This is a genomic window from Streptomyces sp. NPDC055632 (genome assembly GCF_053618675.1).
On sequence record NZ_JBSHHY010000003.1, the window covers coordinates 168038 to 259066 of the forward strand.

91 protein-coding genes, 2 pseudogenes and 1 riboswitch (1 of these 94 running past the window's edge) are annotated in these 91029 nt (G+C 73.0%); of the genes and pseudogenes, 48 read left to right on the forward strand and 45 right to left on the reverse strand.

The window, feature by feature from the left end; translation table 11 throughout:
• On the forward strand, positions 1–1511 hold the 3' portion of the coding sequence (locus ACWGSR_RS05970; protein ID WP_453563827.1) for a DUF2079 domain-containing protein. The gene continues 13 nt to the left of window position 1, outside the view; 1511 of the gene's 1524 nt are visible here — the last part of the coding sequence; its start codon lies beyond the left edge, outside the window; it ends in the stop codon at positions 1509–1511.
• A 103-nt stretch (positions 1512–1614) separates the two neighbouring features.
• Here the strand turns inward: ACWGSR_RS05970 and ACWGSR_RS05975 are convergent, their stop codons facing one another.
• Positions 1615–2262, reverse strand: coding sequence for an RDD family protein (locus ACWGSR_RS05975; protein ID WP_453563829.1), 648 nt, complete (start codon positions 2260–2262; stop codon positions 1615–1617).
• A gap of 250 nt (positions 2263–2512) precedes the next feature.
• Here ACWGSR_RS05975 and ACWGSR_RS05980 point away from each other — a divergent pair, with 250 nt between their 5' ends.
• The 7 genes and pseudogenes from ACWGSR_RS05980 to ACWGSR_RS06010 all read left to right on the forward strand — a co-directional run bounded on the left by ACWGSR_RS05980 (position 2513) and on the right by ACWGSR_RS06010 (position 9716).
• Positions 2513–3373 carry a bifunctional methylenetetrahydrofolate dehydrogenase/methenyltetrahydrofolate cyclohydrolase gene (locus ACWGSR_RS05980; RefSeq protein WP_376242494.1) on the forward strand — a complete coding sequence of 287 codons (861 nt, stop codon included), beginning with the start codon at positions 2513–2515 and terminating at the stop codon, positions 3371–3373.
• A gap of 52 nt (positions 3374–3425) precedes the next feature.
• Positions 3426–3803, forward strand: a pseudogene (locus tag ACWGSR_RS05985) (DUF3017 domain-containing protein); the annotation flags it as partial.
• A gap of 252 nt (positions 3804–4055) precedes the next feature.
• Entirely contained in the window at positions 4056–5123 is a 1068-nt protein-coding gene (locus tag ACWGSR_RS05990; protein WP_453563832.1) for a DUF2690 domain-containing protein, read from the forward strand.
• Positions 5124–5303: 180 nt separating this feature from the next.
• The gene (locus tag ACWGSR_RS05995) at positions 5304–6293 is read left to right on the forward strand and encodes a malate dehydrogenase (protein WP_376242490.1); all 990 of its coding nucleotides are present in this window, start codon (positions 5304–5306) and stop codon (positions 6291–6293) included.
• Between the two features lie 325 nt (positions 6294–6618).
• Positions 6619–8394, forward strand: a complete 1776-nt coding sequence (locus ACWGSR_RS06000) for a hypothetical protein (RefSeq protein WP_453563835.1) — start codon at positions 6619–6621, stop codon at positions 8392–8394.
• Complete coding sequence (locus tag ACWGSR_RS06005) at positions 8387–8767, forward strand: hypothetical protein (protein WP_376242486.1); 381 nt, start codon at positions 8387–8389, stop codon at positions 8765–8767. The genes ACWGSR_RS06000 and ACWGSR_RS06005 overlap by 8 nt, the downstream gene beginning before the upstream one ends.
• A gap of 1 nt (position 8768) precedes the next feature.
• Complete coding sequence (locus ACWGSR_RS06010) at positions 8769–9716, forward strand: serine/arginine repetitive matrix protein 2 (RefSeq protein ID WP_453563838.1); 948 nt, start codon at positions 8769–8771, stop codon at positions 9714–9716.
• Positions 9717–9731: 15 nt separating this feature from the next.
• Here ACWGSR_RS06010 and catA read toward each other — a convergent pair whose 3' ends face one another.
• Entirely contained in the window at positions 9732–10400 is a 669-nt protein-coding gene (gene catA, locus ACWGSR_RS06015) for a type A chloramphenicol O-acetyltransferase (RefSeq protein ID WP_376242482.1), read from the reverse strand.
• Between the two features lie 218 nt (positions 10401–10618).
• On the opposite strand from catA, the gene pdxR reads away from it, so the two are divergent.
• Complete coding sequence (gene pdxR / locus ACWGSR_RS06020) at positions 10619–11980, forward strand: MocR-like pyridoxine biosynthesis transcription factor PdxR (RefSeq protein WP_453564206.1); 1362 nt, start codon at positions 10619–10621, stop codon at positions 11978–11980.
• Positions 11981–12251: 271 nt separating this feature from the next.
• On the opposite strand, the gene ACWGSR_RS06025 is transcribed toward pdxR, so the two are convergent.
• Complete coding sequence (locus ACWGSR_RS06025; RefSeq protein WP_453563840.1) at positions 12252–12629, reverse strand: hypothetical protein; 378 nt, start codon at positions 12627–12629, stop codon at positions 12252–12254.
• 178 nt (positions 12630–12807) lie between these two features.
• Here ACWGSR_RS06025 and ACWGSR_RS06030 point away from each other — a divergent pair, with 178 nt between their 5' ends.
• Entirely contained in the window at positions 12808–13086 is a 279-nt protein-coding gene (locus ACWGSR_RS06030; protein WP_453563843.1) for a GntR family transcriptional regulator, read from the forward strand.
• Positions 13087–13280: 194 nt separating this feature from the next.
• On the opposite strand, the gene ACWGSR_RS06035 is transcribed toward ACWGSR_RS06030, so the two are convergent.
• The 4 genes from ACWGSR_RS06035 to ACWGSR_RS06050 all read right to left on the reverse strand — a co-directional run bounded on the left by ACWGSR_RS06035 (position 13281) and on the right by ACWGSR_RS06050 (position 15326).
• Positions 13281–14438 carry a methyltransferase domain-containing protein gene (locus ACWGSR_RS06035; RefSeq protein WP_453563845.1) on the reverse strand — a complete coding sequence of 386 codons (1158 nt, stop codon included), beginning with the start codon at positions 14436–14438 and terminating at the stop codon, positions 13281–13283.
• Between the two features lie 9 nt (positions 14439–14447).
• Complete coding sequence (locus ACWGSR_RS06040) at positions 14448–14582, reverse strand: hypothetical protein (protein ID WP_383366352.1); 135 nt, start codon at positions 14580–14582, stop codon at positions 14448–14450.
• 238 nt (positions 14583–14820) lie between these two features.
• Positions 14821–15099, reverse strand: a complete 279-nt coding sequence (locus ACWGSR_RS06045) for a hypothetical protein (RefSeq protein WP_453563848.1) — start codon at positions 15097–15099, stop codon at positions 14821–14823.
• A complete protein-coding gene (locus ACWGSR_RS06050; RefSeq protein WP_453563851.1) occupies positions 15096–15326 on the reverse strand; it encodes a hypothetical protein in 231 nt (76 codons plus the stop codon). Before ACWGSR_RS06050 ends, ACWGSR_RS06045 begins: the two co-directional genes overlap by 4 nt.
• A 139-nt stretch (positions 15327–15465) precedes the next feature.
• Here ACWGSR_RS06050 and ACWGSR_RS06055 point away from each other — a divergent pair, with 139 nt between their 5' ends.
• The gene (locus tag ACWGSR_RS06055; protein WP_453563853.1) at positions 15466–16824 is read left to right on the forward strand and encodes a hypothetical protein; all 1359 of its coding nucleotides are present in this window, start codon (positions 15466–15468) and stop codon (positions 16822–16824) included.
• 140 nt (positions 16825–16964) lie between these two features.
• On the opposite strand, the gene ACWGSR_RS06060 is transcribed toward ACWGSR_RS06055, so the two are convergent.
• Together ACWGSR_RS06060 and ACWGSR_RS06065 are read right to left on the reverse strand one after the other, a co-directional pair.
• Positions 16965–17672 (reverse strand): hypothetical protein, encoded by a 708-nt coding sequence (locus tag ACWGSR_RS06060; RefSeq protein ID WP_453563856.1) that lies wholly within the window; start codon positions 17670–17672, stop codon positions 16965–16967.
• A gap of 70 nt (positions 17673–17742) precedes the next feature.
• A complete protein-coding gene (locus ACWGSR_RS06065; protein WP_376242500.1) occupies positions 17743–18591 on the reverse strand; it encodes a DMT family protein in 849 nt (282 codons plus the stop codon).
• 130 nt (positions 18592–18721) lie between these two features.
• On the opposite strand from ACWGSR_RS06065, the gene ACWGSR_RS06070 reads away from it, so the two are divergent.
• Both ACWGSR_RS06070 and ACWGSR_RS06075 read left to right on the forward strand, forming a co-directional pair.
• Complete coding sequence (locus tag ACWGSR_RS06070; RefSeq protein WP_376242464.1) at positions 18722–19009, forward strand: hypothetical protein; 288 nt, start codon at positions 18722–18724, stop codon at positions 19007–19009.
• 12 nt (positions 19010–19021) lie between these two features.
• A complete protein-coding gene (locus ACWGSR_RS06075) occupies positions 19022–20206 on the forward strand; it encodes a glutathionylspermidine synthase family protein (protein ID WP_376242462.1) in 1185 nt (394 codons plus the stop codon).
• 57 nt (positions 20207–20263) lie between these two features.
• Here the strand turns inward: ACWGSR_RS06075 and ACWGSR_RS06080 are convergent, their stop codons facing one another.
• From ACWGSR_RS06080 to rocD, 3 genes are all read right to left on the reverse strand, one after another.
• Positions 20264–20656, reverse strand: a complete 393-nt coding sequence (locus ACWGSR_RS06080) for a PIN domain-containing protein (RefSeq protein WP_453563859.1) — start codon at positions 20654–20656, stop codon at positions 20264–20266.
• On the reverse strand, positions 20656–20916 hold the full coding sequence (locus ACWGSR_RS06085; protein WP_432085645.1) for a hypothetical protein: 261 nt from the start codon (positions 20914–20916) through the stop codon (positions 20656–20658). The genes ACWGSR_RS06080 and ACWGSR_RS06085 overlap by 1 nt, the downstream gene beginning before the upstream one ends.
• A gap of 117 nt (positions 20917–21033) precedes the next feature.
• Positions 21034–22239: an ornithine--oxo-acid transaminase gene (gene rocD / locus ACWGSR_RS06090; protein WP_376242456.1), complete on the reverse strand. Its 1206-nt coding sequence runs from the start codon at positions 22237–22239 to the stop codon at positions 21034–21036.
• 107 nt (positions 22240–22346) lie between these two features.
• Positions 22347–22437, forward strand: a riboswitch (ZMP/ZTP riboswitch).
• A gap of 72 nt (positions 22438–22509) precedes the next feature.
• On the opposite strand from rocD, the gene ACWGSR_RS06095 reads away from it, so the two are divergent.
• From ACWGSR_RS06095 to ACWGSR_RS06105, 3 genes are all read left to right on the forward strand, one after another.
• Positions 22510–23811 (forward strand): serine hydroxymethyltransferase, encoded by a 1302-nt coding sequence (locus ACWGSR_RS06095; RefSeq protein ID WP_453563863.1) that lies wholly within the window; start codon positions 22510–22512, stop codon positions 23809–23811.
• Between the two features lie 308 nt (positions 23812–24119).
• Positions 24120–25133 (forward strand): tryptophan--tRNA ligase, encoded by a 1014-nt coding sequence (trpS, locus tag ACWGSR_RS06100; protein ID WP_376242452.1) that lies wholly within the window; start codon positions 24120–24122, stop codon positions 25131–25133.
• A 128-nt stretch (positions 25134–25261) separates the two neighbouring features.
• Positions 25262–25858, forward strand: coding sequence for a 2'-5' RNA ligase family protein (locus ACWGSR_RS06105; protein WP_453563866.1), 597 nt, complete (start codon positions 25262–25264; stop codon positions 25856–25858).
• Between the two features lie 37 nt (positions 25859–25895).
• Here the strand turns inward: ACWGSR_RS06105 and ACWGSR_RS06110 are convergent, their stop codons facing one another.
• Both ACWGSR_RS06110 and ACWGSR_RS06115 read right to left on the reverse strand, forming a co-directional pair.
• Entirely contained in the window at positions 25896–26651 is a 756-nt protein-coding gene (locus ACWGSR_RS06110) for a decaprenylphospho-beta-D-erythro-pentofuranosid-2-ulose 2-reductase (protein ID WP_453563869.1), read from the reverse strand.
• A gap of 31 nt (positions 26652–26682) precedes the next feature.
• On the reverse strand, positions 26683–28056 hold the full coding sequence (locus ACWGSR_RS06115) for an FAD-binding protein (protein WP_376242445.1): 1374 nt from the start codon (positions 28054–28056) through the stop codon (positions 26683–26685).
• A 227-nt stretch (positions 28057–28283) separates the two neighbouring features.
• On the opposite strand from ACWGSR_RS06115, the gene ACWGSR_RS06120 reads away from it, so the two are divergent.
• Positions 28284–29399, forward strand: coding sequence for a YihY/virulence factor BrkB family protein (locus ACWGSR_RS06120; protein WP_453563872.1), 1116 nt, complete (start codon positions 28284–28286; stop codon positions 29397–29399).
• 340 nt (positions 29400–29739) lie between these two features.
• On the opposite strand, the pseudogene ACWGSR_RS06125 reads toward ACWGSR_RS06120, so the two are convergent.
• Positions 29740–30783 (reverse strand): annotated as a pseudogene (locus ACWGSR_RS06125) (D-alanyl-D-alanine carboxypeptidase); the annotation flags it as partial.
• Between ACWGSR_RS06125 and ACWGSR_RS06130 the strand changes: the two are divergent.
• The 3 genes from ACWGSR_RS06130 to ACWGSR_RS06140 all read left to right on the forward strand — a co-directional run bounded on the left by ACWGSR_RS06130 (position 30722) and on the right by ACWGSR_RS06140 (position 34016).
• Complete coding sequence (locus tag ACWGSR_RS06130; protein ID WP_109185214.1) at positions 30722–30967, forward strand: SCO4848 family membrane protein; 246 nt, start codon at positions 30722–30724, stop codon at positions 30965–30967. The pseudogene ACWGSR_RS06125 and the gene ACWGSR_RS06130 overlap by 62 nt on opposite strands.
• Before the next feature lie 21 nt (positions 30968–30988).
• The gene (locus tag ACWGSR_RS06135) at positions 30989–32269 is read left to right on the forward strand and encodes a metallophosphoesterase (RefSeq protein ID WP_453563875.1); all 1281 of its coding nucleotides are present in this window, start codon (positions 30989–30991) and stop codon (positions 32267–32269) included.
• Positions 32270–32462: 193 nt separating this feature from the next.
• Entirely contained in the window at positions 32463–34016 is a 1554-nt protein-coding gene (locus tag ACWGSR_RS06140) for an ABC transporter substrate-binding protein (RefSeq protein ID WP_453563877.1), read from the forward strand.
• Positions 34017–34077: 61 nt separating this feature from the next.
• Here ACWGSR_RS06140 and ACWGSR_RS06145 read toward each other — a convergent pair whose 3' ends face one another.
• The 3 genes from ACWGSR_RS06145 to ACWGSR_RS06155 all read right to left on the reverse strand — a co-directional run bounded on the left by ACWGSR_RS06145 (position 34078) and on the right by ACWGSR_RS06155 (position 35827).
• Positions 34078–34815 carry a TetR/AcrR family transcriptional regulator gene (locus ACWGSR_RS06145; protein WP_376243289.1) on the reverse strand — a complete coding sequence of 246 codons (738 nt, stop codon included), beginning with the start codon at positions 34813–34815 and terminating at the stop codon, positions 34078–34080.
• A 10-nt stretch (positions 34816–34825) separates the two neighbouring features.
• Positions 34826–35251, reverse strand: a complete 426-nt coding sequence (locus tag ACWGSR_RS06150; protein WP_453563880.1) for a thiol-disulfide oxidoreductase DCC family protein — start codon at positions 35249–35251, stop codon at positions 34826–34828.
• A 141-nt stretch (positions 35252–35392) separates the two neighbouring features.
• The gene (locus ACWGSR_RS06155) at positions 35393–35827 is read right to left on the reverse strand and encodes a hypothetical protein (RefSeq protein ID WP_376243294.1); all 435 of its coding nucleotides are present in this window, start codon (positions 35825–35827) and stop codon (positions 35393–35395) included.
• Between the two features lie 147 nt (positions 35828–35974).
• On the opposite strand from ACWGSR_RS06155, the gene ACWGSR_RS06160 reads away from it, so the two are divergent.
• On the forward strand, positions 35975–36754 hold the full coding sequence (locus ACWGSR_RS06160; protein WP_453563883.1) for an alpha/beta fold hydrolase: 780 nt from the start codon (positions 35975–35977) through the stop codon (positions 36752–36754).
• A 60-nt stretch (positions 36755–36814) separates the two neighbouring features.
• Here ACWGSR_RS06160 and ACWGSR_RS06165 read toward each other — a convergent pair whose 3' ends face one another.
• Positions 36815–38050, reverse strand: a complete 1236-nt coding sequence (locus ACWGSR_RS06165) for an MFS transporter (RefSeq protein WP_453563885.1) — start codon at positions 38048–38050, stop codon at positions 36815–36817.
• Between the two features lie 101 nt (positions 38051–38151).
• Between ACWGSR_RS06165 and ACWGSR_RS06170 the strand changes: the two genes are divergently transcribed.
• The gene (locus ACWGSR_RS06170) at positions 38152–38697 is read left to right on the forward strand and encodes a MarR family winged helix-turn-helix transcriptional regulator (protein WP_376243302.1); all 546 of its coding nucleotides are present in this window, start codon (positions 38152–38154) and stop codon (positions 38695–38697) included.
• A 51-nt stretch (positions 38698–38748) separates the two neighbouring features.
• Here the strand turns inward: ACWGSR_RS06170 and ACWGSR_RS06175 are convergent, their stop codons facing one another.
• From ACWGSR_RS06175 to ACWGSR_RS06200, 6 genes are all read right to left on the reverse strand, one after another.
• On the reverse strand, positions 38749–39339 hold the full coding sequence (locus ACWGSR_RS06175) for a hypothetical protein (protein WP_376243304.1): 591 nt from the start codon (positions 39337–39339) through the stop codon (positions 38749–38751).
• A 102-nt stretch (positions 39340–39441) separates the two neighbouring features.
• Positions 39442–40200: a succinate dehydrogenase iron-sulfur subunit gene (locus ACWGSR_RS06180; RefSeq protein ID WP_062752578.1), complete on the reverse strand. Its 759-nt coding sequence runs from the start codon at positions 40198–40200 to the stop codon at positions 39442–39444.
• Complete coding sequence (sdhA, locus tag ACWGSR_RS06185; protein WP_376243307.1) at positions 40200–41954, reverse strand: succinate dehydrogenase flavoprotein subunit; 1755 nt, start codon at positions 41952–41954, stop codon at positions 40200–40202. Before sdhA ends, ACWGSR_RS06180 begins: the two co-directional genes overlap by 1 nt.
• 24 nt (positions 41955–41978) lie before the next feature.
• Positions 41979–42455 carry a succinate dehydrogenase hydrophobic membrane anchor subunit gene (locus ACWGSR_RS06190; protein WP_376243310.1) on the reverse strand — a complete coding sequence of 159 codons (477 nt, stop codon included), beginning with the start codon at positions 42453–42455 and terminating at the stop codon, positions 41979–41981.
• An 8-nt stretch (positions 42456–42463) separates the two neighbouring features.
• Positions 42464–42844 carry a succinate dehydrogenase, cytochrome b556 subunit gene (sdhC, locus tag ACWGSR_RS06195; RefSeq protein WP_453563890.1) on the reverse strand — a complete coding sequence of 127 codons (381 nt, stop codon included), beginning with the start codon at positions 42842–42844 and terminating at the stop codon, positions 42464–42466.
• 192 nt (positions 42845–43036) lie between these two features.
• Entirely contained in the window at positions 43037–43621 is a 585-nt protein-coding gene (locus tag ACWGSR_RS06200; protein ID WP_453564210.1) for a 2-oxo-4-hydroxy-4-carboxy-5-ureidoimidazoline decarboxylase, read from the reverse strand.
• Between the two features lie 366 nt (positions 43622–43987).
• On the opposite strand from ACWGSR_RS06200, the gene ACWGSR_RS06205 reads away from it, so the two are divergent.
• The 4 genes from ACWGSR_RS06205 (at position 43988) to ACWGSR_RS06220 (ending at position 47001) form a co-directional block, all read left to right on the forward strand.
• A complete protein-coding gene (locus tag ACWGSR_RS06205) occupies positions 43988–45601 on the forward strand; it encodes a beta-N-acetylhexosaminidase (RefSeq protein ID WP_453563892.1) in 1614 nt (537 codons plus the stop codon).
• A 50-nt stretch (positions 45602–45651) separates the two neighbouring features.
• Positions 45652–45882 (forward strand): FitA-like ribbon-helix-helix domain-containing protein, encoded by a 231-nt coding sequence (locus ACWGSR_RS06210; RefSeq protein ID WP_366371230.1) that lies wholly within the window; start codon positions 45652–45654, stop codon positions 45880–45882.
• Positions 45879–46298 (forward strand): type II toxin-antitoxin system VapC family toxin, encoded by a 420-nt coding sequence (locus ACWGSR_RS06215; protein ID WP_453563895.1) that lies wholly within the window; start codon positions 45879–45881, stop codon positions 46296–46298. The genes ACWGSR_RS06210 and ACWGSR_RS06215 overlap by 4 nt, the downstream gene beginning before the upstream one ends.
• 127 nt (positions 46299–46425) lie before the next feature.
• Positions 46426–47001 carry a hypothetical protein gene (locus ACWGSR_RS06220; protein ID WP_376243319.1) on the forward strand — a complete coding sequence of 192 codons (576 nt, stop codon included), beginning with the start codon at positions 46426–46428 and terminating at the stop codon, positions 46999–47001.
• Positions 47002–47009: 8 nt separating this feature from the next.
• On the opposite strand, the gene ACWGSR_RS06225 is transcribed toward ACWGSR_RS06220, so the two are convergent.
• Complete coding sequence (locus ACWGSR_RS06225) at positions 47010–47759, reverse strand: Clp protease N-terminal domain-containing protein (RefSeq protein WP_453563898.1); 750 nt, start codon at positions 47757–47759, stop codon at positions 47010–47012.
• Positions 47760–48151: 392 nt separating this feature from the next.
• Between ACWGSR_RS06225 and ACWGSR_RS06230 the strand changes: the two genes are divergently transcribed.
• Positions 48152–48832 (forward strand): RNA polymerase sigma factor, encoded by a 681-nt coding sequence (locus tag ACWGSR_RS06230; RefSeq protein WP_376243338.1) that lies wholly within the window; start codon positions 48152–48154, stop codon positions 48830–48832.
• Positions 48832–49980, forward strand: coding sequence for a hypothetical protein (locus tag ACWGSR_RS06235; RefSeq protein WP_453563900.1), 1149 nt, complete (start codon positions 48832–48834; stop codon positions 49978–49980). The genes ACWGSR_RS06230 and ACWGSR_RS06235 overlap by 1 nt, the downstream gene beginning before the upstream one ends.
• Before the next feature lie 152 nt (positions 49981–50132).
• On the opposite strand, the gene ACWGSR_RS06240 is transcribed toward ACWGSR_RS06235, so the two are convergent.
• Positions 50133–51059, reverse strand: a complete 927-nt coding sequence (locus ACWGSR_RS06240; RefSeq protein WP_453563903.1) for a L,D-transpeptidase family protein — start codon at positions 51057–51059, stop codon at positions 50133–50135.
• A gap of 215 nt (positions 51060–51274) precedes the next feature.
• On the opposite strand from ACWGSR_RS06240, the gene leuE reads away from it, so the two are divergent.
• A complete protein-coding gene (leuE, locus tag ACWGSR_RS06245) occupies positions 51275–51931 on the forward strand; it encodes a leucine efflux protein LeuE (protein WP_376243331.1) in 657 nt (218 codons plus the stop codon).
• Positions 51932–51991: 60 nt separating this feature from the next.
• The gene (locus ACWGSR_RS06250; RefSeq protein ID WP_376243333.1) at positions 51992–52813 is read left to right on the forward strand and encodes a MerR family transcriptional regulator; all 822 of its coding nucleotides are present in this window, start codon (positions 51992–51994) and stop codon (positions 52811–52813) included.
• 79 nt (positions 52814–52892) lie between these two features.
• Here ACWGSR_RS06250 and ACWGSR_RS06255 read toward each other — a convergent pair whose 3' ends face one another.
• The gene (locus tag ACWGSR_RS06255; protein ID WP_453563905.1) at positions 52893–54230 is read right to left on the reverse strand and encodes a polysialyltransferase family glycosyltransferase; all 1338 of its coding nucleotides are present in this window, start codon (positions 54228–54230) and stop codon (positions 52893–52895) included.
• Entirely contained in the window at positions 54227–55279 is a 1053-nt protein-coding gene (locus tag ACWGSR_RS06260; RefSeq protein ID WP_453563908.1) for a glycosyltransferase family 2 protein, read from the reverse strand. The genes ACWGSR_RS06255 and ACWGSR_RS06260 overlap by 4 nt, the downstream gene beginning before the upstream one ends.
• 220 nt (positions 55280–55499) lie before the next feature.
• On the opposite strand from ACWGSR_RS06260, the gene ACWGSR_RS06265 reads away from it, so the two are divergent.
• From ACWGSR_RS06265 to ACWGSR_RS06315, 11 genes are all read left to right on the forward strand, one after another.
• Positions 55500–56789, forward strand: coding sequence for a DUF6716 putative glycosyltransferase (locus tag ACWGSR_RS06265; RefSeq protein WP_453563910.1), 1290 nt, complete (start codon positions 55500–55502; stop codon positions 56787–56789).
• Positions 56789–58228 (forward strand): cytidylyltransferase domain-containing protein, encoded by a 1440-nt coding sequence (locus ACWGSR_RS06270; RefSeq protein ID WP_453563913.1) that lies wholly within the window; start codon positions 56789–56791, stop codon positions 58226–58228. Before ACWGSR_RS06265 ends, ACWGSR_RS06270 begins: the two co-directional genes overlap by 1 nt.
• An 11-nt stretch (positions 58229–58239) precedes the next feature.
• Entirely contained in the window at positions 58240–59133 is an 894-nt protein-coding gene (locus ACWGSR_RS06275) for an N-acetylneuraminate synthase family protein (protein ID WP_376237749.1), read from the forward strand.
• Positions 59130–60251 (forward strand): hypothetical protein, encoded by a 1122-nt coding sequence (locus tag ACWGSR_RS06280; RefSeq protein WP_453563916.1) that lies wholly within the window; start codon positions 59130–59132, stop codon positions 60249–60251. The genes ACWGSR_RS06275 and ACWGSR_RS06280 overlap by 4 nt, the downstream gene beginning before the upstream one ends.
• A gap of 150 nt (positions 60252–60401) precedes the next feature.
• Entirely contained in the window at positions 60402–61625 is a 1224-nt protein-coding gene (locus tag ACWGSR_RS06285; RefSeq protein ID WP_376237755.1) for an amidohydrolase, read from the forward strand.
• 399 nt (positions 61626–62024) lie between these two features.
• Positions 62025–63083: a BMP family lipoprotein gene (locus ACWGSR_RS06290; RefSeq protein ID WP_453563919.1), complete on the forward strand. Its 1059-nt coding sequence runs from the start codon at positions 62025–62027 to the stop codon at positions 63081–63083.
• Between the two features lie 107 nt (positions 63084–63190).
• Positions 63191–64906, forward strand: a complete 1716-nt coding sequence (locus ACWGSR_RS06295; RefSeq protein ID WP_376237759.1) for an ABC transporter ATP-binding protein — start codon at positions 63191–63193, stop codon at positions 64904–64906.
• Complete coding sequence (locus ACWGSR_RS06300; RefSeq protein ID WP_366371263.1) at positions 64903–66021, forward strand: ABC transporter permease; 1119 nt, start codon at positions 64903–64905, stop codon at positions 66019–66021. The genes ACWGSR_RS06295 and ACWGSR_RS06300 overlap by 4 nt, the downstream gene beginning before the upstream one ends.
• A complete protein-coding gene (locus ACWGSR_RS06305; protein ID WP_376237762.1) occupies positions 66018–67280 on the forward strand; it encodes an ABC transporter permease in 1263 nt (420 codons plus the stop codon). Before ACWGSR_RS06300 ends, ACWGSR_RS06305 begins: the two co-directional genes overlap by 4 nt.
• Complete coding sequence (locus ACWGSR_RS06310; RefSeq protein ID WP_376237765.1) at positions 67277–67681, forward strand: cytidine deaminase; 405 nt, start codon at positions 67277–67279, stop codon at positions 67679–67681. The genes ACWGSR_RS06305 and ACWGSR_RS06310 overlap by 4 nt, the downstream gene beginning before the upstream one ends.
• An 83-nt stretch (positions 67682–67764) precedes the next feature.
• Positions 67765–69042 (forward strand): thymidine phosphorylase, encoded by a 1278-nt coding sequence (locus ACWGSR_RS06315; RefSeq protein ID WP_376237768.1) that lies wholly within the window; start codon positions 67765–67767, stop codon positions 69040–69042.
• A 78-nt stretch (positions 69043–69120) separates the two neighbouring features.
• Here the strand turns inward: ACWGSR_RS06315 and ACWGSR_RS06320 are convergent, their stop codons facing one another.
• Positions 69121–69780: an HAD family hydrolase gene (locus ACWGSR_RS06320; RefSeq protein WP_453563924.1), complete on the reverse strand. Its 660-nt coding sequence runs from the start codon at positions 69778–69780 to the stop codon at positions 69121–69123.
• A gap of 63 nt (positions 69781–69843) precedes the next feature.
• Here ACWGSR_RS06320 and ACWGSR_RS06325 point away from each other — a divergent pair, with 63 nt between their 5' ends.
• A complete protein-coding gene (locus ACWGSR_RS06325; RefSeq protein WP_376237774.1) occupies positions 69844–70134 on the forward strand; it encodes an STAS domain-containing protein in 291 nt (96 codons plus the stop codon).
• Here ACWGSR_RS06325 and ACWGSR_RS06330 read toward each other — a convergent pair.
• The 3 genes from ACWGSR_RS06330 to ACWGSR_RS06340 all read right to left on the reverse strand — a co-directional run bounded on the left by ACWGSR_RS06330 (position 70123) and on the right by ACWGSR_RS06340 (position 73242).
• On the reverse strand, positions 70123–71094 hold the full coding sequence (locus tag ACWGSR_RS06330) for a sigma-70 family RNA polymerase sigma factor (RefSeq protein ID WP_376237777.1): 972 nt from the start codon (positions 71092–71094) through the stop codon (positions 70123–70125). The genes ACWGSR_RS06325 and ACWGSR_RS06330 overlap by 12 nt on opposite strands.
• An 82-nt stretch (positions 71095–71176) precedes the next feature.
• Positions 71177–71824 (reverse strand): L,D-transpeptidase family protein, encoded by a 648-nt coding sequence (locus ACWGSR_RS06335; protein ID WP_376237875.1) that lies wholly within the window; start codon positions 71822–71824, stop codon positions 71177–71179.
• A 158-nt stretch (positions 71825–71982) separates the two neighbouring features.
• On the reverse strand, positions 71983–73242 hold the full coding sequence (locus ACWGSR_RS06340) for an MFS transporter (protein ID WP_453563928.1): 1260 nt from the start codon (positions 73240–73242) through the stop codon (positions 71983–71985).
• Positions 73243–73304: 62 nt separating this feature from the next.
• Here ACWGSR_RS06340 and ACWGSR_RS06345 point away from each other — a divergent pair, with 62 nt between their 5' ends.
• Positions 73305–74276, forward strand: a complete 972-nt coding sequence (locus ACWGSR_RS06345) for a LysR family transcriptional regulator (protein WP_453563930.1) — start codon at positions 73305–73307, stop codon at positions 74274–74276.
• 49 nt (positions 74277–74325) lie between these two features.
• On the opposite strand, the gene ACWGSR_RS06350 is transcribed toward ACWGSR_RS06345, so the two are convergent.
• Entirely contained in the window at positions 74326–75099 is a 774-nt protein-coding gene (locus ACWGSR_RS06350; protein WP_376237786.1) for an alpha/beta hydrolase, read from the reverse strand.
• Positions 75100–75285: 186 nt separating this feature from the next.
• On the opposite strand from ACWGSR_RS06350, the gene ACWGSR_RS06355 reads away from it, so the two are divergent.
• Both ACWGSR_RS06355 and ACWGSR_RS06360 read left to right on the forward strand, forming a co-directional pair.
• Entirely contained in the window at positions 75286–76440 is a 1155-nt protein-coding gene (locus ACWGSR_RS06355) for an adenosine deaminase (protein WP_453563933.1), read from the forward strand.
• A 179-nt stretch (positions 76441–76619) separates the two neighbouring features.
• Positions 76620–76997 carry a hypothetical protein gene (locus ACWGSR_RS06360; RefSeq protein ID WP_376237791.1) on the forward strand — a complete coding sequence of 126 codons (378 nt, stop codon included), beginning with the start codon at positions 76620–76622 and terminating at the stop codon, positions 76995–76997.
• 129 nt (positions 76998–77126) lie between these two features.
• On the opposite strand, the gene ACWGSR_RS06365 is transcribed toward ACWGSR_RS06360, so the two are convergent.
• From ACWGSR_RS06365 to afsQ1, 5 genes are all read right to left on the reverse strand, one after another.
• A complete protein-coding gene (locus ACWGSR_RS06365; RefSeq protein WP_376237793.1) occupies positions 77127–77330 on the reverse strand; it encodes a PspC domain-containing protein in 204 nt (67 codons plus the stop codon).
• A gap of 90 nt (positions 77331–77420) precedes the next feature.
• Complete coding sequence (locus tag ACWGSR_RS06370; RefSeq protein ID WP_366371284.1) at positions 77421–78002, reverse strand: VanZ family protein; 582 nt, start codon at positions 78000–78002, stop codon at positions 77421–77423.
• Positions 78003–78051: 49 nt separating this feature from the next.
• The gene (locus tag ACWGSR_RS06375) at positions 78052–78711 is read right to left on the reverse strand and encodes a hypothetical protein (protein ID WP_376237796.1); all 660 of its coding nucleotides are present in this window, start codon (positions 78709–78711) and stop codon (positions 78052–78054) included.
• A complete protein-coding gene (locus tag ACWGSR_RS06380; protein WP_376237798.1) occupies positions 78708–80237 on the reverse strand; it encodes an ATP-binding protein in 1530 nt (509 codons plus the stop codon). The genes ACWGSR_RS06375 and ACWGSR_RS06380 overlap by 4 nt, the downstream gene beginning before the upstream one ends.
• Positions 80234–80911 carry a two-component system response regulator AfsQ1 gene (afsQ1, locus tag ACWGSR_RS06385; protein WP_017239746.1) on the reverse strand — a complete coding sequence of 226 codons (678 nt, stop codon included), beginning with the start codon at positions 80909–80911 and terminating at the stop codon, positions 80234–80236. Before afsQ1 ends, ACWGSR_RS06380 begins: the two co-directional genes overlap by 4 nt.
• 180 nt (positions 80912–81091) lie before the next feature.
• On the opposite strand from afsQ1, the gene ACWGSR_RS06390 reads away from it, so the two are divergent.
• Positions 81092–81817 carry a SigE family RNA polymerase sigma factor gene (locus tag ACWGSR_RS06390; RefSeq protein ID WP_376237801.1) on the forward strand — a complete coding sequence of 242 codons (726 nt, stop codon included), beginning with the start codon at positions 81092–81094 and terminating at the stop codon, positions 81815–81817.
• A 185-nt stretch (positions 81818–82002) separates the two neighbouring features.
• Here ACWGSR_RS06390 and ACWGSR_RS06395 read toward each other — a convergent pair whose 3' ends face one another.
• Positions 82003–82635 carry a uridine kinase family protein gene (locus tag ACWGSR_RS06395; protein ID WP_453563937.1) on the reverse strand — a complete coding sequence of 211 codons (633 nt, stop codon included), beginning with the start codon at positions 82633–82635 and terminating at the stop codon, positions 82003–82005.
• A 117-nt stretch (positions 82636–82752) separates the two neighbouring features.
• Here ACWGSR_RS06395 and ACWGSR_RS06400 point away from each other — a divergent pair, with 117 nt between their 5' ends.
• Positions 82753–83151, forward strand: a complete 399-nt coding sequence (locus tag ACWGSR_RS06400; protein WP_376237806.1) for a hypothetical protein — start codon at positions 82753–82755, stop codon at positions 83149–83151.
• Positions 83152–83175: 24 nt separating this feature from the next.
• On the opposite strand, the gene ACWGSR_RS06405 is transcribed toward ACWGSR_RS06400, so the two are convergent.
• The 4 genes from ACWGSR_RS06405 to deoC form a co-directional block, all read right to left on the reverse strand.
• Entirely contained in the window at positions 83176–84483 is a 1308-nt protein-coding gene (locus ACWGSR_RS06405; RefSeq protein ID WP_453563940.1) for a TerD family protein, read from the reverse strand.
• A gap of 165 nt (positions 84484–84648) precedes the next feature.
• Positions 84649–85542 (reverse strand): aldehyde dehydrogenase family protein, encoded by an 894-nt coding sequence (locus ACWGSR_RS06410; RefSeq protein ID WP_376237811.1) that lies wholly within the window; start codon positions 85540–85542, stop codon positions 84649–84651.
• A complete protein-coding gene (locus ACWGSR_RS06415; RefSeq protein ID WP_453563942.1) occupies positions 85535–86971 on the reverse strand; it encodes an aldehyde dehydrogenase family protein in 1437 nt (478 codons plus the stop codon). The genes ACWGSR_RS06410 and ACWGSR_RS06415 overlap by 8 nt, the downstream gene beginning before the upstream one ends.
• A 5-nt stretch (positions 86972–86976) precedes the next feature.
• A complete protein-coding gene (deoC, locus tag ACWGSR_RS06420) occupies positions 86977–87936 on the reverse strand; it encodes a deoxyribose-phosphate aldolase (RefSeq protein WP_453563944.1) in 960 nt (319 codons plus the stop codon).
• Between the two features lie 410 nt (positions 87937–88346).
• Between deoC and ACWGSR_RS06425 the strand changes: the two genes are divergently transcribed.
• Entirely contained in the window at positions 88347–89018 is a 672-nt protein-coding gene (locus ACWGSR_RS06425; protein WP_376237818.1) for a PH domain-containing protein, read from the forward strand.
• Positions 89019–89096: 78 nt separating this feature from the next.
• Here ACWGSR_RS06425 and ACWGSR_RS06430 read toward each other — a convergent pair whose 3' ends face one another.
• Positions 89097–90761 (reverse strand): phospho-sugar mutase, encoded by a 1665-nt coding sequence (locus ACWGSR_RS06430; protein WP_453563946.1) that lies wholly within the window; start codon positions 90759–90761, stop codon positions 89097–89099.
• Between the last annotated feature and the right edge of the window lie 268 nt (positions 90762–91029).

Here is a 91029-nt window from a genome sequence, read left to right on the forward strand (position 1 = left end):
GGAACAAGTCCCCCGAGGAGGCCGTCGCGGGCACCCCCGCCGCCCCCGCCGTCGGCATTCCCGCTCAGGCGAGCGCCCCGGAAGCCCCGGAAGCACCGGACGCCCCGCACGCGGTCGGCACCGGGACGCCGGCGGGCCTCTCGCCCGCCCCCCTCCGCCCGTACCTGGTCCTCGCGGCCGTCCTCTGCGGCCTCTACTTCCTGTACTCCTGGGTGCAGTACGCGCACTTCCGGACCCCCTCCTGGGACCTCGGGATCTTCGGGCAGTCCGTCCGCGCGTACGCCGAGTTCCGGGCGCCGATCGTCGACATCAAGGGGCCCGGCTTCCCGATCCTCGGGGACCACTTCAGCCCGGTCACCGCCCTGCTCGCGCCGCTGTACTGGATCTGGCCCTCGCCGGTCGCCCTGCTCTTCGCGCAGGCCGCGCTCTTCGCCGCCTCGGCCGTGGTCGTCGGCCGCACCGCGCAGCAGGTGCTCGGCAGCCGGGCCGCCGGCATCGGGCTCACGCTCGCGTACGGGCTCTCCTGGGGGCTCCAGGAGGCGGTGAGGTCCGACTTCCACGAGATCGCCTTCGCCGTCCCGCTGCTCGCCCTGACCTGCCGGGCCCTGCTCCTCGGCCGCTGGACGGCGGCCGCCGCCTGGTCCGCCCCGCTCGTCCTGGTCAAGGAGGACATGGGGCTCACCGTCGCCATGGTCGGCGCGGTCGTCTTCCTCAAGGGGAGCAGGCGGCTCGGCGCCGCCCTGGCCGCCTTCGGCGTCGCCGCCTTCGCCCTCACGGTCCTGGTCCTGATACCGGCGGCGAGCAGCCTCGGCCAGTACGACTACTGGTCCAAGATCGAGAGGACGGGCGAGGGGGCCGACACCTCCTTCGGGCAGGTCGTCGGGGACGCCCTCGCCTCGGGCGAGCGCTGGGAGATGGTCCTCCACCTGCTCGCGATCACCGGCTTCCTCGCCCTGCGCTCCCCGCTGGTCCTGCTCGTCCTGCCGACCCTGGGCTGGCGCTTCCTCTCCCAGGACCCCAACCACTGGGGCATGCACTGGCACTACAGCGCGATCCTCATGCCGGTCCTCTTCCTGGCCCTGGTGGACGGCGTCCGCGCGGTCCGCACCTCGCCGCGCGCCTGGCTCGTCTCGTACGGGAGGGTCGTCGTCCCGGTGGCGACGGCGGTCGCGCTCGTCCTCGCCGCGAACCTGCCGCTGCGCGAGCTCCTGAAGCCGGAGACGTACCGCTCGGACGCGCGGGTCGCGCAGGCGCGGGAGGCGCTGGCGGCGGTGCCGGAGGGGGCGACCGTGGAGACGGACGTCTCGCTCCTCGCCCACCTCACGGCGGACCACCGGGTCTACTGGGCCGGGACCTCCCAGGAGGTCGACCCCGACTACCTGGTCTACGACCTGCGCGGCTGGTCGCAGCAGGCCTCGGACCCGGAGCGGCTGGCTTCGCAACTGCATCCCCTGGCCCGCTACGAGCTCACCCACCGCTCGGACGGGTTCGCGGTCCTGAAGCGGCGCTGAGCACGCGAGGTCGTGCGGGCACGCGGGCGCGCGGGACAACGGGGAGGCCCCGGGCATCGGTCGATGCCCGGGGCCTCCCGCGTGGAACGGAGCGGACGCGGTGTCAGCCGTTCTCCTTGACGACCAGCGTGCTGCAGACCTTGTCGGAGAAGGTCTGCTTCTTCGAGTCCCAGATCGGCCACAGGTAGCCGATGTAGCAGGCGATGCCGTCGAGGAAGTGCGCGAGCTGGCGCACGAAGGACATGCCGAAGCCGAGCGGGCGCCCGTCCGACTCCCGCAGCGTCCGGGTGCCGACGATCTTCTTGCCGATCGTCTGGCCCGTCGCGCCCTCCTTGTAGATCTGGAAGAAGAACATGAAGACCAGGTAGACGAAGCCCACCAGGCTGAGGACCATCGCGAGGCCGTTCTCGCTGCTGCCGCTGCTGCTGCCCAGCGCGGCGCCGACGCCGACGAGGATGTAGTACGGCACCAGCATGATGGCGCTGTCGATCAGCCGGGAGAGGGCGCGCCAGCCCCAGTGCGCCAGCGGGGGAACGTTTCCGTAACCGCCCGAGCCCGGGTAGCCGCCGCCGGCGTACGGCGAGACCGGCGGGGCGGCGGGGTAGCCGTAGCCCTGCTGCGGCACGCCCTGCGGGGCCTGCTGCGGGTAGCCGTAACCGGGCTGCTGGCCCTGCGGGTAGCCGTAACCGGGCTGCTGCTGACCCTGTCCCTGGGGCTGGCCGTAGGGGTTGTTCGGGTCGCCGAAGCTCATCGCGCGATTCCTCCGTGAATTTCTCTGTGCGGGGACGACGCGGCCCGCGCGGAGGACCTTCACGGCATCTGAGCGGATTTCCCCCCGGCACTTTCCGCGGTACTGCGCGGATCATCGTCGTCGCACCGCCGACTTCTTGTCCAGTCGATACGGGACGGAGTTGTGCAAGTGCAACCTTCCGTTCCGGGTCCGGGCCCCCTCCGTACGGGCGAATTGGAAGAAGGCGGGGGGCATCCGGGAAGATGGCTCCATGAGCGCCCAGATTCTCGATGGCAAGGCCACCGCAGCCGCGATCAAGTCCGATCTGACCGTCCGTGTGGCGGCCCTCAGGGAGAAGGGCGTCACGCCCGGACTCGGCACCGTCCTCGTCGGCGACGACCCGGCCAGCCAGAAGTACGTGGCCGGAAAGCACCGCGACTGCGCCGAGGTCGGCCTCGCCTCCATCCAGCGCACGCTGCCGGGCACCGCCACGCAGGAGGAGATCGAGGCGGTCGTGCGGGAGCTCAACGAGGACCCCGCCTGTACCGGCTACATCGTGCAGCTCCCGCTGCCCAAGGGCATCGACGAGAACCGCGTCCTGGAGCTGATGGACCCGGAGAAGGACGCGGACGGGCTGCACCCGACCAACCTCGGCCGCCTGGTGCTCAACGAGCCCGCCCCGCTGCCCTGCACGCCCAACGGCGTCATCACCCTGCTGCGCCGCCACGGCGTGGAGATCAACGGCGCCGAGGTCGTGGTCGTCGGGCGCGGCGTCACCATCGGGCGCTCGATGCCGCTGCTGCTCACCCGCCGCTCCGAGAACGCGACCGTGACCCAGTGCCACACCGGCACCCGGGACCTCGCGGCGCACCTGCGCAACGCCGACATCGTCGTCGCGGCGGCCGGCGTCCCGCACCTGATCAAGCCCGAGGACATCAAGCCGGGCGCGGCCGTCCTCGACGTCGGCGTCTCGCGCAACGCCGAGGGGAAGATCGTCGGCGACGTGCACCCGGGCGTCGCCGAGGTCGCCGGCTGGATCTCCCCGAACCCGGGCGGCGTGGGCCCGATGACCCGCGCCCAGCTCCTCGTCAACGTCGTCGAGGCCGCCGAGCGCGCGGCCGCGGCGCTCTGACGTGACCCCGGGGAGCCTCCGGATGCGACGCGGACCGCACCGACGGCCGCCCACCGTCACCACCGACACCGCGCGTCCCGAGGGCGGCGGTCGGGCCGCGCCCGGCGCCGCCCCGGCGCCCGCGCGCCAGTGGCCGCTGCTCACGGTCCTCTGCGTCGCCGGGGCCGGACTGCTCGTGGTGGGCGCGGACGCGTTCCCGCAGTCCTTCCGGGTGGGGACGATCCTGGTCGGGACCGCGCTCCTGCTCGGCGCCGTGATGCGGCGGACGGTGGCGTCCGTGGGCATGCTGGCGGTCCGGTCCCGCTTCACGGACATGATCACGTACGGGGTGATGGGCGCCCTGATCGTGCTGCTCGCGCTCATGGTGCAGCCCGGTCCCTGGCTGCGGATCCCGTTCCTGGAGGACGTGCTCCATCTGACGGTGACGTAGGAACCGGCCCCGTCCGGCCCCGTCCGTCGACGAGTGCGGCGCCCGCCCTCTCCCCCGTGGGAGGGCGGGCGCCGTCGCGATCAAGGGTCATGTACGTGCCAATGCCGGTTCAAGGCCCGTCGGCGCGCTGTGGCACGGAAGTGACCATTCCGCCACCTCTTCCCCTTCGCTGGGGCGCGTCGCCCCCGGAACTGCCATCCTTCGACGTGGCGGACGGGGCGGGCGACGAGAGCAGGGGCGAGGGGGCCGCACATGCCTGGCTGGAAGGCGCTTCCGGACGAACTCGACCCGGAGGTCCGCGCGTTCACCGAGCGGATCCGCCGGCTGATCGACCGCAGCGGCCTCGGCGTGGCGGCCGTCGCCGAACGCACCGGCCGTGAACGGGCCTCGTGGGACGCGTACCTGACCGCCCGCCGCCCGCTGCCGCGCGGCGCGGTGACCGCCCTCGCGGAGGCGACCGGCGCGGACCCGTCCGACCTCACGATCCGGTGGGAACGGACGCGGGGGCGGTACGCGGCGGGGGACGGGGGTTCCGGCGGCGGTGCTCCCGAAGTCCCGTCCTCCGCGCCCCGGTCGACGGCCTCCGAGGGCGAGCACCGCATCCCGGCGCCCGAGGACGAGCACCGCATCCCGTCCCCCGCGCCCCGGTCGACGGTCCCCGAGGGCGAGCACCGCATCCCGGCGCCCGAGGGCGAGCACCGCATCCCGGCGCCCGAGGGCGAGCACCGCATCCCGGCCCCCGTACCCCCGCCTCCCCCCGGGCACGGCACGCGCACCCGCCGCACCACCGTCCTCCTCCACGCCGTCGGCATCCTCGGCGCCCTGCTCGTCGTCACCGCCGCCCTGCTCCTCGTCGACCTGGGCGGCGGCGACGGGCCGGACGGGGCCGCCGACGGGCGTGCGGCCGCACCGTCCACCACCTCCACCTCCGCCCCCGGCCCCCCGCCCCGTACCGCCCTCCCCGCGGGGGTGAAGTGCTCCGGGGCCGACTGCGCCGGGCGGGACCCCGAGGCCATGGGGTGCGGCGGGCCCCTCGCCGTCACCGTCGCACGCGCCCGCGTGGGCACCGCCGGCGTCGAGGTCCGCCACAGCGCCGCCTGTTCGGCCTCCTGGGCCCGGATCACCGGCGCTGCCCCCGGCGACACCGTCTCCGTCGAGGTCGCGGGCGCGACCGAACGCGCCACCGTCCCCGAGGACGCCGACACGGCGGCGACGGGGACCGACGCGTACACCCCGATGCTCGCCGTCGCCCCGGGGGCGGCCGCGCGCGCCTGCGGCACCCTCGCGGACGGCACCGGGGCCTGTACGGCGGGCCCGTAGGAGGGCCCGCGCGGACGGGTGGCAGTGAGCCGGACCACAAGGGGGTGGGGATTCAGGAGGGTCCGGGTCGGATAGCCTGACCGCTGGATATCTCTTCACGTCGAGACACCGATCGATCAAGAGGGGTATCCCGCACCAGGGGCAGGGACCCCCACCGCCAGCTGTCTTACGGAGATCGCCATGACCCGCACTCCCGTGAATGTCACCGTGACCGGCGCGGCCGGCCAGATCGGCTACGCGCTGCTCTTCCGCATCGCCTCCGGCCACCTGCTCGGCGCGGACGTGCCGGTCAAGCTGCGCCTCCTCGAGATCCCGCAGGGCGTCAAGGCCGCCGAGGGCACCGCCATGGAGCTCGACGACTGCGCCTTCCCGCTGCTCAAGGGCATCGACATCTTCGACGACCCGAACCAGGGCTTCGAGGGCGCCAACGTCGCGCTGCTCGTCGGCGCCCGCCCCCGCACCAAGGGCATGGAGCGCGGCGACCTGCTCGCGGCCAACGGCGGCATCTTCAAGCCGCAGGGCAAGGCCATCAACGACCACGCCGCGGACGACATCAAGGTCCTCGTCGTCGGCAACCCGGCCAACACCAACGCCCTGATCGCCCAGGCCGCCGCCCCGGACGTCCCGGCCGAGCGCTTCACCGCGATGACCCGCCTGGACCACAACCGCGCGCTGTCGCAGCTCGCGGCCAAGACCGGCGCCTCCGTCGAGGACATCAAGCGCCTCACCATCTGGGGCAACCACTCCGCGACCCAGTACCCGGACGTCTTCCACGCGGAGATCGCCGGCAAGAACGCCGCCGAGGTCGTCGACGACCAGGCGTGGCTGGCCGACACCTTCATCCCGACCGTCGCCAAGCGCGGCGCCGCGATCATCGAGGCCCGTGGCGCGTCCTCCGCCGCCTCCGCCGCGAACGCCGCCATCGACCACGTCCACACCTGGGTCAACGGCACCGCCGAGGGCGACTGGACCTCCATGGGCATCCCGTCGGACGGCTCCTACGGCGTCCCCGAGGGCCTCATCTCCTCCTTCCCCGTCACCACCAAGGACGGCAAGTACGAGATCGTCCAGGGCCTGGAGATCAACGACTTCTCCCGCGCCCGCATCGACGCCTCCGTGCAGGAGCTCGCCGAGGAGCGCGACGCGGTCCGCGAGCTCGGCCTCATCTGAGCCCGTTCCTCGCGCATTTCCGGCGCCCCCGGCCCGTACGACCGACCGTACGGACCGGGGGCGCCGTTTTTCGCGCCGCCCTGCGCACCGCCCTGCGCACCGCCCTGCGCACCGCCTCTCCGTACGCCCCGCGCACCGCTCCTCCGTACGCCCCGCGCACCGCTCCTCCGCACGCCCCGCGTTACAGCCCCTCCGCATGCCCTCCGCACCGCCCCCCCACGCCGTTTTTCCCCCGACAGGGCGCCCCCGCCTCCCCTATGCTGTGCCACCGGCTCCCGGTCCACTCCACGGGAGCTGAGGACAGTTGCACACCATCGGGGGAGCCTTGGCGCAGTCGTTCGTACCCCAGCAGCCCGGACAGCCACCCGGCGTCCCGCCGTCCGGCACCCCGCCCCACGGCACCGCCCCGCCGCCCGGCACCCACCCGGCCACCAGCGAGGCGACCCGGCTGCTCTGCGCCGGCACGTACCTCGACGACGGCTTCCGCGACGCGGTCATCGACCAGCTCTACGTCCACGAGGAGCGCTTCGCCGCCCCCTCCCTCGGCTACGACGCGAGCCGCGTCCTCGCCCACGCGCTGCGCGCCCGCCGCGTCGAACTCGGCTGGGCCGCGGGCATCCTGGCGCTCTGGATCATCGCGTTCCCGCTCACCAAGGGACTCGTGCTCCTCCTCGTCGTGCCCTTCCTGCTGCTCGGGATCGCCCGCTGGATCCGCGGCCGGGCCGCCACCGCCGCCACCCCGGTCTACCGCCTGGTGCCCGCCTTCCTCCTGCGCTGGTACGGGCGGCTCATGCTCCTCCAGGGCGCGCTGTTCCTCCTCTTCCTCGCCGTCGGCGACGAGGAGGAGCGATGGGAGATCCTCGGCGACCTCTCCGAGGCGGGCGAGTTCCTCGGCGCCCTGTCCCAGCTGGCCGCCGAGGAGGTGTGGGGCGTCGGCAGGCTGGAGGCGTGGATCACCGTCGCCGTGCCGCTGCTCGTCGCCTGGGCGGTGGCCGTCCAGCGCGGCCAGTTCGCCCGCGCGCTCACCCAGGAGCTCTCCAAGGAGCGCTTCCCCGACCAGCGCGCCGATCCGGCCGAGCAGGCCGAGGGCGCCCGCTCCCGCCGGCTGCGCGACCGCATCCGGATCGAGCAGCACGCACGGCTGATCATGTACGGCGCCGACGACCCGTTCTGCGGCGCCGGCGAACCGTACGAGCCCTGGTCGCTCTCCATCGAGCTGCGCCCCCGCGAGAACCTCGACGGCGAGGCGCCCGAACCGCTCGACAACAGCGCCATCATGCGGCACGTCGTCCCGCTCGTGGAGGCGCTGCGCGTGCCCTCCCCGCACGGCTCGCCGCAGATCCAGGCGGCCGTACGGGACCGGCTGCGCGACCTGGAGATCGACGAGGTCGTCTTCCTGCCCGTCGACGGCCTCCCGGCCCGCACCGCCGCCCCCTACACCCCCGAGGGCTTCGAGGCGCACCGCTCGGGCTCCATCGAGGAGGGCGGCGAGACCCGCCGCCACTTCCTCCGCATCCGGGTCGGCGGCTGGGGCGAGGAGATCGTCACCACCGTCTTCGTCCGCGTCCACACGCAGGGCGGCATGCTGATGCTGGAGGTCGCCCCGCACGTCCTGCGGCCGGTGAAGCCGCTCTACCGGTACGCCGACCGGATCGCCCACCGCTACCGGCACAACCACCACTTCGGCAAGGCCGTGTGGGCCCTCGGCCAGACCCCGCGCTCCGCCGGGCAGGCCGTCGTCACCCTCTGGCGCTCGCTCGGCCACGCCTGGCGGCTGCTCACCGCGGGCCACGCCCACGCCCTGCCCGAGGGGCCCGAGGTCTCGGTCCGCGAGCTCGGCTCCGACGACGACGCCTCCCTGTTCCAGGAGATGGACGTCAGCCGCTACCTGAAGAGCGTCCAGGACCGGGTCGCGAACGGCGTGACGGTCGCGCTCCGCGAAGCCGGCTACGAGACCGCCGAGTTCGAGCAGAAGATCGTCCACGTCGCCGAGGGCGGCACCTTCATCGAGAACACCAGGGGCAACGTCACCCTCGGCAACAACAACACCGTCACCAACAAGACCTTCACCACCTCGACGCCCGGAGGCAACCGTGGCTGACACCGACAGCACCCCGCGCCGCGACGGCATCCAGGTCTCCAACACCGGCGGCAACGTCACCATCGGCGACCACAACACCGTCACCAACACCGTGAACGGCGCCCAGCCGACCCGCGACCCCCTCCAGGAGGAGCTGCTCCGGGCGATCCGCCGCCTGCGCACCGACCTGGGAGGCGTCGTCGCCTCCGAGCAGACGGCCGCCCTGGACGCCGAACTCTCCGACGCCGAGGACGAGATCGAGGGCACCGGCCGCGCGGACGCCGGCCGCCTCACCCGCCTCCGCCGCGCCCTCACGGACGCCGGCGCCGTGACCGGCATCCTCGCCTCGGGCGTGGCCGTGGGGCAGGCCGTCGGCGCCCTCCTCGGAGGATGAGATGAGCGGGTACGGGGGAGGCGGGGGCGGCGGGGCCCACTGGAACGACGAGACGCAGAGCTGGGAGACGGGCGCCCCGGCCGCCGGGCCCGCCCCCGGCACCGGACCCGCCGGCGGCCCGCTCCTCCCGCCGCTGCCGCCGCCTCCACCGCCGTCCGCGCCGCCCGCGCCGTTCGCGCCCGCGCACGGACCGGGGTACGCGCCGGAACACGGGCCCCGGTACGTACCGGAGACGGGCGAATGGCAGTACGCGCCGCCCCCGCCCCCGCCCCGCTCCTCCCGGCGGACGGCGGTCGCGGCCGGGGTGGCCGTGGCCGTTTTGGCGGCGGGCTCCGTCGGCGGCTGGCTGCTCTGGGGCGGGGACGGGCAGAAGAACCCGGCGGCGGGCCCGCCGGGTTCGGTGTCGGCCCCGGCCCCGGCCCCGGAGGGGGAGACGCCGGAGACGACGGACACGCCCTCCGGGACACCGAGCTCCTCCGGCACCCCCACGGACGGCACGCCCCCGCCCGGCTACCGGACGGTGAAGGACCTCAAGAGCTTCACGCTCGCGATCCCCGAGGACTGGCACCGCACCGAGAACGACCAGGGCGTCTTCTACAACGCGCCGGACGGCCGGAGCCTCCTCCAGGTCTTCGTGGTCACCGAGACGGGCCTGACGCCGTACGAGGCCCTGCGCGGCACCTCGCAGGACGGGAAGGCCACCAAGCCCGGGTACGAGGAGATCAGCCTCGAACGGGTCACCGGCGAACCGGACGCCCCGGACGACTCCGTCGAGCTGGTGTACGCGTACGACCGCGAGGGGGGCCGCCGCAAGGTGGTCGACCGGGCGTTCACGGCGGCGGACGGCAACCACTACGCGATCCTGGCGGCGGGCCCGGAGGAGGACTGGCCGAAGCAGCGCGAAGTGCTGCGGGTGGCCCTGGAGTTCTTCGAGCCGGGCCCGTACTGACCTCCGGTCCGGCGCTCAGGGCCCCGGCCCCTCCTCGACCCAGGAAGGATCGGCGAGGAGGGCCCGGAGCTCCTCGACGAGCCGGGCCGAGTGGAACCCGTCCGCGGCGGCGTGGTGCACCTGGAGGGCGAGGGGGAGCAGGACCCGGCCGTCCCGCTCGGCGTACCGGCCGAGCGTGAAGATCGGCGCGAGGTGGTCCCAGCCGCCGCCGATGTTGAGGTTGAACCCGGTGAAGGACGTCCACGGCAGGCTCGACACGTCGAACGCGTTGGGCGGCAGCGACCCCTGCGGGAAGAATTCGCCGGCGCGGGCGTGCTCCGCGAGCAGGGGCGCGGCCGCGTCGTGGAACGCGCCGAAGTCGGGGTCGTGGGGCGTCCACACGCACGCGAACGTCTCGCGCTCCGGGTCGAAGACGGTGAAGGCGGGGTGCACGACGGGCCAGACGGCCGGTTCGCCCGAGGCGGTGAGGCACATCCTGAACTCGTCGTGGCGGTTGACGACCGTGGAGAGCGCCCAGACCTGCGCGAGGTAGGTCTTGCGCGGGGACCGGCGCAGCGCGGCGGCGAACGCGGTGACGTCGAGCTCCACCGTCATCGAGTACGTGCACGGGACGGCCCGGCGGTAGTGCTCGAAGTGCTGCCGGCGCGGCCATGCTTCCAGGTCGATCGGGAGGGGAGCGTCCATCGGACCATCATCCCCACCGCCGTGATCGCCTCAAGTCATTATCGGGCGAAGGGATATGGTCCCTCTCCGTGAGGCACGAGGCGAACGACCCGAAGGACCCGGACGAGGCGAACGACCCGAACGACCCGGACGAGGCGAACGCCCCGAAGGACCCGGACGAGGCGAACGCCCCGGAGCTCCGGGCGGGCGACCGGCCCGTCCTCGGCTCCGACCTCCACCTGGAGCTCCGGGGGACGCGGCTGCGCGCGGGCCTCGTGGAGGCCCTGCGGGAGGCGGTGCGCGGCGGGCGCCTGGCGGCGGGGACCCGGCTGCCGTCCTCCCGCTCGCTCGCCGCCGACCTCGGCACGGCCCGCAACACGGTCGCCGACGCGTACGCCGAACTGGTCGCCGAGGGCTGGCTGACCGCCCGGCAGGGCTCGGGCACCCGGGTGGCCCGCCGCGCGGACCCCGGGGCCCGGCCGCCCCACCGGCCCCCCGTCCCTCCCCCGACCCCGGCCGCTCCCGCGCACAACCTCGTGACGGGCGCCCCCGACCTGGCGTCCTTCCCCCGCGCCGACTGGCTCCGGGCGTACCGGCGGGCGCTCACCGCCGCGCCCGACGAGGCCTTCGGGTACGGGGACCCGCGCGGCCGGGCCGAACTGCGCGCCGCGCTCGCCGAGTACCTGGCCCGCGCGCGGGGCGTGCACGCCCGGCCCGAACGGATCGTGGTCTGCGCCGGGTTCGCGCACGGGCTGACGCTGCTCGGCCGGGCGCTGCGGGAGCGCGGCGTACGGGCCGCGGCCGTGGAGCCGTACGGCCTGGAACTCCACGCCGGCATCCTGACAGGAGCGGGCCTGGGCACTCCGACCCTCCCCACCGACGAGCGGGGCACGGACGTCGAGGCGCTGGGGGACCTCGCGGACTGCGGGGCGGTCCTCATGACGGCGGCCCACCAGTTCCCGCTGGGCGGCGCGCTGCCCCCGGACCGGCGGGCGGCGGTCGTCGACTGGGCGCGGGCCTCGGGCGGCCTCGTCCTGGAGGACGACTACGACGGCGAGTTCCGCTACGACGGGAAGTCCGTGGGGGCCCTCCAGGGCCTCGACCCGGAGCGGGTCGTGTACCTCGGCACCGCGAGCAAGTCCCTCGCGCCCGGCCTGCGCCTGGCGTGGATGGTCCTGCCGGAGGACCTGGTGGACGGGGTGGCGGCGAGGGGATCCGTGCACGGGGCGCCGAGCGCGCCGGACCAGCTCGCGTTCGCGGAGTTCCTGGGCTCGGGGGCGTACGACCGGCACGTACGGGCGATGCGGCTGCGCTACCGGCGCCGCCGCGACCAGCTCGTGGCGGCGGTGGCCGTGCACGCGCCGGCCATCCGGGTCGGCGGCATCGCGGCCGGCCTGCACGCCGTCCTGACCCTCCCGCCCGGCACCGAGGAGGCGACCCTGCGCGCCGCCGCCCGCCACGGCCTCGCGGTCGAGGGCCTCTCCCACTACCGCCGCCCCACCGCACCCCCACCCCCGGCAGGCCTCGTCGTCGGCTACGCCACCCCGTCGGACAGCGCGTGGCCGGGAGCGCTGGAGGTCTTGTGCCGGGTGCTGCCCTGAGGCCGGCGGGCGTACGGGGAGGAGCCCCGCCCGGCGGGTGACCGGACGGGGCTCTTCGGCGCTTGCCGGGGTCAGACGTCCCGTTCCAGTTCGCCGGGTACCGGACCGGGGACCACGGCCACGGCGTGCTCGGGACAGGCGTACACCGCGACGCCCGGCCCGCTCTGGCGCTCGTGGTAACCCACTTCCACGGGAACGTCGGTCCGCCGCCCGCAACGGCAGCACACCGCGCCGGAGAGATAGGGGCCAGGGCCGGTCAGCCCGTCGCGCGTCACGCGGGTACCGCCCTGGCGGCCGCCGCGAGGGCTTCGAAGTGGTCCCCGTCGTAGCCGTAGGGCCAGTCCACGCCGAGCGTGGCGAGGACGGCGGCGCGGCGGCGCTCGCAGATCAGGCCGAGGTCCACCGCGCCGCCCGCGCGGCAGTACGGACGGATGAGCGCCACGTCCTCACCGCGCAGCGGGGCGTACCGGGCGCGGACGTGTTCGGGGGCCGGGGTGGGCCAGGGCTTGGACCACGGGTCGGTGCGTACGGGCTCGTCGCGTACGGGCTCGACCCGATCGGCGAGGAACGCGGCGCTGTGGCGCCCGAGCCGGCGGGGAACGAGGAGGGCCAGCACCCAGGAAAGGGCACGGGCGATAGCATCACGCATGGTCGTTTCAGCTCTCTTCCAGCTGTCTCGGCAAGCCCCGGCAGACCGGTCCTAAGCGGTCTGCCGGGGCATCTCTGTGTCAAGGGTCACGCTAAGGCAACCTGTCTAGGTGTGTCTAGGTCCATCTGTACTTGCCTAGATGAAAGGTGAGTGGCAGCGCGTTGTCTACGCTTTCGCCATGTCAGCGAGAGAAATTGATCACCGGGCCCCGGAGCCTCCTTACCGACAGATCGCTGCCGATCTGGCCAACGAGATCGAGCGTGGTGACTTGCTCCCGGGGCGTCCGCTTCCGTCGGAGAAGGAGTTGACGGAGTTGTACGGCGTCGCGCGGGAAACCGCTCGCCGTGCTCTCTCGGTACTCCGCGAGCAAGGGCTCATCTACACCGTGACGGGCCGGGGCTCGTACGTGACCGAGCCTGCCGACCGGACTGGTGAGGACGAGCGCCGGAACGGTTAGGCGGCCTCCCGGGGGAGGAAGGCAGTCCGTACTTCGCAGGGCGGGCGATCACGTCCGTTCCGGACGTCTCTTCCGATTCCGGAGCGGGATCCGGCAGTGCATGACCGTGCGCCGCGACACGGATCCGCTCTGCAAAACAGGGGAGCCCCGTCCGCGCGCCATGGAACAGCGCACGGACGGGGCCGGCCTTGCGATCAGCCAGACGCGGGAACGGGCCGACGTGGCGTGTCCAGCCACGCCGTCTCCCCCTCAGGGGTCACGGTCAGACCGAATCGGTCCGGGCCCGGACGGTTGTGCAACGTCCACCAGGCGTAGGCCACCTCCACCTCGTTCCACAGTCGGCGGGGCCCGTACTGCCATACCGTGAACCGGTCGTTGGACTTCCCGTCCCAGTCCACGGCCGCCCATGACGTGGCGTCCGTCGTTGCGACCCACAGCCGGGTCTCGACCCCTTCCACAGGGTTCTCGTGCCACGCCCGCCATACGTCCCGGAGTCGAAGGCCGATGGCGAACTGTGCGTCGAAGTCGCTCCCGGCCACCTTTCGGGGTGAAAGGAGGGTGGTCGATTCGTCGGGCTGGTGGTCGTCGCGTACGACGTCCCGGAAGATCCGGAGGTCGGTCCGCTGTCCCCGCATGAGCATGAACGCGGAGTACGGCGAGAACGGTCCCTCCGCGACCGCGCCGTTCACGGCCAGGCGGAGCAACCCGAAGCAGAGCCAGGGCGATTCCCACGGTGTGAGGATCACGCCGCCGGGCTTCACCTGAGTGAGCCACGGACGCGGGACGGAGCGCACGGAGCAAGTGGCCACGAGGCGGTCGTACGGAGCGTTGCCCGTGTCCCCTTCCGCCCCGTCCCCGGTGACGACCGTCGTGTCGAGCCCTTCCTCGCGCAGCCGACCCCGGGCTTCCGCCGCCAGTACGGGGTCCACCTCGACACTCGTCACGTTGCCCGGGCCGACGACATGGGTCAGGAGCCCCGCGTTCCATCCGGTCCCCGTGCCGATCTCCAGGACCTGGTGTCCCGGCCTCGCGTCCAGCATGCGGAGCATGCGGAACACGATGCTCGGGGCACTTGCGGAACTCGACGACCACCGTTCTCCGTCCGGGCTCTCCCCGTCGTTGACCTGTGTCACGGCCGGCTCGTCGGCGTACGCGGCACGCAACCAACTCTCCGGCGAAGTCGCGCGGTCGCACGGTTTCAGGTCATCCCCGATCCATAACCGGCCGGGTAGGAATCGATGGCGCCTCACCGCCCATGCGGCCTGCGCCAGATGCGGTTCCAGGTCGCCCAGGTCGGCGCTCACCTCACCGAGGAGTGCACGAAGGGCGATGTCCGTCGAACTGTCGTTCATCGCGATCGCCTACTTGTCCTTCTTGTGCTTCGGCGGGTCCTTCGGCTTGACGGTGTCGGGCGACGGCTTGGACTCGCCGGGGTCCTTGTTCCCGGAGTGCTGTCCGCTTCCGCCGCTTCCGCCCTTGCCCGTTCCCCAACCCATGATGTCGATCCTTTCTTCGGTCTGGACTTCCTGCTGGACTTCCTGGGAGCCCGCCAAGTGATCTCGTGTTCCCGTGTGGATCTCACCAAGGCGGTTGCGCTGCTTTGAGAGTCGGTGGGGCGCCGGTTCGATCCGGTTGTGCCCGCCCATCGCCCGGGCGGCCCCCGAGGAACCCCGGAAGCCTTTGAACGCTTCCGGTGGGGGCGCAGGGTCCACTCGATCAGGACGAAGACCCGGATCACGGTGTCGCGCTCCGTCGTTGCGTGCCGATCGTGGACGGGGCGGACCCCTTCATGGTCATCTTCGGCGGGTCGTGCGGATGGTTCCGGATCTCCACCGCGCAGTCCACGGCGGCGGATTCGTCGTGCTGCGGGCCCCTGCGCATGTAGTGGTCGAACCAGCTCGCCAAGTACGCGCACGGGGTGCATCCGGGGGCCGGTTCGGGACGCGGGCGTAACTCGTGGTCCGCCGAGAGCACGAGCGGCACCGCCCCGAGGAGGCCCTGTCCTCCGGTCACGCCTCTACCACCCGTACGGGAGTGGTGACGAGACGGATCCGCGCCCATTCGGCTTCGGTGGGCCGGCGCACCTCATCGGGCGACGCGGCCCACTCGGCGCCGCCGCCCGGAGGGTGGAGGTACACGCTTCCCTCGTAGTGGCGCGTCACCCGGCCGAGCCGGGGTGTGCCATCGCTGGTGTCCACCGCGTAACTCTTCACCGTGAGAACCCATTCGTCGCTGCCCATGCCTCACCTCCCGTGGGGAACAGGCTTGTTCCCGTCCATGCGGATCGTTCGTGCACATCGACCTAACCGTGCGAGGCGCTTGGACCGGTACCGTTGAGGGGAGGCCAAAACATAAGACTCATAAGCGCTGGGGGTTGGCGTGGCCACAGCTTCCGAAGAACGGCGTAATCAAGGGCTCTGCACCCTGCTCGACCAGGCGGGATACTCGGAAACGAAGTTCGCCCACGCCGTGAACCGCTTGGGCACGGAGGCCGGTCTCTCGCTCAACTACCGCCAGCCGTCCGTTTCTCAGTGGAAGCAGGGCGTTCAGCCGAAGCTCCAGGTCAGGCCGGTGATTCTTGCTGTTCTCGAACGACGGCTGGGGCGTCCGGTGACCTATGCGGAAGCGGGGTTGCAACGCCCGACAGGAGATCAAAGCGATTCTCGTCGGGACACTGTGGAGTCCCTGATCGATCTCGGGAAGGACGACATGAACCCGTCCCGTCGCAAGCTTCTGGCCGCGGGTCTCTATTCCGCCGCCCTCACTGTTCCGGCCTTTTCCGCTCTCGTGTCGCAGGCGCACGCCGACGACCGCGAACGCCTCACCAGGCCCACCGGCCGCATCGGGCGGGGCGAAGTCGAGACCGTCCGTCGGATGACGGACAAGATCGCGGACATCCTCGACGAACTCGGCGGCGGACACGCGCGGCCGATGGCCGCCGCTTTCCTCGTCAACACGGTCGCCGGTTACCTGCGCGCGGAGACCTCGGACGCGGTCCACCGCGACATGCTCTCCGCCGCGTCGGACCTCACCTACCTCACCGGGTGGATGGCCATGTACGAGCGGGCGCACGGTCTGGGCCAGACCTACTACCTGCACGCACTGGACCTGGCACGGGAATCGGGCGACCAGCTCACCTACTGCCGGACGCTGCGCGGAATGAGCCTGCAGGCCTCCCACCTCCGCTACGGGCGGAAGGCCCTGGAGTACGCCGACTCGGCCGCCGAGGCGGCACCCCAGGCGGGCCCACGCCTCGTCGCGTTCCTCCGGGGGCAGCAGGCGCACGCCTCCTCCATGGTCGGCGACCGCCGTGGAGCCCTCGCACGGCTTGGGGAGGCCGAGACGGCCCTCTCGCAGGCGGATTCCCGGCGCGACGCCGTCGGCGGGTACGACCAGGCCGCGTTCCAGTTCCACGTGTCGCACGTGCACTACGAATCGCGGGACCTGGCGGGCTCCATCCGCGCGCTCAAGACCTCCATCCGGGTCATGTCCCCGACGGAACGCCAGGGCAGGCTGCACGCCAACGCCGTACTCGCCCAGAGGCAGTACGAGTACGGGCACCTGGAGGAGGCGTGCGCGACGTGGGGGCGCTTCCTCGACGACTACGAGGTTCTGTCGACGGCCCGGGGCGACGAGCACTTCGACAAACTGCGGGTCCTCACCATGCCGCGTACTTCACCCGTGGTCCGTGACCTGCGCGATCGCATCCGCACGGTGGCGGAGCTGAAGGCGGCGTAGAGCGGACCGGGTGCGTCTGGCAAGGGAGGGGGTGCCCTGCTCAGGGCCGGAAGGTCACGAAGGGCATGTGCTCGGCGAGCATGAGTCTGCGGGGGAGGCACGACTGCCCGGGCCGGAAGCCCCTCCGGGCATCACCTCCCTCAGCGCACCCGGTCCCCGCACCCCGCCGGCAGCAGGAGCGCGCCCGGTGGCAGTTCGTCCGGATGCCGGTCGGGTATCCGCAGGCACGCCTCGGGGGAGTCGTCCTCGGGCGGGTACTCCAGGGTGAGGCCGTTCAGTACGGTGGTGTTCCCGCCGTGGTGCAGCTCCGCCGACCGCGCGCCCTCCGGGAAGCGGCCGGTCAGGGTGCCGAAGGCCGCCGTGCCGCCACCGTCGGCGACGCACTCGCGTGTCTCGAAGCGCCAGTGCGCGGCCGCGTCGGCCAGCAGCGACCTGCCCGTCCCGCCCAGGCCGGTGAGGAAGTCGGCGTGGGCGCGCAGGTGGTGGGCGAGGGCGCAGCAGAGCGGCACCGCGGTGCCGTCGGGCGTCGCCACCCGCTCGTACCCGGCGTGCGGTGGGAACCACAGGGCCTCGTCGAGCAGTACGAGCGCGGTGTCCCTCGCCGCCGGGTGGCCCCGCCGGGCGATGTCCAGGAGCAGGGGAGCGGCGAGCGTGGCCGCCGGGAACACCGTGCCGCTGTGGTCGTGGACGATCCCGCCACAGCCGAGCAGCGCCCCGGCCTCCGCCGCGCGCACCAGGTTCGACGCCCCGGAGAGGACCCGCAGGCCGCGGCCGACGCGCTCCGGCTCGTACCACCCGGGAGGGCCCGGTACCGCGCCCCAGTCCACCGCTTCGATCTGCTCCAGCACGGCCGGATCATCGCACGCGGCCGTTCCTCACCCGTGCCGGTCCGCACGCCCGGATCCTCGTAGCTGCCCCCTACCCGCGCCCGTCCGAACCCCCCGCCCCCGCCCCCGGTTCGGGCTCCGGCGCCTCCCCGAACCGCGCCAGCGTCAAAGAGCCCGCCACCGCCACCGCGAAGCCGGTGACCGCGAGCCAGCCGAGGCCGGCGCGGGTCGTGTCGCCGAGCCAGGCCACGCCGACCACCGCCGGGCCGATCGTCTCGCCGAGCACCATGCCCGCCGTCGCCGTCGTCACCGAGCCCCGCTGGAGCGCCGAGGTCAGGAGCAGGAACGCCGCCCCGCCACCCGTGAGCAGGGCGTACAGGGCCGGATCCGCCAGGTCGATCCCGTCGATCAGGCGGACCGCCACCTCCACCACCCCGAAGCCGAACCCCGCGCCCAGGCCGAGGACGAGCGCGCGCGGGCGGTCCGGCAGCCGGCCGGCCGCCGCGCCGAGCAGCAGGATCCCGGCCACGACGGCCAGGAGCGCCCAGTCCAGGGCCTCCGGGCCCGCCCGGTGGCCCTCCCTCCCCGAGGCGAGGGCCAGCATCGCGAGCCCCGCGCAGACCACGGCCACGGCCGTCCACTCCACCCGGCTCAGCCGCACCCGGAGCACCCGCGAGGCGACGACCGCCGTCACCGCCAGGCTCGCCGCGAGGGCCGCGCCCACCACGTAGATGGGCAGCGTCCGCAGGGCCACGACCTGGAGGACGAACCCCAGCCCGTCCAGGCAGAGACCGGCGAGATATCGCCACTGCCGCACCGCCCGCCACAGCAGCGCGACATCGACCCCGCCGCCCGAGCCCGGCTCCGCGGCACGGGCCGCCACCGCCTGGAGGACGGACGCCGTGCCGTAGCAGATGGCTGAAGCAAACGCACAAATCATCCCGAGGAGCACGAAACGACTCTAGGTCCTGCGGGCGGAAAGCACCGGACTGGACTGGTGGTCGCGGCATGTGTGACCGTGAGCGGCGCGGCCGTGAGGATCGCGACCGCGAAGGGGGAGGGTGACAGACATGCGGAGGCTGAGGTCGAGCACGGTGGTGCTCGGCGGGATGGGCCTGCTGGCGATGACGATCACGGCCTGTGGTTCCGAACCGGACAAGCGGTGCGTGGACCGGCTGACCCGGGAGCAGCTGCCCCGCTACGAGTGCGACGGCGGCGGCAGCGGGAGCAGCAGCTCTCCCCGCGGCTCCTACTACTACGGCGGCTCCGTCAGCGATCAGAAGGTCAGCGGCGGCAGCTTCGACAAGACCGCCGTCGACAGCGGCGGCTTCGGCTGCTCCCGCACCGGCGGCGGCTGAGGCGGCCGGGGCATGGAACGCCACACCATCGAACCCCGCCCGGACTGGCAGCGGACGGTCGAGGCGCAGGGGGTCGTCTACCCCCTGACCCGCTACCCGGACGGCTCGCTGCGCCCGTACTGGGACGAGAGCGCGTACTACTCCTTCTCCCTGCCCGAGGTCGAGGCGCTGGAGGAGGTCGTCGAGGAGCTGCACGAGATGTCCCTCGCGGCGGCCGCGCACATCGTCGAGAAGGGACGTTTCGCGGAGCTCGGCGTCACCGACCCCCGGCTGGCCGGGCTCATCGCCGAGTCCTGGCGGCGGCGCGACGAACTCCCCTCGATCTACGGCCGGTTCGACTTCCGCTACGACGGCACCGGGCCGGCCAAGATGCTGGAGTACAACGCCGACACCCCGACCTCCCTCGTGGAGGCCGCGAGCGCCCAGTGGTTCTGGATGGAGGAGCGGTTCCCCGGCGCCGACCAGTGGAACTCCCTCCACGAGCGGCTCGTCGACGCCTGGAAGCGGCAGGCCCGCCTGCTGCCGCCCGGCCCCGTGCACTTCGCGCACTCGGAGGGCGACGAGCTCGGCGAGGACCTGATGACGGTCGCGTACCTGCGCGAGACCGCCCAGCAGGCCGGCCTGGAGACCGAGGCGCTCTCCGTCGAGCAGATCGGCTGGGACCGGCTCTCGGGCCGCTTCGTCGACGACCGGCTCCGCTTCCTCCGCAGCTGCTTCAAGCTCTACCCGTGGGAGTGGCTGACCACCGACCGCTTCGGCCCGCACGTCCTGGACACCCTCGACAACGGCGGCGGCACCGGCACCACCTGCTGGATCGAGCCCGTCTGGAAGATGCTGCTCTCCAACAAGGCGCTGCTCGCGATCCTGTGGGAGCTGCACCCGGGCCACCCCAACCTGCTGCCCGCCTACCTCGACGGGCCGCGCGAACTCGCCACCACCACCGGCTGGGCCGCCAAACCGCTGCTCGGCCGGGAGGGCGAGGGCGTCACCCTGCACGAGGCCGGTACGGAGCCCTTCGTACGGGACGGGGAGCCCTACTGCTACCAGGGCCTCGCCCCGCTGCCCGACTTCGACGGCAACCGGGTGGTCCTCGGCGCGTGGGTCGTCGAGGGCGAGGCGGCGGGCCTCGGCATCCGGGAGTCGGCGGGGCCCGTCACCGACGAGTACGCCCGCTTCCTCCCGCACGTGATCCTCTGACCGCGCGTGAACCGGTGTCCGTAGGTGATTCCGTGACCGTACGTGTTCCTGTGACGGTCAGACCTTGAGGATCCGGACCGCCGGCCCGCACAGCAGCGTCAGGTCCTCGGGGTCGGACGTCAGTACGGTGACGGGGGACCGGGCGGCACGGGCGACGGCGGCCAGGACGGCGTCGATCGCGTCCTTGTGACCGTGCAGCCGGTGTTCGCGGAGGAGGCGGGCCGCCTCGTCGGAGACCTCCCTGGTCACGGGGTGGACGTCGATCCGCGACAGGACCCATTGGACCCGGGCCGGGTGGACGCGGTCGTGGTCGGCCTCCAGGCGCGTCATCACCGTGGTGGCGACGCGCACGCCCTCCTCCGTGGCGGCCTGGACGAAGGCGAGGACCGTCCGGTCCTTGAGGTACAGCTTCGAAAGGCCCTCGCTGTCCAGGAGCAGGGTGCCGGGCATCAGGCGGCGACCCCGCCCGCCGGTCCGTCCTGGGCCGCGTCGTGGCGCAGGACGGACCGGGCGGCCTCGACCTCGGCGCGGGTCAGCGGATCGTGATCGGTCTCGAAGTCGGTGACGATCTCACGCAGCCGCTCCATCGCCAGGCGCTGTTCCAGAGCCTCAGCGACGTACGCGGAGAAGCCGCCCGGTCCGACCTGGGCGCGCACGGTCTCGGCGAGCTCCTCGGGCAGACTGATCGAGTACTTCTTGCTACCACTCATGCTGCCCATGCTACCGATGGTAGGAAAGCTCCGTGGGCGGTTTGCGGAGACCGCCCACCGGGGCGCGGCGCCTCCGTGCACGCCTCGCCGTCCCGCCCCGGCACCGGGCGGCCGCCCTCAGTCCGCCAGCACCCCCCGCAACTGCTCGAGACCCCAGTCCAGGTCCTCCTTCGAGATGACCAGCGGCGGGGCGATGCGGATCGTCGAGCCGTGGGTGTCCTTCACCAGGACCCCCCGGTCGAGCAGCCGCTCCGAGATCTCCCGGCCCGTGCCCTTCGACGGGGCGATGTCCACGCCCGCCCACAGCCCGCGCCCCCGCACCGCCTCCACCGCGCCGCCGCCCACCAGGAGCCCCAGCTCCGCGTGGAGGTGGTCGCCCAGCTCCGCCGCCCGCTCCTGGTACTCGCCCGTCCGCAGCATCGCGATCACCTCCAGGGCCACCGCGCAGGCCAGCGGGTTCCCGCCGAAGGTCGACCCGTGCTCGCCCGGCCGGAAGACCCCGAGCACGTCCCGGTCGGCCACCACCGCCGACACCGGCACCACCCCGCCGCCCAGCGCCTTCCCCAGCAGGTACACGTCCGGCACCACGCCCTCGTGGTCGCACGCGAACGTCCTCCCCGTGCGCCCGAGCCCCGACTGGATCTCGTCCGCCACGAACAGCACGTTCCGCCGCCGGGTCAGCTCCCGCACCCCCGGCAGATAGCCGGCCGGCGGCACCAGGACCCCCGCCTCGCCCTGGATCGGCTCCAGGAGCACCGCCACCGTGTTCTCCGTGACCGCCGCCTCCAGGGCCGTCAGGTCCCCGTACGGCACGATCTCGAACCCCGGCGTGTACGGCCCGAAGCGGTCCCGCGCCTCGTGGTCCGTGGAGAAGCTCACGACCGTCGTCGTCCGGCCGTGGAAGTTGTTCGCCGCCACCACGATCTTCGCGTGCCCGTCCGGCACGCCCTTCACCTCGTACCCCCACTTCCGGGCCGTCTTGACGGCCGTCTCCACCGCCTCCGCCCCCGTGTTCATCGGCAGCACCGCCTCCTTGCCGCACAGCTCCGCGAGCCGCGTGCAGAAGTCGGCGAACCGGTCGTGGTGGAAGGCCCGCGAGGTCAGCGTCACCCGCTCCAGCTGCGCCTTCGCCGCGTCGATCAGACGCCGGTTGCCGTGCCCGAAGTTGAGCGCCGAGTACCCGGCGAGCAGATCGAGGTACCGGCGCCCCTCGACGTCGGTCATCCAGGCGCCGTCCGCCGAGGCGACGACGACCGGAAGGGGGTGGTAGTTGTGGGCGCTGTGCGCCTCCGCGGAAGCGATCGCGTCTTCTGTCCTCGACACGGGATCTCCGTTCGTCCTGCGGCCCGGGGTGGATGTGCCCCCTTTTCCTATCGTCGCTCGCATACCGGACGGGGAAACCTCCGACACGGCCGGGCCGCTACGCTGACGGCACGCACGGCGACTGGCGTACGGGGAAGCGACCCCGGGGGAGCCGTGCGCGGCAGACCACACGAGGCGCCGCCCGCCTGGGCGTCCCGGGACCGAAGTCCCGCGTGGCGCCGCGCCTCACGCAGTGCCCCGGGACCCCGCCCACGCCCGGAGGACACCACCGTGACCACCACCGCCGCCGTTGGAACGACCACCACCGTCGGGACCGCCGCCCACCCCGCCCTCGCCGCCGCCGACCCCGAACTCGCCGCCCTCGTCGGCGCCGAGGAGCGGCTCCAGGCCGACACCCTGCGCCTCATCCCCAGCGAGAACTACGTCTCCGCCGCCGTCCTCGAAGCCTCCGGCACCGTCCTCCAGAACAAGTACAGCGAGGGCTACCCCGGCCGCCGCTACTACGAGGGCCAGCAGAACATCGACCAGGTCGAGACCCTCGCCGTCGAGCGCGCCAAGGCCCTCTTCGGCGTCGACCACGCCAACGTCCAGCCCTACTCCGGCTCCCCGGCCAACCTCGCCGTCTACCTCGCCTTCGCCGAGCCCGGCGACACCGTCATGGGCATGGCCCTGCCCATGGGCGGCCACCTCACCCACGGCTGGGGCGTCTCCGCCACCGGCTCGTGGTTCCGGGGCGTCCAGTACGGCGTGCGCGCGGACACCGGCCGCGTCGACCTCGACGAGGTCCGCGAACTCGCCCTCAAGGAGCGTCCGAAGGTCATCTTCTGCGGCGGCACCGCCCTGCCCCGCACCATCGACTTCGCCGCCTTCGGCGAGATCGCCCGCGAGGCCGGCGCCGTCCTCGTCGCCGACGTCGCCCACATCGCGGGCCTGATCGCGGGCGGCGCCCACCCCTCCCCGGCCGGCCACGTGGACGTGATCTCCACGACCACCCACAAGACCCTGCGCGGCCCGCGCGGCGCCATGCTCATGGCCCGCGAGGAGCACGCCAGGGCCCTCGACCGGGCCGTCTTCCCCGGCCTCCAGGGCGGCCCGCACAACCAGACCACCGCCGCCATCGCCGTCGCCCTGCGCGAGGCCGCCCAGCCGTCCTTCCGCACCTACGCCCACGCCGTCGTCGCCAACGCGAAGGCCCTCGCCGAGGCGCTCCTCGCCCGCGGCCTCGACCTGGTCTCCGGCGGCACCGACAACCACCTGATCCTCATGGACCTCACCTCCCGGCAGGTCCCCGGCAAGATCGCCGCCAAGGCCCTCGACCGGGCCGGCATCGTCGTCAACCACAACACCGTCCCCTTCGACCCCCGGAAGCCCTTCGACCCCTCCGGCATCCGCATCGGCACTCCCGCCCTCACCTCCCGCGGCCTCGGCACCGGGCACATGGCGTCGGTCGCGGACTGGATCGACCGGGGCGTCACGGCCGCCGGGCGGGGCGACGAGGACGCCCTCGCCGCGATCCGCGCCGAGGTCGCCGACCTGATGGCCGCCTTCCCGGCCCCGGGCCTGCCCGTCTGATCCGGCTGATCCGGCGACCGCCGGAGAGGGGGCGCGGACCGTCGCGCGCACTGTGTTCCTGGTCTCATCCGCCACGGACCACGGCCATCGCGACCGGAGCCGCGCCCCCGCGCGTACCCCGGACACACCGGCCGGCGGGACCCGACACACCGGCCGGAGGAGAACCGCCGCACCGGCCGCGGACGACCCGTCGCACCGGCCGGAAGGGGCCCGCCCCACCGGCCGGGTGGGACCCGTCCCACCGGCCGGGCGGCGCCTGACGCATCGGTCGGGCGGGGACCGGTCCCGCACCTGAGAGAATGATGTGCATGGCCTTTGACAGTCCCCGTGTGCTCTCCGGAATCCAGCCCACCGCCGGCTCGTTCCACCTCGGCAACTACCTCGGCGCCGTCCGCCAGTGGGTCGCCCTCCAGGAGACGCACGACGCCTTCTACATGGTCGTGGACCTGCACGCGATCACGGTCCCGCAGGACCCGGCCGAGCTGCGCGCCAACACCCGGCTCGCCGCCGCCCAGCTGCTCGCCGCCGGCCTCGACCCGGAGCGCTGCACCCTCTTCGTCCAGAGCCACGTCCCCGAGCACGCCCAGCTCGGCTGGGTCATGAACTGCCTCACCGGCTTCGGCGAGGCCTCCCGCATGACCCAGTTCAAGGACAAGTCCGCCAAGCAGGGCGCCGACCGCGCCACCGTCGGCCTCTTCACGTACCCGATCCTCCAGGTCGCGGACATCCTGCTCTACCAGGCGAACGAGGTCCCGGTCGGCGAGGACCAGCGCCAGCACATCGAGCTGACCCGCGACCTCGCGGAGCGGTTCAACGGGCGCTTCGGCGAGACCTTCACGATCCCCTCGCCGCACATCCTGAAGGAGACGGGGAAGATCTACGACCTCCAGGACCCGTCGATCAAGATGAGCAAGTCGGCCTCCACGCCGAAGGGCCTCATCAACCTCCTGGACGACCCGAAGGTCACCGCGAAGAAGGTCAAGAGCGCCGTCACCGACACCGACACGGTGATCCGCTTCGACCCGGAGAACAAGGCCGGCGTCTCCAACCTCCTCGGCATCCTCTCCACCCTCACCGGGAAGAGCGTCCCCGACCTGGAGAGGGACTACGAGGGCAAGATGTACGGCGCGCTCAAGACGGACCTCGCCGAGGTGATGGTGGACTTCGTCACGCCGTTCCGGACCCGCACCCAGGAATACCTGGACGACCCGGAGACGCTGGACTCCGTCCTGGCCAAGGGCGCGGAGAAGGCCCGCGCGGTCGCCGCCGAGACCCTGGCGCAGACGTACGAGCGGATGGGCTTCCTGCCCGCCAAGCACTGAGTCCTGGGACCCTGGCCACGAGGGTGGTGCAGGCCGCACACTGGCGGCTGCACCACCCGCACGCCGACCCGCACGCGCGACGGCACCGATACGCACCGAGACGCACCGAGACGACGGAGGAGAACGACGTGGGGACCGTAACGCTCGGCGTTTCGATCGCGGTCCCGGAGCCCTACGGCAGCCTGCTCCAGGAGCGGCGCGCCGGCTTCGGGGACCAGGCCGCGCACGGCATCCCCACCCACGTCACCCTCGTCCCGCCGACCGAGGTGCCCCGGGAGCGGCTGCCGGAGATCGAGGCCCACCTCGCGCGCGTGGCCACCGGATACCAGCCCTTCCCCGTGCGCCTGAAGGGCACCGGCACCTTCCGGCCGCTCTCCCCGGTGGTCTACGTCAAGCTGGCGGAGGGCGTCACCCCCTGCGACCGGCTCCAGCAGCGGATCAGGGACGAGGCCGGCCCGCTCGTGCGCGAGCTCCAGTTCCCGTACCACCCGCACGTCACCGTGGCGCACGGCATCTCCGAGGAGGGGATGGACCGGGCGTTCGAGGAGCTCGCCGGCTACGAGGCGGCCTGGACCTGCCGCTCCTTCGCGCTGTACGAGCAGGGCGCGGACCAGGTGTGGCGCAAGCTGTGCGACTACGAGTTCGGCAGCGGCCACCCGACCCGCGCCGTCCCGGCCCAGGGCGGCAGCCCGGTCGACACGCCGACGACGACGCCGACCCCCTGAGGGGCCACCCCGAGCCCCTGAGGGGCCACCGGAAGGCTCACACCGGCAGCCGCCGGTACAGCGGCCTCGGCACGTGCCGCACCGCCGCCGTCACCATCCGCAGCGCCCCCGGCACCCACACCGTCTCCGAGCGCCGCCGCAGCCCCCGTTCGATCGCGCCCGCGACCTCCTCCGGGGTGGTCGCGAACGGCTCCTCCGGGCGCCCCGCCGTCGCCCGCGAGCGCACGAAGCCGGGCCGCACCACCATCACGTGCACCCCGGTCCCGTACAGCGCGTCCCCGAGCCCCTGGGCGAAGACGTCGAGCCCCGCCTTCGACGAGCCGTAGATGAAGTCGGCGCGGCGGGCCCGCTCGGCCGCCACCGAGGAGAGCACCACGAGCGAGCCGTGCCCCTGCGCCTGGAGCGCGCCCGCGCACACCAGGCCCGCCGAGACGGCGCCGGTGTAGTTGGTCCCGGCGACCCGGGCGGCGGCGACCGGGTCGGACTCGTCGCGCGCCTGGTCGCCCGGCACCCCGAAGGCCAGCAGCACCATGTCGACGTCGCCCTCCGCGAAGACCGGGCCGAGCCGCTCCTCGTGCGACCCGGGGTCGAGCGCGTCGAACGGGACCGTCCGCACCTCGGCGCCCAGCGCCCGCAGCGACGCGGCGGCGGCGTCGAGGGCGGGGGAGTGGCGGCCCGCCAGGTGGACCGTACGGGCGCGCCGGGCGATCATCCGGCGGGCGGTGGCGAGCCCGATCGCCGAGGTGCCGCCGAGGACGAGCAGGGACTGCGGTGCGCCGAAGGCGTCCTTCACGATCAGCTCCTAGAGGGGTCCTGCGGGGGTCCTAGAGACCGAGGCGGCGGGAGAGGTCCGAGACGAGGACGGACCGGGGGTCGAGCGCGGCCCGCAGCGCCCGGAACTCGTCGAGCCGCGGGTACATCGCGGCCAGCACCTCCGGCCGCACCCGCGAGTCCCCGGCCAGGTGCACCCGGCCGCCCGCCGCCGCGACCTCCTCGTCGAGCGCGTCGAGGAAGGCGCCGAGCCCGGGGAGCCCGGTCGGCAGGCCGAGGGCCAGGGACCAGCCGGGCAGGGCGAAGGAGAGCGGCCCGGGACCGCCCGGACCGAACCGCTGGAGGACGCCGGGCAGCACGGGCCAGCGCCGCTCCGCGATCCGCCGCACGATCCCCCGGAGCACCTCCTCCCGCCCGTACGGGAGGACGAACCGGTACGGGACGGAGCCCCCGGGCCCGTACAGCCGGTTCCAGTGCGGGACGGCGTCGAGGGGGTGGAAGAAGCCGGACAGCGGCCGGAGCCGGCCGGTGTCCGCGCGGGGCGACGCCCGGTACCAGAGCTCGCCGAAGAGCCCCGCTGAGGCGCGGCCGAGCAGCCCGCCGGGCACGCGCGGCGGGGCGGGCAGCCGGACGGGCCGGAAGGCGAGCGGCGCGCGGCGGGCCGGATGGCGGCGGGGCAGCGCGTCGTACGGGGCGGGGTCGCCGCGCGTGAGGACGGCCCGGCCGGTGGCCGCGCCCCGGGCGCGCAGGTCGATCCGGGCGGTGGCGTGGTGGTACGGGCGGCCGCCCCCGGCGAGCAGGGCGAGGAGCTCGTCGAGGTCGCGGACCCGCCCGGTGTCCACGCGCATCAGGGAGGTCTCGACGGCCGGCAGCCGCAGGACGGCGGAGAGGACCACGCCGGTCAGGCCCATGCCGCCGGTGGTGGCGTCGAAGAGCGGGGTGCCGGGCCGCACGGTCCTGATCTCCCCGTCCGGGGTGAGGAGTTCGAGCGAGACCACGTGCCGGCCGAAGGAGCCGACGGCGTGCTGGTTCCCGCCGTGGACGTCGCCCGCGACCGCGCCGCCGACCGTCACGTACCGGGTGGCGGGCACGACCGGGACGAACCGGCCGAGCGGCAGCAGGACCTCCATCAGCCGGTGCAGACTGACGCCCGCCTCGCAGTCGACGAGCCCCGCGCGCGCGTCGACGGCGCGGATCCGGTCGAGGCCGGTCATGTCGAGGACGGTGCCTCCGGCGTTCTGGGCGGCGTCGCCGTGGGCGCGCCCGAGACCGCGGGCGACGGCGCCCCGGGCGCCGGGAGCGCGGAGGGCGGCGGCCGCCTCGGCGGGACTGCGGGGCCGGTACACGCGCGCGAGGGTGGGGGCGGTGCGGCCCCAGCCGGTGAGGGCTTCGCAGTCGTCGTCCGGGACGCGGGTCTCGACAGCCATGGAGCCGACCGTATAGGCGACTATGCCGCTTATGCCGCTATTGCTCCCTGTCGTCCGGCGGTTCGTCGAAAGGGGTGATGATCGGACGGACGGAGGGTAGGAAGAGAACCCCGGCACCCGACCCCGCGCCACCCGCGCATGTCGATCGCGCACGAGAGGGCCCGACGGGGGGATTCTCGTACTCCGGTCACCCGCGCAGCGCACGCATCGAGGGGTACACGCACGACATGGACTGGCTGACCAAGCTCCCCGTCATCGGCCCCTGGGTCACCCGACTCATGCGCACCCACGCCTGGCGCGCGTACGAGACCCTCGACCGGGCCCACTGGACCCGGCTCGCCGCGGCGATCACCTTCCTCTCCTTCCTCGCCCTCTTCCCGCTCATCACCGTCGCCGCCGCGGTCGGCGCCGCGCTCCTCAGCGACGAGCAGCTCGACCGGATCGAGGACAAGATCGGCGAGCAGGTCCCCGGCATCTCCGACCAGCTCAACATCGGCGCCCTCGTCGACAACGCCGGCACCGTCGGGATCGTCGCCGGAGCCCTGCTCCTCTTCACCGGCATCAGCTGGATCGGCTCCATGCGGGAGTGCCTGCGCGCGGTGTGGGGCCTCGACGACATCGAGGGCAACCCGGTCCTGCTCAAGGGCAAGGACGCGCTGATCCTCATCGGCCTCGGCGGCGTCGCCCTCGGCTCGCTCGCCGCCTCCTGGCTCGGCTCCACCGCCGTCGGCTGGAGCGCCGACCAGGTCGGCGTCTCCGAGGGCGGGGCGGGCGGCGTCCTGCTCCAGACCGCCGCCGTCCTCGTCGGCGTCGTCGCCGACTTCCTGATCCTGCTGTACGTCCTGTCCCTGCTGCCCGGCGTCGAGCCGCCCCGCCGGGACCTGGTGGTGGCCTCGCTGATGGGCGCGGTCGGCTTCGAACTCCTCAAGCTGCTGCTCGGCGGCTACATGAAGGGGGTCGCGGCGAAGTCGATGTACGGGGCGTTCGGCGTCCCCGTCGCCCTGCTCCTCTGGATCAACCTCACCGCGAAGCTGCTGCTGTTCTGCGCGGCGTGGACGGCGGCGGCCTCGTCCCGGAAGGAGAAGGCCGTGGATCCGGACGGGGCTACTTCCCCGCCTCCGTCTTCTCCCCCGTCTCCTTCTCGGGACCAGGGTCCTGCCCCTGCCCCTGCTCCTTCTCCCGACCCGAGCCCTGACTCTGGTCCTGGCCCTGCTCCTGACTCTGGCCCTGGTCCTGGCCCTGCTCCTGACTCTGGCCCTGGTCCTGGCCCTGCTCCTGGCTCCGGCCCTGCTTCCGGTCGCCGCGACGTGCCGCCGACACGGCCGTCGGCCAGCGGCGGTTGACGAGGAACGCGGCGCCCGCGAGGAGGGCGAGGACCCCGCCCGCCACGGCCAGCGCGGTCCCGACCCCGCCGGACCTCCCGGCCGCGACCGCCTGGACGGGCTGCGCCGAGGCGTTCTTGCCGGGCGCGGGTTCCACCGCGCCGTCGGGCGCGGGCGACTTCGTACGGGCCGAGAGCGGCGGCACCAGCTCGCCCACCGGCTGCACCTTGCCGAGGGCGGCGAAGCCCCAGTCGAACAGCCGGGCGGTCTCGCGGTAGACCGCGTGCTGCTCCTTGGAGGAGGGGTTCATCACGGTGACGAGCAGGACCCTGCCGTTCCGCTCCGCGACCCCGGTGAAGGTCGCGCCCGCGTGCGTGGTGTTGCCGTTCTTGACCCCGGCGATGCCCTGGTACGGCGGGACGCCGAAGTCACCCGTGAGCAGCCGGTTGGTGTTCTGGATCTCGAAGGTCTCGCGCTTCTTCTCACCGGGCTTCTGTATGCCGGGGAAGGCGGCGCGGGAGGTGGCGGCGTACTCGCGGAAGTCCGGCTTGGTCATGCCGCTGCGGGCGATGAGGGTGAGGTCGTACGCGGAGGAGACCTGGCCCGGGGCGTCGTAGCCGTCCGGGGAGACCACCTTGGTGTCGAGCGCCTGGAGCTCGACCGCCTGGTCGTTCATGTCCTTCACGGTCTGCTGGAGGCCGTGGTTCATGTTGGTCAGGACGTGCACGGCGTCGTTGCCGGAGCGCAGGAAGACGCCGAGCCACAGGTCGTGGACGCTGTAGGTCTGCTTCTCCTTGACGCCGACCAGGCTGGAGCCCTCGCCCATGCCCACCAGGTCCTGGCTGGTGACCAGGTGGTTCTGCGTCTTGGGGAACTTCGGCAGCAGGGTGTCCGCGAAGAGCATCTTCAGGGTGGAGGCGGGGGCGAGCGGCCAGTGCGCGTTGTGCGCGGCGAGGACCTGCCCGTTCTCCGCGTCCGCGACGATCCAGGACCGGCCCGACAGCTCCTTCGGCAGCACGGGCGCCCCGGCCCCGAGCCGCACCTGCGTACCGGGCCTGCCGAGCAGGGCGCCGCCGACCGTGGACATGGCGGCGGGGGGCTTGGGCTGCGTGTCCTGGACGGCCTGCTCGACCTGCTCGTCCTTCCCGTCGGCGTGGGCCGCGGGCACGGCGAGGACGAGCGGAAGGAACACAGCAGCGGCGACCGCCCAAGCGGTCTTCTTCGAAGCAGACACGCTCGTGAAAGTACAGGTACGGAACAGAGATACGAACCCCGGCAGGCCATTCGAACCCACCCGTCCACCCGGACGCGGCCGCGGGAGGGCCGACGGTGATACTGGGGCCATGAAGCTCAGCCGTCGCGTCTCCTGGTTCCTGCTCGCGTTCGGGGTGTGGAGTTGGTTCATCTGGATCACCTTCGTCAAGAACCTCTGGAACGACGGGAGCGGCCTCGCCTTCGACGACGCGGGCGACCCGACGGCCTACTTCTGGGTTCATCTGCTGCTTGCCGTCACGTCCTTTGTCCTGGGGACGGTGATCGGCGTCCTCGGGTTGCGCGGGGTGCGCGCCGCGCGTCGCACGGGCGCCTAGAAGAAGAAGGAGTTCCGGGGCGTGGTCGTCTTCCTGCTGGTCCTGGTCGTGGTCCTCGCGCTGCTCGGCGGTGTCCACTGGTACGTGTGGCGGCGGCTCGTCCGTGACGTGACGGCGCCCGGCGGTCTGCCGCGCCGGCTGGGCACGGCCGCCGTCGTGGTCCTGCCGCTGCTCTCGGTCGCGGCCCTGGTCTCCGCCCGGGCGGGCGTGCCCTTCCGGCTCCAGCAGGTGATCGCCTGGCCCGGGCAGATGTGGCTCGCCGTCCTCCTGTACCTGGTCCTGGCCCTGGTGGTGGGCGAGGCCGTCCGTCCGCTCCTGCGCGCCCGGCTCGCCCGCCGCGAGCCCGCCGCCGTGGTCCCCGAGCCCGTACCCGTGCCGGCACCGGCCGCGGTGGCCGGGCCCGTCGCGGAGGCCGCCCCGGACTCCGCACCCGCCGCCCCCACCGACCCGGCGGGACCGGCCGCCCCCACCGACCCCTCCCGCCGTCTCTTCGTCTCCCGGGTCGTCGGCGGCACCGCCGCCGCCGTCGCGCTCGGGACCGTCGGGTACGGCACGTACGGCGTGCTGCGCGGGCCCCGCGTCAAGCGGGTCACCGTGCCGCTCGCCAAGATCCCGCGCGCCGCGCACGGCTACCGGATCGCCGTCGTGTCCGACATCCACCTGGGCCCGATCCTGGGCCGCGCCCACACCCAGCGCATCGTGGACACGATCAACTCCACCCAGCCCGACCTGATCGCGGTCGTCGGCGACCTCGTCGACGGCACCGTCGAGAACCTCGGCCCCGCCGCCGAGCCGCTCGCCCGGCTCCGCGCCCGGCACGGCTCCTTCTTCGTGACCGGCAACCACGAGTACTTCTCGGGTGCCGACGCCTGGGTCGACCACGTGCGCGAACTCGGCCTGCGCCCGCTGCGCAACGAGCGCCTGGAGATCGCGGCCGGCTTCGACCTCGCGGGCGTCGACGACGTCGCGGGCGAGAGCGAGGGCCAGGGCCCCGACTTCGCGCGCGCCCTCGGCGACCGCGACCGGGCCCGCGCCGCCGTCCTCCTCGCGCACCAGCCGATCGTCGTCCACGACGCCGTGCGCCACGGCGTGGACCTCCAGCTCTCCGGCCACACCCACGGCGGCCAGCTCTGGCCCGGCAACCTCCTCGCCGACCTGGCCAACCCGACCGTCGCCGGGCTCGAACGGTACGGCGACACCCAGCTCTACGTCTCGCGGGGCGCGGGCGCCTGGGGGCCCCCGGTCCGGGTCGGTGCCCCCTCCGACATCACCGTCGTCGAACTCGCCTCGAAACAGGCCTGAAGGGGACCCCCCACTCCCCGCACCGAGAGTGATACGTGCTGCTCATCGGCTTGAATTCTCATATCCCGGACATATACCTGTGATGTGAAGGTTTTCTCTTCCACTTGTGAAAACCGTGTGATGGGATGACGCCATCGCGGTGGTTCCGGGGGGCGCCGCGCCTGGGGTGGCACCAAAAAAAGGAAGCACGGCAATGCGGTCGACGGTCCGTCTGCGGATCCTCATCATTTGTGGAGTACTGGTGGCGGCCGGAGTGGGGGGCTGGCAACTCCTGCCCTCCGACGGCGCCCGGACCGATCCGATCGCCGTCGGCACCACCGACGAGATCACCTCCCTCGACCCGGCCGGCGCCTACGACGCCGGATCCTGGGCGATCTACAGCAACGTCTACCAGTCGCTGCTCACGTTCAAGCCGGGCTTCACCGAGCCGGTCCCGGACGCCGCCGAGAGCTGCGCGTTCGCGGGCACCGGGCTCACCACGTACCGCTGCACGCTCCGCGACGACCTCACCTTCTCCAACGGGCGCAAGATGACCGCCGAGGACGTCGAGTACTCCTTCGAGCGGATGCTGGGGATGAAGACGGACGTCGGTCCGCAGCCGCTCTTCCCGACCCTGAAGAGCGTCGACTCCGAGGGCCGCACCATCACGTTCCACCTCAGCGCCAAGGACGTCACGTTCCCGCTGAAGCTGGCCACCGGCGCCGGATCGATCGTGGACCGCGAGCGCTACCCGGAGAAGAAGCTGCGCCCCGACGAGGCGGTCGACGGCTCGGGGCCGTACGTCCTCAAGGAGTACAAGCCCGGCGAGTCCGCCCTCCTGGAGCCCAACCCGAACTACAAGGGCGCCGTCACCAAGACCGGCCGACCGGTCCTCGTGAAGTACTACGCCAAGTCCGAGGAGCTGGCCGGGGCCTGGAAGGCGAAGGACGTCCAGGTGACGCACCGGCAGCTCCCGCCGGACTTCGTCTCCACCCTGGAGACCGCGGACGGCACCCGGGTCACCGAGGCGGAGAGCGCCGAGATCCGCAACATCAACTTCAACGTCCGGCCCGGCACGCCCATGGCGGACAAGGCCGCGCGGCAGGCCGTCGCGGCGGTCCTCGACCGCCCGGCGATCACCACCGGCGCCTACAAGGGCACGGTCGAGCCGCTGTACTCCCTCATCCCGCAGGGCTTCGTCGGCCACAGCACCGCGTTCTACGACCGCTATCCGGCGCCCAGCGGCGCGAAGGCGAAGAAGATCCTGAAGGACGCGGGGATCAGCACCCCCGTGAAGTTCACCTTCGGCTTCCGCAAGGACGACACCTACGCCGCCGAGACCACGGAGATCAAGCGGCAGCTGGAGGAGACCGGCCTCTTCTCGGTCGAGACCGTCGAGGTCGCATGGGAGGACTTCCAGAAGCAGTACGCGAAGGGCGACTTCGACGCGTACACCGTCGGCTGGCTCCCCGACTTCCCCGACTCCGACAGCTTCACCGCACCGCTCGTCGGCACCGCGAACACCCTGCACAACGGTTTCTCCAGCAAGCTGATCGACTCCCTGATCGCCTCGACGCAGCGGTTCAGCGACCGTTCGCGGGCGACGGAGGACTTCAAGGCGATCCAGAACGAGGTCGCCACCGATGTCCCGCTCGTGCCGCTGTGGCAGAAGAAGGACTACGTCCTCTCCACGGAGGCGGTCGCCGGCTCCCAGTACCTGACGGACGGCACCGGCATCTGGCGCCTGTGGGAACTGAGCTGGATCTAGCGGTGACAACCCTGTGGGGCCGTACTCGTACGAGTACGGCCCCACAGGCGTTCCTACTGGTTCACTGCTTCGCGCCCGCCCGCTTCGGCTTGCCCGAGGCCGCCATCCCGGCCGCCGTCGGCATGAAGTCGGCGAGCAGCTCGTGGGTCTCCTTGACCAGCGGGCGCAGGATCCGGAAGCGGGAGAGGGAGATCGCGCGGGCGGTGACGGGGGCGAGCCGCTCCACGAGCCGCCGGCTGTTGGCGGCGCCCTCCGACCGGTCGTACACCCAGAAGAGCACCAGGCCCATCTGCTGGAGCCACAGGAGCTGCGGCAGCGCCTCGGCCAGCTCCGGGTCGACCTTCACCGAGGCTCCGGAGATGACCCGCCGCTGCACCTCGATCGCGGCCTCGCGCGGCCCCTCCGACTCGGGCGAGAACGGGCTGAGGGGGCTGTCCGGGTCGGCGGCGTTCTTGAAGAACTGGGCGGCGAACTCGTGGTACGGCTCCGCGATGTCCAGCCAGCCGAGGTAGACCCCCCGGATCCGGGCCGTCAGGTCCTTCTCGCCCCCGGTCAGGATGGGCTCGACGGAGGCCTGGTGCTCCTCGGCGATCCGGTCGTAGAAGCCCTGGACCAGGTGCTCCTTGGAGGAGAAGTAGTAGTACGCGTTGCCGACGGAGACTCCGGCCTCCTGGGCGATGGCCCGCATCGTCGTCTTGTCGTAACCGCGCTCCTTGAACAGCCGGAGCGCGGTCTCGAGGATGAGCGTGCGGGTCTGCTCGCTCTTGGGGGCCTTCTTCTCTTCCTTCACGTCCTTCACGGGGCCGAGCCTAACGGGGCGGACCGGGCACTTCGCAGCGCCCGTCCCCGCAGCCCTCCGGACCCGGGCCGCCGACGGGTCCCTGGCCGGGGCCCTTGAGTGCCTCGCGCCACTTCGCGGCGGCCAGGACGGTCATCCGGGCGAAGGGCTGCCCGGCGGGGGTGGCCAGCCAGTGGGCCCTGGGCCGGTGCTCGGCCAGTGCCCAGAGGCAGACGATCCAGGCGGCGGTCTCCCGGTAGACCTGGCCCCGGTCCCCGATCACCGTGATCTCCCGCAGGGTGGCGGCGTGGTCGAGGGCCGGGAACCGGCGCCGGGCCTCCTGGGACCCGGCCGGCACCAGGTCGAGCGGGACGAGCTGCCGCTGCCGCAGCAGCCAGTGCCGCAGGTGCACGCAGAGCGGGCAGTCGGCGTCGTACAGCACGGTCAGGCGCTTCACGGGCGTCCGCGGGGCGCGGGGCGCCGGCGCGTGAGCCGGCGCGTGCTCCGCTGCGAAGGCCGGTACGGGAGTCGGTACGTGCTCCGGTACGAAGGCGTCCTGTCCGGGGGCGCCCTGTCCGGGTGCGGTCGGCACGGCGGTTCAGCCCTGCGGCGCGGGCGGGGCCCAGGGGCCGGCCTTGGGGGGCGCGGTCCAGCCCTGCGGGCCGACCGGCGGCACCTGCTCGCGCTCCATGACCCCGCGCCGGCGGATCTTGTTGAGCACGTACACGTTCCCGAGGTGCATCACGCCGAGGACGAGCAGCACGACCCCGAGCTTGACGGAGAGGGCCTCGAAGAGCGCCCGGGCGTCGAGGACGGCCTCGTCCTGGCTCAGGTAGAGGGCGACGAAGCCGAAGTTGACGAGGTAGAAGCCGACCACCAGGAGGTGGTTGACGGCCTCCGCGAGCTTCTCGTTCCCGTGCAGGACGTCTGCCAGGAAGATCCTTCCGTTGCGGCTGAGCGTGCGGGCGACCCAGACGGTCAGGGCCACGCTGATCAGCAGGTAGACGATGTACGCGACGACAGTGAGGTCCATGCCCCACCCTCCCTTGAACGCGTTCAAAAGCTGGTGGTCATGACTGTAGACCTCATCTTGAACGTGTTCAAGTCATAAGGAGGAGAGGGGGAGGGGCGGACGGGAAAGGGATGGCCGTCCGCGCCCCCGCCGCCTAGGGTCACGCGGGTGACGCTCTCTCATGACCTGGCCGGTACCGGCCCCTCGACCGTCGTCCTGCTGCACTCCGGGGTCTGCGACCGCCGCATGTGGGACGTGCAGTTCTCCGCGCTCGCCGGGGCGGGGCACCGTGTCGTCCGCTGCGACCTCCGCGGCTTCGGCGAGACCCCGATCGACGCCCCGCACACCCACGCGGAGGACGTCCGGGACCTGATCGACCACCTCGGCGCCGACCGCGTCGCCGTCGTCGGCTCCTCCTTCGGCGGCGAGGTCGCCCTGGAGTTCGCCGCCCGCCACCCCGGGCGGGTCGCGGCCCTCGCCCTGCTCGGCTCCGGCATGCCCGGCATGGAGCCGAGCGCGGAGCTGGCGGCCTGGGGCGACCGCGAGGACGCGCTCCTCGACGCGGACGACCTCGACGCCGCCGTCGAGCTCAACGTCGACACCTGGCTCGGCCCCGAGGCCGGGGAGGAGGCCCGCGCGCTCGTCCGGAAGGCGCAGCGCCACGCCTTCGAGGTGCAGCTCGCCGCCCCCGAGGAGTACGGCCCGGTCGACCCCGGGGTGACCCGGGAGGAGATCGCCGGCGTCCGGGCCCCCGCCCTGGTGGCCGTCGGCGCCCACGACCTCCCCGACTTCCGGGCGGTCGCCGACGAGCTGGCCCGCCTCCTGCCCGCCGCCCGCCGCCTCGACCTCGACTGGGCCGGCCACCTCCCCGCCCTGGAGCGCCCGGAGGAGACCGCCCGCCTCCTCGTGGACTTCCTGGCGGAGGCCCCGGCGCTGGCCGCGCCCTGAGCGGCGGCCGGGGTCCCGGGCCCGGTGCCGTCAGGAGCCGCGGTCCGCGCCCCGGGCCCGTCAGGCGGCCGGGTCCCGGGTGAACCTCCGTACGCCCGGCACCAGCGCCGTCCCCAGGCAGCAGCCGCCCACCGCCACCGCCGCGGCGAGCAGGGGCACTTCGGGGCCCCAGGCCGCCGCGGCGATCGGGGCCAGGGCGTAGCCGAGGGGCATCGCGGCCAGCGAGAGCAGCCAGTCGTACGAGGCGACGCGGGCGAGCGCGTGGGCGGGCACCGCGCGCTGGACCGCGGTCTGCCAGACGGGGGAGAGGAAGCCGAGGCCCGCCTGCGCGAGCCCGTAGGCCGCGATCGTCACCGGCGCGGGCGCGGCGACGGCGAGCAGCACCAGCGGCAGCGCGTACGTGGCGAGTCCGAGGTTCGCCGCCAGGACCGGGCGCCGGGGGCGGACGCGGTCCGCGAGCAGCGCCCCGAGGAGGAAGCCGACGGCGCCGACCTGGAGGAGGACCACCCAGGTGGTGCCGCCGCCGAGCCGCTGCACGGCGACGGCGGGCCCGAGGGTCATCAGGACGGCGGCGGCGCCGTTCCAGGCGCTGTGGCCGACGAGGCTGGTCCAGTACCAGTCGCGGGAGCGGACCTCCCGCCAGCCCTCGGCGAGGTCGGCGCGGAGCGAACGGCGGGGGATCGGCACCCGCTTCACCCGGACGGCGGTCAGGAGCAGGGCGCTGAGGCCGAAGGTCGCCGCGTCCAGGACGAACGCCCAGCCGGCGCCCACCGTGAGGACCAGCGTGCCCGCGAGCGCCGGGCCCGCGAGGCGGGTCGCGCTTTGGGCCACCCCCATCGCCGCGTTGGCGCGGTGCAGCGCCCCGGCCTCCACCGTGCCCTTCACCAGCGGCGCGCCAGTCGGCATGGCGAAGGCCCCGGCGGCCCCGCCGCACGCCTCCGCGACCGCGAGCACGGCGAGGCTGGGGGAGCCGCCGAGGAGCTGGAGGCCGACGAGGAGCTGGGTGGCGCAGCGGACGAGATCGGTGGTGAGCGCGACCGTCCGCGCGTCGAAGCGGTCGCCGACGACCCCGCCCAGCGGCAGCAGGAGCAGCTTGGGGACCATCGCGCAGCCGAGGACCAGGGCGAGCGCCGAGGTGGAGCCGGTGGCCTCCAGGACGGCGAGGGCGAGCGCGGCCGGGATGGCGGCGTCGCCGAGGAGGGAGAGGGCGCGGCCGGTGAAGAGGAGGCGGAAGGAGCGGGTGCGCAGGGGGTGGGGGACGGGTGCGGGCGCCGTGACGGCGGGAGCTGCGGGCATGGCCCGAAGAGTATTTCGGTGCCAAATGATTCGTCAACGAAATATTCGGAACCGAATCATCTGGAGGGTGGCGCGTGCCCGTTCCGACGTACGATCGCCCCATGGACCCGACCCCCGCGCCCCCCGCCCCCTCGGAACGGCGCGACTGGACCGACGGGCACGTCGCCCGCTGGCAGCCCGTCCTGCCCGGCCTCGACCCCGTCGTCGAGGGCGCGGTCACCCGGATGAAGAAGCTCTCGGTCCATCTGCGCCGGGTCAGGGAGCAGTCGCTCGTCGACTTCGACCTGGAGCGCCACGAGTTCGACACGCTCCACAAACTGGCCGGGCGCGGCGGCAGCGCCGCCCCCTCCGAACTCGCGCAGGACCTGGACCTGGCCCCCGCCTCCGTCTCGGGCCGCCTCGACGCCCTGGAGAAGCGCGGCTTCGTCCGGCGCACCCAGTCGACCACCGACCGGCGCCGGGTCGTCGTCGAGCTCACCGCCTCCGGCCGCGAGACCTGGCTCGGCGCGATGGACGTCCTCGGGCACGAGGAGTACCGGCTCCTCGGCGTCCTCGACCCCGAGGAGCGCACCCTGCTCAACGACATGCTGCGCCGCGTGATGGTGGCGGCGGAGGCGGGCGACGCCTCCGGCCCCTGGCACGCCTGAGGGCCTCTCCGGCGGATCGGGGGTCGGGGACGACGTCCGCGGGACGGCCCGTCAGACGCTCAGCGAGCGCGCGAAGTTGACCTGGCCCATCACCCAGTGGAGGGTGTCCGGGCCCGTCGCCGGGATCATCGTGGCGTGGTGGCGGCCCCCGCTGGTCACGGTGACCTGGATGAAGCCCGTGGTCCTCTTCTCCTTCATCAGGAGGAACAGCAGGCCCACCAGGCACAGCAGCGTGAAGACGATCGCGAGCACGATCGCGACCGTCGGGATCTTCTCCTCGGTCCGCGACAGGTCCATCGCGTTCCACACCGCGCCCTTCAGGGGCATCGGCCCGGCTGGCGTGACGATCTGGTCCCCGACGACCGTGATGTCACCGATCGAGAGCACCGGCGCGGCCCCGAGCGGCGCGGGCGGGAACTGCTGCGGCGCGGGCGCCAGGGGCACGCCGTCGGCCAGCGTCGGCTGGTACGCCGGGGCCTGCGGGTAGCCGTACGGCGGGGTCGCGCCCTGCGGGTAGCCGTACGCCGGGGCCGCGCCCTGCGGGTAGCCGTACCCGGGCGTCCCGGGCGCGCCGCCCTGTCCCGGCGGCTGCCCCGGCCCCCACTTGTACTCGCCGTCCGCGTAAGGGTTCGGCTCGCTCATCAGTCCCCGCTCTCCACAACGACACACCGGCGCGTGCGGACGGGAAAGCCCGCCCCCGCACGCCGAGCGTACAGAAGCGGGCTTTCCCGTCGTGACAGCGATTCAGAAACGACGCGTGATCAGCGCGCGCTTCACTTCCTGGATCGCCTTGGTGACCTCGATGCCGCGCGGGCAGGCGTCCGTGCAGTTGAACGTGGTGCGGCAGCGCCACACGCCGTCCTTGTCGTTCAGGATCTCCAGGCGCTGCTCACCGGCCTCGTCGCGCGAGTCGAAGATGAAGCGGTGCGCGTTGACGATCGCGGCCGGACCGAAGTACTGGCCGTCGTTCCAGAAGACCGGGCAGGACGACGTGCACGCGGCGCACAGGATGCACTTGGTGGTGTCGTCGAAGCGCTCGCGGTCCTCGGCGGACTGCAGGCGCTCGCGGGTCGGCTCGTTCCCCTTGGTGACCAGGAACGGCATGACGTCCCGGTACGCCTGGAAGAACGGCTCCATGTCCACGACCAGGTCCTTGAGGACCGTCAGGCCCTTGATGGCCTCGACCGTGATCGGCTTCTCGGGGTTGATGTCCTTGATCAGCGTCTTGCAGGCGAGCCTGTTCTTGCCGTTGATCCGCATCGCGTCCGAGCCGCAGATGCCGTGGGCGCACGACCGGCGGAAGGTCAGCGTGCCGTCGACGTCCCACTTGATCTTGTGGAGGGCGTCGAGCACGCGCTCCTTGGGGTCGATCTCGATCTGGAAGTCCTCCCAGACCGCCGCGTCCGAGATCTCGGGGTTGAAGCGGCGGATCCGCATCGTGACCGTGATGTACGGGGAGGCGGCGGAGTCCTTCTCGACCTTGTCCAGTACGGGAGTAGCCATCAGTACTTACGCTCCATCGGCTGGTAGCGGGTCGTGACGACCGGCTTGTAGTCGAGACGCACGGTCTCGGAGCCGTCCTTGCCGACCTCGCGGTACGCCATCGTGTGACGCATGAAGTTGACGTCGTCGCGGTTCGGGTAGTCCTCGCGGTAGTGACCGCCGCGGGACTCCTTGCGCGCCAGGGCCGAGACGGCCATGACCTCGGCCAGTTCGAGCAGGTTGCCCAGCTCGATGGCCTCCAGGAGGTCCGTGTTGAAGCGCTTGCCCTTGTCCTGGATGGACACGTTCTCGTAGCGCTCGCGCAGCTCGGCGATCTTCTCGACGGCCGTCTTGATGGTCTGCTCCGTGCGGAACACCATCACGTTGGCGTCCATCGTCTCCTGGAGCTCGCGGCGCAGGTCGGCGACCCGCTCGCTGCCCGTGGAGTTGCGCAGCTTCTCGATCTGCGCGACGACGAGGGACTCCGGGTTCTCCGGCAGCTCGACGTAGTCGGCCTTGGCGGAGTACTCGGCCGCGGCGATGCCGGACCGCTTGCCGAAGACGTTGATGTCGAGCAGCGAGTTGGTGCCGAGGCGGTTGGCGCCGTGCACCGACACGCAGGCGACCTCGCCGGCCGCGTACAGGCCCGGGACGACGGTGGTGTTGTCCGAGAGGACCTCGCCCTCGACGTTGGTCGGGATGCCGCCCATGGCGTAGTGCGCGGTGGGCTGGATCGGGATCGGGTCCGTGTACGGCTCGATGCCGAGGTACGTACGGGCGAACTCGGTGATGTCCGGCAGCTTGGCGTCCAGCTGCTCCGGCGGGAGGTGCGTCAGGTCCAGGTAGACGTGGTCGCCCTCGGGACCGCAGCCGCGGCCCTCGCGGATCTCCGTGTAGATGGAGCGGGAGACGACGTCACGGGACGCGAGGTCCTTCATGACCGGCGCGTACTTCTCCATGAAGCGCTCGCCGTCCTTGTTGCGCAGGATGCCGCCCTCGCCGCGGGCGCCCTCCGTGAGCAGGATGCCCATGCGCCAGATGCCCGTCGGGTGGAACTGGAAGAACTCCATGTCCTCCAGGGGCAGGCCGCGGCGGTAGCAGGCGGCCTGGCCGTCACCGGTCAGGGTGTGCGCGTTGGAGGTCACCTTGAAGAACTTGCCGGTGCCGCCGGACGCGTAGATCACGGCCTTGGCCTGGAAGATGTGGATCTCGCCGGTGGCCAGCTCGTAGGCGACGACGCCGGCGGAGTGCTTCACGCCGTCGACCTCGGTGATCAGCTGGTCCAGGACGTAGAACTCGTTGAAGAACTCCACGCCCTCCTTGACGCAGTTCTGGTACAGCGTCTGGAGGATCATGTGGCCGGTGCGGTCCGCGGCGTAGCAGGACCGGCGGACCGGGGCCTCGCCGTGGTTGCGGGAGTGACCGCCGAAGCGGCGCTGGTCGATGGTGCCGTTCGGGGTGCGGTTGAACGGCAGGCCCATCTTCTCCAGGTCGAGGACGGCGTCGATGGCCTCCTTCGCCAGGATCTCGGCGGCGTCCTGGTCGACCAGGTAGTCACCGCCCTTGACCGTGTCGAAGGTGTGCCACTCCCAGTTGTCCTCCTCCACGTTGGCCAGCGCGGCGGCCATGCCGCCCTGCGCGGCGCCCGTGTGGGAGCGGGTGGGGTAGAGCTTGGTGAGCACGGCGGTGCGGCTGCGCTTCGTCGCCTCGATGGCGGCGCGCATGCCGGCGCCGCCGGCGCCGACGATGACGGTGTCGTACTTGTGGATCTTCATGAGTGGATTACCTCAGCCCCGTGCCTAGCGGATGTTCGGGTCGAAGGTGAAGATCACCAGCGTGCCCAGAAGGATGGTGAACACCGTGGCGGTGTACAGCAGGCCCTTGAGCCACAGGCGCGTGTTGGTCCGCTCCGCGTAGTCGTTGATGACCGTACGGAGGCCGTTGGCGCCGTGCAGCATGGCCAGCCAGAGCATCAGCAGGTCCCAGACCTGCCAGAACGGGGACGCCCAGCGGCCGGCCACGAAGGCGAAGCCGATCTTGGAGACGCCGCCGTCCAGGAAGAGCTGGATCAGCAGGTGGCCGATGACCAGGACGACGAGCACGACGCCGGAGAGGCGCATGAAGAGCCACGCGGCCATCTCGAAGTTGCCGCGGGTCGCGCGCGGGGTCTTGCCGGTGCGCTTGCGGGGCGGCTCGATGTACGGCGCGGGGTTGTCCACGTCGTAGGTGTGGCCGCCCTCGACGGGGCCGATCGCGGAGGTGGTGTCAGTCGACATGTCTGGCGTCAGCTCCCGAACAGTTCACGTACGGCGTGCCCGAGGATGGGGTACAGCGAGAACGCCATCAGCACGACCCAGATGCCCACGACGGTCCAGAGCATCTGCTTCTGGTAGCGCGGGCCCTTGGACCAGAAGTCCACCGCGATGACCCGGAGGCCGTTCAGCGCGTGGAAGAGGATGGCGGCGACCAGGCCGTACTCCAGCAGAGCGACGATCGGCGTCTTGTAGGTCGCGACGACCTCGTCGTAGGCCTCGGGGGAGACGCGGACGAGAGAGGTGTCAAGGACGTGTACGAACAGGAAGAAGAAGATGAGGACGCCGGTGACTCGATGAGCCACCCAGGACCACATTCCTTCCCGGCCGCGGTACAGCGTTCCAGCCGGCACGGAAAAACCCTCCGGGAGCGGGGATCAGGGCCGGCCGGCTTCTCTGTCGGTCTGGCCCGGCCGGGTACGGTCCACCGGCCCCGGTCATCGTAGCGACGAGTTGTCGGTTCGCTCGCGCGGGGTCCATAGGTGTGATCAAACAGGCACGGACGGGCTATCGCACAGGACGGAATCACCGCATTGCGGACGGAATCACGCCTCGGGGCGCCGGGGTGTGAGCCCCTCGGCCAGCCGGAAGGCCAGCCGCGCGCGGGCGAGCCGGCGCAGTTCCTCGGCCGCGATCACCCGCTCCTCCTCCGGTTCGTTGCCGAGACGTGACCGGATTCCGGCCAGGACCTGGTCGAGCCGTTCCCCGGGCCGCACCCCGTCGAGGCTGATCACGAACGCATGTCCGAAGCTGCTCTCGTACGCCGCGTGCGCGGCCCGCAGCGCGGTGCGGGCGGCCGGCGGGGCGCCGGGGTGCGGCAGCGCGGAGGACTCGGCGGCCAGGGCCCCGTCGAGATCGGCGCGGGACAGGTCGTACCCGGCCTCGTCGGCGGCGGCGAGCAGCGCGTCCACCGTGGGATAGGGGCGGTGGGCCGCCACCCGTTCGGCCCAGCGGAGGCTGTGGCAGCAGGAGAGCAGCAGGGCCACGGCCTCGGCGGGGGGCGCCGCGTTGAAGCCGACGAGACCGCCGACGGGGCCGCCGACGGGACCGGCGACAGAACCGCCGACGGGACCGGCGACGGGACCGGCGGGACCGCCGGCGCGCCGGGGCGCGGGGGGCGGGCCGGGTATGGCAGGCGTGTCCGTGGAGCCCGGTTTCCGGCAGGGGACGTGGGTGTCGCTGGTCAGCGTGGGCTCCGGTTACTCCGGGACGGATGGGGTGGGCGTGACGGAACGTTATCGACGGGACGGGGGAAGTGTCCGACGGGTGCGCGATTTTCACCCGGAAGGGAGAGTTTCGGAACATCTGATGGACGCCGGGGTTCCGGTCGTCCGACCGCGGGTGAAGGCGGGGTGTCGATCGTCCCCGCCGTCGTCCTTCTTGACGGCGACGGAGGTTCCGGCGTTCCCGCCGCGACGGATGTGAGGGTTCCGTTTCGGCCGTCCGCGCGTCGCCCGATTGGCCGGACCGTCATCCGTAGGGGAGGATTCCGATTGATGCGGTACTCCATACGGGGGCCCCGGCGGGGCCCCGCACTCCTGGCGACCTCGGTGGCACTGGCCACCGTGGCGGCCTGCTCCGGCGGGTCCGCCTCGGGCCCGGCCTCCGCTCCGTCCCCCGGCTCGGCCACGGCCGCCGCGCCCACGAGCGCGCCGCCCCCGCCGACACCGACGCCGACCCGTACGTACCCGCTCTCCAGCGCGCCCCGCACGGTTCCGGCCGTCCGCGCCCACGAGGCCGCCCGCGGTCCCGGCTGGAAGCCGGCGCCCACCGGCGGGGTCGTCATCGCCGCGAACAGCGGCGGCCTCGCCGACGAGGGCAAGCTGATAGCGGGCGAGCTGGGCATCCCGTACCGGGGCGCCGTCGCCGCCGGACCCGGGGACGTCGAGCTGGCCCTGGGCGGGACGGGCGCCCCCGAGTCGTACGCCCTCGTCGTCCGGGACGACCGGGTGCGGATCAGCGGGCCCGACGAGGCCGGGGTCTTCTACGGCACCCGCACCCTCAAGCAGTCGGTGAAGGCGACCGGCGCGATGCCCGAGGGGACGGTGAACGACCGGCCGGCCAAGCCGCAGCGCGGTCTGAACGTGGACACCGCCCGCAAGCACTTCACGGCCGCCTGGATCGAGGACCGCATCCGGGAGATGGGCGACCTCAAGCTCAACCAGCTCGGACTGCACTTCTCCGACGACCAGGGCTTCCGGATCGAGTCCGAGAGCCACCCCGAGGTGGTCTCCGCCCAGCACCTCACCAAGGCGGAGGTGCGGCGGATCCTCGCCCTCGCCGCCGAGCGGCACGTCACCGTCGTCCCCGAGATCGACTCCCCGGGACACCTCGGCGCGGTCATCGCCGCCCATCCGGACCTCCAGCTCCGCAGCGCGGCCGGCCGGACCCCGCGCGGCGCCGTCGACATCGCGGACCCGGACTCGGCGAAGATCGTCGACGACCTGCTGCGCGAGTACTCCCGGCTCTTCCCCGGCGCGTACTGGCACCTCGGCGCCGACGAGTACGTGGCCCTCATGGCGAAGGACCCCGAGGCCACCTACCCGGAGCTGGCGCGGGCGGCGAAGGCGAAGTACGGGCCCTCCGCCCGCGTCCAGGACCTGGCCACCGGCTGGCTCAACGACCGCGCCGCCGTCGTCCGCCCCACCGGCAAGACCCTCAAGGCCTGGAACGACGGCTTCTTCACCGGCGGGGTCGTGAACGCGGCGAAGGACCTGGAGGTCGAGTACTGGACGGGCAAGGAGATCGGCGCCCGGCCGCCCGTCTCGTACCTGAGCCAGGGCCGGAAGATGGTCAACCTCAACGACGAGTACCTCTACTACGTCCTCGGCGAGCCCAACGACTTCGCGTACCCCACCGGCCGCCGGATCTACGAGCAGTGGACCCCGCTCGTCGTGCGCGGCACCGGCCCCGTCCCGGCGAAGTACGACGCCCAGATCCTCGGCGCCCGCTTCGCGGTCTGGTGCGACCTGGCGAACTCCCAGACCCCGGCCCAGGTGGCGGCGGGCATCCGGCTGCCCCTGGCGGCCCTCTCCCAGAAGGTCTGGAACCCGGCGAAGCCGACGCAGACGTGGGAACAGTTCCGGGCGCTTGCGGAGCGGGTGCGGTGAGGGACGAAAGGTTGCCATCAAACTGCTAGCAGGGCGACTAGAGTAGTCGCATGGCCACTCTCTACGTGCGCGACCTGTCCGAGGAAGCGCTGACCGAGCTGAAGATAAGGGCCGCCCGCAACCGGCAGTCCCTCCAGGCGTACGCCCGCACCCTGCTGGAGCAGGAGGCCGCCACCCCCTCGCTCGATGACGTGGTCGCCCGCATCCAGGAGCGGGTCACGGCCCGGCTGTCGACGGACGACGTGCTCGACGGGATCGACCGGGGAAGGCGACGCGAGTGATCGTCGTGGATGCCGGTGCGCTCGTCATGCTGCTGGCCGACGCGGGCCCGGTCGGCGCGGCGGTGCGGGAGCGGGTGAAGGGGGAGCGGCTGCTCGCCCCGCACCTCGTCGACATCGAGGTGACCTCGGCCCTGCTGGGCCGGCACCGGGGCGGAAAGCTGACCGACCGTGAGCTGGGCGACGCCTGCGCGGCCCTCGCGGAGCTGCCGCTGCGCAGGTCGGAGCACCTCCCGCTGCTGCCCCGGGTGCGCGAGCTGTACGCCAACCTCAGCGCCTACGACGCCCTGTACGTGGCGCTCGCGGAGGGGTACGACGTTCCGCTGGTGACCAGTGACGGCCGGATCCGGGACGGAGCGCGGGCCACCCGGGCCACGTGCCCGGTCGAGGTGTTCAACGAGAAGGCCCTCGGGCTGTGATCACCTCGTACCCCTATGCAACGAGCCGACCCCACTGGCATGATTCCGGCCACACAGTGACGAAAAGGCGACCCCCCGCCACGTAAGGGGAACCGCCGCGTCCGCATCGGGTGGCGAGGAGGCGTCCATGGCGTCGGGGAAGCCGGAGAACGACCGGAGCCTGCGGGAGCTGATCGACGGGGCCGACGAGCGGGGACTGGCCGCGGCCGGCCTCGCCTGTCTCGACCGCTGCCTCCCGCTGCTCGCCGCCGACCGGGGCGACGTCCTGCGGCCCGCCTGGGCGGCCGTCGCGCGCGCCGACGGCGACGCGTGGGGCGAGGCCGTCGCCAAGGCCCGCGTCGAGCTGGACGCCGAGGGCGGCGGGGACGCGGCGGAGTCCGTGCGCGCCATGCTGGCGTCCGCCCCCGCGGCCTGGTCGCCGGAGTCCCTGCGCGCCTGGGTCGGCACCTGCTCCGGCACCGCCCTCGCCCTGCACGGGCGGTACGACGCGGCCGGCGCCGACGAGGGCCTCGTCGAGCGCTGCCGCGCCGGGGACGCCGACGGCGCGGGCCCGCTGCTCGCCGGGGAGCTCCGCCGCCAGCGGGCCGTCCTCGAATCGGCCGCCCACGGCCCGACCGGACTGCGCCGGGCCCGCGAGCTCTCCGTCGAGGGCGGCCGGGTCCTGCGCGCGGTCGTCTCGCGCCGGGCCCGCACCACCGCCTGAGGGGACGGTCAGGACTCCGTCTCCGCCTCCGGCGCCTGGATCGCGATCGAGGCGACCGCCTCGGAGATCTCCCGTTCCGCCGTCGCCTTGTCGAGGCCGAGCCCGCTCAGCACGCCCTCCCCGTCCTCGTGCTCCAGGAGCGCGAGCAGGACGTGCTCGGTGCCGACGTAGTGGTGCCCGAGGCGCAGGGCCTCGCGGAACGTCAGCTCCAGGACCTTCTTCGCCGCCGCGTCGTACGGCACGAGCGTGGGCGGCTCGTCGACGGCCGGCGGCAGGGTCGCCGCCGCCGCCTCGCGCACCCGGTCGAGGGTCACGCCCCGCGAGGCGATCCAGTGCGCCGCGAGCCCCTCGGGCTCGGCCAGCAGGCCGAGCACCAGGTGGGAGGGGGTGATCTCGGCGTTGCCGACGGCCGTCGCCTCGTTCTGGGAGGCCATGACCACGTTCCGCGCGCGGGGCGTGAAGCGGCCGAACCCGGCGCTCGGGTCCATCTTCTCGGCGTCGGGGTCCTTCGGCACGAACCGCTTCTGCGCCGCCTGGCGGGTGACGCCCATGCTGCGGCCGATGTCGGTCCAGGAGGCGCCGGAGCGCCGGGCCTGGTCGACGAAGTGACCGATGAGGTGGTCGGCGACGTCGCCGAGGTGGTCCGCCGCCATGACCGCGCCGGAGAGCTGCTCCAGGGCGTTCGGGTGGACCTTCTTGATGGCTTCGATGAGCTCGTCGAGACGGACGGGAACGGTCGGAACGACTGGATTCGTCATGAGGCAACCCTAGGTTGACACCCAAGGGGTGTCAACCGTTGGTTGACATGTGCGGAGGCGCACCGCGCCCCGGGCGGTCCGGAGGCCGGAAAGCAGGGAAAGGGAGGGGGAAGGCGGAGGAAAAGGAGAGACGACCGGGGCCGCCACCCCCCACAGGAGAGGCCCCGGTCGTCCTCCACGGAGCCGCAGCACGGCTCCGTACTCCTTTCAGCGCCGGGAGTGCGCTTTCTGTCACACCGCTTCCGGACACCGGAAGGTTGCAAGTTGTACAAGGGGCGGGCACCGCGTGGACGAGGTGCCGGAGCACCACGTAGCGTGCTGGTGTGTTGGACAGCGTGGCGGCGGTGACCAGCCGCGACGAGACGACGCGACCGACGAACAGGGTTTGGGGAGTGCTGGGGGACGACGCGGAGCTGACGGCCGCGGTGCTCGCCGCACAGCACGGGGACGAGGACGCCTTCCGTGCTGTGTATCGCGCCGTGCACCCCAGGCTGCTCGGCTACATACGCACACTGGTCGGCGACACCGACGCGGAGGACGTGGCCTCCGAGGCCTGGCTCCAGATCGCGCGCGACCTCGACCGCTTCGGCGGCGACGCGGACCGCTTCCGCGGCTGGGCCGCCCGGATCGCCCGCAACCGCGCCCTCGATCACATACGGATGCGCGGCCGGCGGCCCGTCGTCGGCGCCGACGAGACCGAGCTCACCGACAAGCCCGCCGAGTCCGACACCGCGGGCGAGGCCCTGGAGGCCCTGGCCACCGGCCACACCATGGACCTGATCGCCCAGCTCCCGCAGGACCAGGCCGAGGCCGTCGTGCTGCGCGTCGTCGTCGGCCTGGACGCCAAGAGCGCCGCCGACACCCTCGGGAAGCGCCCCGGCGCCGTGCGCACCGCCGCGCACCGCGGCCTCAAGAGGCTCGCCGAACTCCTCGGGGTCGAGGCCGCCCCGGACGGCGCCGGCGGGACCGTCGTCCCCCTGGACGGCGTGCCTCCGCAGCGCGGCCGGACACCGGGAGCGGTGGCGCCCGGCGGTGTGACGCAATCGCGTCCGCGTACGCAGAAGGACATGTGATGGCCGACGAGCGGTACCAGTGGCTCGACGAGGAGGCCGCGGAGCGACTGCTCCGGGGCGAGCCCGTCGACCCCGTCGACCCCGCCGACGACCTCGCACGCCCGCGGGCCGGGCGCCTCGCGGAGGCCCTCGACGCGGTCCGCACCCCGGTCGCCGGGGGCGAACTGCCGGGAGAGGCCGCGGCCCTCGCCGCCTTCCGCGAGGCCACGGCGGCCCGCGCCGCAGCTGCCCCCACCGCTGCCCCTGCCCCCGCCGCGCAGGGGAACACCGCCGGGGAGACCGTTCCCGCCGACCTGGGCCGGGTGCGGCTCGCGCGCGTCGCCGCGCCCCCGCGCCGTTGGGGCCGCTCCGCGCGCTACGGCCTCGCCGCCGCGGTCGCCGCCGTCGCCGTCGGCGGGGTCGCCGTCGCCGCGGGCACCGGCGTCCTCCCGCTGGTGGGCCCCGCGCCCGCGAGTTCCGTCTCCGCCGGGGAGACCGCGCGGCCGCTCGTCTCGCCGGAGCCCGGCGACATACGCGAGGACTCCGGGATACCCGGGCCCCCGCCGCCCGGCGAGGACCGCACGCGCGGCGCGTCCCCCTCCGCCGGCACGGCCTCCCCGGCCCCGGACGTCACGGGCCCGGACACCACCGCCCCGGACGGCGACCGCCCGGAGGGCGACGGCGCGGACAGGCCGAAGCGGGACGTCCCGGAGCCCGGCCGCGGCACGGCGGGCACGGACGAGGCCCCGGACCCGGACCCCACGCGCGGCCCGGACCGGGACGGAAGCGGAAACGGGAACGGGAACGGAAACGGGAACGGGAACGGCGTCACGGACCTCCGGCAGAAGGCCGTCGAGGCCTGCCGGGCCTACCGCTCGGGAAAGCTCGACGACGGCGGCCGCCGCCGGCTCGCGGACACCCTGCGCAACGGCGAGACCCTGCGCCGCTACTGCGACCGCGTCCTCTCCGGCGCCACCGGCGCACCCGGAAACACCTCCGAGGACGGCTCGAAGGGCGGCTCGAAGGGCGACGGCCCCCGCGGCGGCGAGAACGGGAGCCACTGGGGCGGGGCCGGGGACGGCCGGGGCGACGCCCGGCACTCGACGGCGACGGCCCCCGCGACGACCCCGGAGACGGGCGCGACGACGCGCCTCCCGCTCGGGGTGTAACACTTTCCGGACCGTCGGCGCAGTACGTAATGCCGACTGGTCATCGGCCGCGCGACGAGCCGGGGTTCCCCCCGTACCTGCGGCTCCGCGCACCCGGCGCGGGTGGGGCACGTTCCCCCGGTCCCACCCGCGCCCTCTCCTCCCTCGCGGGCCTACCAGTGGACGACGACCTTGTCCCCGACCTTCACCTGGTCGAAGAGGGCCGAGAGCTTGGCCCGGTCCCGGACGTTGACGCAGCCGTGCGAGGCCCCGGCGTAACCGCGGGCCGCGAAGTCCGACGAGTAGTGCACGGCCTGGCCGCCGCTGAAGAACATCGCGTACGGCATGGGCGTGTGGTAGATCGTCGACGTCCACTCGCGGGCCTTCCAGCCCACGCTGAACGTGCCCTCGCGGGTCGGGGTGTTCTCCGAGCCGAAGCGGACGTCCATCGACGAGACGACCTTGCCGTCGATCATCCAGGCGAGGGTCCGGCTCTCCTTGCTGATGCAGAGCACCCGGCCGGTCATGCACGCCGGGGCCGGGGCGTCGAGCGCGTTGGTGGTCGACGGCTTCAGCTCATTGGCGGTCGGCTTCCGGCTGGCGCCGAGCAGCCGCTGCCAGGTGGTCTCGTCGACCGAGCCGGTGCCGGCCAGCCCCTGCTTCTTCTGGAAGGACTTCACCGAGCGCGCCGTCATCGAGCCGTAGAAGCCGGTGGGGGCGCGGTCGAAGTGCTTGAGCTGCCGCAGCCGCGCCTGGAGCTCGCGCACCTGCTCGTTCTCGTCCCCGTCCTTCATGAGGACCGGGGAGCCCGGCGTCCCGGCGGAGGCGGAGTCCGAGGGGTCCGCCGTGGGGAAGGTGGCGGAGGAGGACGGAGCCTTGCCGTCGGCCGTGGGAGAGGCCCCGGGGGTCGCGGAGTCCGACTCCGACGCCGTCGGAGACGCGGACGGCGACGCGGACCCGGACGCCGACCCCGACGGCTCCGCCGAGGGGGTCGCGGAACCGCTCCCCGGACCGGCCGCCTGGGCCGTACAGCCCGCGGCGAGCGCCACCGAGACCGCTGCCAGCACCACTCTGCGCACGACGGCCGAAGACCGCTTCATCGTTGCCCCCCGGGAAACTCGTATGTACGTAGTGGGATGCTTCCCGGGCGCGAGTGGTTGCGCACCACGGCCGAAAAAGGCCCCTCCGGACATCACGAAGTCATGAACCCCTCTTCCGCCGGGGAGCGGCGTCCGCCTCCCGGGCGGCGCGTCCCGATCTTCCGTGATGCGAAACACGGGGGCGGAACGCCGTACGCGCGTGCGACACTCCGGCCATGCTGGGTGTCACCGATCTGCCGACCTACCTCGCCGGGCTCGTCCTCATCATCCTCCTGCCCGGACCGAACTCGCTCTACGTCCTGTCCGTCGCCGCCCGCAAGGGCACCCGGACCGGCTACAAGGCCGCCGCCGGCGTCTTCACCGGCGACGCGGTCCTCATGACCCTGGCCGCCCTCGGCGCGGCCTCCCTCCTCCAGACCACCCCGGTCCTCTTCATGATCGTGAAGTACGCGGGCGCCGGATACCTGGCCTGGATGGCGTACGGGATGCTGCGGGCCGCATGGGCGATGTGGCGCTCGCGCGGGGAGACGCCCGCGGAGGAGCCCGGGGGCGCCCCGGCGGCCCCCGCCGAGCACCCGTACCGGCGCGCGCTGGTCATCAGCCTCTTCAACCCGAAGGCGATCCTCTTCCTGATCTCCTTCTTCGTGCAGTTCGTGGACCCCGGCTACGCCTACCCGGCGCTCTCCTTCCTGGTCCTCGGCGCCCTGCTCCAGCTCGGCAGCTTCCTCTACCTCACGACCCTCATCTTCGGCGGCACCCGCCTCTCCGCCGCCTTCCGCCGCCGCCGGCGCCTCTCCGCCGGCGCGACCTCGGCGGCCGGCGCCCTCTTCCTCGGCTTCGCCGCGAAGCTCTCGCTGACCAGCGCCGCCTGACCCCTCCCACGACCGAGGCTTGACCCTCACACCGTGTGAGGCCGTTCCGTAGGGGGCGTCATGTTCACCATCGGAGACTTCGCCCGGCACGGGCGGGTGTCGGTCCGGATGCTGCGTCACTACGACGCCGTCGGACTGCTGCGCCCGGCCCGGGTCGACCCGCACACGGGCTACCGCTTCTACGCGGCGGACCAGCTCGCCCGGCTCAACCGCGTCATCGCGCTCAAGGACCTCGGCTTCACCCTGGAACAGGTGGGGGCCATCCTGGAGGAGCGGATCGACGCGCACGAGCTGCGGGGCATGCTGCGCCTGCGCCAGGCCGAGCTGGAGACGGCCCTGGCGGAGGCGCGGACCCGGCTCGACCGGGTCGGCGCGCGGCTCCGTGCCATCGAGAGCGAGGGACACATGTCCACCCAGGAAGTCGTCCTCAAGAAGATCCCCGCCGTCCGGATCGCCGAACTGAGCGCGGTCGTCGCGAGCTTCGGCCCGCAGGACATCACCACCGTCATCGGCCCGCTGTACGACGAGCTGTGCGGCCGGCTCGAAGGCGCGGGCGTCACCGGCTTCGGTCCGGGCGTCGCGTACTACGAGGACGCGGGCCGCGGCGACGGCTCGGTCGTCGTCCACGCGGGCATGACCGTCCCCGAGGGGACGGATGTGGAGGGCGTCCTCGTGCACGTCCTGCCCGGCATCGAGGAGGCGGCGACCGTCGTCCACCACGGCTCGATGGACGGCCTGCTGCCGACCGCGCAGACCCTGGCCACCTGGATCGACGTCAACGGGTACGCCTCCGCCGGATACGCCCGCGAGCTGTACCTGGAGTGCCCGGAGGACCGGGCGCGGTGGGTGACCGAACTCCAGGAGCCGGTCGTCCGCGCCTGAGCGGCCCGAGTCCGTCTCCGCACCCGCGCCGGAGCCCGGGACCCCCGCACGGGTCCCGGGCTCCGGCGCCCCGCGGTGGCTATCTCCTCAACGCCCTGCGCAGCCGCAGCGCCCGCCGGGCCAGCCGGCGGACCTGCGGGTGCCGGGGGAGGGGCAGGCCGCCGGGGAGGCCCAGGGCGGTGAGGCGGCGGCGGGTGAAGTGGTGCCGGGTGCGCTCGGCGACCGGCCCCGACAGGTGCCGTACCGCCGCCGTCCGCAGCTCCGGCCGGATCTTCGGCTGCATCGCGAAGCCGACCGCCGCGACCAGGTCGTTCAGCTCCTCCGTACCGATCCCGGGTCCGTCGCCCTCCGGTCCGCCGAGGGGCGGGACGACCGCGTCCACGACCGTGAGCGGGATCCGGTTGCTGTTCTGGAACGGGGTCAGCCGCTCCAGGAGGGGACGGGTGCCGACCCGGGCGACCGGCAGGCCGTAGAAGGTGTGCGCGGTGAGCAGCGCCGTCGAGAAGCAGCCGACGACAAGGGCGGGCCGCAGCTCGCGGTAGAGCACCTCCGCGAGGACCGGCCGGTCCTCGACCGTCAGCTCCGCGCCCAGCTCCTCCGCCGCGCGCACCAGCTTCCGCGACCAGGCGTCCGGGGCCGTCGGGTGCGGCTTGAAGACGAGCCGCCGGTGGCCCCGCGCGACCGCGCCCCGCACCATCCGCAGGTGCAGCTCCTCCTCCTCGGCGGCGGTCAGCAGGTTCAGGGCCGCCAGGTACTGGCCCAGGAGCAGCGCCGGGCCCTCCGCCGGGGCCGGCCCCGAGGAGGACGGGCCCGCCAGCTCCTCGACGCACTTCGTGAACGCCTCGACCGGTACGGCCTCCGGCACCGCCCCGAACTCCCCCAGGAGCAGCGGCGCGAGGCCGGGCACCAGGTCCAGGTGGAGCAGCCGGGACACGCGCCCGCCGATCAGCGGGTCGATCTTGTTGCGGGTCGGCCCGTAGCTCATCAGCCCGTCCGCGTACACCGTGATCGACGCCTCGGGGAGGAGCTGGGCGATCGCGAGCGCGGGCGTCACCTGGATCGACTCCAGGGCCAGTTCGACCCGGTCGTCGCCGAGGTCCCAGATCCTGCGCAGATGGCGCTGGAGGAGCGGGAGGTCGCTCGCGCGCGGGGTCCAGCCGCCCGGGTGGAGCGGGGAGATCACCTCGTTCCAGGAGAGGACGGAGTCGAAGCGGCCGCGCAGCCGCGCGAAGCCCTCGGCCTCGTCGAGGGAGGGCGTCGTCTCCGGCACGGGCGCGTTGTCGGTGACCAGGAGGATCCGGCGGTCGGCGGGGCCGAAGCAGCCGCTGTCGAGCGCGGCGGCGATCGTCACCGCCCCGTAGAGGGTGGAGGCGCAGAAGATCTGGGTGGTGCGGCGGGGGCGCGTACGGGTGCTCACGCGGCCACCTCCGGGTTCGGGTTCTGGTTCTGGTTCCGGTTCTGGTTCGGGGAGGAGGAGCCGGGACCGGTCGTGGGTGCGGGCGGTGGCGCCGGCCTGCGCCTCCGCAGCCTGCGCAGCAGCGCCGCGCGGTCCCCGCCCATCGCCGTCAGGGCCTCGTCGAGGACGTCCTGCGGCATCCGCCGCAGCGCCCCCGCGCTCATCGCCCGCAACTGCCGTGCCACGTCCGGCTCGAACCTCCCTATTGAACCGACGTGGTGGGAGATCACCGCGCAATAGGTGCGCACGGCTTTCGGGAGGAGGAGTTCCGCGTCCCGGTCCCGCGCCGTCTCCTCGATCACCTGGTCGAAAGCGCGGATGAAATCCAATTGCCGGACGTCGCCGATCTGCGTGAGGGAAGTCGCCACTCCGCGCCGGTAGAAGACGCCGAGTTCGCCGATGGCCGCGAACGATTCCGCCTCGCGGTGCAGCCGCCAGATCCACGGCCGGTCCTCGGCCGTCCGCAGCCCGTGCGTGAAGTGCAGCAGCCCCCGGTCGAGGAGCCGCCGGTGGTAGATCCCGGCCCAGGCGTACGGGTAGTCGACGGAGGTCGTCCGGTGCGACGGCAGGATCGCGTCCCTCGGGCGCAGCACCTCGCCGCGCCGGGGGACCGGCGCCCGGCGCACCCCGCGCTCGCGGCCGGTCACCGAGACGTGGTCGGTGCGCAGGAAGTCGCAGCCCAGCTCCTCGGCGGCGGCGACGAGGCGGGAGTAGTAGCCGGGGGCGAGCCAGTCGTCCCCGTCGAGGAAGGCGACGTACGCGCCGCGGGCGGCGTCGAGCCCGGTGTTCCGGGCCGTGGCGAGGCCCTCGTTGCGCGCGTGCCGGAGCAGGACGGCGCCCGGGATCTCGCGCGCGGCCCGTTCGAGGAGCTCCGGGGTCCCGTCCGACGAGCAGTCGTCGACGAGCAGGAACTCGAAGTCCTCCCGGGCGTTGGCCCGCAGGCTCGTGAGGGTGTCGGGGGCGTATGTCTGCACGTTGAAGAACGGCACGACGACGGAGAGCTTGACCACGCGGCCGACGCTAGGCGCCGGCCCGGCATTCCCCCCGACCGCCGGGAGGATGTCCGGTGAACACCAAGCGGCGGGCCGATTAACCGCCTTTACGGAAAGGGGGAAATCCGGCCCGGGGCGACCGGATGCCGACCCGCTTCAGCATGCGGAGAGGCTCTGTTCACCGGTTGTTGTGGCTCAGTTGGGCCGGAAAGCGGAATGCCCTTCTAGCGTCCTCGACGTGCCATCACGTACCCGAGAAGCGATACGGACCGCCGTACTCGCCGACTCCGACACCCGGTGGAAATGGGGCGCCCTCACCGCGCGCCGCATCACGGCGACGGCCGCCGAACCCACCGGCTTCGTCCTGCGCGGACGCGCCACCCCGACCGCCCGCCAGCTCGCCGAGACCGGGGTGTCCTCGGACGTCCCCCGCGAGGTGACGGGCGCGGAGTTCCTGCGCGCCGTACGGGACGCGGAGGCGCGTGGCGAGGGGTACGACGTGCTCGTCCTCGCCCTCGTCGGCGGCACCGTCCGGGCCGTCCTCCAGGGCCTGGCCGACCTGGGCCTCGCCCGGCGCCCGGTGATCGTCACCGGCTACGTCGGTGTCGTCTACGAGAAGCTGACCGACGGCCTCCTGCTGCGCCACGGCGCCGACGTCGTCCTCGCCAACTCCCGCCACGACGCCGAGCGCTTCCGCGCCGTGTACGAAGGGGTGGGCGCGGGCGCCGGGTCGGTCGTGGAGGCGGCGCTGCCCTTCCTCGGCGGCGCCCCGTACGCCCCCGTCGCCGGCCGCGACACCCTGGTCTTCGCCGCGCAGCCCTCCGTGCCCGTCACCCGCGCCGAACGCGCCTACGTGCTGCGGCGGCTGATCGGGCACGCCCGGCTCCACCCGGGCCGCGAGGTGCTCCTCAAGCTCCGCTCCAAGCCGGGCGAACACACCACGCACCTGGAGGAGTTCCCCTTCCAGAAGCTGGTGCGCGAGCTCGACCCGCCGGACAACTTCCGGCTCGTGTACGGGCACATGGGCGAGGTCCTGGACCGCACCGACCTCTTGGTCACCGTCTCCTCGACGGCCGCCCTCGAAGCCCTGCACCGGCGGATCCCCACCGCGATCCTCACCGACCTCGGGGTCCGCGAGGCGCTCGGCAACCACCACTTCGTCGGCTCCGGCCTGCTGACCTCCTTCGACCGGCTCGACGAGGGGGGCGCGCCGACGCCCGACGAGACCTGGCTCGCCCGCCAGGGAGTCGCCTCCGACGGCTCGTACGAGGAGGCCTTCGACGCGGCCCGCGACCGGGTCGACGCCCTCCTGGCAGGGCCCGGACTCCCCCCGATCAGCCCCTACTACACCGCGGAGACGGCCCCCGGCTACCTGCCCGGGATCCTCGCCCGCCACCGCCTGGACGTCACCGCGCCGGAGCCCCGCGAGAGCAGGCTCCGCCGGATCGTCCGGGAGGCCGCGCGGGGCGCGTACCGCCACGGCGTGCAGCGCGTCGCCCCCGTCATCCGCCGCCTGGGAGAACTCTGATGACCGCCGCACCCGCTTCCGGGACCGCCGCACCCGCGCCCGCGACCGCCGCACCCGCTTCCGGGACCGCCGCGCCCGCGCCCGCCGCTCCCGTGCCCGGGGCCGCCGTCCCCGCCTCCGGGACCGTTACCCCCGCGCCCACTCCAGGGGCCGCCGCCGCGACCGCCGCGCCCACCCCCGGAACCGCTCCCGCCGCAACCGCCCCCGCGGGCTCCGCGCCCGTCGTGCTCGCCGTGATCCCCGCCCGGGGCGGCTCCAAGGGCGTGCCCGCCAAGAACCTCGCCCCGGTGGCCGGCGTCCCGCTGGTCGGCCGCGCCGTGCACGCCTGCCTCGGCGCCCGCCCCGTCACCCACGTCGTGGTCTCCACCGACGACCCCGCCATCGCGGCCGCCGCCCGCGCCGCCGGCGCCGAGGCCGTGCACCGCCCCGCCGACCTCGCGGGCGACACCGCCACCAGCGAGGCCGCCGTCCTGCACGCCATGGACGCCTTCGAGGCCACCCACGGCCGCGCCGCCGACGTGGTCCTCCTCGTCCAGTGCACCAGCCCCTTCCTCACCTCCGCCGAGGTCGCCGAGACCGCCGACCGGATCCTCTCCGGCGCCGCCGACACGGCCTTCACGGCCGCCCCGTCGCACGGCTTCCTCTGGCGCGAGACGGCGGAGGGCGCCGAGGGCGTCAACCACGACAGGGCGCACCGCCCCCGCCGCCAGGACCGGGAGCCCGAGTACCTGGAGACCGGCGCCGTCTACGCCATGGCCGCGCCCGGCTTCCGCACCCACCGGCACCGCTTCTTCGGCCGCACCGCGCTCGTCGCCACCGACCCCGCCCGGGTCCTGGAGATCGACGACCCGCACGACCTGGCCCGCGCCAAGGCCCTCGCCCCGCTCCTGGACGCGCCCGCCACCCCCGGCCTCGCCGACGTGGACGCGGTGGTCCTGGACTTCGACGGCACCCAGACCGACGACCGGGTCCACCTCGACGCCGAGGGCCGCGAGTTCGTCTCCGCTCACCGCGGCGACGGCCTCGGCATCGCCGCCCTGCGCCGCGCCGGCCTCCCCGTCCTCATCCTCTCCACCGAACAGAACGCCGTCGTCGCCGCCCGCGCCCGCAAGCTCCGCATCCCCGTCCTGCACGGCATCGACCGCAAGGACCGGGCCCTCAAGGAGTGGTGCGAGGCCGAGGGCATCGACCCGCAGCGCGTCCTCTACGCCGGCAACGACGTCAACGACCTGCCCTGCTTCCACCTCGTCGGCTGGCCCGTCGCGGTGAGCAGCGCCCACGACTCCGTACGGGCCGCCGCCCGCGCGGTCACCGTCACCCCGGGCGGCGCCGGAGCGGTCCGCGAGATCGCCGCCTGGCTCCTCGGACCCGAACTCGACGCCCCCGCACGTGCCACCGCCGCACGTACGACCCCCGCACGCACCACCACCGAATCCTAAGGACCCGCACCATGAGCACCCGTCTCCGCACCCTCGGCACCAAGACCGCCGGCCCCGGGCAGCCCGTCTACGTCACCGGCGAGATCGGCATCAACCACAACGGCGAGCTCGACAACGCCCTCGCCCTGATCGACGTCGCCGCCGAGGCCGGCTGCGACGCGGTCAAGTTCCAGAAGCGCACCCCCGAGATCTGCACCCCGCGCGACCAGTGGGACATCGAGCGGGACACCCCCTGGGGCCGCATGACCTACATCGACTACCGCCACCGCGTGGAGTTCGGCGAGGAGGAGTACCGGGCCATCGACGCGCACTGCAAGGAGCGCGGCATCGACTGGTTCGCCTCCCCGTGGGACACCGAGGCCGTCGCCTTCCTGGAGAAGTTCGACGTCCCCGCCCACAAGGTCGCCTCCGCCTCCCTCACCGACGACGAGCTGCTCCGCGAGCTGCGCGCCACCGGCCGCACGGTCATCCTCTCCACCGGCATGTCGACGCCGAAGCAGATCCGGCACGCCGTCGAGGTCCTCGGCAGCGACAACATCCTCCTCTGCCACGCCACCTCGACCTACCCGGCCAAGGCCGAGGAGCTCAACCTGCGCGTGATCCAGACGCTCCAGGAGGAGTACCCGAACGTCCCGATCGGCTACTCCGGCCACGAGACCGGCCTCCAGACCACCCTGGCCGCCGTCGCCCTCGGCGCCGTCTTCGTCGAGCGCCACATCACCCTCGACCGCGCCATGTGGGGCTCCGACCAGGCCGCCTCCGTCGAGCCCCAGGGCCTGACGCGCCTGGTCCGCGACATCCGCACCATCGAGACGGCCCTCGGCGACGGGGTCAAGAAGGTGTACGAGTCGGAGCTCGGCCCGATGAAGAAGCTCCGCCGGGTCCAGGGCGCCGTCGCCTCATGACCGGGCAGCTGGCGTTCGTCGAGAGCCCGGTCCAGCTCCTCAACGTCCTGGAGTGGGCGCACACCCGGGCCCCGGCCCGGACCCCCGGCACGGAGGCCTCCGCCGCCGTTGCGCCCACCACTGAGGCGCCCGCGCCAGCCCCCCTCACGGTCGTCGTCCTCTCGCCGACCGACCCCATGTCGCGGGGCCAGCTGCGCCGGATGGCCCAGCTGGCCCGCGACGAGGGCCTCACCGTCCACTGGCAGGAGGCCCGCGGCGGCCGGGGCGCCCTCGTCCGCACCCTGCGGCGGCTCGCCGGACCGCTGCGCTCGGCCGAGCGGGTGATCATCGGGGACCCGTTCTCCCGGTACGTCCAGCTCCTCCTGACCCTCTTCGGCCCCCGGCACCTGACCGTGGTCGACGACGGCACCGCGACCATGGAGTTCGCCGCCCAGCTCGGCCGCGGCGAGCGCCTGGTCCGCTGGCACCGCAAGGGCAGCCTGGGCCCGCGCGAGCTGGTCCTCGCCCCCGTGACCACCCTGGCCCGGCGCCGGCTCGCCCCGGCCCGGGGCCGCACCGTCGAGGTCTTCACCTCGCTGCCGGTCGAGGCCCCGGAGGGCGTCGAGGTCACGGAGAACTCCTACGCCTGGACCCGTGCCCGCTTCGGCCCGCCGCTGCTCACCGGCGGCGCGGACCTGGTCGGCACCTCGCTGGTGGAGACCGGGGTGGTCGACGCCGACCACTACGCGCGCGTGGTCGGCGAGCTCGCCCGCGCGCACGGCGCCACCCGCTACTTCGCACACCGCAGGGAGAGCGCCGAGAAGCTGCACCGGATAGCCGTCGAGACGGGCCTCCAGGTGGTCCGGCCCGAGCTGCCCCTGGAGCTGGTCGCCCGGCGCGGCCCGGTCGGCCGCACGATCGTCAGCTTCCCGTCCACGGTCGTGCACACCCTGCCGCTGGCCCTGGCCGGCACGGGCGTGCGGGTCGCCGTCTGCGAGGTCGCGCCCGAGTGGCTGCGGGCGACCGCCTCGCCGCGCGCGCAGGGCTTCCTGTCCGGGGTGACGGGCACGGCGGCCCACGAGGTCGACCGGCTCACGGCCCGCGGGATCCCCTCCGTCGACCGGCTGGAGTTCGGATGATGTTTCCCGCCGCCCGTGCGGGGCAATCGGGTGAGGATACCCACACGGGGTGGTCGCTAAGCCCGGAAAATCGAGGTTCTTTCCCCTAACGGGTTGAACTTTTCGTGATCAACGGGCAGTTGACCGCCCCGAAGGCCTACCCTTCAAAAGGTGAACCAGTTGAAGTCCCGTGAGCCAGGCTCCGCCACTCTGCCCGGAAAGCTGCCCGCAACCCTGCGCGACGAACTGATCATGTTCCGCAGGGACTTGCACATGCACCCCGAGCTCGGGAAGCAGGAGTTCCGTACGACCGCCGCGCTCAAGGCCCGCCTGGAGGCGGCCGGACTCGCGCCGGAGGTCCTTCCGGCCGGCACCGGACTCATCTGTGACATCGGCACGCCGGACCCCGGCCGGCCCATGCTGGCGATCCGCGCCGACCTCGACGCGCTCCCCATCCCGGACGTCAAGACCGTCGCCTACCGCTCCACCGTGGCCAACCGCGCCCACGCGTGCGGACACGACGTCCACACGACCTCCGTCCTCGGCGCGGGCCTGGTCCTCGCCGAGCTCGACCGGCAGGGGCTCCTGCCCAACGCCGTGCGGCTGATCTTCCAGCCCGCCGAGGAGGTCCTGCCCGGCGGCGCCGTCGACGTCGTCGAGGCCGGCGCCCTGAACGGCGTCGGACGGATCATCGCCGTCCACTGCGACCCGAGGGTCGACGCGGGCAAGATCGGCCTGCGCGCCGGCCCCATCACCTCCGCCTGCGACCGGCTGGAGGTCACCCTCGACGGCCCCGGCGGCCACACCGCCCGGCCGCACCTCACCACCGACCTGGTCACCGCCGCCGCCCGCGTCGCCACCGACGTCCCCGCCGTCCTGGCCCGCCGCGTCGACGCCCGCTCGGGCCTCTCGGTCACCTGGGGCCGCATCGAGTCCGGCCACGCCCCCAACGTCATCCCGCAGCACGCCGAGCTCTCCGGCACCGTCCGCTGCCTCGACCTGCCGGCCTGGCGCGACGCGCCCGACCTGGTGCACGCGGCGATCGACGAGGTCGCGGCCCTGCACCGGGCCAAGTCGACCGTCACCTACGTCCGGGGCGTCCCCCCGGTCGTCAACGACGCGGCCGTGGCCGAGCTGCTCCGCGACGCCATGACCGCCCGGCGCGGGGTGCACGCGATCGAGGACACCGAGCAGAGCCTCGGCGGCGAGGACTTCTCCTGGTACCTGGAGCACGTCCCCGGCGCCATGGCCCGCCTGGGCGTCCGCGTCCCCGGCGACACCCGCGTCCGCGACCTGCACGCCGGCGACTTCGACGTGGACGAGAACGCGATCGAGGCGGCCGTGGAGCTCTTCACGGCGGCGGCCCTGCTCACGAACGCGCCGCAGGAGGCCTGACCCGGGCCCGGACCGCACGGCCCCGGGCCCGTACGGTCCGGGCCACGCGGTCCGAGGCCCACGGGCAGGGCCGCAAGCGGGCCGGGGCCCGCCGACCGGTCCGTACGCACGAGCGATGCTTTCCGGCCGGGCGGACCCCTCGTCCGTCCGGCCCACCCGTTCCCCCGGACGGTCCAGCGCCCGGCGTGTCCCCCGTACGCCCCCTGCCGCACCGGGCGCCCCCGCCGGTATAACCGGCGGTACCGGGCCGAACGCCCTCGGTCGCCCCGCACGGCCGGTTCGCGACGATCCGATAACGACTCATGAACGGGTCTTTAACTGACATCTACGCGCGTTACGATCGCCGCGAAACCAGCGCCGGAAGAGGCGCTTTCGGTCAGTCTTGAAGGGACCCTCCTCTTGCGCCGGATCACCAGGATCACGACCGTGGGCATCGCCTCCGCGGCGCTCGCCCTCTCCGCCACCGCGTGTGGCAAGTCCTCGACGGACACCGGTTCCAGCACCGCGTCGGACTCGAAGAACATCACGGCCGCCATCGCGTACGACATCGGCGGCCGCGGCGACCAGTCCTTCAACGACGCGGCCTACGCCGGTCTGAAGAAGGCCGAGGACGAGCTCGGCGTCAAGGGCACCGAGGCCGAGCCCTCGGAGGGTGAGGGCGACGCCGACAAGGTGCAGCGCCTCACCGCCCTCGCCCGCGCCGGCAACAACCCGGTCATCGGCGTCGGCTTCGCCTACGCCCCGGCGATCGCCAAGGTCGCCAAGGCCTACCCGAAGACCACCTTCGGCCTCATCGACGACACCTCGGTGACCGCCCCGAACATCGCCAACCTCGTCTTCAACGAGGAGCAGGGCTCCTACCTGGCCGGCGTCGCCGCCGCCAAGACGTCGAAGACCGGCACGGTCGGCTTCATCGGCGGCGTCGAGGTCCCGCTGATCAAGAAGTTCCAGGCGGGCTTCGAGCAGGGCGTCAAGGACACCAACCCCAAGGCGAAGGTGCTCGTCCAGTACCTGACCCAGCCGCCGAACTTCGACGGCTTCTCCAAGCCCGACCTCGGCAAGGCCGCCGCGCAGGGCCAGCTCGACAAGGGCGCCGACGTGATCTACGCCGCCGCCGGTCTGGCCGGCTCGGGCTCGATCGAGGCCGCCGCCGCCGCGGACAAGTGGGCCATCGGCGTCGACTCCGACCAGTACAACCAGGCGGGTCTGGCCTCCTACAAGGAGCACATCCTGACCTCGGTCACCAAGGACGTCTCGGACTCCGTCTTCAACCTGATCAAGTCGGTCAAGGACGGCAAGCCGCAGAGCGGCGAGATCCGCTACGGCCTGGCCCAGGACGGCGTCGGCCTGTCCGAGTCCAACCCGGAGTACAAGAAGATGACCGACGTCATCGCCGCCGTGAACGAGGCGAAGAAGAACATCGTCGACGGCAAGATCACGGTCAAGACCGCTCCGTAAGGAACCGCAGGTCAACGACCACAGGGCCCGGCGACGGTGGGACCCCCACCGGAGCCGGGCCCCGTTCCCGTACGGATTTTCATTTTTCGGCAGTGCTACGCGTGTAGATGTCTCCCTGGCACGATAGCTTCGCCCCGCCCTGCCCTCCCGCTCCCACTCCTTCCGGCCAAGGAGAGTGCGTCATCAACGCGTCCAGCCCCCCTGCCGTAGAACTGCACGGCATCACCAAGCGATTCCCCGGCGTCGTCGCCAACAAGGACATCGCCATCACGGTCCGCAAGGGCACCGTGCACGCCCTCATCGGCGAGAACGGCGCCGGCAAGTCGACCCTCATGAAGATCCTCTACGGCATGCAGAAGCCGGACGAGGGCACCATCGCCGTCGACGGCGAGCAGGTCACCTTCTCCAGCCCCGGTGACGCCATCGCGCGCGGCATCGGCATGGTGCACCAGCACTTCATGCTCGCCGACAACCTCACCGTCCTGGAGAACGTCGTCCTCGGCGGCGAGAAGCTCCACGGCATCGGCGCCAAGGCCCGGAAGAAGATCCAGGAGATCTCCGACCAGTACGGCCTCGGGGTCCGCCCGGACGCCCTCGTCGAGGACCTCGGCGTCGCCGACCGGCAGCGCGTGGAGATCCTCAAGGTCCTCTACCGCGGCGCCCGGATCCTCATCCTCGACGAGCCGACCGCCGTCCTCGTCCCGCAGGAGGTCGACGCGCTCTTCGACAACCTGCGCGAGCTCAAGTCCGAGGGCCTGACCGTCATCTTCATCTCGCACAAGCTGGGCGAGGTCCTGAAGGTCGCCGACGACATCACCGTCATCCGCCGGGGCACCACGGTCGGCACCGCCGACCCGAAGACCGCCACCACCAAGCAGCTCGCCGAGCTGATGGTCGGCAGCGAGCTGCCCTCCCCGGAGACCCGCGAGTCGACCGTCACCGACGTGCCGATGCTCCAGGTCCGCAACCTGATCCTGTCCGAGGCCGGCGCCGTCGCCGCCGCCCCGCTGACCAGCGCGGCCCCGCCGGACCCGGCCAGGGCCACCACGGTCCTGGAGGAGAGCGCCGAGGGCCGCAGGCTCCTCGACGACGTCTCCCTCACGATCCACAAAGGCGAGATCCTGGGCATCGCCGGCGTCGAGGGCAACGGCCAGACCGAGCTCATCGAGGCCCTCATGGGCATGGCTACCCCGGACTCCGGCGTGATCACCCTCGACGGGCAGGACATCTCCAAGGTCTCCGTGCGCAAGCGCCGCGAGGGCGGCATCGGCTACATCCCCGAGGACCGGCACCGCCACGGCCTGCTCCTGGAGGCCCCCCTCTGGGAGAACCGCATCCTCGGCCACGTCACCGAGGCCCCCAACTCCAAGCGCGGCATCCTCGACCCGAAGGCCGCCCGCCAGGACACCGAGCGGATCGTCCGCGAGTACGACGTGCGCACCCCCGGCATCGACGTCACCGCGGCCTCCCTCTCCGGCGGCAACCAGCAGAAGCTGATCGTCGGCCGCGAGATGAGCCACGCCCCCAAGTTCCTGATCGCCGCCCACCCCACCCGCGGCGTGGACGTCGGCGCGCAGGCGCAGATCTGGGACGCGATCCGGGACGCCCGCCGCGAGGGCCTGGCGGTGCTGCTGATCTCCGCCGACCTCGACGAGCTGATCGGCCTCTCCGACACCCTCCGGGTCATGTACCGCGGCAAGCTGGTCGCCGACGCCGACCCCGCCACCATCACGCCCGAGGAGCTGGGCTCCGCCATGACCGGCGCGGCCTCCGGCCACCTCGAAGGCACCGAAGAGCAGTCCGAAGACGGTGACGCCCGATGATGAAATTCGACAAGGACCGGCTGATCCTGGGCGCGGCGGGACCGGTGCTCGCGCTGGTCTCCTCTTTCGTGCTCACCGTGCTGGTGCTGCTCGCGACCGGACTCGACCCGATCGAGCCGATCCGGATCATGATCGAGAACGCCGGGTACTCCGACATCCAGGTCCTGATCGTCAACCAGACCGGGATCTACTACCTCGCGGCCCTCGCCGTGGCGGTCGGCTTCCGGATGAACCTCTTCAACATCGGCGTCGACGGCCAGTACCGGCTCGCCGCGATGGTCTCCGCCCTCGTGGGCGCCTCCGTCGAGCTGCCGGGCCCGCTGCACATCCTGCTCATCGTGCTCGTCGCCATGCTGACCGGCGCCTTCTGGTCCGGCATCGCCGGCATCCTCAAGACGACCCGCGGAGTCTCCGAGGTCGTCTCGACGATCATGCTCAACGCCATCGCGACCTCCCTGGTGGCCTGGCTGATCCTGCCGAAGAACTTCGGCGTCCAGCCCGCCGGCTCCAACAACCTCACCACCGGTGAGATCGCCGAGTCCGGCTGGTTCCCCGGCATCGACCTGGGCCAGGGCGTCGGCGTCGTCTACGGCTTCACCTTCGTCGCCCTCGCCCTCGGCGTCGTCTACTGGTTCGTCCTCAACCGCACCCGGTTCGGCTTCGACCTGCGCGCCACCGGCGCCAGCGAGTCCGCCGCCCAGGCCAGCGGCGTCGACGCCAAGAAGATGATCCTCACCTCGATGCTGCTCTCGGGCGCGCTCGCCGGCCTCTCCGGCATGCCGACGCTGCTCGGCGAGTCCCACACGTACAGCCTCGACTTCCCGGTCGGCGTCGGCTTCACCGCCATCACCATCGCGCTGCTCGGCCGCAACCACCCGGTCGGCATCCTCTTCGCCGCCCTCCTCTTCGCCTTCCTCGACAAGGCGTCCTCGTCGCTCGACACCTTCGGTTACCCGAAGGAGATCACCAAGATCATGCAGGGCATCATCGTGATCGCCGTGGTCGTGTCCTACGAGCTCGTCCGCCGTTACGGCCTCCGCCGCCAGCAGCAGAAGGTCGGCGAGGAACTCGCCGCCGGCGGCGCCCTCAAGACCGACAAGGAGGTCTCGGCATGAGCACCGCCGCTGCCACCAAGCCGAGCGCCGCGCCCAAGGGCGGCGGACGCCGCAAGCTCACCCTGCCGTGGATCATGCTGATCGTCGCGGCCGGCCTCGTGCTCTTCTCCCTGGTCCGGGTCGTCTCCGGGGCCAACGACCTCACCTCCGTGGGGCAGGTCTCCGGCGCGCTCCAGCTCGCCGTCCCGATCGGCCTCGCCGGTCTCGGCGGTCTGTGGGCCGAGCGCGCGGGCGTCGTCAACATCGGTCTCGAGGGCATGATGGTCCTCGGCACCTGGTTCGGCGCCTGGGCCGGCTACCAGTGGGGTCCCTGGACCGGCGTCCTGTTCGGCCTCATCGGCGGCGCGATCGGCGGTCTGCTCCACGCCGTCATCACCGTCACGTTCAACGTGAACCACATCGTCTCCGGTGTGGCGATCAACATCCTCGCGGTCGGCTTCACCCAGTACCTGTCGAACTTCACGTTCGCCGAGGCCCCGGGCGGCTCCTCCAAGCAGTCCCCCCGCATCGAGGCGATCACCAAGATCACGATTCCAGGGCTCTCCGACTGGTTGCAGGACCTCCAGGCCAAGCACTGGTTCCTGGTCTCCGACCTCGCCGGCATCCTCGGCGGCCTGGTCACCAACCTGTCGCTGCTCACCGTCGTCGCGATCCTGCTGATCCCGGCCACCTGGTGGATCCTGTGGCGCACGGCCTTCGGCCTGCGGCTGCGCTCCTGCGGCGAGAACCCGGTCGCCGCCGAGTCCCTGGGCGTCAACGTCTACAAGTACAAGTACATCGCCGTCACCGTCTCCGGCGCCCTCGCCGGCCTCGGCGGCGCCTTCCTCGCGATCGTCGCCACCGGCATCTACCAGGAGGGCCAGACCGGCGGCCGCGGCTACATCGGTCTCGCCGCGATGATCTTCGGCAACTGGATGCCCGGCGGCATGGCGCTCGGCGCCGGCCTCTTCGGCTTCACCGACAGCCTCAAGCTGCGCGGCGGCGCCGAGAACGTCCACGCGCTGCTGCTCCTGGTCGCGCTGCTCCTGGTGATCGCCGCCCTCTGGCAGCTCTACAAGAAGAAGTACGTCGTCGCGGTGGTCTCCGCCGTCTTCGCCGCCGGGTTCTTCCTCTGGTACGCGCTGACCGACGAGGTCCCGAGCCAGTTCGTCGACGCCGCTCCGTACGTCACCACCCTGCTCGTGCTCGCCCTGTCGGCACAGCGCCTGAGGATGCCGAAGGCGGACGGGTTGCCCTACCGGAAGGGCCAGGGCAAGTGACCGCGAAGCTCTCCGAGTCCGACTGGGAGGCCCTGCGGGTCGCGGCCCGCGAGGCGATGTCCCGCGCGTACGCCCCGTACTCGGGCTTCCCGGTCGGCGCGGCGGCCCTCGTGGACGACGGGCGGACGGTCTCCGGCTGCAACGTGGAGAACGCCTCCTACGGCCTCGCCCTGTGCGCCGAGTGCGGGCTCGTCTCGCAGCTCCAGGCGACCGGCGGCGGCCGGCTGACCCACTTCGTCTGCGTGGACGGCCGGGGCGAGCCCCTGGTCCCCTGCGGACGCTGCCGGCAGCTCCTGTTCGAGTTCGGGGGCCCCGACCTCGTCCTGGAGACCCCGGCCGGGCTCCTGCCCCTGGCCGAGATGCTCCCGCAGGCCTTCGGCCCGGACCACCTGTCGCAGTAGCACTTCGGAGCGGCCCTTCCGGCACGATGGGAAGGGCCGCTCCTCCTTTCCCCCTCTATGCGCGTAGAAAGAGGCATCACCACATGGACGTCATCTCCGTCATCCGCACCAAGCGGGACAAGGGCGAGCTGAGCCCCGAGCAGATCGACTGGGTCATCGACGCGTACACCCGCGGCGCGGTCGCCGACGAGCAGATGTCCGCCCTGGCCATGGCGATCCTGCTCAACGGCATGAACCGCGACGAGATCGCCCGCTGGACCGCGGCCATGATCGCCTCCGGCGAGCGCATGGACTTCTCCTCGCTCTCCCGTCCCACCGCCGACAAGCACTCCACCGGCGGCGTCGGCGACAAGATCACCCTCCCGCTCGCCCCGCTCGTCGCCGCCTGCGGCGCGGCCGTGCCGCAGCTCTCCGGCCGCGGCCTCGGCCACACCGGCGGCACCCTCGACAAGCTGGAGTCCATCCCGGGCTGGCGCGCGCTGCTCTCCAACGAGGAGATGCTGCACGTCCTCGACACCACCGGCGCGGTCATCTGCGCGGCGGGCGACGGCCTGGCCCCGGCGGACAAGAAGCTGTACGCGCTCCGCGACGTGACGGGCACGGTCGAGGCGATCCCCCTGATCGCCTCGTCCATCATGTCCAAGAAGATCGCCGAGGGCACGGGCTCGCTCGTCCTGGACGTCAAGGTCGGCACCGGCGCCTTCATGAAGAACATCGAGGACGCCCGCGAGCTGGCCTCCACGATGGTCCAGCTCGGCACGGACAGCGGCGTGAAGACGGTCGCGCTCCTCACCGACATGTCGACCCCGCTCGGCCTGACCGCGGGCAACGCCCTGGAGGTCCGCGAGTCCGTCGAGGTCCTCGCGGGCGGCGGCCCGGCGGACGTCGTCGAGCTGACGATCGCGCTCGCCCGGGAGATGCTCGACGCGGCCGGCATCAAGGACGCCGACCCGGCGAAGGCCCTCGCCGACGGCTCTGCGATGGACGTCTGGCGCCGGATGATCGCGGCCCAGGGCGGCGACCCGGACGCGACCCTCCCGGTCGCCCGCGAGCAGCACGTCGTGACGGCCCCGTCCTCCGGCGTCCTGACCCGCCTCGACGCCTACGACATCGGCATCGCCGCCTGGCGCCTGGGCGCGGGCCGCGCCCGCAAGGAGGACCCGGTGCAGGCGGGCGCGGGCGTCGAGCTCCACGCCAAGCCCGGCGACACGGTCACGGCGGGCCAGCCCCTCCTGACCCTCCACACGGACACCCCGGAGAAGTTCGACTACGCCCTGGGCTCCCTGGAGAACGCCTGGGACATCGCCCCGGCGGGCACGTCCTTCACGGCCTCCCCGATCGTCCTGGACCGCATCGCCTGACGCTTGGGCATATGTGCCTGACACGTTCAGGCGAACGGGACCGGTGGCCCCCACCGGTCCCGTTCGGCGCAACGGGGGCTAGAGCCCCGTCCCCGACAGCAGCCCCGGCAGCGTCCGCATGTCCTCGAAGACCACCGTCCCCGGGCCCGTCAGGCGGTCCGCCCGGGTCAGGCCGCCGCAGTAGCCGAAGGCGCGCATGCCGGCGGCGCGGGCCGCCTCGACGCCGTACGGGCTGTCCTCCACGACGGCGCAGCGCCCGGGCGGGACGCCCATCACGGCGGCGGCGTGCAGGAAGAGGTCCGGGGCGGGCTTGCCCCGGGCGACGTCGCGGGCACTGAAGATCCGGTCCTCGAAGCGCTCCAGGAGCCCGGTGCGGCCGAGGTTCCGCCGGATCGTGGGGTGGCTGCCGTTGGAGGCCAGGCAGTACGGGACGGACAGCTCGTCCAGCGCGTCGGTGACGCCCTCGACGGCGGTCAGCTCGGCGTCGAGCGCGTCCTCGTACCGCTGCCGGAAGGGCTCGTGCCAGCCGGGCTCCAGGGGGCGGCCGATGCGCTCCTCCAGGATCGCCGTCAGCACCTCGTGGGAGGAGCCCACGAACCGCTCGACGATCTCCGCCTCGGTGAACTCCGCCCCGAGCCCGGCGAACACCTCCCGGTCCACCCGGCAGTAGATCCGCTCGCTGTCCACCAGCACGCCGTCACAGTCGAAGATCACCAGTTCGACGGGTTCGAGAGTCATGATCGAGAGCCTAGTCAGCGGGCCCTCCGATGAGTTCCCGCCCCCGCTCCGGTCTCACCGGACGTGGACACCAGCCAGCCGGGCACCAGCCGGCCCCTCGTCGTGACCCTGAGCGCCCGGCCCGGGCGGGAGGAGGTCGACCGGCTCTGCGCGGAGCTCGCCGCCGCCCCGCCCGCCGAGGTCGTCTGCGAGGCCGGCGCGCTCGTGCCCGCCGGGCTCGCCGCCGTCGACGCCCTCGCCCGGCTGAGGCTCGCGGCGGCCCGGCACGGCCACCGCCTCCGGCTCCACGGAGCGGGCCCCGACCTGCGGGCCCTGCTCCGGCTGACGGGACTCGACGGAACGCTAGGCCTCTAGCCTCGCCGGCAGGTCGAAGAGCGGGAACCAGCGCTCGGTGTCCAGGAAGAAGTCCATCCCCGCCACCCTGCCCTCCCGCAGCTCCAGGACGATCAGCGCCCACGGGCCGAAACCGCCCGCCGGGTCCGGGTGGTACTGCGCGAACGCCGGGGAGCCGTTCGCCACGGTCGGCACCAGCTTCGAGCCCGCGCAGACCTCGCCGACGCCCAGCATCCAGCCCACGATGTCCTCGTGCCCCCGGAGCCACAGGTCGTACGGCGGCATGGACATCGTCGCGTCCTCGTGGAGGAGCGCGGTCAGCGCCTTCATGTCGTAGCCCTCGAAGGCCGCCACGTACCGCTCCAGGAGCGCCTTCTGCTCCTCGTCCAGCGGGTCCGCCGGGTCGGAGGCGGCCGGGGCCTGCTCGGCCAGGGTCGCGCGGGCCCGCTGGAGCGCGCTGTTCACCGAGGCCACGGAGGTGTCGAGGAGCTCGGCGACCTCGCTCGCCCGCCACGCGAGCACCTCGCGCAGGATGAGGACCGCCCGCTGCTTGGGCGGCAGGTGCTGGAGCGCGGCCACGAACGCGAGCCGCACGGTCTCCCGGGAGACGGCCGCCTCCGCCGGGTCCGCCACCGAGGGCAGCACCCGCCCGTCCGGCACCGGCTCCAGCCAGGTGATCTCGGGCTGCTTCACGAGCTGCGCCCGCTCCACCGGCGTCGGGGAGGTCAGGTCCATGGGCCGCGCCCGGCGGTTCCCCGCGTTCAGCGCGTCCAGGCAGACGTTGGTCGCGATCCGGTACAGCCAGGACCGCAGCGAGGAGCGGCCCTCGAAGGAGTCGAGCGCCTTCCAGGCCCGCACCATCGTGTCCTGCACCGCGTCCTCCGCCTCGAAGGAGGAACCGAGCATCCGGTAGCAGTAACCGGTCAGCTCACGGCGGTACTTGTCGAGTTCCTCGGTCGTCGCGACCACGGTGTCGCTCATCGGTCCACACCCCGCTCACCCTCACCGGCACCCGTCCGGTGCCGATGAGAGCGAAGCTACCGCAGCGCACTGACAGCCGGGGTCAGGTTCCCGGCTTGCGCCCGTAGACGTGGACGTCGTCGCCGTTCCGCAGCAGGTTCCAGTACGCCTTCGCGTCGGCCGGCGTCATGTTCACGCAGCCGCCCGAGCCCGGCGGGTTCCACATCGACTTGGTGGTCGAGTGGAAGGCCTGGCCGCCGTCGAAGAACTGCGAGTACGGCATGGCGACGTTGTAGAGCGTCGACCAGTGGTTGATGCTCCGCCAGTAGATCTTCTTCGGGCCGGTGCGGGTCTCCGTCCCGTCCTTGCCCGTGCGGACCGGCACCGGGCCGTACTTCAGGGTGGCGCCGTCCTGGATCCAGCTCAGCTGCCGCGTCAGGTCCACGCAGGCGATCCGGCCCTTGTTGGTCGGACACGCGCGGTCCTTGTTCGGGTTCTTCCCGGCCGCCTTCTGCTGGAGCATCGTGTTCATGGTGCGCCAGGTGATCTCTCCGGCGTACCCGGCGGTCGGCGTGATCCCGTGCTTCTTCTGGAAGGCCTGGATGGCCGTACAGTCGGCGGCCGACTGGCGCCCGTCGACCGGCCGTCCCAGGAACTTCTCCACCTGCTTCTGGTACGGGCCGGTCGTCACGTTGCAGGACGCGGCCTCCGCCGTGCCCGTGCCCAGCGCGATCGTCAGCGGCACCACCATCGCCGTCAGACCGGCCGTGACGGCCGCTCTCCGTCCCGTCCTGCGTATGACTTCCCTCATGTCCTCTGCACCCCCTGGAGTCCTGTTCCCGAAGACGTACGGGGGAGTCTGGCGGTTGCGGGCCGTTCCGGGAAGTGCGCGGCCGGGAGGACGGGCCGTCAGGCGGTCGCCGGACGGAGCCGCCGCGCCTCCACGCGCGCGCTGTGCGTGCCGTACAGGGTGATCGAGACGACGCCGAGGACCGCGACCAGGCCGATCAGGACCGTGCCCGCCCAGCCGCCCGCGTGGAAGGCGACCGCGCCGAGCGTGCCGCCCGCGCTGGAGCCCAGGTAGTACGCCGACTGGTACAGCGCCGAGGCCTGCGCCCGGCCCGTCCTCGCCGTGCGGCTCACCGAGGAGGACGCGACCGCGTGGCCCGCGAAGAAGCCGGCCGTGATCAGGACGAGGCCCGCCAGGACGGCGGGGAGCGCGTCGGAGAGCGAGAGCAGCAGGCCCGCGGCCGTGGTGGAGACCGCCAGGTAGAGCGCCCCGCGCCGGCCGAGCCGTCCGACCAGCTTCCCGGCGGCGGCCGAGGAGACCGTGCCGACCAGGTACACCAGGAAGATCGAGCCGATCACGCCCTGCGGCAGCGAGAACGGGGCCTCCACCAGGCGGTAGCCGATCACGGTGTACACCGCGCCGAAGACCGTCATGAACAGGGCGCCGATCGCGTAGAGCCGCATCAGCAGGGGGTCGGAGAGGTGCGTGCGGACGGTGCGCGCCAACGCCTTCGGGTGGAGCGTGCCCGGGGTGAAGTGCCGGGCCTTCGGCAGCAGCGCCCGGAAGGCGAGCGCGCACGCCAGGGAGAGCAGGCCCACGGCGGCCAGGCCGGCGCGCCAGCCCCACAGCTGGGCGACCCAGCCGGACACGATCCGGCCGCTCATCCCGCCGATGGAGTTGCCCGCCACGAAGAGGCCGATCGCGCCGATCAGCGCCTTGGGCCGCACCTCCTCGGCCAGGTACGCCATCGCGGAGGCCGGGAGCCCGGCGAGCGCCGCGCCCTGGAGCGCGCGCAGCACGACCAGGGACTCCAGGTTCGGGGCGAGCGGCACCAGGAGCGCCAGGGCGACCGCGACCGAGAGGGAGACGGTCATCAGCGTGCGCCGACCGAAGCGCTCCGAGAGGGCGCTGAGCGGCAGGACGCACAGGGCCAGGGCGCCGGTCGCGGCGGAGACCGTCCACGAGGCGGCGGAGGCGGTGGCGCCGAAGTCGGCGGAGATCGCCGGGAGGAGGGCCTGCGTGGAGTAGAGGAGGGTGAAGGCGGCGAGCCCGGCGGCGAAGAGCGCGAGGCTCATGCGGCGGTAGCCGGGGGCACCGGGGGCGAGACGGGTGTCGGCGGACGCGAGGGTGGCGGCCGCCTTGGTACTGGCGGAAGGCATGCCACGAACGTAGGACGGCGGCTTTCATGCGTCCAATGCACGGAACTGCTGTAATCGTTCCCATGGCGCATGAGTACAGGTCACAGCCCCGGCTGTCACCGAACAGTAACGAAGAAGACATGGGACCGCTGCTCGCGCCCCGGCTCGCGTACTTCGCGGCCGTCGCCCGGCACGAGCACGTGACCCGGGCCGCGGCCGAGATGGGCGTCCCGCAGTCCACGCTCTCCCGGGCGATGGTCCGGCTCGAACAGGACCTCGGCGTCGCCCTCTTCGCCCGCCGGGGCCGCACGGTCTCCCTCACCCCGGCCGGCCGCCGCTTCCTCACCGCCGCCGAGCGGGCCCTCGCCGAGGTGGAGCGGGCCGCCGACACCGTACGCGCCGACGCCGACCCGGCCGCCGGACGGGTCGCCTTCGGGTTCCTGCACACCATGGGCTCCGAGACCGTCCCCGGGCTCATCCGCGCCTTCCGGGTCGACCACCCCCGGGTCCGCTTCACCCTGGTCCAGAACTACGGCGAGGCGATGATCGAGCGGCTGCGGGCCGGCGACCTCGACCTCTGCCTGACCTCGCCGGTGCCGGACGCGCCCGACCTGGTGGCCCGGCGCCTCGACGAGCAGCGGCTGCGGCTCGTCGTCCCGGACGACCACCGGCTCGCGGGCCGCAAGCGGGTGCGCCTCGCGGAGGCCGCCGACGAGACCTTCGTGACCCTGGAGCCGGGGTACGGGCTGCGCCGGATCACCGACGACCTGTGCGCGGAGGCCGGGTTCAAGCCCCGGGTGGCCTTCGAGGGCGAGGAGGCCGAGACCCTGCGCGGCCTGGTCGCCGCCGGCCTCGGCGTCGCCCTGCTGCCCCCGCCGGCCGTCCCCCGGCCCGGCGTCGTCGAACTGACCGTCACCGCCCCGCGCGCGGTCCGCGAGATCGGGGTCGCCTGGCTCGACGGCCACCCGGACACGGCCCCGGTGGCCGCCTTCAAGAAGTTCCTCCTGAGCCGGCGCGGCCACCTCCTCCCGAAGGAGCCGCCACCTCCGGAGTGAGCCCCGCACCGCACGGACCCGCCCCCGGAGCGGGCCCCGTGTCCAGGGCTCACCGCCGCCGCGCGCCCCCGAACCCCACCGCCAGCGGCATCCGCAGGCCGAGCGGCGGGGGCGCGGCGAAGGCGTCGGTCAGCGGGCGGGCGACCGGCCGGGAGAAGAGGGCGCCGAGGACGAAGTCGGCGGCCAGCGCCCGGACCTCGTCCGCGTACTGGCGCAGCCCGTGCCCGTCCGAGTGCACCTCGAAGCGGCAGGTCTCCCGGTTCGCCTTCTTCGCCCGCTCGGCGAAGCGGAACGACAGCTCCGGGTCCGTACGGGCGTCGTTCGTGCCGTGCACGAGCAGCACCCGGCGCCCCACGAGCTGCCGCACCGGCTCCGGCTCGGCCGCCACGTCGTCCTCCGGCAGCCAGGGGGCGAGCGCCAGGACCGCGCCGACCGCGTCCTCCCCGGCCGCCCGCAGCGCGGCCCGCCCGCCGAGCCCGTGCCCGGCCAGGCAGACCGGGACGTCGCCGTAGCGCCGCACCGCCTCCGCGACCGCCCAGGAGGCGTCCGCCGCGAGGTCCGCGTCCGCGCCGTTCCAGCCGCGCGCCCGGTAGCGCACCACGTGCGCGACGAGCCCCTCGGCCCGGCCCGCCCGCACCAGGGCGCGCCCGAGCGGGACCATCGCCGCGTGGGCCCGCGCGGAGGCCCGCCGCCTCGACGACGGCTCGCCGTCCGGGAGCAGCAGCACCACGCCGCCCACCGCCGACGTGCCGGAACCTGCGACGGACCGTCCGAGCCGGGGTCTCCGTGCGTCGGGCGGCCCCACGAGTGCGAAGTGCGCCATGGCAGAACAGTCTCAGAATCGGAGGTGTACGCCAGCCGTACGCGCGGTCACCGTTGCGTATCGCCGCGCCCGTCTCGAACGGACGTGCCCGGCAATCCCGTTCGAGCCCGGGGGCGCCGCCGCGGGCGCACGGGAAGTCGAGCGCCACGGGGGGCGCTCTACGCGCGTAGGGGCTAGAGTGCGGCAATGACGAGCCAGACCCACAGCATCCCCACCGCGGACCAGATCCGCCGCGCCCCGAAGGTGCTGCTCCACGACCACCTCGACGGCGGGCTGCGCCCCGGCACGATCATCGAACTCGCCCGCGAGCAGGGCTACGAGAACCTCCCCGAGACCGAACCCGACAAGCTCGGCATCTGGTTCCGGGAGGCCGCCGACTCCGGGTCCCTGGAGCGGTACCTGGAGACCTTCGCGCACACCTGCGCCGTCATGCAGACCCGGGAGACCCTCTTCCGCGTCGCCGCCGAGTGCGCCGTCGACCTCGCCGAGGACGGCGTCGTGTACGCGGAGGTCCGCTACGCCCCCGAACAGCACCTGGAGGGCGGCCTCACCCTCGAAGAGGTCGTCGAGGCCGTCAACGCGGGCTTCCGCGAGGGCGAGCGACGGGCCAGGGCGAACGGCCACCGCATCCGGGTCGGCGCCCTGCTCACCGCCATGCGGCACGCCGCCCGCTCCCTGGAGATCGCCGAACTCGCCAACTCCTACCGCGACTCCGGCGTCGTCGGCTTCGACATCGCGGGCGCCGAGGCCGGCTACCCGCCCACCCGCCACCTCGACGCCTTCGAGTACCTCAAGCGGGAGAACAACCACTTCACGATCCACGCCGGCGAGGCCTTCGGGCTGCCCTCCATCTGGCAGGCGCTCCAGTGGTGCGGCGCCGACCGCCTCGGCCACGGCGTCCGGATCATCGACGACATCGAGGTCGCGGACGACGGCTCGGTGAAGCTGGGGCGGCTCGCCGCCTACGTCCGCGACAAGCGGATCCCCCTGGAGATGTGCCCCTCCTCCAACCTCCAGACCGGCGCCGCCGCCTCGATCGGCGAGCACCCCATCGGGCTGCTGCGCACCCTGCACTTCCGCGCCACGGTCAACACCGACAACCGCCTCATGAGCGGCACGAGCATGAGCCGGGAATTCGAGCTACTGACCGAGGCATTCGATTACACGCTCGACGACATGCAGTGGTTCACGGTCAATGCGATGAAATCAGCGTTCATTCCTTTCGATGAACGGCTGGCCATGATCAACGAGGTCATCAAGCCCGGATACGCCGAGCTCCGGTCCGAATGGCTGTTCCAGCAGACCGCCGCGACCAGCGGATCTTCCGGTACGGAGGGCTGAGCGGAACCCTCGCGGAGGGACGGAGGCGGCCGGGGAGGCGCGACACCCGGCCGCTTTCCGGTGTTTGCGGCGGGGTCCACCGCTGGTTAGGTTGCGGAGCCGCTCTGCATTCCCCGTTCCCCGGATTTCCCCGTACGGCTTTCCCGAAGCCCCCGGATTCCCCCAAGGAAGATTCCCAGATGAAGCAGTCCGCCAAGAAGCTCGGTGTCGTCGCCCTCGGTGCCGCTTTCGCCGCTGCCGCCGCCGGCACGGCCTCCGCCGCCCCGGTCGCGCCCGCCGCCCCCGACGCGCTCGGCCTGGTGACCCAGACCGTGCCGCTGGGCGACGGCCTCACCGAGCTCCCCGACGGTGCCGCCGAGTCCCTCGGCGCCGGGCAGGGCGCCCTCGGCCAGGGCCTGGACCAGGTCACCCGGACCCTCCCGGCCGCCGCCGGCCAGGCCACCCAGAACCTCCCGCTCGCCTCCGCCACCGGCGCCCTCGGTGCCGCCCCGCTCGGCGGCCTCCTCGGCGGCCTGCCGCTGAACGGCCTCCCCCTGAACGGCCTGCCGCTCGGCTGACCCGGCCCGCGAGGCCCCGTACGCACACGCCGTACGACCCCGTACGCACACGCCGTACGCACGCACGCCGGAGGGGCGCGCACCCGGGAAGGTTCCGGGCGCGCGCCCCTCCGGCGCGTGTCGGCGGCCCTACCAGGCCGCGCTCGCCGTCTTGCGCTCCGACGGCAGCAGCAGCCACAGCGCCAGGTAGAGCAGGAACTGCGGGCCCGGCAGCAGGCAGGACACCAGGAAGATCAGACGCATCGTCGTCGCGGAGGTGCCGAAGCGCCGGGCGAGCGCCGCGCACACACCGCCGATCACGCGTCCGTCACGGGGGCGGATGAGTGCGGCCATGGTGGGCTCCTTCGGGGTCGGTCCGGGAGCCGCTCCTTCGGGCTCCCGATGACTCCATACTGCCGTCGTGAAGGGGGACGAAACGTCGGTCTACCGGGCGATCGGGACCCTGGAAATCGTCGGGGTCGCACCCTGAGAACCCTCGTTCCGCAGCAGGGCGGAACCCCGGCCGCGCCCCGTCCCTCCGGAGGACCCCGGCCGGCCCGCCCCCGACCTGCGGCGCAGCCAGGTCCGCCCGGCCGGCACGAGGAGGAGGTGCGCGAGGACCACGCCCGCCGTGTTCAGGAGGACCGAGTCCACGTCCACGACCTGCCCCGGCACCGCGGTCTGCAGCAGCTCCACCGCGAGCGACACCAGGGCCCCGGCGGCCGCCGTCCGGACCAGGGAGGCCCAGCCGGGGACGTCGAGCCGCCCGTCGGCCATCGGGAGCAGCACCCCGAGCGGGGCGAGCAGCAGCAGGCCCTCGCCGATCAGCCGGGCCGCCTCGGCGGAGCCCAGCGCGAGATCGGCCCGGAGGCCGTCCAGGGGGATCGTGTTCGGCGCGGTCACCCAGGCCACGTCCCGTGGGCGCAGGCTGACCCAGGCGACGAGCAGCAGATGCGCGAGGAGGAGGACGAACCCCGTCGCGCGGACGACCACGGCGGCACTGCCGCCCGAACCTTGACGCTGCACGCCCCCCAAGACGTGCCCGGGAGCGGAATCGGTTCCGCCGCGGGGCGACTCAGCCGGTCGGGGCCGCGGGGGGCGACCCCGGGACCGGCCCCGAGGGCGAGGCCGTCGCGGTCGCCGGCGGGGCCGTCGGCGGGGCGGACTCCGGGCGCTCGCGCAGCTCCGCCGTGCAGCGGTAGCGCTTCGGCGCGTACGGACCCGGGCCGCCGAGCAGGACCGTGCGGTCGCCCGCGCCCGCCGAGCTCTCCCCGAAGGAGCAGACGAGCTGCGACAGCGCGACCGGCGCCAGGTCCTCCGGCTGCCGGCTCAGCCGCAGCGTGCCCACCGGGTCGCCCCGGTGCCCGCCGCCCACCGTCAGCGGACCGCGCACCGCGGTCGTGAACCCGGCCCGCCGCTCGTCCTCCGACGGCGCGGCGAGGAGCTGCGCGAGCAGCAGCCGGGCCGTCCGCACCGGATCGGCGTCCGCCCTCCCCTCCGGCAGCGGCGACCGGCGGTCCACCGACTCCAGCTGCGAGCCGCAGACCAGGAACACCCGGACCGGCACGCCCGGGACCGAGGTCCCCGAGGCGCCCTCCTCGGCCGTCCTGCACGGCACCCGGGACGGGGCCGCGCCCGCGTCCACCGGGACCGACGTCGTCCTGATCCCGCATCCGGCGACCAGGGCGGCGAGCGCGAGCGCGCCGGCCGCGCGCCCGAGGGTACGGTGCCTCACGCTTCCTCCACCTCGCCCCGACCGCTGCGGGTCCTCACCTCGCTCGTGATCCCGGAGGCGTCCAGGGGCAGCCGCAGCACGAACACCGCGCCGTCGACCTCCCCGTCCTCGCCCACCGAGTTCGAGGCCGTGATCGAACCGCCGTGGATCAGTGCGTTCTCCATGGCGATCGACAGGCCGAGACCGCTGCCCTCGGACCGGGGCCGGGACGCGCTGGCCTTGTAGAAGCGGTCGAAGACGTGCGGCAGCACCTCCTCGGGGATGCCGGGGCCGTGGTCGCGGACCGCGATGACCAGCTCCCCGTCCTCCGTGCGCACCGACACCCGCACCGGCGAACCGCCGTGCTTGAGCGCGTTCCCGATCAGGTTCGCCAGGATCACGTCGAGCCGGCGCGGATCGAGCGGCACCACGATCCCGCGCTCGGCGTCCAGGTCCACCGCGTCCAGCCACGCGCGCGCGTCCACGCACGCGGTGATCTGGTCGGCGATGTCCACGTCGTCGAGGACGAGCCGCGCGGTGCCCGCGTCGAAGCGGGTCACCTCCATCAGGTTCTCCACCAGGTCGTTGAGGCGCCGGGTCTCGCTCACCACGAGCGCCACCGCGGGCGCGATCATCGGGTCCAGGGAGTCCTGCTCGTCCTCCAGGACCTCCGTGACGGCCGTCAGGGCGGTCAGCGGGGTCCGCAGCTCGTGCGACATGTCGGCCACGAAGCGGCGGCTGGACTCCTCCCGCGCACTCATGTCCGCGACCTTCTTCTGCAACGACTCGGCCGCGCCGTTGAAGGTCCGCGAGAGGTCGGCCAGTTCGTCCGCGCCGGTCACCCGCAGCCGGGTGTCCAGCTTGCCCTCGCCGAGCTGCCGGGCCGCCTCCCCGAGCCGGTGCACCGGACGCAGCACGGTCGTCGCCGCGACCTGCGCGAGCAGCACCGAACCGGCCACCGCGAGCGCGGTGGCGATCCCGAGCGACCAGGCCAGCGAGTTCAGGTCGGCCTTCTCCGCCGCCAGCGACTTGAACATGTAGCCGGCGGGCCCGCCGCCGTCGATCCGCACCCCGCCGACCAGGTACGGCGTCCCGTTCCGCTCCGTGCGCTGCCAGAAGAGGTGGTACGGGTACGGGTTGGCGTCCGTCACCGGCCGCCGGGTGTCCACGGCGTCCCGCAGCGGACGCGGCACGTCGGCCAGGGTGAAGTCGTCCGGGTCCGAGGCGCCCACGATCGGCTTGCCCTCGTCCCGCTCGCCGAGCAGCAGCACCTGGTAGCCGGCGCTGCCGCTCGCCATCTGCTCGGCGGTCCGCCGCAGGTCCTCCTGGCCGGGCCGCAGCGGCAGCGTCGCCACCCGGTTCTGCATCTCCTGCCGGAAGTCGTTGAGCGCCCCGTCCTGGGTGCGGGTGAGCACCGCCTCGCGGTTGAGCCAGTACGCGATGCCGGAGGCGGCGACGGCCGCGGTGAGCGCGACCAGGGCGAAGACGACGACGAGCCGCAGGCGCAGGCTGGAGAGGCGCAGCCGCGCGAGGATCCCTCGGCTCACGCAGGGACGTCCAGCCGGTAGCCGACGCCGCGCACGGTGCGGATCAGGGTCGGCGAGGACGGCACGTCCTCCACCTTGGCGCGCAGCCGCTGCACACAGGCGTCGACGAGCCGCGAGTCGCCCAGGTAGTCGTGCTCCCACACGAGCCGCAGCAACTGCTGCCGGGACAGCGCCTGTCCGGGCCGCCGGCTCAGCTCCAGGAGCAGCCGCAGCTCGGTCGGGGTGAGCTGGAGGTCCTCGCCGTTCTTGGTGACCGTCATCGCCGACCGGTCGATGACCAGCGAGCCGTACGTCGCCGAGTCCGTCGACTCCCGCTCCCCGCGCCGCAGTACGGCCCGGATGCGGGCGTCCAGGACCCGCCCCTGCACGGGCTTGACGACGTAGTCGTCCGCCCCGGACTCCAGGCCCACGACCACGTCGATGTCGTCGCTGCGCGCGGTCAGCAGGATGATCGGCAGCTGATCGGTCCGGCGGATCCGCCGGCAGACCTCGAAGCCGTCGATGCCGGGCAGCATGACGTCGAGCACGACCAGATCCGGCCGCTGCTCGCGCAGCAGCTGGAGACCGTCCTCGCCCGTGGCGGCGGTGGCCACCCGGTGGCCCTGCCGGGACAGGGACAGTTCGAGGGCCGTGCGGATGGCGTCGTCGTCCTCGATCAGCAACAGAAAAGGCACGGCAGCATTCTGTCTCATTCGACCGTCCGAGTTCGACCGTCAAGGGGATGCCCGTCGCCACGCTTCCGCGACGACCCCTGTGACACGCCTGTGACAGTCGGCGGACAACGCCATGAAGTCCCCCGGGCAAGCTTCTTGGCACACGGACCGAAACACACTCCAGCCGACGGGGGGCGCGAGATGAACGCACTGCACAGCACCAGCTCAAGCGCAGTTGTCACGCGTCTCCACGACGTCGTGCGGAGCACGGAGAAGTCCGGCGCCCATACGAACGGACGGGGGTGCGTTCGAGGCGTCGGACGTCAGCGCAAGGCGCCGTACATGGTGGCCGTCGCTGACGGGGGAGCGGTGTACGGGGAGGCCACGGGGGAACGCCCCGGCTGTTCGGAGGCCGAGTTCACGGCCTACGTCCAGGAGCGTCGGGCCTCCCTGTACGCCACCGCCTACCACCTCACCGGTGACCGTTTCGAGGCCGAGGACCTGCTCCAGAGCGCGCTGTTCTCCACGTACCGCGCCTGGGACCGGATCAGCGACAAGGCCGCGGTCGGCGGGTACCTCCGCCGGACCATGACCAATCTGCACATCAGCGCCTGGCGCCGCCGCAAGCTCAACGAGTACCCCACCGAGGAGCTGCCGGAGACGGTCGGCGAGACGGACGCGATGCGGGGCACGGAGCTGCGCGCGGTCCTGTGGCAGGCGCTGGCCCGGCTGCCCGAGCTCCAGCGCACGATGCTGGTGCTCCGGTACTACGAGGGCCGGACCGATCCGGAGATCGCGGAGATCCTGGACATCAGTGTCGGCACGGTGAAGTCGAGCATCTGGCGCTCGCTGCGGCGACTGCGCGAGGACGAGGTGCTGAGCTTCGGCCGTGACGAGGAGGAGTCCTTCGGCGAGCTGGTGGCCTGAAGGCTGGGGGAAAACGGGGGAAGCGGGGGAAAAGAGGGGGGAACGACCCACGGGGCCCACGGGGGAGACGGGGCTCGCGGGGAAGCACGGGGGAACCGTGCGGGGGTACGGGGGAAAAGGAAGAAGCGGATCGTACGGGCCCGGGGGTCTCGTACGGTCCGCTTCTTGCGTGTCGGGGGAAGCCCCTACGGGCGGGTGGCCGGGGTGCGGTGACGGCCCGCCGCCGCGGCGGCCAGCCGGCCCAGGGCCTCCGGCTTGGCACAGGGGTGGGCGCCCAGCTCCGCCTGGCGGGCCACGATCGCGCGCTCGGCCCGCATCAGGCGCCAGCCCCGGCGCAGCAGGAACGGCACCGACTTGCGGCCCTCCCTGAGGTCCCGGGCCAGACGGCGGCGGAACGTCGTCGAGGGACGGCCGCGCAGGCAGATCGCGTCGGCCAGGACGCCGAGGTCGCGGCAGCGGGCCACGATCTCGGCCGCGAAGATCCCCTCCGCCACGAACAGCGGGGTCCGCCCGATGTCCAGCGCCTCCCGGCCCGTCCGGGAGCTGGTGGCGAGGTCGTACACGGGGACGTCGGTCCGCCCCGTGCGGCACAGCTCGACGACGGCGGAGACGGCGGCGTCCGCGTCCCAGGACTGCGGCGAGTCCCAGTCGATGTCCGGACTGCCGTCGACGAGCGGGAGCGACGGGTCGTCGTGCTCCTTGTAGAAGTCGTCGAGGCGCAGGACCGGGAGGCCGGTGACGGCGGCGAGGGACGACTTGCCGGAGCCGGAGGGGCCCGTCAGCAGGACGACCCGGGTCGGGATCGGTTGGGAACTCACGGAACACCAGTGTGAGGCATTCCCCCGTGCAGGGGACCCTCAGGGAGGGCGTTGGTATCGGGCGTCACACCTCCACTACTGTCGGTGTCCGCCCGAACACCCCCTGGAAGGAACGCCATGGCGCGTCACGCAGCCCCCAGCACCTCCCGTCGCAGCGCCCTGCTCAAGGCCGGACTCACCGTCACGGCGGCGGGCGCCGCGCTGGTCGGCGCGGGGGCCGGGGCCCAGGCCGCCGCCCCGCTGCCGCTGCCGGTCGGCTCCCTGACGCAGACGGACGCCGCGGCGGCCGGCGCGGGCGCGCTCGGCGGGGTCGGCCACGCCCTGGGCCCGCTGACCCGGCTCCAGCTCGACCCGCTGGCCAACACCGGCGTCGACCCCCTCGACAACGGACTCGGCACCCAGGTCGCCGACTTCAAGCCGGTCGGCACGAACCTGGTCACCGACCACCTCACGAAGGGCGGGGCCGTGGCGGACCTGCCGGTGGTCGGACCGCTGTCGCAGGGGCTGCTCCCGTAGCTCCGGCCGGAGGGGGCCGGAGGCTCAGCGCCTTCCCCGCCGCAGCCAGCCCTGAGCCCCGCGGGGCTCAGGCAGCTTCACCGGGCCGTCGTCGTCCGTCCACCCGCTGTGCTGCTGCAACCGCTTCAGACGCGCGCGCCACGGGCCGTCGGCCAACTGCAGCTGGACGAGGAGCGGACCCTCGGGCAGGGGCACGGTCTCCCGGTGTCTGCCGATCTCGTTGACGAGGGGGCCATCCGGCTCCGGCAGGGTGGCGGGGTCGTCGTGCTCCGTCAGGTCGATGACGTAGACGATGAAGTTCTCCTTGCCGCGGTAGTGGAAGGCGATGTCGGCCACCCCTCCGGTGTGCAGCAGGACGTCCGGGCCCCGGCCCTCCAGGGCGTCCTCCGTGAGGTGCCGGGCCGCCGCCAGCGGCAGGATCCGCATCCGCCAGGGCCGGTCCGCCTGCAGCTTCAGCCGCAGCCGCCCGTTCCCGGGGACCGTGGTGAGCACGCGGCCCTGGAAGTCGTCCTCTCCGCTGTTGACGAGGTAGTCGCCCTCCTTGTTGCGGTGGTCGAGGGGCCACAGGCCGGTGTATCCGTCCCTTTCGACGGCGAGTTCGACCAGGACCGGGCCCGGCGGGAGGTCCTCGACGGTGATGACCTGGTTGTGCCGGCCGCTGAGCGTGTGCGGCTCGAAGACGGTCCCGAACGTCCGGTCCGGCGGACGCAGCTCCGGCACGGACGGCGGCACCGCCACCGCCGGCGCCGGTGCGGGCGGCGGCGCGAAGTCCGGGGCAGCGGCTGCGGGCGGCGTCACGACGGCGGGCGGGGCCGTGACCGGGGTGGCGGGCGGGGGCTCCTCCGCCACGTCCACGCCGTGGTCCGCGGCCAGGCCTTCGAGGCCGTCCAGGTAACCCTGGCCCACCGCGCGGAACTTCCAGCCCCCCGACCGCCGGTACAGCTCCGCGAGGACCATCGCCGTCTCGCCGCCCGCGTCGGTCACGTCGTACCGCACGACCGCCGTGCCGTCCGGCGCGAACACCTCCACGGACAGCCCGTCCACGTCCCGCAGCGCGCCGATCTCCGTCGACGTGACGACGAGGACGCGGGAGATCCCCTCCTCGATCGCGGTGAGGCCGGCCTCCAGCCACACCGTGCCGTCCTCGCCGACGGCGAGCCGCACGGCGCCCGACGGATGGGCGGGGGCGCCGTGGAACACGATGTCCCCGTCCCCCCGGACCCTGCCCCGCTCCGTCAGCAGCAGCGCGGCGACGTCGACACCGTTCCGTACGGCGACGCGCAGCGGCACCGTCGGGACGAAGGTGTTGTCCCCCTTGACCAGCCCTCTCATGACGTACCGACCCGCCCCTTCATGTCCCCTCCGCGATCGATCACCTCTGGATCTTGCGGCGGATCGGCCCGGGGTGCAAGGGCCGGCCCGAGGGACCCGGGCGGCCGGGAACGCGGAACGGCCCCCCGGGTGCGTACACCCGAGGGGCCCTCCGATGGTTCCGGACTAGTACGACGAGCCGCTCGCGCCCAGCGAACCCGTCGGGTGCCAGACCGTCTTCGTCTCCAGGAACGCGGTCATGCGGTCCGTGCCCGGGGACTCCGCGAAGTCCTCGGTGCGGCGGCGCAGCACGCGCTTCAGGTTGTCCGCCGCCGCGATCTCGAGCTCGCGGGCGAGGTCGTCGTCGGACGCGCCCGTCAGGTCGATCGCGTTGACGTCCTGGTGGGCCGCGAGGTGCGGGCCCATCTCGGAGGCCTTGCCGGAGAGGATGTTGACCACGCCGCCCGGCAGGTCGGAGGTGGCGAGCACCTCGCCCAGGGAGAGCGCGGGCAGCGGGTACTTCTCGCTCGCGACCACCACGGCCGTGTTGCCCGTCGCGATCACCGGGGCGATCACCGAGACCAGGCCGAGGAAGGACGAGTCCTGGGGGGCCAGGACCGTGACGACACCGGTCGGCTCGGGGGTGGAGAGGTTGAAGTACGGGCCCGCGACCGGGTTGGCGCCGCCCACGACCTGGGCGATCTTGTCGGTCCAGCCCGCGTACCAGACCCAGCGGTCGATCGCGGCCTCGACGACCGCGGCCGCCTTGTTCTTGGACAGGCCCTCGGCGTCCGCGACCTCGTGCACGAACTGGCCCTTGCGGCCCTCCAGCATCTCGGCGACGCGGTAGAGGATCTGGCCGCGGTTGTACGCGGTCGCGCCCGCCCAGCCGCCGAAGGCCTTGCGGGCGGCGACGACCGCGTCACGTGCGTCCTTGCGGGAGGAGAGCGGGGCGTTCGCCAGCCACTTGCCCTTGGAGTCCGTCACCTCGTACACCCGGCCGCTCTCGGAGCGGGGGAACTTGCCCCCGACGTACAGCTTGTAGGTCTTGAAGACGCTCAGACGGTTCGCGTCAGACATCGAGGTAGGCCTCCAGACCGTGACGGCCGCCCTCGCGGCCGAAGCCCGACTCCTTGTAGCCGCCGAAGGGCGAGGTCGGGTCGAACTTGTTGAACGTGTTGGCCCAGACGACCCCGGCCCGGAGCTTGCTCGCCACCGCGAGGATGCGGGAGCCCTTCTCCGTCCAGATGCCCGCCGACAGGCCGTACTGGCTGTTGTTGGCCTTCGCCACGGCCTCGTCGGGCGTACGGAAGGACAGCACCGACAGGACCGGGCCGAAGATCTCGTCGCGGGCGACGGTGTGCGCCTGCGTGACGTTCGTGAAGAGCGTCGGGGCGAACCAGTAGCCGGCGGACGGGATCTCGCAGGCGGCGGTCCAGCGCTCGGCGCCCTCCGCCTCGCCCTGCTCGACCAGGGTGGTGATGCGGGCCAGCTGCTCGGAGGAGTTGATGGCGCCGATGTCGGTGTTCTTGTCCAGCGGGTCGCCGAGGCGGAGCGTGGACAGTCGACGCTTGAGCGCGTCGAGCAGCTCGTCCTGGACCGACTCCTGGACCAGGAGGCGCGAGCCCGCGCAGCAGACCTGGCCCTGGTTGAAGAAGATGCCGTTGACGATGCCCTCGACGGCCTGGTCGATCGGGGCGTCGTCGAAGACGATGTTGGCGCCCTTGCCGCCCAGCTCCAGGGTGACCTTCTTGTCCGTGCCCGCGACGGAGCGCGCGATGGCCTTGCCGACGGCGGTCGAACCGGTGAAGGCGACCTTGTTCACGTCGGGGTGCTCGACGAGCGCGGCGCCGGCGTCCCCGTACCCGGGAAGGATGTTGACGACGCCCTTCGGCAGCCCGGCCTGGCGGCAGACGTCCGCGAAGAACAGGGCGGTCAGCGGGGTCGTCTCGGCCGGCTTCAGGACGACCGTGTTGCCGGTCGCGAGCGCCGGGGCGATCTTCCACGCCAGCATCAGCAGCGGGAAGTTCCACGGGATGACCTGGCCGGCGACGCCCAGCGGGCGCGGGTTCGCGCCGTAGCCGGCGTGGTCGAGCTTGTCGGCCCAGCCCGCGTAGTAGAAGAAGTGCGCGGCGACCAGGGGGAGGTCCGCGTCGCGGGTCTCCTTGATCGGCTTGCCGTTGTCCAGGGTCTCCAGGACGGCCAGCTCGCGGCTGCGCTCCTGGATGATCCGGGCGATCCGGAAGAGGTACTTGGCGCGCTCGGAACCGGGCAGCGCGGACCACTTCTCGAAGGCCTTGCGGGCGGCCTTGACCGCGCGGTCGACGTCCTCGGCGCCCGCGCGGGCGACCTCGGACAGGACCTCCTCGGTGGAGGGCGAGACGGTCTTGAAGACCTTGCCCTCGGCCGCCTCGACGAACTCGCCGTCGATGAACAGGCCGTAGGAGGGGGCGATGTCGACGACGGACCGGGACTCGGGCGCCGGCGCGTACTCGAATGCAGATGCCATGTTGATCAGTCCACCGTCACGTAATCGGGGCCGGAGTAGCGGCCGGTCGCCAGCTTCTGGCGCTGCATCAGCAGGTCGTTGAGCAGGCTGGAGGCGCCGAAGCGGAACCAGTGGTTGTCCAGCCAGTCCTCGCCCACCGTCTCGTTGACGAGCACCAGGAACTTGATCGCCTCCTTGGTGTTGCGGATGCCGCCGGCCGGCTTCACGCCGATCTGCACGCCGGTCTGCGCGCGGAAGTCGCGCACGGCCTCCAGCATGAGGAGCGTGTTCGCCGGGGTGGCGTTGACCGCGACCTTGCCGGTCGAGGTCTTGATGAAGTCCGCGCCGGCCATCATGCCGAGCCAGGAGGCGCGGCGGATGTTGTCGTACGTGGACAGCTCGCCGGTCTCGAAGATCACCTTCAGGCGGGCGCGGTCGCCGCACTCCGCCTTGATCGCGGCGATCTGCTCGAAGACCTCCAGGTAGCGACCGGCGAGGAAGGCGCCGCGGTCGATGACCATGTCGATCTCGTCGGCCCCGGCGGCGATGGCGTCGGCGGTGTCGGCGAGCTTCACGGGGAGCGCGGCGCGGCCGGCCGGGAAGGCGGTGGCGACCGAGGCGACCTTGACGCCGGAGCCCGCGAGGGCGGCCTTGGCGGTGGCCACCATGTCGGGGTAGACGCAGACGGCGGCGGTCGTCGGGGTCGTGCGGTCGGTCGGATCGGGGTGGACGGCCTTGGCGGCGAGCGCCCGGACCTTGCCCGGGGTGTCCGCGCCTTCGAGCGTCGTCAGGTCGATCATGGAGATGGCCAGGTCGATGGCGTAGGCCTTGGCCGTGGTCTTGATCGAGCGGGTGCCGAGGGACGCGGCGCGCGCCTCCAGGCCGACGGCGTCGACGCCGGGCAGCCCGTGGAGGAAGCGGCGCAGCGCACTGTCGGACGTGGTCACGTCGGCGAATGCGGGTGCTGCGGATGCAGTGGTGGGCATGGTCACCAGTCGAGCATATCTACGCGCGTAGCGACCTGTACAGGGGGCGGGGGTCATGGAGCCCGAGGTCACAGACGGACGTCTGGGAGCGGTCGCCTCCGGGTGGGGTGCCAACCGGTCCGGGGGTATGGAGAGCGGTCCGGTCCGGGGGTATGGGGCGCGGTCCGGCCCGGGGGTACGGAGCGCGGCCCGGCCCGAACCGCGCCCGGTCGCCCGGTCCGGTCCGGCTCGCCGCCGCGTCCGATCAGCCGTGCCCGGGCTCGGGCCGCGTCCCGTCGTCCGTGGCGGCGAGCCGGTCGGTGGTCGCCGTTCCGGTGGTGCCGTTCCGGTGGTGCCGTTCCGTACGGTCGGTCCCTTGGCCGTGCGGGCCGCCTGAGCCCCCGTCCGCCCGCTGAGGCAGAATCGGCGGCATGACGACCCCCGAGCCGACCCCCGAGCCGAGCCGCGAGCCCAGCCCCGGGTCGACCCCTGAGCAGCCCTACGCCGACCGGGCCTTCCGGTCGCCCCTCGGGATCGCGAGCGGCGTGTTCCTGGTCGCGCTCGCGGCCGTGTTCGCCGGTGACGCGATGGTCCGCGGCGAGGGCCGGGCCCCCTGGCTCGCGCTCGCGGGCCTCGTCCTCGCCGTGCCGCTGATCGTCGCCTTCACGATCCGGCCCGCCGTGTACGCCAACGACCGCCGGCTCCGGGTCCGCAACCCCTTCCGGTCGATCACGCTGCCCTGGGCCTCCGTCGCCGACGTCCGCGCCGGCTACTCCAGCGAGGTCTTCACCCAGGAGGGCGAGAAGTACCAGCTCTGGGCCGTCCCCGTCTCGCTGCGCCAGCGCAAGAAGGCCGCCCGCCGGGCCGCCCGCGCCTCCCAGGACGACCCCCACGGCCGTACCTCCGTCACCGCCGACGTACGGCAGAACGCCGCGCGCACCGCGCCCACCGACCAGACCGTCGCCGACCTGCGCGAGCTCGCCGAGCGCCACGGCGGGAGCCCGGAGGCGCAGGGCGAGCCGCAGGTGCGCTGGGCGTACGAGATCATCGCGCCCGCCGTCGCCGGGCTGCTGCTCCTGGTGATCCTGGGCGCGACGGGCTGAGCGCCCGCCCTCCCGGACGCGCGTCGGGGCCGGTACGGAAGTGGATTCCGTACCGGCCCCGACGCGCGTACCGGGGGCCTACAGCCCCGCGGCCGCCGACAGGTCCCGCTTGAGCGCTCCGAGCAGCTCCGCCGCCGTGGCGCGGGCCGCCGGCAGCGCGTCCGCGCCGGCCACCGGGACCACGACCTCCAGGTAGCACTTGAGCTTGGGCTCGGTGCCGCTGGGACGCACGATCACCCGGGCCCAGTAGTCGCCCTCCAGGTGGTAGCGCAGTCCGTCCGTGGGCGGCAGCGCCTCCGTGCCCTTGGTCAGGTCCTCGGCCGAGACCACCGTCAGACCGGCGAGGGAGACCGGCGGGCGCTCGCGCAGCGCGGCCATCGCGTTCGCGATGATCCCCAGGTCCTCGACCCGCACCGACAGCTGGTCCGTGGCGTGCAGCCCGTGCTCCACGGCCAGGTCGTCCAGGAGGTCGGTCAGGGACCGGCCCTCCTCCTTGAGCACCGAGGCCAGCTCGGTGACGAGCAGCGCGGCCGTGATGCCGTCCTTGTCGCGGACGCCCTCCGGGTCGACGCAGTAGCCGAGCGCCTCCTCGTAGCCGTACCGCAGGCCCTCGACGCGGGCGATCCACTTGAAGCCGGTCAGCGTCTCCTCGTACCCGACGCCCGCGGCCTCCGCGATCCGGCCGAGCAGCGAGGACGAGACGATCGACTCGGCGAACACGCCGGTGACGCCCCTGCGCACCAGGTGCGCGGCGAGCAGCGCGCCGACCTCGTCGCCCCGGAGCATCCGCCAGCCGCCCTCGGCGGCCGGGTCCGGCACGGCCACCGCGCAGCGGTCGGCGTCCGGGTCGTTGGCGATCACCAGGTCCGGGGCCACGGCGCGGGCCGCCTCGAAGGCGAGGTCCATCGCGCCCGGCTCCTCCGGGTTGGGGAAGGCGACCGTCGGGAAGTCCGGGTCCGGGTCGGCCTGCTCGGCCACCAGGGCGGGCGGCGGGAAGCCGGCGCGCGCGAACGCGGCCGTCAGGACGTCCTTGCCGACGCCGTGCATGGCCGTGTAGACGGTCCGCGCGGTACGGGGGGACCCGGGGGTCAGGACCGCGTCCGTACGCTCCAGGTAGGCGTCGAGCACCTCGTCGCCGAGGGTCTCCCAGCCGTCCTCCGGACGCGGCACGTCGTGCAGCGAGCGGACGGCGGCGATCTCGGCGGCGATCTCCGCGTCGGCGGGCGGCACGATCTGCGAGCCGTCGCCCAGGTAGACCTTGTAGCCGTTGTCGCGCGGCGGGTTGTGGCTCGCGGTCACCTCGACGCCGGCGACGGCCCCCAGGTGCCTTATGGCGTACGCGAGGACGGGCGTCGGCAGCGGGCGGGGGAGCAGCGCGGCGCGCAGCCCGGCGCCGGTCATCACGGCGGCGGTGTCGCGGGCGAAGTCGGCGGACTTGTGGCGGGCGTCGTAGCCGATGACGACGAGCCCGCCGTCCTGCCCCTTCGCCTTCAGGTACGCGGCGAGGCCGGCGGCGGCGCGGATGACCACCGAGCGGTTCATCCGCATGGGTCCCGCGCCCAGCTCGCCCCGGAGTCCGGCCGTGCCGAACTGGAGCGTGCCGGCGAACCGGACGGCGAGCTCGTCCGTCGTACCGGCCGCACCGGCCTCGATGAGCCGAGCGAGCTCCTCGCGGGTCTCCTGGTCGGGGTCCTCGTCGAGCCATGCCTGGGCCCGGGTGAGGAGGTCGTCGTCCTGCGTCACGGTGTGCCTTTCGGAGGGGACGGGGCTCTGTACTGGTGCGGGCGCTTCTTGCGGGTGTGGGTGGTGCGGGTGCGGGTGCGGGTGCGGGTGCGGGTGCGGGTGCCGGTGGGGTGGGCGGGGTGCGGGCGTGCGGGCCGCTGCGCGGAGCCTTTGCCCCCCCCCCCCCCCCCCCACCCCCAAACCCGGGGGCCCCCCCCCCCCCCCCCCCCCAAAACCCCCCCGGGGGGGTTTTGCCCCCGCCGGCCAAAAACTACCCCCGCGCGGGTTT

What these genes read in the sequence shown, in the direction of transcription:
- ACWGSR_RS05975 (WP_453563829.1), bottom strand. Translation starts at nt 2,262, where the DNA reads ATGAGCTTCGGCGACCCGAACAACCCCTACGGCCAGCCCCAGGGACAG.
- ACWGSR_RS05980 (WP_376242494.1), top strand. Translation starts at nt 2,513, where the DNA reads ATGAGCGCCCAGATTCTCGATGGCAAGGCCACCGCAGCCGCGATCAAG.
- ACWGSR_RS05990 (WP_453563832.1), top strand. Translation starts at nt 4,056, where the DNA reads ATGCCTGGCTGGAAGGCGCTTCCGGACGAACTCGACCCGGAGGTCCGC.
- ACWGSR_RS05995 (WP_376242490.1), top strand. Translation starts at nt 5,304, where the DNA reads ATGACCCGCACTCCCGTGAATGTCACCGTGACCGGCGCGGCCGGCCAG.
- ACWGSR_RS06010 (WP_453563838.1), top strand. Translation starts at nt 8,769, where the DNA reads ATGAGCGGGTACGGGGGAGGCGGGGGCGGCGGGGCCCACTGGAACGAC.
- catA (WP_376242482.1), bottom strand. Translation starts at nt 10,400, where the DNA reads ATGGACGCTCCCCTCCCGATCGACCTGGAAGCATGGCCGCGCCGGCAG.
- ACWGSR_RS06025 (WP_453563840.1), bottom strand. Translation starts at nt 12,629, where the DNA reads ATGCGTGATGCTATCGCCCGTGCCCTTTCCTGGGTGCTGGCCCTCCTC.
- ACWGSR_RS06030 (WP_453563843.1), top strand. Translation starts at nt 12,808, where the DNA reads ATGTCAGCGAGAGAAATTGATCACCGGGCCCCGGAGCCTCCTTACCGA.
- ACWGSR_RS06035 (WP_453563845.1), bottom strand. Translation starts at nt 14,438, where the DNA reads ATGAACGACAGTTCGACGGACATCGCCCTTCGTGCACTCCTCGGTGAG.
- ACWGSR_RS06040 (WP_383366352.1), bottom strand. Translation starts at nt 14,582, where the DNA reads ATGGGTTGGGGAACGGGCAAGGGCGGAAGCGGCGGAAGCGGACAGCAC.
- ACWGSR_RS06050 (WP_453563851.1), bottom strand. Translation starts at nt 15,326, where the DNA reads ATGGGCAGCGACGAATGGGTTCTCACGGTGAAGAGTTACGCGGTGGAC.
- ACWGSR_RS06065 (WP_376242500.1), bottom strand. Translation starts at nt 18,591, where the DNA reads ATGATTTGTGCGTTTGCTTCAGCCATCTGCTACGGCACGGCGTCCGTC.
- ACWGSR_RS06070 (WP_376242464.1), top strand. Translation starts at nt 18,722, where the DNA reads ATGCGGAGGCTGAGGTCGAGCACGGTGGTGCTCGGCGGGATGGGCCTG.
- ACWGSR_RS06075 (WP_376242462.1), top strand. Translation starts at nt 19,022, where the DNA reads ATGGAACGCCACACCATCGAACCCCGCCCGGACTGGCAGCGGACGGTC.
- ACWGSR_RS06080 (WP_453563859.1), bottom strand. Translation starts at nt 20,656, where the DNA reads ATGCCCGGCACCCTGCTCCTGGACAGCGAGGGCCTTTCGAAGCTGTAC.
- ACWGSR_RS06085 (WP_432085645.1), bottom strand. Translation starts at nt 20,916, where the DNA reads ATGAGTGGTAGCAAGAAGTACTCGATCAGTCTGCCCGAGGAGCTCGCC.
- trpS (WP_376242452.1), top strand. Translation starts at nt 24,120, where the DNA reads ATGGCCTTTGACAGTCCCCGTGTGCTCTCCGGAATCCAGCCCACCGCC.
- ACWGSR_RS06115 (WP_376242445.1), bottom strand. Translation starts at nt 28,056, where the DNA reads ATGGCTGTCGAGACCCGCGTCCCGGACGACGACTGCGAAGCCCTCACC.
- ACWGSR_RS06120 (WP_453563872.1), top strand. Translation starts at nt 28,284, where the DNA reads ATGGACTGGCTGACCAAGCTCCCCGTCATCGGCCCCTGGGTCACCCGA.
- ACWGSR_RS06130 (WP_109185214.1), top strand. Translation starts at nt 30,722, where the DNA reads ATGAAGCTCAGCCGTCGCGTCTCCTGGTTCCTGCTCGCGTTCGGGGTG.
- ACWGSR_RS06140 (WP_453563877.1), top strand. Translation starts at nt 32,463, where the DNA reads ATGCGGTCGACGGTCCGTCTGCGGATCCTCATCATTTGTGGAGTACTG.
- ACWGSR_RS06155 (WP_376243294.1), bottom strand. Translation starts at nt 35,827, where the DNA reads ATGGACCTCACTGTCGTCGCGTACATCGTCTACCTGCTGATCAGCGTG.
- ACWGSR_RS06165 (WP_453563885.1), bottom strand. Translation starts at nt 38,050, where the DNA reads ATGCCCGCAGCTCCCGCCGTCACGGCGCCCGCACCCGTCCCCCACCCC.
- ACWGSR_RS06170 (WP_376243302.1), top strand. Translation starts at nt 38,152, where the DNA reads ATGGACCCGACCCCCGCGCCCCCCGCCCCCTCGGAACGGCGCGACTGG.
- ACWGSR_RS06175 (WP_376243304.1), bottom strand. Translation starts at nt 39,339, where the DNA reads ATGAGCGAGCCGAACCCTTACGCGGACGGCGAGTACAAGTGGGGGCCG.
- ACWGSR_RS06180 (WP_062752578.1), bottom strand. Translation starts at nt 40,200, where the DNA reads ATGGCTACTCCCGTACTGGACAAGGTCGAGAAGGACTCCGCCGCCTCC.
- sdhA (WP_376243307.1), bottom strand. Translation starts at nt 41,954, where the DNA reads ATGAAGATCCACAAGTACGACACCGTCATCGTCGGCGCCGGCGGCGCC.
- ACWGSR_RS06190 (WP_376243310.1), bottom strand. Translation starts at nt 42,455, where the DNA reads ATGTCGACTGACACCACCTCCGCGATCGGCCCCGTCGAGGGCGGCCAC.
- ACWGSR_RS06205 (WP_453563892.1), top strand. Translation starts at nt 43,988, where the DNA reads ATGCGGTACTCCATACGGGGGCCCCGGCGGGGCCCCGCACTCCTGGCG.
- ACWGSR_RS06210 (WP_366371230.1), top strand. Translation starts at nt 45,652, where the DNA reads ATGGCCACTCTCTACGTGCGCGACCTGTCCGAGGAAGCGCTGACCGAG.
- ACWGSR_RS06220 (WP_376243319.1), top strand. Translation starts at nt 46,426, where the DNA reads ATGGCGTCGGGGAAGCCGGAGAACGACCGGAGCCTGCGGGAGCTGATC.
- ACWGSR_RS06225 (WP_453563898.1), bottom strand. Translation starts at nt 47,759, where the DNA reads ATGACGAATCCAGTCGTTCCGACCGTTCCCGTCCGTCTCGACGAGCTC.
- ACWGSR_RS06235 (WP_453563900.1), top strand. Translation starts at nt 48,832, where the DNA reads ATGGCCGACGAGCGGTACCAGTGGCTCGACGAGGAGGCCGCGGAGCGA.
- ACWGSR_RS06240 (WP_453563903.1), bottom strand. Translation starts at nt 51,059, where the DNA reads ATGAAGCGGTCTTCGGCCGTCGTGCGCAGAGTGGTGCTGGCAGCGGTC.
- leuE (WP_376243331.1), top strand. Translation starts at nt 51,275, where the DNA reads ATGCTGGGTGTCACCGATCTGCCGACCTACCTCGCCGGGCTCGTCCTC.
- ACWGSR_RS06250 (WP_376243333.1), top strand. Translation starts at nt 51,992, where the DNA reads ATGTTCACCATCGGAGACTTCGCCCGGCACGGGCGGGTGTCGGTCCGG.
- ACWGSR_RS06270 (WP_453563913.1), top strand. Translation starts at nt 56,789, where the DNA reads ATGACCGCCGCACCCGCTTCCGGGACCGCCGCACCCGCGCCCGCGACC.
- ACWGSR_RS06275 (WP_376237749.1), top strand. Translation starts at nt 58,240, where the DNA reads ATGAGCACCCGTCTCCGCACCCTCGGCACCAAGACCGCCGGCCCCGGG.
- ACWGSR_RS06280 (WP_453563916.1), top strand. Translation starts at nt 59,130, where the DNA reads ATGACCGGGCAGCTGGCGTTCGTCGAGAGCCCGGTCCAGCTCCTCAAC.
- ACWGSR_RS06295 (WP_376237759.1), top strand. Translation starts at nt 63,191, where the DNA reads ATGTCTCCCTGGCACGATAGCTTCGCCCCGCCCTGCCCTCCCGCTCCC.
- ACWGSR_RS06300 (WP_366371263.1), top strand. Translation starts at nt 64,903, where the DNA reads ATGATGAAATTCGACAAGGACCGGCTGATCCTGGGCGCGGCGGGACCG.
- ACWGSR_RS06305 (WP_376237762.1), top strand. Translation starts at nt 66,018, where the DNA reads ATGAGCACCGCCGCTGCCACCAAGCCGAGCGCCGCGCCCAAGGGCGGC.
- ACWGSR_RS06315 (WP_376237768.1), top strand. Translation starts at nt 67,765, where the DNA reads ATGGACGTCATCTCCGTCATCCGCACCAAGCGGGACAAGGGCGAGCTG.
- ACWGSR_RS06320 (WP_453563924.1), bottom strand. Translation starts at nt 69,780, where the DNA reads ATGACTCTCGAACCCGTCGAACTGGTGATCTTCGACTGTGACGGCGTG.
- ACWGSR_RS06330 (WP_376237777.1), bottom strand. Translation starts at nt 71,094, where the DNA reads ATGAGCGACACCGTGGTCGCGACGACCGAGGAACTCGACAAGTACCGC.
- ACWGSR_RS06335 (WP_376237875.1), bottom strand. Translation starts at nt 71,824, where the DNA reads ATGGTGGTGCCGCTGACGATCGCGCTGGGCACGGGCACGGCGGAGGCC.
- ACWGSR_RS06340 (WP_453563928.1), bottom strand. Translation starts at nt 73,242, where the DNA reads ATGCCTTCCGCCAGTACCAAGGCGGCCGCCACCCTCGCGTCCGCCGAC.
- ACWGSR_RS06345 (WP_453563930.1), top strand. Translation starts at nt 73,305, where the DNA reads ATGGCGCATGAGTACAGGTCACAGCCCCGGCTGTCACCGAACAGTAAC.
- ACWGSR_RS06350 (WP_376237786.1), bottom strand. Translation starts at nt 75,099, where the DNA reads ATGGCGCACTTCGCACTCGTGGGGCCGCCCGACGCACGGAGACCCCGG.
- ACWGSR_RS06355 (WP_453563933.1), top strand. Translation starts at nt 75,286, where the DNA reads ATGACGAGCCAGACCCACAGCATCCCCACCGCGGACCAGATCCGCCGC.
- ACWGSR_RS06360 (WP_376237791.1), top strand. Translation starts at nt 76,620, where the DNA reads ATGAAGCAGTCCGCCAAGAAGCTCGGTGTCGTCGCCCTCGGTGCCGCT.
- ACWGSR_RS06365 (WP_376237793.1), bottom strand. Translation starts at nt 77,330, where the DNA reads ATGGCCGCACTCATCCGCCCCCGTGACGGACGCGTGATCGGCGGTGTG.
- ACWGSR_RS06390 (WP_376237801.1), top strand. Translation starts at nt 81,092, where the DNA reads ATGAACGCACTGCACAGCACCAGCTCAAGCGCAGTTGTCACGCGTCTC.
- ACWGSR_RS06400 (WP_376237806.1), top strand. Translation starts at nt 82,753, where the DNA reads ATGGCGCGTCACGCAGCCCCCAGCACCTCCCGTCGCAGCGCCCTGCTC.
- ACWGSR_RS06405 (WP_453563940.1), bottom strand. Translation starts at nt 84,483, where the DNA reads ATGAGAGGGCTGGTCAAGGGGGACAACACCTTCGTCCCGACGGTGCCG.
- ACWGSR_RS06410 (WP_376237811.1), bottom strand. Translation starts at nt 85,542, where the DNA reads ATGTCTGACGCGAACCGTCTGAGCGTCTTCAAGACCTACAAGCTGTAC.
- ACWGSR_RS06415 (WP_453563942.1), bottom strand. Translation starts at nt 86,971, where the DNA reads ATGGCATCTGCATTCGAGTACGCGCCGGCGCCCGAGTCCCGGTCCGTC.
- deoC (WP_453563944.1), bottom strand. Translation starts at nt 87,936, where the DNA reads ATGCCCACCACTGCATCCGCAGCACCCGCATTCGCCGACGTGACCACG.
- ACWGSR_RS06425 (WP_376237818.1), top strand. Translation starts at nt 88,347, where the DNA reads ATGACGACCCCCGAGCCGACCCCCGAGCCGAGCCGCGAGCCCAGCCCC.